The organism is Pseudomonas sp. GW821-FHT04D07, from assembly GCF_059420225.1.
Map to the genome: position 1 here is coordinate 1 of NZ_JBWKTH010000017.1, position 112342 is coordinate 112342.

The 112342-nt window shown below is 61.0% G+C and carries 108 protein-coding genes and 9 pseudogenes (1 of these 117 cut by a window edge); 52 read left to right on the top strand and 65 right to left on the bottom strand.

Annotation, left to right across the window (positions count from 1 at the left end; genetic code table 11):
* Window positions 1–35: 35 nt before the first annotated feature.
* Entirely contained in the window at window positions 36–1178 is a 1143-nt protein-coding gene (locus AC07T0_RS19370) for an ABC transporter ATP-binding protein (RefSeq protein ID WP_495002738.1), read from the bottom strand.
* A gap of 219 nt (window positions 1179–1397) precedes the next feature.
* Complete coding sequence (locus AC07T0_RS19375; RefSeq protein WP_495002739.1) at window positions 1398–2159, bottom strand: gamma-glutamyl-gamma-aminobutyrate hydrolase family protein; 762 nt, start codon at window positions 2157–2159, stop codon at window positions 1398–1400.
* 278 nt (window positions 2160–2437) lie between these two features.
* Between AC07T0_RS19375 and AC07T0_RS19380 the strand changes: the two genes are divergently transcribed.
* The 4 genes and pseudogenes from AC07T0_RS19380 to AC07T0_RS19395 form a co-directional block, all read left to right on the top strand.
* A complete protein-coding gene (locus AC07T0_RS19380; RefSeq protein ID WP_495002740.1) occupies window positions 2438–3814 on the top strand; it encodes a glutamine synthetase family protein in 1377 nt (458 codons plus the stop codon).
* Window positions 3815–3852: 38 nt separating this feature from the next.
* Window positions 3853–4519 (top strand): annotated as a pseudogene (locus tag AC07T0_RS19385) (aldehyde dehydrogenase family protein); the annotation flags it as partial.
* A 53-nt stretch (window positions 4520–4572) separates the two neighbouring features.
* Complete coding sequence (locus tag AC07T0_RS19390; protein ID WP_495002741.1) at window positions 4573–5856, top strand: NAD(P)/FAD-dependent oxidoreductase; 1284 nt, start codon at window positions 4573–4575, stop codon at window positions 5854–5856.
* Between the two features lie 65 nt (window positions 5857–5921).
* Window positions 5922–6014: pseudogene (locus tag AC07T0_RS19395) on the top strand (helix-turn-helix domain-containing protein); the annotation flags it as partial.
* Window positions 6015–6031: 17 nt separating this feature from the next.
* Here AC07T0_RS19395 and AC07T0_RS19400 read toward each other — a convergent pair.
* From AC07T0_RS19400 to AC07T0_RS19445, 10 genes are all read right to left on the bottom strand, one after another.
* Window positions 6032–6703 (bottom strand): class I SAM-dependent methyltransferase, encoded by a 672-nt coding sequence (locus tag AC07T0_RS19400; protein ID WP_495002742.1) that lies wholly within the window; start codon window positions 6701–6703, stop codon window positions 6032–6034.
* A gap of 203 nt (window positions 6704–6906) precedes the next feature.
* Window positions 6907–8370, bottom strand: a complete 1464-nt coding sequence (locus tag AC07T0_RS19405; protein ID WP_495002743.1) for a GDL motif peptide-associated radical SAM/SPASM maturase — start codon at window positions 8368–8370, stop codon at window positions 6907–6909.
* A 137-nt stretch (window positions 8371–8507) separates the two neighbouring features.
* The gene (locus AC07T0_RS19410) at window positions 8508–9089 is read right to left on the bottom strand and encodes a DUF1842 domain-containing protein (protein ID WP_495002744.1); all 582 of its coding nucleotides are present in this window, start codon (window positions 9087–9089) and stop codon (window positions 8508–8510) included.
* Between the two features lie 52 nt (window positions 9090–9141).
* Window positions 9142–9774 carry a DUF1842 domain-containing protein gene (locus AC07T0_RS19415; RefSeq protein WP_495002745.1) on the bottom strand — a complete coding sequence of 211 codons (633 nt, stop codon included), beginning with the start codon at window positions 9772–9774 and terminating at the stop codon, window positions 9142–9144.
* Between the two features lie 33 nt (window positions 9775–9807).
* A complete protein-coding gene (locus tag AC07T0_RS19420; RefSeq protein ID WP_495002746.1) occupies window positions 9808–9996 on the bottom strand; it encodes a DUF1843 domain-containing protein in 189 nt (62 codons plus the stop codon).
* A gap of 544 nt (window positions 9997–10540) precedes the next feature.
* Complete coding sequence (gene arsH, locus AC07T0_RS19425) at window positions 10541–11254, bottom strand: arsenical resistance protein ArsH (protein WP_495002747.1); 714 nt, start codon at window positions 11252–11254, stop codon at window positions 10541–10543.
* Window positions 11254–11724 (bottom strand): arsenate reductase ArsC, encoded by a 471-nt coding sequence (locus AC07T0_RS19430; RefSeq protein ID WP_495002748.1) that lies wholly within the window; start codon window positions 11722–11724, stop codon window positions 11254–11256. Before AC07T0_RS19430 ends, arsH begins: the two co-directional genes overlap by 1 nt.
* 104 nt (window positions 11725–11828) lie before the next feature.
* Window positions 11829–12179: a metalloregulator ArsR/SmtB family transcription factor gene (locus tag AC07T0_RS19435; RefSeq protein WP_495002749.1), complete on the bottom strand. Its 351-nt coding sequence runs from the start codon at window positions 12177–12179 to the stop codon at window positions 11829–11831.
* A gap of 183 nt (window positions 12180–12362) precedes the next feature.
* Window positions 12363–12740, bottom strand: a complete 378-nt coding sequence (locus tag AC07T0_RS19440; protein ID WP_495002750.1) for a cupin domain-containing protein — start codon at window positions 12738–12740, stop codon at window positions 12363–12365.
* 25 nt (window positions 12741–12765) lie between these two features.
* On the bottom strand, window positions 12766–14802 hold the full coding sequence (locus AC07T0_RS19445; protein WP_495002751.1) for an oxidoreductase: 2037 nt from the start codon (window positions 14800–14802) through the stop codon (window positions 12766–12768).
* A 135-nt stretch (window positions 14803–14937) separates the two neighbouring features.
* Here AC07T0_RS19445 and AC07T0_RS19450 point away from each other — a divergent pair, with 135 nt between their 5' ends.
* From AC07T0_RS19450 to AC07T0_RS19470, 5 genes are all read left to right on the top strand, one after another.
* Window positions 14938–15612, top strand: coding sequence for a TetR/AcrR family transcriptional regulator (locus AC07T0_RS19450; RefSeq protein WP_495002752.1), 675 nt, complete (start codon window positions 14938–14940; stop codon window positions 15610–15612).
* Window positions 15613–15627: 15 nt separating this feature from the next.
* Complete coding sequence (locus tag AC07T0_RS19455; protein WP_495002753.1) at window positions 15628–16467, top strand: pyrroline-5-carboxylate reductase family protein; 840 nt, start codon at window positions 15628–15630, stop codon at window positions 16465–16467.
* Between the two features lie 41 nt (window positions 16468–16508).
* Window positions 16509–17510, top strand: a complete 1002-nt coding sequence (locus AC07T0_RS19460) for an ABC transporter substrate-binding protein (RefSeq protein ID WP_495002754.1) — start codon at window positions 16509–16511, stop codon at window positions 17508–17510.
* A 154-nt stretch (window positions 17511–17664) separates the two neighbouring features.
* Window positions 17665–18528 carry an ABC transporter permease gene (locus AC07T0_RS19465; RefSeq protein ID WP_495002862.1) on the top strand — a complete coding sequence of 288 codons (864 nt, stop codon included), beginning with the start codon at window positions 17665–17667 and terminating at the stop codon, window positions 18526–18528.
* A complete protein-coding gene (locus tag AC07T0_RS19470; RefSeq protein WP_495002755.1) occupies window positions 18518–19618 on the top strand; it encodes a quaternary amine ABC transporter ATP-binding protein in 1101 nt (366 codons plus the stop codon). The genes AC07T0_RS19465 and AC07T0_RS19470 overlap by 11 nt, the downstream gene beginning before the upstream one ends.
* Before the next feature lie 43 nt (window positions 19619–19661).
* Here the strand turns inward: AC07T0_RS19470 and AC07T0_RS19475 are convergent, their stop codons facing one another.
* Window positions 19662–20792, bottom strand: coding sequence for an alkene reductase (locus tag AC07T0_RS19475; RefSeq protein WP_495002756.1), 1131 nt, complete (start codon window positions 20790–20792; stop codon window positions 19662–19664).
* A 51-nt stretch (window positions 20793–20843) separates the two neighbouring features.
* On the bottom strand, window positions 20844–21326 hold the full coding sequence (locus AC07T0_RS19480) for a nuclear transport factor 2 family protein (RefSeq protein ID WP_495002757.1): 483 nt from the start codon (window positions 21324–21326) through the stop codon (window positions 20844–20846).
* Window positions 21327–21461: 135 nt separating this feature from the next.
* Here AC07T0_RS19480 and AC07T0_RS19485 point away from each other — a divergent pair, with 135 nt between their 5' ends.
* A complete protein-coding gene (locus tag AC07T0_RS19485) occupies window positions 21462–22388 on the top strand; it encodes a LysR family transcriptional regulator (protein ID WP_495002758.1) in 927 nt (308 codons plus the stop codon).
* 153 nt (window positions 22389–22541) lie between these two features.
* Here the strand turns inward: AC07T0_RS19485 and AC07T0_RS19490 are convergent, their stop codons facing one another.
* The gene (locus tag AC07T0_RS19490) at window positions 22542–23954 is read right to left on the bottom strand and encodes a sodium:solute symporter family protein (protein ID WP_495002759.1); all 1413 of its coding nucleotides are present in this window, start codon (window positions 23952–23954) and stop codon (window positions 22542–22544) included.
* A gap of 263 nt (window positions 23955–24217) precedes the next feature.
* Here AC07T0_RS19490 and AC07T0_RS19495 point away from each other — a divergent pair.
* From AC07T0_RS19495 to AC07T0_RS19505, 3 genes and pseudogenes are all read left to right on the top strand, one after another.
* Window positions 24218–24699 (top strand): annotated as a pseudogene (locus tag AC07T0_RS19495) (LysE family translocator).
* A gap of 117 nt (window positions 24700–24816) precedes the next feature.
* Window positions 24817–25193, top strand: a pseudogene (locus AC07T0_RS19500) (transposase); the annotation flags it as partial.
* 101 nt (window positions 25194–25294) lie between these two features.
* The gene (locus tag AC07T0_RS19505) at window positions 25295–25786 is read left to right on the top strand and encodes a GNAT family N-acetyltransferase (RefSeq protein ID WP_495002760.1); all 492 of its coding nucleotides are present in this window, start codon (window positions 25295–25297) and stop codon (window positions 25784–25786) included.
* 204 nt (window positions 25787–25990) lie between these two features.
* Here AC07T0_RS19505 and AC07T0_RS19510 read toward each other — a convergent pair whose 3' ends face one another.
* From AC07T0_RS19510 to AC07T0_RS19540, 7 genes and pseudogenes are all read right to left on the bottom strand, one after another.
* Window positions 25991–26296, bottom strand: coding sequence for a hypothetical protein (locus tag AC07T0_RS19510; protein WP_040067179.1), 306 nt, complete (start codon window positions 26294–26296; stop codon window positions 25991–25993).
* 222 nt (window positions 26297–26518) lie between these two features.
* A pseudogene (locus tag AC07T0_RS19515) lies at window positions 26519–26761 on the bottom strand (tyrosine-type recombinase/integrase); the annotation flags it as partial.
* A gap of 29 nt (window positions 26762–26790) precedes the next feature.
* Entirely contained in the window at window positions 26791–27513 is a 723-nt protein-coding gene (locus tag AC07T0_RS19520; protein WP_495002761.1) for a hypothetical protein, read from the bottom strand.
* Window positions 27510–28508 (bottom strand): NADP-dependent oxidoreductase, encoded by a 999-nt coding sequence (locus tag AC07T0_RS19525; RefSeq protein ID WP_150638969.1) that lies wholly within the window; start codon window positions 28506–28508, stop codon window positions 27510–27512. The genes AC07T0_RS19520 and AC07T0_RS19525 overlap by 4 nt, the downstream gene beginning before the upstream one ends.
* A gap of 68 nt (window positions 28509–28576) precedes the next feature.
* Window positions 28577–29446, bottom strand: a complete 870-nt coding sequence (locus tag AC07T0_RS19530; RefSeq protein ID WP_495002762.1) for an alpha/beta fold hydrolase — start codon at window positions 29444–29446, stop codon at window positions 28577–28579.
* Window positions 29447–29530: 84 nt separating this feature from the next.
* The gene (locus tag AC07T0_RS19535) at window positions 29531–30319 is read right to left on the bottom strand and encodes an SDR family NAD(P)-dependent oxidoreductase (protein ID WP_495002763.1); all 789 of its coding nucleotides are present in this window, start codon (window positions 30317–30319) and stop codon (window positions 29531–29533) included.
* Window positions 30320–30373: 54 nt separating this feature from the next.
* Window positions 30374–31474: an alkene reductase gene (locus AC07T0_RS19540; RefSeq protein WP_495002764.1), complete on the bottom strand. Its 1101-nt coding sequence runs from the start codon at window positions 31472–31474 to the stop codon at window positions 30374–30376.
* A 148-nt stretch (window positions 31475–31622) separates the two neighbouring features.
* Between AC07T0_RS19540 and AC07T0_RS19545 the strand changes: the two genes are divergently transcribed.
* Window positions 31623–32210 (top strand): TetR/AcrR family transcriptional regulator, encoded by a 588-nt coding sequence (locus tag AC07T0_RS19545; protein ID WP_495002765.1) that lies wholly within the window; start codon window positions 31623–31625, stop codon window positions 32208–32210.
* Between the two features lie 312 nt (window positions 32211–32522).
* On the opposite strand, the gene AC07T0_RS19550 is transcribed toward AC07T0_RS19545, so the two are convergent.
* Window positions 32523–33209 carry a glutathione S-transferase family protein gene (locus AC07T0_RS19550; RefSeq protein WP_495002766.1) on the bottom strand — a complete coding sequence of 229 codons (687 nt, stop codon included), beginning with the start codon at window positions 33207–33209 and terminating at the stop codon, window positions 32523–32525.
* Between the two features lie 69 nt (window positions 33210–33278).
* Entirely contained in the window at window positions 33279–34025 is a 747-nt protein-coding gene (locus AC07T0_RS19555) for an SDR family oxidoreductase (RefSeq protein ID WP_495002767.1), read from the bottom strand.
* Window positions 34026–34159: 134 nt separating this feature from the next.
* Here AC07T0_RS19555 and AC07T0_RS19560 point away from each other — a divergent pair, with 134 nt between their 5' ends.
* From AC07T0_RS19560 to AC07T0_RS19585, 6 genes are all read left to right on the top strand, one after another.
* Window positions 34160–35047, top strand: a complete 888-nt coding sequence (locus AC07T0_RS19560) for a LysR family transcriptional regulator (protein ID WP_495002768.1) — start codon at window positions 34160–34162, stop codon at window positions 35045–35047.
* Window positions 35048–35933: 886 nt separating this feature from the next.
* Window positions 35934–36242 carry a hypothetical protein gene (locus AC07T0_RS19565; protein ID WP_495002769.1) on the top strand — a complete coding sequence of 103 codons (309 nt, stop codon included), beginning with the start codon at window positions 35934–35936 and terminating at the stop codon, window positions 36240–36242.
* Between the two features lie 132 nt (window positions 36243–36374).
* Window positions 36375–36920 (top strand): DUF2867 domain-containing protein, encoded by a 546-nt coding sequence (locus tag AC07T0_RS19570; protein WP_495002770.1) that lies wholly within the window; start codon window positions 36375–36377, stop codon window positions 36918–36920.
* A 193-nt stretch (window positions 36921–37113) separates the two neighbouring features.
* A complete protein-coding gene (locus AC07T0_RS19575; RefSeq protein WP_495002771.1) occupies window positions 37114–37809 on the top strand; it encodes a tRNA (adenine(22)-N(1))-methyltransferase in 696 nt (231 codons plus the stop codon).
* Window positions 37806–38513 (top strand): phytanoyl-CoA dioxygenase family protein, encoded by a 708-nt coding sequence (locus tag AC07T0_RS19580; RefSeq protein ID WP_495002772.1) that lies wholly within the window; start codon window positions 37806–37808, stop codon window positions 38511–38513. Before AC07T0_RS19575 ends, AC07T0_RS19580 begins: the two co-directional genes overlap by 4 nt.
* 155 nt (window positions 38514–38668) lie before the next feature.
* Window positions 38669–38863: a hypothetical protein gene (locus tag AC07T0_RS19585; RefSeq protein WP_495002773.1), complete on the top strand. Its 195-nt coding sequence runs from the start codon at window positions 38669–38671 to the stop codon at window positions 38861–38863.
* 73 nt (window positions 38864–38936) lie between these two features.
* Here the strand turns inward: AC07T0_RS19585 and AC07T0_RS19590 are convergent, their stop codons facing one another.
* Together AC07T0_RS19590 and pdxR are read right to left on the bottom strand one after the other, a co-directional pair.
* The gene (locus tag AC07T0_RS19590; RefSeq protein WP_495002774.1) at window positions 38937–39068 is read right to left on the bottom strand and encodes a hypothetical protein; all 132 of its coding nucleotides are present in this window, start codon (window positions 39066–39068) and stop codon (window positions 38937–38939) included.
* Between the two features lie 96 nt (window positions 39069–39164).
* Complete coding sequence (gene pdxR, locus AC07T0_RS19595; protein ID WP_495002775.1) at window positions 39165–40652, bottom strand: MocR-like pyridoxine biosynthesis transcription factor PdxR; 1488 nt, start codon at window positions 40650–40652, stop codon at window positions 39165–39167.
* Window positions 40653–40729: 77 nt separating this feature from the next.
* Here pdxR and AC07T0_RS19600 point away from each other — a divergent pair, with 77 nt between their 5' ends.
* Window positions 40730–42409: a M24 family metallopeptidase gene (locus AC07T0_RS19600; protein WP_495002776.1), complete on the top strand. Its 1680-nt coding sequence runs from the start codon at window positions 40730–40732 to the stop codon at window positions 42407–42409.
* Between the two features lie 110 nt (window positions 42410–42519).
* On the opposite strand, the gene AC07T0_RS19605 is transcribed toward AC07T0_RS19600, so the two are convergent.
* Window positions 42520–43155, bottom strand: coding sequence for a LysE family translocator (locus tag AC07T0_RS19605; protein WP_495002777.1), 636 nt, complete (start codon window positions 43153–43155; stop codon window positions 42520–42522).
* Window positions 43156–43530: 375 nt separating this feature from the next.
* Here AC07T0_RS19605 and AC07T0_RS19610 point away from each other — a divergent pair.
* The 4 genes and pseudogenes from AC07T0_RS19610 to AC07T0_RS19625 all read left to right on the top strand — a co-directional run.
* A pseudogene (locus tag AC07T0_RS19610) lies at window positions 43531–44634 on the top strand (ArsA-related P-loop ATPase); the annotation flags it as partial.
* Between the two features lie 55 nt (window positions 44635–44689).
* Window positions 44690–45229 (top strand): annotated as a pseudogene (locus tag AC07T0_RS19615) (SLC13 family permease); the annotation flags it as partial.
* Between the two features lie 361 nt (window positions 45230–45590).
* The gene (locus AC07T0_RS19620) at window positions 45591–45968 is read left to right on the top strand and encodes a DUF1330 domain-containing protein (RefSeq protein WP_495002778.1); all 378 of its coding nucleotides are present in this window, start codon (window positions 45591–45593) and stop codon (window positions 45966–45968) included.
* A gap of 13 nt (window positions 45969–45981) precedes the next feature.
* Entirely contained in the window at window positions 45982–47046 is a 1065-nt protein-coding gene (locus AC07T0_RS19625) for an alpha/beta hydrolase family protein (protein WP_495002779.1), read from the top strand.
* A 163-nt stretch (window positions 47047–47209) separates the two neighbouring features.
* Here the strand turns inward: AC07T0_RS19625 and AC07T0_RS19630 are convergent, their stop codons facing one another.
* Together AC07T0_RS19630 and AC07T0_RS19635 are read right to left on the bottom strand one after the other, a co-directional pair.
* Window positions 47210–47626 (bottom strand): ester cyclase, encoded by a 417-nt coding sequence (locus AC07T0_RS19630; RefSeq protein ID WP_495002780.1) that lies wholly within the window; start codon window positions 47624–47626, stop codon window positions 47210–47212.
* A gap of 124 nt (window positions 47627–47750) precedes the next feature.
* Window positions 47751–48593 (bottom strand): SDR family oxidoreductase, encoded by an 843-nt coding sequence (locus AC07T0_RS19635; protein WP_495002781.1) that lies wholly within the window; start codon window positions 48591–48593, stop codon window positions 47751–47753.
* 549 nt (window positions 48594–49142) lie between these two features.
* On the opposite strand from AC07T0_RS19635, the gene AC07T0_RS19640 reads away from it, so the two are divergent.
* Window positions 49143–50006, top strand: a complete 864-nt coding sequence (locus AC07T0_RS19640; RefSeq protein ID WP_495002863.1) for an AraC family transcriptional regulator — start codon at window positions 49143–49145, stop codon at window positions 50004–50006.
* A gap of 71 nt (window positions 50007–50077) precedes the next feature.
* On the opposite strand, the pseudogene AC07T0_RS19645 reads toward AC07T0_RS19640, so the two are convergent.
* From AC07T0_RS19645 to AC07T0_RS19700, 12 genes and pseudogenes are all read right to left on the bottom strand, one after another.
* A pseudogene (locus AC07T0_RS19645) lies at window positions 50078–50428 on the bottom strand (ABC transporter permease); the annotation flags it as partial.
* A gap of 53 nt (window positions 50429–50481) precedes the next feature.
* On the bottom strand, window positions 50482–51237 hold the full coding sequence (locus AC07T0_RS19650; protein WP_495002782.1) for an ABC transporter ATP-binding protein: 756 nt from the start codon (window positions 51235–51237) through the stop codon (window positions 50482–50484).
* Window positions 51231–52292 carry a FecCD family ABC transporter permease gene (locus tag AC07T0_RS19655; RefSeq protein WP_495002783.1) on the bottom strand — a complete coding sequence of 354 codons (1062 nt, stop codon included), beginning with the start codon at window positions 52290–52292 and terminating at the stop codon, window positions 51231–51233. Before AC07T0_RS19655 ends, AC07T0_RS19650 begins: the two co-directional genes overlap by 7 nt.
* Window positions 52289–53479: an ABC transporter substrate-binding protein gene (locus AC07T0_RS19660; protein WP_495002784.1), complete on the bottom strand. Its 1191-nt coding sequence runs from the start codon at window positions 53477–53479 to the stop codon at window positions 52289–52291. The genes AC07T0_RS19655 and AC07T0_RS19660 overlap by 4 nt, the downstream gene beginning before the upstream one ends.
* A 64-nt stretch (window positions 53480–53543) precedes the next feature.
* Complete coding sequence (locus AC07T0_RS19665) at window positions 53544–55976, bottom strand: TonB-dependent siderophore receptor (RefSeq protein WP_495002785.1); 2433 nt, start codon at window positions 55974–55976, stop codon at window positions 53544–53546.
* 114 nt (window positions 55977–56090) lie between these two features.
* The gene (locus AC07T0_RS19670) at window positions 56091–57068 is read right to left on the bottom strand and encodes a FecR domain-containing protein (RefSeq protein ID WP_495002786.1); all 978 of its coding nucleotides are present in this window, start codon (window positions 57066–57068) and stop codon (window positions 56091–56093) included.
* Window positions 57069–57584, bottom strand: a complete 516-nt coding sequence (locus tag AC07T0_RS19675; RefSeq protein WP_495002787.1) for a sigma-70 family RNA polymerase sigma factor — start codon at window positions 57582–57584, stop codon at window positions 57069–57071.
* A 135-nt stretch (window positions 57585–57719) separates the two neighbouring features.
* Entirely contained in the window at window positions 57720–58964 is a 1245-nt protein-coding gene (locus tag AC07T0_RS19680) for an MFS transporter (RefSeq protein ID WP_495002788.1), read from the bottom strand.
* Window positions 58965–58980: 16 nt separating this feature from the next.
* Complete coding sequence (locus tag AC07T0_RS19685) at window positions 58981–60831, bottom strand: IucA/IucC family protein (protein WP_495002789.1); 1851 nt, start codon at window positions 60829–60831, stop codon at window positions 58981–58983.
* A gap of 48 nt (window positions 60832–60879) precedes the next feature.
* The gene (locus AC07T0_RS19690) at window positions 60880–62028 is read right to left on the bottom strand and encodes an NAD/NADP octopine/nopaline dehydrogenase family protein (RefSeq protein ID WP_495002790.1); all 1149 of its coding nucleotides are present in this window, start codon (window positions 62026–62028) and stop codon (window positions 60880–60882) included.
* 28 nt (window positions 62029–62056) lie between these two features.
* A complete protein-coding gene (locus AC07T0_RS19695) occupies window positions 62057–63100 on the bottom strand; it encodes a PLP-dependent cysteine synthase family protein (protein ID WP_495002791.1) in 1044 nt (347 codons plus the stop codon).
* Between the two features lie 14 nt (window positions 63101–63114).
* Window positions 63115–64509 carry a Y4yA family PLP-dependent enzyme gene (locus AC07T0_RS19700; protein ID WP_495002792.1) on the bottom strand — a complete coding sequence of 465 codons (1395 nt, stop codon included), beginning with the start codon at window positions 64507–64509 and terminating at the stop codon, window positions 63115–63117.
* A 485-nt stretch (window positions 64510–64994) separates the two neighbouring features.
* On the opposite strand from AC07T0_RS19700, the gene AC07T0_RS19705 reads away from it, so the two are divergent.
* Both AC07T0_RS19705 and AC07T0_RS19710 read left to right on the top strand, forming a co-directional pair.
* The gene (locus AC07T0_RS19705) at window positions 64995–65885 is read left to right on the top strand and encodes an HpcH/HpaI aldolase/citrate lyase family protein (protein ID WP_495002793.1); all 891 of its coding nucleotides are present in this window, start codon (window positions 64995–64997) and stop codon (window positions 65883–65885) included.
* Between the two features lie 27 nt (window positions 65886–65912).
* Entirely contained in the window at window positions 65913–66350 is a 438-nt protein-coding gene (locus AC07T0_RS19710; protein ID WP_495002794.1) for a ParB N-terminal domain-containing protein, read from the top strand.
* A 77-nt stretch (window positions 66351–66427) separates the two neighbouring features.
* Here AC07T0_RS19710 and AC07T0_RS19715 read toward each other — a convergent pair whose 3' ends face one another.
* The 3 genes from AC07T0_RS19715 to AC07T0_RS19725 are packed head-to-tail and all read right to left on the bottom strand — an operon-like array spanning window position 66428 to window position 68883.
* Window positions 66428–67501, bottom strand: a complete 1074-nt coding sequence (locus AC07T0_RS19715; protein WP_495002795.1) for an FUSC family protein — start codon at window positions 67499–67501, stop codon at window positions 66428–66430.
* Complete coding sequence (gene mdtN / locus AC07T0_RS19720; RefSeq protein WP_495002796.1) at window positions 67498–68565, bottom strand: multidrug transporter subunit MdtN; 1068 nt, start codon at window positions 68563–68565, stop codon at window positions 67498–67500. Before mdtN ends, AC07T0_RS19715 begins: the two co-directional genes overlap by 4 nt.
* Before the next feature lie 15 nt (window positions 68566–68580).
* Entirely contained in the window at window positions 68581–68883 is a 303-nt protein-coding gene (locus AC07T0_RS19725; RefSeq protein WP_495002797.1) for a YtcA family lipoprotein, read from the bottom strand.
* 208 nt (window positions 68884–69091) lie between these two features.
* Here AC07T0_RS19725 and AC07T0_RS19730 point away from each other — a divergent pair, with 208 nt between their 5' ends.
* The 4 genes from AC07T0_RS19730 (at window position 69092) to AC07T0_RS19745 (ending at window position 72194) form a co-directional block, all read left to right on the top strand.
* Window positions 69092–70108 carry an AraC family transcriptional regulator gene (locus tag AC07T0_RS19730; protein WP_495002798.1) on the top strand — a complete coding sequence of 339 codons (1017 nt, stop codon included), beginning with the start codon at window positions 69092–69094 and terminating at the stop codon, window positions 70106–70108.
* 142 nt (window positions 70109–70250) lie between these two features.
* Window positions 70251–70601, top strand: coding sequence for a BON domain-containing protein (locus AC07T0_RS19735; protein WP_495002799.1), 351 nt, complete (start codon window positions 70251–70253; stop codon window positions 70599–70601).
* Window positions 70602–70749: 148 nt separating this feature from the next.
* The gene (locus tag AC07T0_RS19740; RefSeq protein ID WP_495002800.1) at window positions 70750–71043 is read left to right on the top strand and encodes a metal-sensing transcriptional repressor; all 294 of its coding nucleotides are present in this window, start codon (window positions 70750–70752) and stop codon (window positions 71041–71043) included.
* Window positions 71044–71051: 8 nt separating this feature from the next.
* Complete coding sequence (locus tag AC07T0_RS19745) at window positions 71052–72194, top strand: nickel/cobalt efflux protein RcnA (RefSeq protein WP_495002801.1); 1143 nt, start codon at window positions 71052–71054, stop codon at window positions 72192–72194.
* Between the two features lie 98 nt (window positions 72195–72292).
* On the opposite strand, the gene AC07T0_RS19750 is transcribed toward AC07T0_RS19745, so the two are convergent.
* The 15 genes from AC07T0_RS19750 to AC07T0_RS19820 form a co-directional block, all read right to left on the bottom strand.
* Complete coding sequence (locus AC07T0_RS19750; protein WP_495002802.1) at window positions 72293–72733, bottom strand: DUF411 domain-containing protein; 441 nt, start codon at window positions 72731–72733, stop codon at window positions 72293–72295.
* A 121-nt stretch (window positions 72734–72854) separates the two neighbouring features.
* Entirely contained in the window at window positions 72855–74936 is a 2082-nt protein-coding gene (locus AC07T0_RS19755; RefSeq protein WP_495002864.1) for a copper-transporting P-type ATPase, read from the bottom strand.
* Between the two features lie 108 nt (window positions 74937–75044).
* Entirely contained in the window at window positions 75045–75302 is a 258-nt protein-coding gene (locus AC07T0_RS19760; RefSeq protein ID WP_495002803.1) for a DUF2933 domain-containing protein, read from the bottom strand.
* 112 nt (window positions 75303–75414) lie between these two features.
* The gene (locus AC07T0_RS19765; RefSeq protein WP_495002804.1) at window positions 75415–75807 is read right to left on the bottom strand and encodes a hypothetical protein; all 393 of its coding nucleotides are present in this window, start codon (window positions 75805–75807) and stop codon (window positions 75415–75417) included.
* A gap of 100 nt (window positions 75808–75907) precedes the next feature.
* Window positions 75908–76303: a hypothetical protein gene (locus AC07T0_RS19770; RefSeq protein WP_495002805.1), complete on the bottom strand. Its 396-nt coding sequence runs from the start codon at window positions 76301–76303 to the stop codon at window positions 75908–75910.
* Window positions 76304–76407: 104 nt separating this feature from the next.
* Entirely contained in the window at window positions 76408–77436 is a 1029-nt protein-coding gene (locus AC07T0_RS19775) for a hypothetical protein (RefSeq protein ID WP_495002806.1), read from the bottom strand.
* A complete protein-coding gene (locus AC07T0_RS19780) occupies window positions 77433–78422 on the bottom strand; it encodes a hypothetical protein (protein ID WP_495002807.1) in 990 nt (329 codons plus the stop codon). Before AC07T0_RS19780 ends, AC07T0_RS19775 begins: the two co-directional genes overlap by 4 nt.
* Before the next feature lie 136 nt (window positions 78423–78558).
* Window positions 78559–79530 carry an ABC transporter ATP-binding protein gene (locus tag AC07T0_RS19785; protein WP_495002808.1) on the bottom strand — a complete coding sequence of 324 codons (972 nt, stop codon included), beginning with the start codon at window positions 79528–79530 and terminating at the stop codon, window positions 78559–78561.
* Window positions 79530–80519, bottom strand: a complete 990-nt coding sequence (locus tag AC07T0_RS19790; RefSeq protein WP_495002809.1) for an ABC transporter ATP-binding protein — start codon at window positions 80517–80519, stop codon at window positions 79530–79532. The genes AC07T0_RS19785 and AC07T0_RS19790 overlap by 1 nt, the downstream gene beginning before the upstream one ends.
* Window positions 80520–80521: 2 nt before the next feature.
* Window positions 80522–81403, bottom strand: a complete 882-nt coding sequence (ddpC, locus tag AC07T0_RS19795) for a D,D-dipeptide ABC transporter permease (RefSeq protein ID WP_495002810.1) — start codon at window positions 81401–81403, stop codon at window positions 80522–80524.
* 1 nt (window position 81404) lies between these two features.
* Window positions 81405–82421: an ABC transporter permease gene (locus AC07T0_RS19800; protein WP_495002811.1), complete on the bottom strand. Its 1017-nt coding sequence runs from the start codon at window positions 82419–82421 to the stop codon at window positions 81405–81407.
* Between the two features lie 75 nt (window positions 82422–82496).
* Window positions 82497–84077 (bottom strand): ABC transporter substrate-binding protein, encoded by a 1581-nt coding sequence (locus AC07T0_RS19805; protein ID WP_495002812.1) that lies wholly within the window; start codon window positions 84075–84077, stop codon window positions 82497–82499.
* A gap of 195 nt (window positions 84078–84272) precedes the next feature.
* Window positions 84273–84821 carry a D-alanyl-D-alanine dipeptidase gene (gene ddpX, locus AC07T0_RS19810; protein WP_495002813.1) on the bottom strand — a complete coding sequence of 183 codons (549 nt, stop codon included), beginning with the start codon at window positions 84819–84821 and terminating at the stop codon, window positions 84273–84275.
* Between the two features lie 36 nt (window positions 84822–84857).
* Window positions 84858–85718: a MurR/RpiR family transcriptional regulator gene (locus AC07T0_RS19815; protein ID WP_495002814.1), complete on the bottom strand. Its 861-nt coding sequence runs from the start codon at window positions 85716–85718 to the stop codon at window positions 84858–84860.
* Window positions 85719–85815: 97 nt separating this feature from the next.
* A complete protein-coding gene (locus AC07T0_RS19820) occupies window positions 85816–85956 on the bottom strand; it encodes a hypothetical protein (RefSeq protein WP_495002815.1) in 141 nt (46 codons plus the stop codon).
* 41 nt (window positions 85957–85997) lie between these two features.
* On the opposite strand from AC07T0_RS19820, the gene AC07T0_RS19825 reads away from it, so the two are divergent.
* From AC07T0_RS19825 to AC07T0_RS19860, 8 genes and pseudogenes are all read left to right on the top strand, one after another.
* A complete protein-coding gene (locus tag AC07T0_RS19825) occupies window positions 85998–86441 on the top strand; it encodes a CopD family copper resistance protein (RefSeq protein ID WP_248804425.1) in 444 nt (147 codons plus the stop codon).
* A 108-nt stretch (window positions 86442–86549) separates the two neighbouring features.
* Window positions 86550–87899, top strand: a complete 1350-nt coding sequence (locus AC07T0_RS19830; protein WP_495002816.1) for an oxygen-independent coproporphyrinogen III oxidase — start codon at window positions 86550–86552, stop codon at window positions 87897–87899.
* Window positions 87883–89271 (top strand): oxygen-independent coproporphyrinogen III oxidase, encoded by a 1389-nt coding sequence (hemN, locus tag AC07T0_RS19835; protein ID WP_495002817.1) that lies wholly within the window; start codon window positions 87883–87885, stop codon window positions 89269–89271. The genes AC07T0_RS19830 and hemN overlap by 17 nt, the downstream gene beginning before the upstream one ends.
* Before the next feature lie 124 nt (window positions 89272–89395).
* A complete protein-coding gene (locus AC07T0_RS19840; RefSeq protein ID WP_495002818.1) occupies window positions 89396–90187 on the top strand; it encodes a CbbQ/NirQ/NorQ/GpvN family protein in 792 nt (263 codons plus the stop codon).
* Window positions 90171–90473: pseudogene (locus tag AC07T0_RS19845) on the top strand (cytochrome c oxidase subunit 3 family protein); the annotation flags it as partial. The gene AC07T0_RS19840 and the pseudogene AC07T0_RS19845, both read left to right, overlap by 17 nt.
* Before the next feature lie 154 nt (window positions 90474–90627).
* Entirely contained in the window at window positions 90628–91068 is a 441-nt protein-coding gene (locus AC07T0_RS19850; protein WP_191486956.1) for a c-type cytochrome, read from the top strand.
* Window positions 91069–91071: 3 nt separating this feature from the next.
* A complete protein-coding gene (locus AC07T0_RS19855; protein ID WP_495002819.1) occupies window positions 91072–92499 on the top strand; it encodes a cbb3-type cytochrome c oxidase subunit I in 1428 nt (475 codons plus the stop codon).
* A gap of 76 nt (window positions 92500–92575) precedes the next feature.
* Window positions 92576–94411, top strand: a complete 1836-nt coding sequence (locus tag AC07T0_RS19860) for a nitric oxide reductase activation protein NorD (protein ID WP_495002820.1) — start codon at window positions 92576–92578, stop codon at window positions 94409–94411.
* 14 nt (window positions 94412–94425) lie between these two features.
* Here the strand turns inward: AC07T0_RS19860 and AC07T0_RS19865 are convergent, their stop codons facing one another.
* A complete protein-coding gene (locus AC07T0_RS19865) occupies window positions 94426–94626 on the bottom strand; it encodes a 4-Cys prefix domain-containing protein (protein WP_495002821.1) in 201 nt (66 codons plus the stop codon).
* The gene (locus AC07T0_RS19870; RefSeq protein WP_495002822.1) at window positions 94623–95306 is read right to left on the bottom strand and encodes a Crp/Fnr family transcriptional regulator; all 684 of its coding nucleotides are present in this window, start codon (window positions 95304–95306) and stop codon (window positions 94623–94625) included. The genes AC07T0_RS19865 and AC07T0_RS19870 overlap by 4 nt, the downstream gene beginning before the upstream one ends.
* 723 nt (window positions 95307–96029) lie before the next feature.
* Between AC07T0_RS19870 and AC07T0_RS19875 the strand changes: the two genes are divergently transcribed.
* Both AC07T0_RS19875 and AC07T0_RS19880 read left to right on the top strand, forming a co-directional pair.
* The gene (locus tag AC07T0_RS19875; protein WP_495002823.1) at window positions 96030–97220 is read left to right on the top strand and encodes an NnrS family protein; all 1191 of its coding nucleotides are present in this window, start codon (window positions 96030–96032) and stop codon (window positions 97218–97220) included.
* A gap of 25 nt (window positions 97221–97245) precedes the next feature.
* Window positions 97246–97686: a CopD family copper resistance protein gene (locus tag AC07T0_RS19880; protein ID WP_495002824.1), complete on the top strand. Its 441-nt coding sequence runs from the start codon at window positions 97246–97248 to the stop codon at window positions 97684–97686.
* Window positions 97687–97759: 73 nt separating this feature from the next.
* Here the strand turns inward: AC07T0_RS19880 and ytfE are convergent, their stop codons facing one another.
* Window positions 97760–98434 carry an iron-sulfur cluster repair protein YtfE gene (gene ytfE / locus AC07T0_RS19885; protein ID WP_495002825.1) on the bottom strand — a complete coding sequence of 225 codons (675 nt, stop codon included), beginning with the start codon at window positions 98432–98434 and terminating at the stop codon, window positions 97760–97762.
* A gap of 153 nt (window positions 98435–98587) precedes the next feature.
* Here ytfE and norR point away from each other — a divergent pair, with 153 nt between their 5' ends.
* The 7 genes from norR to ubiT all read left to right on the top strand — a co-directional run bounded on the left by norR (window position 98588) and on the right by ubiT (window position 105231).
* On the top strand, window positions 98588–100117 hold the full coding sequence (gene norR, locus AC07T0_RS19890) for a nitric oxide reductase transcriptional regulator NorR (protein ID WP_495002826.1): 1530 nt from the start codon (window positions 98588–98590) through the stop codon (window positions 100115–100117).
* Between the two features lie 91 nt (window positions 100118–100208).
* Window positions 100209–100856, top strand: coding sequence for a pyridoxamine 5'-phosphate oxidase (pdxH, locus tag AC07T0_RS19895; RefSeq protein ID WP_495002827.1), 648 nt, complete (start codon window positions 100209–100211; stop codon window positions 100854–100856).
* Window positions 100857–100952: 96 nt separating this feature from the next.
* Window positions 100953–101507, top strand: coding sequence for a molybdenum cofactor biosynthesis protein B (moaB, locus tag AC07T0_RS19900; RefSeq protein ID WP_495002828.1), 555 nt, complete (start codon window positions 100953–100955; stop codon window positions 101505–101507).
* On the top strand, window positions 101504–102739 hold the full coding sequence (locus AC07T0_RS19905) for a molybdopterin molybdotransferase MoeA (RefSeq protein ID WP_495002829.1): 1236 nt from the start codon (window positions 101504–101506) through the stop codon (window positions 102737–102739). Before moaB ends, AC07T0_RS19905 begins: the two co-directional genes overlap by 4 nt.
* Window positions 102740–102870: 131 nt before the next feature.
* On the top strand, window positions 102871–103866 hold the full coding sequence (gene ubiU / locus AC07T0_RS19910) for a ubiquinone anaerobic biosynthesis protein UbiU (protein ID WP_495002830.1): 996 nt from the start codon (window positions 102871–102873) through the stop codon (window positions 103864–103866).
* Window positions 103867–103876: 10 nt separating this feature from the next.
* Window positions 103877–104767 (top strand): U32 family peptidase, encoded by an 891-nt coding sequence (locus tag AC07T0_RS19915; protein WP_495002831.1) that lies wholly within the window; start codon window positions 103877–103879, stop codon window positions 104765–104767.
* On the top strand, window positions 104761–105231 hold the full coding sequence (gene ubiT / locus AC07T0_RS19920; protein WP_495002832.1) for a ubiquinone anaerobic biosynthesis accessory factor UbiT: 471 nt from the start codon (window positions 104761–104763) through the stop codon (window positions 105229–105231). The genes AC07T0_RS19915 and ubiT overlap by 7 nt, the downstream gene beginning before the upstream one ends.
* 189 nt (window positions 105232–105420) lie before the next feature.
* Here the strand turns inward: ubiT and AC07T0_RS19925 are convergent, their stop codons facing one another.
* The 3 genes from AC07T0_RS19925 to AC07T0_RS19935 form a co-directional block, all read right to left on the bottom strand.
* Complete coding sequence (locus tag AC07T0_RS19925; RefSeq protein ID WP_495002833.1) at window positions 105421–105810, bottom strand: putative zinc-binding protein; 390 nt, start codon at window positions 105808–105810, stop codon at window positions 105421–105423.
* 97 nt (window positions 105811–105907) lie between these two features.
* On the bottom strand, window positions 105908–106555 hold the full coding sequence (narL, locus tag AC07T0_RS19930; protein ID WP_495002834.1) for a two-component system response regulator NarL: 648 nt from the start codon (window positions 106553–106555) through the stop codon (window positions 105908–105910).
* On the bottom strand, window positions 106552–108354 hold the full coding sequence (locus AC07T0_RS19935) for a HAMP domain-containing protein (protein WP_495002835.1): 1803 nt from the start codon (window positions 108352–108354) through the stop codon (window positions 106552–106554). The genes narL and AC07T0_RS19935 overlap by 4 nt, the downstream gene beginning before the upstream one ends.
* A gap of 315 nt (window positions 108355–108669) precedes the next feature.
* Between AC07T0_RS19935 and AC07T0_RS19940 the strand changes: the two genes are divergently transcribed.
* The 3 genes from AC07T0_RS19940 to AC07T0_RS19950 form a co-directional block, all read left to right on the top strand.
* On the top strand, window positions 108670–109974 hold the full coding sequence (locus tag AC07T0_RS19940) for an MFS transporter (RefSeq protein ID WP_495002836.1): 1305 nt from the start codon (window positions 108670–108672) through the stop codon (window positions 109972–109974).
* Window positions 109952–111349 (top strand): NarK family nitrate/nitrite MFS transporter, encoded by a 1398-nt coding sequence (locus tag AC07T0_RS19945; protein ID WP_495002837.1) that lies wholly within the window; start codon window positions 109952–109954, stop codon window positions 111347–111349. The genes AC07T0_RS19940 and AC07T0_RS19945 overlap by 23 nt, the downstream gene beginning before the upstream one ends.
* Before the next feature lie 67 nt (window positions 111350–111416).
* Window positions 111417–112342, top strand: partial view of a nitrate reductase subunit alpha gene (locus AC07T0_RS19950; protein ID WP_495002838.1) — the 5' portion only. It continues 2842 nt past the right edge of the window; the window shows 926 of its 3768 coding nt (coding positions 1–926); it begins with the start codon at window positions 111417–111419; its stop codon lies beyond the right edge, outside the window.

The following is a 112342-nucleotide window of genomic DNA, read 5'->3' on the forward strand; positions in this document are numbered from 1 at the left end:
ACTGGGGATTATTCGTTGCACCAGGGACTTGAGTTTCATGAGCGCAGTACCACGCCGCTGTCGTCTTCCCACCAGACATAGACCTGGTCACCCCAGGTCGGTCGTGCGCCACGACGCTCGGCGTTGGCGACGAAGGACTGGACCAGTTTGCCGCTCGGCAGCTCGACGTAGAACACCGAGTGGCCACCCAGGTAGGCGATGTCGTGGACCTTGCCGCTGGACCAGTTGTGCTCGCACTCGGGTTTCTGCAGGGTGACCAGCAGTTTTTCCGGGCGAATCGCATAGGTGATCGACTTGTCCTGCACCGAGGTGCTGATGCCATGGCCGACGTAGATGTCGCGCTCCAGCTCCGGGCTGGCGATCCGCGCGTAACCTTCGGCGTCGTCCACCACTTCACCTTCGAAGATGTTGACGTTACCAATGAACTCGCAGACCAGGCGGCTGGTCGGGGTTTCGTAGATGTCGATCGGGCTGCCGATCTGGGCGATCCAGCCCAGGTGCATGATGGCGATCCGCTCGGCCATGGTCATGGCTTCTTCCTGGTCGTGGGTCACCATGACGCAGGTCACACCGACGCGCTCGATGATCTCGACAAGCTCAAGCTGCATTTGCGAGCGCAGCTTCTTGTCCAAAGCACCCATGGGCTCGTCGAGCAACAACAACTTCGGCCGCTTGGCCAGCGAACGGGCCAGGGCCACGCGCTGACGCTGGCCACCGGAAAGCTGGTGTGGCTTGCGCTTGGCGTACTGGCTCATCTGCACCAGTTTGAGCATTTCGGCCACGCGGGCGTCGATCTCGGCCTTGGGGATCTTGTCCTGTTGCAGGCCGAAGGCGATGTTCTGCGCCACGGTCATATGCGGGAACAAGGCGTAGGACTGGAACATCATATTGATCGGCCGCTCATAGGGCGGCAGGTCGGTGATGTCGACACCGTCGAGGTAAATCCGCCCTTCGCTCGGACGCTCGAAACCGGCGAGCATGCGCAGCAAGGTGGATTTGCCCGAACCCGATCCGCCGAGCAGGGCGAAGATCTCGCCCTTCTTGATTTCCAGGGACACATCGTCCACGGCAATCGTCTCATCGAACTTCTTCGTGACCCTGTCGATTTTGACCAGTACCTGTTTCGGTGCCTGGTGACCTTCAAGAGCCTTCCTATAGATGCTGGAGGCGTTTGCCATGTGAAACTCCCAACAGGTTTCAGTCGCCAGACCAACACGGCCTGACTTAATAGTTGATTGCAAGCCCGCGGCGAGCGGGCTGATTCGGCGCCGCCATCCTGGCTGCCTGGTCGTGCTTGTTGTTATCGCGGCGTGTTGTTGTCGTGAGGGACTGGCGCGCCAAGGCACGCCCGTCCGTTTCACGGGGGCAGTTGAATCGTTGAGTGGTTGTTTCGTCAGTCAGCGCGTATCGCGAAGCGCCGCCCGTTGCCGGCATGCCTGGCCGAACGCCTGGAAAATACTCAGGTAGGGCGGGTTGTTCAGGACCTGCCATTCCGGGTGCCATTGCACGCCGACGGCAAACGCCTGGCTGTGCTCGACGGAGATCGCTTCGATCAAGCCATCCGGAGCGACGGCTTCGGCACGCAGACCGGGAGCCAGCCTGTCGATGCCTTGGCTGTGAATCGAATTGACCTGGAACACCCGAGGCAGATTCAGCGCGTCGAATACGCCGCCTGCTTGCACGTTGACCGCATGAGCCGGTGCGTACTGCATGGCCAGGTCCGGATGATCCGCTTCGCGGTGATCGAGGAAACCCGGGAGTTCGTGGACCTTCTGATGCAGGCTGCCACCGAACGCCACGTTCATTTCCTGAAAGCCGCGGCAGATGCCGAGCACCGGAACGCCCGCGGCAATGGCCGCACGCAATAAAGGAAGGGTCGTGGCATCGCGTGCCGGATCGTGATCCGTACCGGCTGCGCTGGCAGGGCCTTGGTAGTGGAAGGGTTCCACATTCGACGGCGAGCCAGTCAGTAACAAACCGTCCAGATGCGCGAGTAGCTCATCTATTTCGGTCAGTTCAGCCAGAGACGGAATGATCACCGGCAGCCCTTGCGCCGCGCCGCTGACCGCACGCAAGTACTTGTCGCCGCTGACATGGTAGGGGTGCAGGCCAATCTGTTTGACGCACGCAGTAACGCCGATCAATGGCTTGAGTGCCATTTTTATCACCTCGAAGTTTCACACTTGAACGAGCTTTTCCGGAGCTTAGCCTTGTTAATTTTAATTAACAACTCTCGTGTAAAAAATTCTAAACGCTGAGCGTCGGATACTGATGATTTATCTGTGCGTCAGGCCTGATTTGACGCTGAAGTGCCCTGTAATGGCCAAAAAAATAACGATTTAAGGTCGTATGTTCGCTATTGACTTCACTTTGTCTTTCGGATTGACTGGCTTCGTGAAAGGGCGGTGAACATAATAATTAACACAATAGGTGCCTCATGTCGGTCCCCCTGCGTGCCGTTCAGCTCAATGAAGCGAACGCATTCCTTAAGAAATACCCTGAGGTTTTGTACGTCGACCTTCTGATTGCGGATATGAACGGCGTGGTGCGCGGCAAGCGTATCGAGCGCACCAGTCTCCACAAGGTCTACGAAAAAGGCATCAACCTCCCGGCGTCACTGTTTGCCCTGGATATCAATGGTTCGACGGTGGAAAGCACCGGCCTGGGCCTGGATATCGGCGACTCGGACCGAATCTGCTACCCCATCCCCAATACCCTCTGCATCGAGCCTTGGCAGAAGCGCCCGACCGCGCAGCTGTTGATGACCATGCACGAACTTGAAGGCCAGCCGTTCTTCGCTGACCCACGGGAAGTGTTGCGCCAGGTCGTCAGCAAATTCGATGACATGGGCCTGACCATTTGCGCGGCCTTTGAACTCGAGTTCTACCTGATCGACCAGGACAACGTGAACGGCCGTCCGCAATCGCCTCGCTCGCCGGTGTCCGGCAAGCGTCCGATGTCGACCCAGGTCTACCTGATCGATGATCTCGACGAATACGTCGACTGCCTGCAAGACATCCTTGAAGGTGCGAAAGAGCAGGGCATCCCGGCTGATGCGATCGTCAAGGAAAGCGCCCCGGCGCAGTTCGAAGTCAACCTGCATCACGTCTCCGATCCGATCAAGGCCTGCGATTACGCGGTGCTGCTCAAGCGCCTGGTGAAGAACATTGCCTACGACCATGAGATGGACACCACCTTCATGGCCAAGCCCTATCCGGGCCAGGCGGGCAATGGTCTGCACGTGCACATTTCGATTCTCGACAAGCAGGGCAACAACATCTTTGCCAGCGAGGATCCCGAGCAGAACGCCGCACTGCGTCACGCGATCGGCGGTGTGCTCGAGACCCTGCCGGCGCAGATGGCCTTCCTTTGCCCGAACGTCAACTCGTACCGGCGTTTCGGTGCGCAGTTCTATGTACCGAACTCGCCGAGCTGGGGCATCGACAACCGTACCGTGGCGGTGCGTGTGCCAACCGGTTCCGCCGATTCCGTGCGCATCGAACACCGGGTGGCCGGTGCCGATGCCAACCCGTACCTGTTGATGGCTTCCGTTCTGGCCGGTATTCACCACGGTTTGACCAACGAAATCGAACCGGGCCCACCGGTGGAAGGCAACAGCTACGAGCAAAACGAACAGAGCCTGCCGAACAACCTGCGTGATGCCTTGCGCGAGCTGGACGACAGCGCAGTCATGGCCAAATACATCGACCCGCTGTACATCGACGTATTCGTGGCGTGCAAGGAAAGCGAGCTCGCCGAGTTCGAGAACTCTATCTCGGACCTTGAGTACAACTGGTACCTGCACACGGTCTGATGGGCTGACTAGCCGTCATTAACTTGTTTCTCTGCGTCGAGTCACTTCAATGGCAAACACTCGCTCCGGCCGAGCGCAAGCGTATCCTGATTCGTTTCGCCGACCTGATTCTGGCAAACCAGGAAGAACTGGCGCTGCTGGAAACCCTGGACATGGGCAAACCGATCAGCAACGCCATGGCCATCGACATTCCGGCGACCGCCAACGCGATCCGCTGGAGCGCCGAAGCGATCGACAAGATCTACGACGAGGTCGCGGCCACACCGCACGACCAACTGGGCCCTATCACCCGGGAACTCGTTCATCCTCAAACCTTCGGAAAAATCGCCACTGACGGCTATTCGCATCGCTCAGTTGGCGCTGGATGCCGGCATCCCGAAAGGCGTGTTCAACGTCCTGCCGGGCTTCGGTCACCGCGTCGGCAAAGCGCTGGCGTTGCACATGGACGTCGACGTTCTGGCCTTTCATTGGGTCGCTGGTGGAAGCACTGCAAGCCTGGCCGCCGGCGTGTGGACCAGTGACCTGAGCAAGGCCCACACCTTTGCTCGTGGCTTGCGCGCCGGCAGCGTCTGGGTCAACCAGTACGACGGCGGCGACATGACCGCGCCGTTTGGCGGGTTCAAACAGTCGGGTAATGGTCGAGACAAATCGTTGCATGCGTTCAACAAGTACACCGAACTCAAAGCAACCTGGATCAAGCTCTGACACCTTTGCAACGGCGGTCGCACAGCCTGTGCCGGCGGCCATCGGAGAATTTTATGAAACAAACTCATGTAAACAGCTATTACGCCGCGACCCGCAATCACACAGGCGACTTCCCGGTTCTTGAGGAGTTGCTGGAATGTGATGTCTGCGTGATCGGTGCCGGCTACACTGGCCTGTCCTCGGCCCTGTTCCTGGCCGAAGCGGGCTACAGCGTGACCGTGCTCGAAGCCGCCAAAGTCGGTTTTGGTGCCAGCGGTCGCAACGGCGGTCAACTGGTCAACTCCTACAGCCGTGACGTGGATGTCATCGAGGCGCGCTACGGCGACAAGACCGCCGAAGTGCTTGGCAGCATGATTTTCGAAGGTGCTGACATCATCCGTCAGCGCATTCAACACTACGACATCCAGTGTGATTACCGTCCGGGTGGGATTTTTGCCGCGCTGAACAAGAAGCAGCTCAAAGGCCTGGCCGAGCAGAAAAGCAGCTGGGAGCGCTACGGCAACAAGAGTCTGACCATGCTCGACGCGGCCGACATCAAGCGTGAAGTGGGCTGCGACAACTACGTCGGCGGCCTGTTGGACCTGCAGGGTGGGCACATCCACCCGCTGAACCTGGCACTCGGTGAAGCCTTGGCCCTCATCGGCCTGGGCGGCAAGATCTTCGAGCAATCGGCGGCCCTGGACATCACTTACGGCGAGCCGATCAGCGTGCGCACCGGCAAAGGCGTGGTTCGGGCCAAGTACCTGCTGATCGCCGGTAACGCCTACCTGCCTCAAGACCTCGACAGCCGCGTGACCCGCAAAAGCATGCCCTGCGGTTCGCAAATTGTCGTGACCGAGCCACTCTCGGAAAAAGTCGCCCGTAGTCTGATTACCCACAACTATTGCGTCGAAGACTGCAACTATCTGCTCGACTACTACCGCCTGACCGCCGACCACCGCCTGCTGTACGGCGGCGGCGTGGTCTACGGTGCCCGCGAACCGGACGATATCGAGCAGCTGATCAAACCGAAGATCCTCAAGACCTTCCCGCAATTGAAGGACGTGAAAATCGACTATCGCTGGACCGGCAATTTCCTGCTGACCATGTCACGCATGCCGCAATTCGGCCGCATCGAGAAAAACGCCTACTACATGCAGGGCTACAGCGGCCACGGTGTCACCTGCTCGCACCTGGCCGGCAAATTGATCTCGGAAGTGATTCGCGGCGACGCCGAACGTTTCGATGCGTTCGCCTCCTTGCCGCACATGCCAATGCTCGGTGGCCGGACCTTCCAGGCACCGCTCACCGCCATGGGCGCCGTGTATTACGCCCTGCGCGACCGTTTTGGAATCTAGCGTCAACCCGGCCGGCGGCCATCCACCCCCCGATCACCCTTAAGTAGTGCTTACATAAGGCTGTCATGGACACCGGCTCACGACTCAAGTTGGTACGCGAAAGCTACAAAATGTCTCAGCGCGAGCTGGCCCGGCGTAGCGGCGTTGCCAATGCCACCCAGACCCGCTGCGTGGCTCACTGGCATTTCTCGGCCACCAACAACAACGACTGCGGCACAGGACTTTGCGGGTGCTGCGGCTCCTGCAGGCGCGCCAGCCGAAAACCGGCCATGTCCAGTGCATTGAGCCAACTGGACAAGGTGCGCAAATACCATGGCATGGGTTGCCATTGCCCTTTGAACCCCTCGAAGGTTTCGTTCCGCCAACCATCCTGATAGTCGCCTGCTGCCGCGGTCCACGGATGCAGCGTCTGAATCACCAGCGCGCCGCCAGGGGCGAGCAGGGTGTTCATGGCGGCGAGCAGCGGGATGATGTCCTGGTGCAGCAGGGCGAAGTTGGCGCAGATCAGCTCGTAGTTGCTGCCGATGTCCACCTTCGCCTCCACCAACGCGGCATAACTGGCCACATGCACCGGCGATGAGCCCGCCGCCCGTGCCGCCTCGACCAGCGTCGCATCGCCGTCCACCCCGACCGCGTCGATGCCTCGTTTTTCCAGCGCGCGCAACAGCCAGCCTTCGCCGCAGCCCAGGTCGAGCACGCGCTCGGGCTGGCGGCCGAGCACCGCCAGCAGGATGGCCTGGTCGGTGACCTGGCGGCGGCTTTCGATGGCGCCGCTGCGGACGGCTTCGATCCAGGATTGCGCGTTGTGGTGCCAGCTTTGCAGGAGGGTGGATTCGGGGGCGGGCATTTTGGTGTCCGGAGTAGGGGGGTGGATGGAAGGATAGGACAAGTGCAGGTGGCGCGGGCTTTGCCGGTGATGCTTTACCCGCGTCCACGCTCAAACAGGCATGGGGACCCTGCCTGTTCGTGCGTGCCGACTGGATCAAGCCGATGATCGCCGCGGCTCGATTGCCGCTGCGCGGCACCCCGGTAAAATGGCTTGCGCAATAGCTACATCAAGGTGCTGGGCGCAATCCCCAAGATGCCCTCCAGGGTATTCATGATGGTTTGTTGCCTGGCGCGGTCTGCCTGGTGTTGCGCTTGCGCAGCAGCAACATCCGCTTGGCAGTGTGGACAGCTCGACTCGTGAGGAAAGATGTATTGCAGGCAGCTACGGCACAGGCTCAGTTGCACGGGAAGACGCCCTTCATCCGGCGATTTCTGCCCTTGATTGGCCCATGCCAGTTTGATCACCTGGCCGCTGTCACTGACGCTGCTGACTTTTTCACCGGTGTCGATGCGCTCGGTAATCAGGTCGAAACGCCCGACCGCGAAGGAGGCCTGCGGGGCGTCCTCGATTTTCACGATTCGCTCGCGCAGCCCTTGTTTTTCCAAGTCCAGCGCACGGTAATGGCAGTAAGGATTGTTGCCTGGCTTGCCCAGCAAGGAGTGTGATGTCCAGGTGCAGCCACCACGACACACATCGTTGTAGTAACAGCTTCGGCAATAGCCCCACAGGTCCTCGACGCCACGCAGGCGCCCGAAGTGCATGCCTTCACTGTAATGCCAGATGTCGTGCAAATTCATGTTGCGCACGTTGCCGCCGGAAAAGCCGACGGTGGCCAGGGAGGGGCAGCCTTTCACCGTGCCATCGGCCTCAAGGGCCAGAACCGTTTGGCCGGCGGCGCAGCCACTCCAATGCACGCGCTCGTCACCAAAGCCGCGCCAGATATGTTCGTAGGGGCCGTAGTAGCCAATGTTGTTGCCCACGTTCATCAGCAGGCCGCGATCGACCCCCTCGCGGTAAAGCCGCGCCAGCAAGGGCATTACCTCAAGCAACTGGCTGGGCTGTAGCAAGAGTTCCGGGTGATCGACGGCATTGCCCATGGCGACCGTGAGCTGGATCTGCCAGTGAGTGGCGCCCAGCTCGATAATGGTGTCCATGAGCGCCGGCAAATCAGGCAATGTGGCCGCGCCGATCTGCGTGTTGACGCTCACGGCGAGCCCGGATTGTTTGGCGCGTCGCAAGGTATCCACGGCCTTGTCGAAGGAGCCCGGCACATTGCGTACCGCGTCATGCAGCGGGGCAAGGCCATCGAGTGAAACGCCGACACCGTTGAGACCGGCCTCGACCGCGGCCTGCATCTTGGCGGGCGTCAGGTTGCGTCCACCTGTTTGTATCGCGCAGTACATGCCGTGATCGTGGATCGCCCGGATCAGTTGCGTCCAATCCTTGCGCAAATAGGCTTCGCCACCGATCAGGGTGATTTCTCGGGTGCCGAGAGCCGCCAGCGAGTCGATCACATCCAGGCATTCCCGGGTGTTCAGTTCATCGGGACGTCGATGGCCCGCGCGTGAGCCGCAGTGCAGGCATTTAAGGTCGCAGGCCAGGGTGATTTCCCAGACCACATGAACCGGTACGTAGCGTTTGAGGTCGGTCTCACTGAGGTAACGAGCAGGGCGGCTGTCTGACATGGAAAATCCTTGTGCGCGGGCACGGGTGCGAGTCCATCGAAGTGTTCGCGCCGTCCCTAGCGTCGATGGCGCGACTGGATTGACCTCTGGTAAATACCCGGGCGAGACCTGAATCAGCCGCGCCCGGGCAAAGCGGCTTAGCGCGCTTCCAAGCGTGCGATTTCGGCGTTCAATTGCTCAAGGGCACTTTGCAGTACGCTGTGCTGAGCCAGTTGCTGATCGCCCTGGTGTACAACGGATTTCAGCTGCGCCAGATTGCCACTGGCTTGTGCTTGCTGCACCGCTACGGCGTAGAGCGGCAATACGTGATGCTGCGCAGGTTCGGGCTGCACGTGTGGGGCCTGGCTGACAGCGGCGTGCCTGACGTAATGCTCTTGGCCCTGGTCGACGTATTGATAGTCGACAAACCCGCTGGCCCAATCCGCGCCGAGGATACCCTTGAGATGAAAGGTTTGCGCGATAGTGCTGAGCGGGCCGCTTGGGCTACCCGCCAAAGTGAGGACAATGTGGTTCTCGACCGAGGCGGTCAGCTTGGCCTCGGAGTAATTGCCCCAGACCCGGGCGCGGAAATTCACCGTTGGGTAGGTACTTGCAAAAACACTGGCAACCCCGGTGACGGTCTTGCGAACCGTATCAACCAGCAGATCGAGGGTGAGTACCGGTGCCCCCAGCAGTGAGTTGTGTGCAATGAGGCGGGTATGAAAAAGTCCAATCGACATGATGCAACTCCCTTGATTGTATGCGGACAGTTCAGTCTGATTGAGCCGCCGGTCAGCGACGTTCCAGCCTGCTGATTTCGCTCTTCGCGGCTTCCAGTGCACGCTGCAACTGGGGTTGCTGCTCCAACTGCTGTTTGGCGAGGCCGGCCAGGTGTTTCATCTGGGCCAGGTCGCCGCTGGCAATGGCGCTCTGAATAGGCGCCGCGTACAGGGGCATGATGGGTGGGTAGGGCAGAATGACCGGGCCAGGGCCCATTGGCGGGAGAACGCTGGATTGCACCGGCTCATTGAGGTGTGCGGGGACGTTGTTGACGTTGACCCAGCGCTGGCCATCAAAGTACTGGTAGCTGGCCACGCCTTCTTTCCAGTCACTGCCCACCACCAGGTGCAACTTGAAGTTCACGGCGGAGTTCGAGCTTGGGCCGCCGTGGTTGCCTTGCGCGGTAATCAGGATTTTGCTGACAGCCGGTGACATGACCGTCATGTAGGTGTATTCACCCCAGACATCCGACTGCAGGTCGAGCGGCGGGTTGATCGCCTGGGTGACGACGGCAGTACCACTGACACTCTGCTCGGGGGTAAAGACCAGCAGATTGAGCGCCAGGCTTTGCGCGCCCGGGGCCGAGGTGCCAATGCGATAGCTGAGTGGGAACAAGCCGACAAATTGCTCAGTAGAACCAGACATAGTTATTGCCTCCATTGCATTGAGAGAAAGGCCCTAAAGCTTCTCTAAACGGGAAACTTCCTTGGCCAGCTTTTCGTACGCGGTTTGCAGGTCTTTCGGTTGCGGCTTCGTGGCGTCACGTTGCTTCAGCAACGCTTTCATCTGCTGCAGATTGCCCTCCTCGATTGCGTCGTGGATGGCGCTCCCGTAAGGCGGGGAGAAGTGAGACGTTGAACGGTTCATAACGATGGATCCTTCCGTGGTGTTGCCAATACCCCCCTTTCGGGAAGGAGGGCACCCTTATGCAAGCTGACCTATCTTCGTGGAGATGCCCTGCCGGTCGACAAGGGGGGGCTTGCAACTGCGTGTGAGCGAAGGCCCCGGCAGTGGGCGACGATTCAATCGCGCCCCTGGGTTGCCTACGCTGACTTTTAGAGGTTGGGGGGGCGGCCGGTCAGCGGGTTGTGACTATCGGTGGCAAGCGGGGGATTGGAAAAAAACGAGCGCATCGGCTGTACGTTGGTCATCTTTCTATCCTTGAGAGAAAACAACGAAACGCAGGGATCACTCGTCACTCAGGGCGAGCGAGTACATAATCGCAGGCACAAACCATCCCTGATTTTCTTGGGTATTGCTGTCGGTAGCGGCGGTCTTTCTGGCGCTCGCGGACTGGCATTTCGCCGGTGACGTAACCCTAGATAGGGTTTGCCAGTCTCGCCAGAAAAAGCGCCGAACGGTCATGTCCGTTTCCCAGTCCTTCGAAATGACCCTGCTTGAGAGCCTTGACTCACTCGCAGAGCGCTTCGGCGCTTTCCTTGCGTTCGGAGTAGCGGTCCACCAGGTACTCTTCCCGGCCTCGCAGCAGCAGCGTGAACTTCATCAACTCCTCCATCACGTCGACAACGCGGTCGTAGTAGGACGACGGCTTCATGCGCCCGGCCTCATCGAATTCCAGGAACGCCTTGGGCACGGAGGATTGGTTGGGAATGGTGACCATGCGCATCCAGCGGCCCAGCACGCGAAGCTGGTTGACCGTGTTGAACGACTGCGAGCCGCCGCACACCTGCATCACCGCCAAGGTCTTGCCTTGTGAGGGCCGCAGCGCTCCCAGCGCCAGGGGAATCCAGTCGATCTGCGCCTTGAACACGGCGGACATCGAGCCATGACGTTCAGGCGAGCACCAGACCTGGCCCTCGGACCACATCACCCGCTCGCGCAGTTCCCGCACCTTGGGATGGTCCGCGAGCGCGTCATCGGGCAGGGGCAGGCCGGACGGATCGAAGATGACCGTTTCGGCGCCCATGAGCGTCAGGATGCGTGCCGCTTCCTCCGTCAGCAAGCGGCTGAAGGAGCGTTCGCGAGTTGATCCATAGAGCAAAAGAATGCGCGGCTTGTGCGCGGGCGGGTGGTACTGGGCGAGTCTCTCATCGGTCGGTACGTCGAACAGTGACAGGTCCAGGTTCGGCGCGTCGCTGGGGTTTTCCTGGGTAAAGTCGTTCATCAGAGCTCACCAATCCGGTCCAGCGCCTGCTTCAACTCCGTAGGGCCGAGCGCTTTGGGATTGAGAGAGAAAAAGGCGCTGAATCGCTGGCGGATGTGCGCAACCGTTGCGTCAAATGCGGCCTGGACCTCTTCATCGGTGCCGCTGACCTCGGACGGATCGGACAGGCCCCAGTGGCTCTTGATGGCGGGGCCGAAGTACACCGGGCAGGGCTCGCCGCCGGCCTTGTCGCACACCGTGATCACCAGGTCCGGCGGATTGTCGGCAAAGCTTTCCGAACCCTTGCTATAGAGTCCCGAGGTGTCCACGCCAAGCCCTTGCAAGGTGCTCACCGCGCGAGGGTTCAAGCGTCCGCTCGGGAAGCTTCCGGAACTGACTGCCGTCATCCCTTCAGGCGCCATCAGGTTGAACAGGCCTTCGCTGAGCACGCTGCGGCAGCTATTGGCGGTACACATGAACAGAACTTTCATTATTTGCTCCTGGGCTTGGATGCTCAGCCGCGGGGCCTGGGTGGCCAGGGTCATGAGCGGGGTGAGGCGTGTGGGAGGGCGGCCAACCTTTGATTGTCTCGGGATCAGCAGCAAGCGGCCTGGCGAACAGGGCGGTCTTCCATGGAAGCAAGGCGGTCAGTGCCCCGGTCGACCCAGGCTTGGTTGGCCTTGAGGGTCACCTGGAGAATGTCCCCGACCCACTCCGCCAGCTGCGGGTGCAGGCGGTAATAGATCCATTGCCCTTGGCGGCGATCTTCCAGCAGTCCGCAGGTGCGTAGCTGTGCAAGATGGCGAGAAATTTTCGACTGGCTATCGTCCAGCGCCCAGATGAGTTCACAGACGCAAAGCTCTCCCTGTTCGCAGAGCATCAGCATGATTCGAGCGCGGGTCTCGTCACCAAGGCATTTGAAGACAGTGGCGGGGGAAAGGCTCATGGCGCTGCCTCATAAAACATATGAATATTCGTATATTCGAATATACATATTTATCTGGCCTGGCGATAGTGCGGTGCGGATGGCTTTGATCCAGGATTGGGCGTTGTGGTGTCAGCTCTGTAGGCGCGCGCGCAGCCCCCGGGGCAACGGACTTGGGCGGGATGCCTCGTCTGCGGCCTCTATTCACCGGCGGGTATAAATCAACAGCAAAATAGCCCCCTGTGCCGAACCCGCACTGTGTGCCGCATCCGGCGCACGGCAACAGTAGTCGCCGACATTCAGGGTTCGATCCTGATCAAAGAATGAGCCTTGTAGTACGAATAACTGCTCCAGCTCCCCGGCATGGGTGTGGCTGGCGACCTGGGCGCCGGGATCGACCTTCATCAACAGGGTCTTTTCACCGCGCTCGGGGTCCTCGAACAGCGGCTTGATCCAAAACCCTGCAGCCGCCGTTGGCAGCCATTCATCAGTGGAAGACGAATGATAAAGCGAGCCCCTGACCGGGCCTTGAATACCGTTCTTGGCGCTGATTTCCCAGGATGGGGCTTCATTGTCTGGCATGTTCTTCACCTGGGAGCGGGTTGGCTTACAAGTCCTTGACCAGTCGCAAGGCATCGTAGATCGCGGCGTGGGTGTTGCGCGCCGCCACCGCATCGCCGATGCGGAACAGCTGGAAGCGACCGTCCGGGTTGGTCACGAGCTGTTGCGGGTGGCCGACGATCAGGTCCTGCTGCTCAACCACGCCACCGTTGCTGGACGCCGTTTTCAGCTCGAAATACAGTTCGTCCAGCGGTCGGGTGCCGTGGTTGACCACCACCTGATCGACGCGCCGGACCTTGCGCGCACTGCCATAGTCGCTGTCGATGGTCGCCAGCAGCTCGGTGCCCTCGCGCTCGACCGCGAGCAGGCGGAAGGTGACGGTGAAGGTGGTATCCAGCGCTTGCAGCGAGCGCATGTAGGGCACCAGGTTCATCGCCATGACTTCCGGGGCGAAGGTTCGGTCCGGCGTCATGATTTCGATTTTCGCGCCACTTTTGGCAATGAACTCGGCGGCTTGCAGGCCGGCATGATCACCGGCATCGTCGAACAGCAGGACATTGCGCCCTGGCTTCACATCCCCGGAAATAATGTCCCAGGCCGAGACCACCAGCTCATTTCCGGCCGAGAGAATCTCGGTGTGGGGCAGGCCGCCGGTGGCGATGATCACCACGTCCGGGTTTTCGTCGTGCACGGTGCTGGCTTCGGCCCAGGTATTGAAGCGAAAGCTTACGCCGCGCGCCAGGCACTGGGCCATGCGCCACTCGACGATGCTGATCATTTCCCGTCGCCGTTCCGATTGCGCGGTGAGTCGAACCTGCCCACCGGCCTGGTTGGCGGCTTCGAACACCACAACCTCATGACCTCGTTCCGCGGCCACGCGCGCCGCTTCCAGTCCGGCGACCCCGGCGCCGACAATCACGATCTTGCGCTGGCGCGACGCCTTGGGGATGTCATGGGGCATGCTGGTTTCGCGGCCGGTGGCCGGGTTGTGGATGCAGTAGGCGGCTCCGCCCTGGTAGATCCGGTCCAGGCAATAGTTGGCACCGACGCAGGGGCGAATATCCTCTTCGCGACCCTCGATGATCTTGCGCACGATATGCGGATCGGTCATGTGCGCGCGGGTCATGCCGACCATGTCGATCTTGCCCGAGGCGATGGCGTAGCGGGCGGTGGCCACGTCCGGGATCTTCGCCGCATGAAACGTGGGGAAGTCGGTGGCGGCGCGAATCTCTCCGGCGAAATCCAGGTGCGGTGAGTTGCGCATGCCCTGGATCGGAATCAGGTCGGTCAAGCCGGCGTCGGTGTCGATATGCCCGCGCACGACGTTGAGAAAGTCCACCATGCCGCTGTCTTTCAGGCGCCTGGAGATGTCCAGGCCATCGGCTCGGGTCAGGCCCCCGGGCAGTTGCTCGTCGCCGGTATAGCGCACTCCGACGATAAACGCCTGGCCGACGCGCTGGCGGATGGCACGCAGAATATCGAAGGTAAAGCGCAGCCGATTGTCGATGGAACCACCATAGGGCGCATCGAGGTCGTTGGTCAGCGGTGACCAGAACTGATCCATCAGATGCCCGTAGGCTTGCAGCTCGATGCCATCCAGACCGGCGGCCTGCATCCGCTCGGCGGCGTCGGCATAGTCCTTGATGATGCGTTCCACATCCCAGTCTTCCATTTTCTTCGGGAAGGAGCGATGCGAGGCTTCGCGTTCGAACGACGGTGACACCACGGGCAGCCAGTCGCCCTTGTCCCAGCGCGTGCGTCGGCCCAGGTGCGTCAACTGGATCATGACCGCGGCGCCATGCTCGTGGCAGGCATCGGCCAGCTCGCGCATCCAGCCGACCACCTCATCCTTGTAGGCGAGGATGTTGTTGAACACCGGCGGGCTGTCACGGGAAACCGCGGCCGACCCCGCGGTCATGGTCAGGGCCACGCCGGCCTTCGCCCGCTCCACGTGATAGGCGCGATACAGCTCCTTGGGCATGCCGTCCACCGGATAGGCCGGTTCGTGCGCGGTGGTCATGATGCGGTTACGCAGAGTCAGGTGCTTCAACTGATAGGGCTGGAGGAGCGGATCATTCAGCATCGTCAAGACTCTCCGGAACAGGGCAGGGACCTAGGTTGAAATTACGGTAGGGCGAAATGTACACCTGTGTCAACAAGCTGGACATAGGTGTACATTTTGCTTGCGCAGTGTCGGGTGAGCGATTAGGATCGAGCCATGAACGAACAATCCAAAGCAGTAGAAAGCGGTTGGAGAGGGTCCCTGGAAGGGTGGCTCGATGCCGCGTATGAAAGCCTGACCGAGTGCGGTGTCGACACGGTACGGGTGATGCCGCTGGCGAAGAAGCTGGGGCTGTCGCGCACCAGTTTCTACTGGTTTTTCAAGGATCGCGAAGAGCTGCTCGGCGCCTTGATCGAGCGTTGGCGGGTGAAGAACACCGGCAACCTGGTTGCCCAGACCGAGTGTTATGCCGAGAGCATTGCCGAGGCGATGCTCAACGTTTTCGACTGTTGGCTGAACCCCGAGCTGTTCGATTCACAGTTTGAATTCGCCATGCGCAGCTGGGCCTTGCAGTCCGCTGAAGTGGCCGAACATATCCGGGTCGCCGACATCGCCCGACGTGAAGCCTTGATCCGGATGTTCATGGGTTTCGACTATGACTTCGACGCCGCCGATGTGCGGGCGCGAACGATCTACCTGACACAGATCGGCTACATCAGCACCAACACCCGGGAGGACATCGGCGAGCGGATGCGGCGGATTCCCGAGTACGTGAAGATATTCACTGGCCAGGAACCGTTGGAGCGTGAATTGAAACGTTTCTACGCCCGCCATGGCTATGTCACGGATGACGCGTCACCCCAACCCGCAATGACCGCGACTTCTGACTGACGACGGCAGGTTCATATGTTCGAAGCACCCACGATAGGCATTATCGGTGGATCGGGATGGCTTGGCCGCTCGATCGCCCTGGCGATGCTCGACCAGGCATTTATCCAGCCCGATGCGTTGGTGCTTTCGAACCGTAGCGGCCGCAACCCGTTACCGAGTGGCAAGTGGTCGCAGGTGACGCTGACACGCGACAACCAGGCCCTGGTGGAGCGTTGTGAGGTGGTCATCCTCGCCGTACGCCCCGAGCAGTTTACCGAGGTGGAGATTTTCGCTGAAAACCGCCTGGTGATTTCCTTGATGGCCGGTGTGCCCATGGCTGAGGTGATGGCGCTGACCGGCAGCCGCCAGGTGATCCGCGCCATGGCCAATGCCGCCGCGGAAATCGGCAAGTCCTATACGCCCTGGTTGGCCGCGCAAGCGGTCAGCGACCCGCAGAAAGCCTTTGCCCAGCGGCTGTTCGAAACCGTCGGCGGTGCCGACCAGGTCTTCAGTGAAGGTCATCTGAACTACCTGACGGCGCTGGTGGGGACCGGGCCGGCGTACCCGGCGTTGCTGGCGCGCAGCCTGCTCGAACATGCCTTGGGCATTGGTTTGCCTGCCGCCATTGCCCAGCGTGCGGTGAACGCGGTGGTGGTGGATGCCAGCCAATTGATCGGCAACGGCCACCGCGTCGATGAACTCTTGCAGACACTCATCAGTTACCGCGGCGTCACCGCCGCGGGCCTTGAGGCCATGATTGCCGGCGGCTTCGATAAAACAATAAAAGCAGGTCTGGATTCGGCGGCCTCGGTCGCCAACGCCATGGGTCCATTTGTCCATTCTGCTGACACCCAAGAAGGTCCGATGACGCGGTAGTTGGCCCTTCCTAACTCTGGCCGCAATCGAGGTTAGCGTTTATGAATATAAAGTCTTTCTCGAAGACGGGACTTGCCCTGGGGATCGTCGCCTTCAGTGGCTGGGCGGCAGCGGCGGAATGTGGCGATGTGACCATCGCCAACATGAACTGGCAATCGGCCGAGGTGATGGCCAACGTCGACAAGTTGATCCTTAACGCCGGCTACGGTTGCAATGCCAGCCTGGTCACCGGGGATACGGTGCCGACCATCACCTCGATGGCGGAAAAAAGCCGGCCCGACATCGCCCCGGAAGGCTGGATCGACCTGGTGCCCGAGGTCGTCAGGACGGGCATTCAGAGCGGTAACCTGATTCAGGCGGCGAACTCCTTGTCCGATGGCGGCTCGCAGGGCTGGTGGATTCCGAAATACATCGCCGACGCCCATCCGGACCTCAAGAGTTTCGATGATGTGAAAAAACATCCTGAACTGTTTCCGGCCCCCGGCGACGCAAAAAAAGGCGCGATTTACAACGGTCCGCAAGGCTGGGGTGGTACGGTGGTCACTAGCCAGTTCTATAAGGCCTACGGCTTCGAGAAGGCCGGTTTTGTGCTGGTGGATACCGGCTCGGCGGCGGCGCTGGACGGCTCCATCGCCAAAGCCTACGAACGCAAGGCGCCCTGGCTGGGCTTCTACTGGGCACCCACCGCCTTGCTGGGCAAGTACCCTATGGTGAAACTGGACAATGGCCATGCGGTCGATCCGGTGGAATGGAAGCGCTGCAACACGGTTGCCGACTGCCCGGATCCGAAACCCAACGGCTGGCCAATCGATCGGGTCTATACCTTGACCACCAAGTCCTTCGCCGCGCGTTCGCCCACCGTCATGGCCTACCTGAACAAGCGCGCCTGGTCCAATACCACGGTGAACAAGCTGATCGCCTGGATGACCGATAACCAGGCCACCGGCGAGGAGGGCGCCAAGTACTTCCTGAAAAACAACGAAGCGCTGTGGAGTCAGTGGGTCAGCCCTGAAGCGTCGAGCAAGATCAAGGCCGCGCTGTAATCTCATGGGTCAATGCAGTCCGTTGCGACGGGCTGCATTGACCCTTTGGCGGCGACAACAATAAAAACACCCATGTATTGAAATGACCTGCCAGCGTTCTTACGGTCTTCTACGAAAGGGGAATGTCATGGAGTGGTTGCTCAGCTTTCCACATATGGATGATGAAAGACTCCGGGCCTTGAAAAAGGTCATTGACGGGGCCTTTCGCCATTTCACCAGTACCTACGGCGATGGCTTTGAGGCTTTTTTCCAGCCGTTGCAACTGTTCCTCAATCAGTCCGAACGGTTTATGACCACGACACCGTGGCCGCTGATCATTGTCCTGGTGGCGCTGATTGCCTGGTTCGCCAGTCGCAGTTGGCGAATCGTCCTGGGTTGCGTGTTCACGCTGTTGGCAATCGGCTATCTGGACATGTGGACCGACACGATGAAAACCCTGTCGATGATCTTCGTCTGCACCGTGATATCCATCGTTATCGGCTTGCCCATGGGCATTGCCATGGCTCGCTCCAATCGTCTGCGCGACCTGGTCAGCCCGGTGCTGGACGTGATGCAGACCTTGCCCAGTTTCGTCTATCTGATTCCGGTGGTGATGTTGCTGGGCATCGGCAAGGTCGCCGGGCTGATTGCGGTAGTGGTCTATGCCTTGCCGCCGATGATCCGCCTGACCAATCTCGGCATCCGCCACGTCGATGCCGAGATGCTGGAGTGCGCCGACGCCTTTGGTTCGTCCAGCTGGCAGAAGCTGAAAAATGTCCAGCTGCCGCTGGCATTGCCATCGATCATGGCCGGGATCAACCAGACCATCATGATGGCCCTGGCCATGGTGGTCATTGCCTCGATGATCGGGGTCGAGGGGCTCGGACAACCGGTGCTCAAGGCCATTTCCAACCAGTACTTCACCCTGGGCATGTTCAACGGCCTGGCGATTGTCGGCATTGCGGTGATCTTCGACCGGGTCAGCCAGGCCTACGGCAGAAGACTGCAAAAGCACCTGGAGCGGGTCCATGGCCACTAATCCGAGCGATGATTTCGGCATCGAAATCAAACATCTCTACAAGATCTTCGGTTACCAGGCGCAGGCCAGCATCGAACGGGTCAAGCAGGGCATGAGCAAGGCCGAGCTGCTGAGCCGGCACAGTCATGTGCTGGGCCTGAAGGACATCAATATCAGCATGCCGTCCGGCGGCATCCAGGTGATCATGGGGCTGTCCGGGTCGGGCAAATCGACCTTGATCCGCCATATCAACCGCCTGATCGAGCCCACGGCCGGCGAAGTCATGGTCGGTGGCGTGGATGTGCTGAAGATGAGCCCCCACGAGTTGCGGGAATTTCGCCGGCACAGCATTTCCATGGTGTTCCAGAAGTTCGCGCTGCTGCCGAACCGGACCGTGCTCGAGAATGCCGTCTACGGCTTGGAGATCCAGGGCATGGCCCGTGGCAGGCAAGTGGAGATTGCCATGGGCTGGCTGGAGCGGGTCGGCCTCAAGGGGTACGAGCGGCACTATCCGAATCAGCTGTCCGGTGGCATGCAACAGCGTGTCGGCCTGGCCCGGGCATTGGCTAGCGACGCACCGATCCTGTTGATGGATGAGGCGTTCTCGGCCCTGGATCCGCTGATCCGTATGGACATGCAATCGGTGCTGCTGGACCTGCAGAAAGAGATCAGGAAGACCATCGTCTTCATTACCCATGACCTGGATGAGGCGCTGCGCATTGGTGATCGCATCGCGATCCTGCGGGACGGTGAGGTGGTGCAACAAGGCACCCGCCAGGAGATCGTCATGAACCCCGCCGACGACTACATCGCCAACTTCGTCAAGGAAGTGAATCGGGGCCGGGTAATCGGCGTCGAGGCCATCATGCGCCCGTTTGTGTCGGTGAAGGCCGGCGCAACGCTGACGGTGCCGCTGGGGACCTCACTCGAATCGGCGGTAAAACGACTGGTTGAAGCGGGACTCGATGAGCTGGTGGTGACGGACAGTCAGGGCCAGCCCGTGGGGCAACTGGCGCTCAAGTCGATTATTGCGATGATGGTCACCTCGACCGTGAGCGAAGCGTCGCCAGCGGTTCAGTCAAGAAGCGTGGCGCAGGCGCTGCTGCGCTGAACGGTGGCAGCACCTGCTCGGCTATCGTGCCATTCGCTCGTGGTCACTGAGGGGCGGAAAAATTCGCCGAGGTTGTTTTGTAAACGGGATAGTCGGTGTAACCCCGGGTGACGGAGTCATTGACGCCGTAGTAGGTCGTGCGATCGCCTTCGGCGATTGGCCAGTCGTGTTGCATGCGTTCGACCAGGTCCGGGTTTGCAATGAACGGACGACCGAACGCGATCAGATCCAGATCGCCTTTATCCAGTGTGGCTTCGGCGCTGTTACGGGTGAAGCCGCCAGCCGCGATCAAGGTACCGCGATAGGCTTCCCGGAACTTGACGGCGAAGCCGTCGGGAATCGCCTCGGCACCGATGGTGAGTTGGTCACTCAGGTGCACGTAGGCCAGGTTTCGCTCGTTCAGCGCGGCCGCCAAGGTCAGCCAGGTTTCGGTTTCTTCGGCATAGGGTTGCATGTCGAAAAGGCGACCGAAGGGCGAGAGGCGTACACCGACTCGCGCACGGCCAATCTCAGCGGCTAGAGCGTCAAGCGTCTCAAGCATAAAGCGTTGGCGGTTGGCGACGGAGCCGCCGTATGCATCGGTGCGAGCGTTCAGTGCGCCGTTGAGGAACTGTTCGAACAGGTAGCCGTTGGCGCCATGCAATTCGATTCCGTCAAACCCTGCATCAATTGCTCGACGCGCAGCCTCGACAAAGTCCGCGGTGATGCGATGAATCTCATTGAGGGTTAATGCTCTGGGCGTGCTCGCCTGGACGGGGCCGGGTTTGCCGGGTTCGGCCCAGGCGTAGGCATTCGACTTGGCCGCCGCTTTGGCAACGGAAGATACCGGCGCCGCATTGTCGGGTTGGATCGACACATGAGACATGCGCCCGACGTGCCAAAGCTGGGCGAAAATTTTCCCGCCTTTTGCGTGCACCGCATCAGTGACTCGACGCCAGGCTGCGGTTTGTTCATCGGTATACAGCCCCGGATTGAACAAGTACCCACAGCCTTCCCGGGAGATTGGCACGCCTTCGGTGATGATGAGGCCTGCGGATGCCCGTTGGGCGTAGTACAGGATCGTGTGCTTGTCTGGAATATCCGCCAGTGCCCTGGCGCGAGTCATGGGGGCCATGACCACGCGATTGGCCAACTGAGTGCCGGCCAGGTCAAAGGGTTTGAACAATGGATTCATCAGGAACCTCGTAATCAGCAAGGGGTAGGTTGAGGTGTGTGGCGAAGTCAATCAGCCAGGCAGTACCAGACCGTCGCCGGGGTCACCGCCTCCAACGTCGGGTTCAGGCCACACCACATCAAGGCGAGTCCGGCTGATCAGCCATTGGCCATCGACACGGCGGTACTCATCGGCGTAAAGCCCCAGTAGCAGCAGTGGGTTTTCGTGAGCGGGGCGTGCAGTGGTGAAGTCGATCAAGTAACAGCGGCCTTCCGCCCGGTCCTCCTCAAGTACTTCAATCCAATGATTGGAAACGGCATGAATGAAGGGGTAGCGGCCGCGCTGATGAGTGTCGAAGGCAACGAAGGCCTGGGTCAGACCTTCCTGGATGGCCTTGCGGCCGCGCCAGGTGCCACGATCCACTTGGCAAATGGCGTCTTCGGTAAACAGTTGGGCGAGAGCGTCGATTCGATTGGTGTCGAGGTGGTGGCAATAGCGCAGTCGAAGGTTTCTGATGGCTTCAAGCGTGAGTAAGCGATTGAGTTCGGTTTGCATGGGCACCTCGGTTGAAGGGGTATTCAAGAGGGCGCCAGCGTAATCCAATCTCTCAGTTCTATTAATTGCGTAAAATTCTAATCACTTGATCCTCTGAAGCTATAATCGAGCAGCACCCACTCTATGGAATAGCTTATGGATTCGCCGCGATTCGACGGCATCCCCGAATTCACGCTAGCCGCTCAACTTCAGAGTTTTACGGCCGCAGCGCTGCAACTGGGCGTGACCAGCTCGGCGGTGGGCAAGAGCGTGTCGCGCTTGGAGAAACGTCTTGGCATCAAGCTACTGCACCGAACCACGCGCAAGCTGAGCTTGACCAGTGAAGGGGAAGCCTACTTGGCCAGTTGCCTGCGAGTGATGGACGAGCTACGGGACACTGAAGATAGTTTGTCTACAGGGCATGCCGAGCCCCGGGGGCGCTTGCGCATTGATCTTCCTGCCGCGTTCGGGCGGCGACACATTGCCCCGTTGTTGATTGGCCTGTCGCGGCAATACGCGCACCTTGATCTGACCATGACCTTCGGCGAGCGCACCGTCGATATGATCGGTGAAGGCATTGACCTGGCGGTACGGATAGGCGACTTGAAGGATGATCCGGAACTGGTCGCGCGCAAGCTGGGTGAGCAGCATCTGGTCATCTGCGCTTCGCCCGATTACCTGCGCAGAAACTCACCGGTCCTGGAGAAGGCGGATTTGCTGCTGCACGATTGCATCATCGCCTGGCGCAAGGGGTTGCGCGCCGCGTGGCTGCTCAGAGGGCCCAAAGGTCTTGTTGAGCAGCAAGAGATTCGGGTTCGGCATGAGTTCGGCGACGGCGAAATGATGCTCCAGGCGACTCTGGATGGCTGTGGCTTGTCGCAGTTGCCCACCTGGCTGGTTGATGAGCATTTACGCAGTGGTGCGTTGGTGACGGTCCTGGATCGCTACGCCGGAGCGCGGATGCCGATTCATGTCATCTGGCCGCGCACGCGTTATATCCAACCCAAGGTACGAATGATCATTGATGCCTTGCTGACGATGACGGCGGCGCAGGCGGAGTTGTTTCTGTCCAACCACGCCTGATTCAGCCACGACGTGAAAAGAGCGAAATAGACATCGTCGATGCCCACGGATTGCTGGCCAGGCACCACCCGACTCAAGTTGATCCTGTCACCGCGATCTTGATATCACGCCGGCGGTAGAGCACAACCCTACAAGGCAACTTATTCGTGCGACTCACGGCAGGGCGGTTTCCGGCGACTCCGCGGGCTTGGGTGGGGTGCCACGTCGCATGGCGTGGCCGATGCTCATGATCACCAGCGGCGTGAACAGCGCGACATAGGCATTGTCGATGCCCCACGGATTGCCGGCCAGGAACCATCCGACGGTCGCCACCAGGGAGGCGATAATGCTGATGAACGCGGCTTTCGGCGTGCCGAATTTGGGCGCATAGAACACCATCAGCACCAGCACCGCCAGGGACGCGCGCAGGGCTTTGCCGAGGAAGGCGATCATCAACACCTTGTCGGAGGTCAGGGCCAGCGCGATCGGCAACAGACCGACGACGACGGTCGCCAGCCGGACAAAGCGCAGGGATTTGGCGTCGCTTTTTTCCGGGTTGAACCAGGGCTCGTAGAAGTCGCGCAGCAACAACGTGGCCGAGCCCATGCTCACCGCCGAGATGGTGCCGAACAGCGAGCCGGCCAGGCCCGCGACCACCAGGCCCGCGGTCAATTGATCCATGCTCGCGATCAGGCGGGGAAAGGCTTGCAGCGAATCAACCTGCGGAAACAGCGCGGCGCTGCACATACCGATCAAGGCCGCGCCGATACCGAAGGGGATCATCAGGCCCGCGCAATAGAAGCAGGCGCGTTGCGCCTTGCCCGCGTCGCTGACCGTGTTCACCGCCTGAATCACATACTGGGTGGAGAAGATCGAGCCGATGCCGGCGATCATCCAGGCGATGATCTGACCCCAGCCGATGGTGGTCCAGTCGAACATGCTGGGCGGTAGTTGAGTGCGCAGGGCGCTGATGCCGCCGACCTGTTTCAAGCCGAACCACAGCGCCAGCCCGACGCCGAGGTACTTGAGGCTGGCGTGGACGAAGTTGGTATAGATCACAGAGCGCATGCCGCCGATGCTGACGTACAGCACCGACACCACACCGACAATGATGATCGCCAGGGTGCGATCGACTTGCAGCACACTGGCCAGCACCGCGCCGCCGCTGGCATAGATGGACACCGCGACGATTTCCAGGGCGAAAATGGTGATGATCGAGGTGGCAAAACGGGTTTTCTGCCCGTAGTTGCGCGACAGCACGCCGGAGATGGTGTTGTCGCCCAGATCCTTGTATTTGCGCGCCAGCAGCCAGGCGAACAACACAAAGCCCAGGGCCAGGGCGAAGAGGTTCCAGGCGGCGGAGATCCCGGTTTTGAAGCCGGTTTGCGCGGTACCGATACTGACGGCGGTGCCGATAAATTCCGACAGCATCAGAAAACCGATCAGAAACGCTGGGAAGTGCCCGCCGCCCGTGGTGTAGTTATTGGCGCTACGAGAATGTCGACGAACACCGAAACTGATCAGCGCGAGGCTGAGCATGTAGAACGCGGTGATGGAAAGGACGATCCAGGAGGAGTGGGACTGCATGGTCATTGCCCGATCAACGTGATGAAGGTTGAGGGGAATACGGCAGGAGCGCTGGCGCGGGCTGGGTTCATGGTGATGCTCTTTAAGTATTATTGTGATGCGTTTTAGCTTCCTGCCTTTTGTTTGTGCTGTCTAATATTGAGTAAGTATTGGTGAATACCTTAAAGGTATCGGTGTGTGGCAAAAAGGTGTTGAGCTGTGGGGATGAAACATTCCGATGACCCTTGTAGGATTGGTCCTTCAATCCCCGACGAGTCAGAAAAATGGATGTTCGCTCGATTCTTGCCTTCATCCTGGTCGCAGAGATTGCCATCGCCAGCCCGGGGCCCGCGACGTTGATGGCATTGAACAACACTATCTGGGTGCCAAGCAGTTGTTGAAAAAGAGCCCGGTGCTGGCAGGTGAAGCTCAAGGCCAGCCCACCTGCCACAGGCCATCGCGCAGCAAACTGTACAAGTCGGCGTTCCTGACCGCCGCCACCAACCCCAAGGCGACGATGTTTTTCACCGCACTGTTCCCGCAGTTCATCGATCAAAGCGGCGCACTGCTACCGCAATTTCTGATCCTCACAGCGATCTTCATGGCCTTGTCGCTAACGTCCTTGAGCCTGTATGCCGCACTGGCTTCTCGCGCCAAAGGCCTGCTGATTCGTCCCGTATTTTCCAAATGGTTGAATCAGGTGGTGGGGTCGACCTTTATTGGCTTTGGTGCAGCGGTACTGAGCATGCGTCGGCAGGGTGTTTAGGGGAGGGGGAGGCTGTCGAGTGTGAGCGGCGGCATTGGGCAGATTCTGTTGAAAAAGTAGCTCCCCGGTCTGACCTGCGGCAAAATTGCTTCATTAGCCGGCGGGGGATCGCACAGCATGATGGGACAGTTATCGAGTGGGCAGGAGCGACTGTTTTACTCGTTCAACCTGAAGATCACATCCCAGCCAATCACCTTCTGCGCAGCATTGATCGGTGTCTTGATCTGAGCGACCTGCGCCATTACCTCGCCGATTTCTACAGCCCGATTGGGCGTCCTTCGATTGATCCTGAGCTGATGATCCGCATGTTGATCGTCGGCTACTGCTATGGCATCCGCTCCGAACGGCGGTTGTGCGAAGAGGCCCATTTGAACCTGGCGTATCGCTGGTTCTGCCGGTTGAGCCTTGAAGATGAAGTCCCCAACCACTCGACCGTTTCCAAAAATCGACACGGCCGTTTTCGGGACAGTGATCTGTTTCGTTGGTTGTTCAATGCGTGCGCCGCGGTCGCTGTATGGCGCGCTTTTATTCAATCTGTGTCTAACATTCTGCTCTTGATCGCCCTAGCATCGGCTGCTCCGTCCAGGTGCATACGATGAAAGAGATTCCCGGCAACATCGATTTTTCAGGCTTGACGGCCCGTCGGCTAGGGCCAAATGACCGTGAGATCATTTGTGTGCACCGTGAAACGATGTTCCTTGAGGCGGGAGGAGACCCCTCTAAGTTGCGGGTGATGACTGAACACTTCCGGCCCTGGTTGCACCAGCGTCTATTCGATGGCCGCTACTACGGTTTTGCGTTGATGGACACAGGGAAGCCTGTGGCGGCGATAGGTATGATGAATATCGACTGGCCACCTCATCCGTCCCATCCGACCTTAGACCAGCGCGGCTATGTGCTAAACGTTTTCGTCGAACCCGCATACCGGCGCCGGGGCTTGGCTACAACCCTGATGAAGTTGGCTGAAGCCGAGTTTGCCCAACGCGGAATAAGTTTTGCTGTATTACACGCGACCAAGGCCGGCAAACCGGTGTATGAAGGACTGGGCTGGGCGGCTACCTCTGAGATGGCGAAAACCGTTTCGTGATTTGACTGCCTACCTCAGGAGCCTGGTCGCCGCTTCCAGCCGTTGATGAAAGGCTGCTTCGGGTCGACTCCCGCCCGTCGTGACAGGCAGACGGGCGGCCAGCAGCATCAATATCGTGGTCTGTCCCCGATTGCTCGTCGCGACTTGATTGCGCCAAGACAGAGTAGGATTTGGGGCGTGTAAACCGCCCCGTGCTGATCGCCCTCAGCCCCATGTTTTTCCGAGCGCGTCCAGACCGGCTCTTTGCAGGTCCTGCGGATTCATGGCAAGGCGGAACTTGCAGGTCGCCTCGAAGTTGAGAAAGAAAGGTTCTGCAAAACTGGGGATTTCAGATGAGTCTTGTACGTTGATCAGGAAAATCCCACCGCGCATTCCCTCCTGCTCGGTGAAGTAGGCAGTCTCTGGCTTGATGCTCTCCAGGATACGCCCCATGATTTCGCCGATCTTCCCGGATCTGACGAGAGCGTTGAAGGGTTCATTCGGGAACTCGACCATCAGTAGCATTTTCATCATTCGATACTCTATTCAAATGGCAGCCTCATCTCCCTACCTTTGCTCCTGGCGCTCATGCCGTCAGGACTGCATTCAACCGTTCCTGTGGTGTGTTAAGCATAGCGAAGCATGAGTTGACGTTCGTCCGGGGCTACGGACGGTCATCAAGCTGCCGTTCGCCATCTGCCCAAGCTTTCAGCATCCTCGAAATTGCCTAGCATCGACCGTCGCTATAAATCGTCAGACTTCCGTCTGTTCTGCCATTTCAAGGGCATCGTCGACCTCGATTCCCAGGTATCTGACGGTGCTTTCGAGCTTCGTATGACCAAGCAGGAGCTGGACAGCTCTCAGGTTCTTTGTCCTGCGATAGATCAGCGATGCCTTGGTTCTTCGTCGCGTGTGAGTACCGTACATGGCTGGGTCAAGGCCAATGGCTGTTACCCACGCTTTTACTATTCGAGCGTATTGTCTGGTGGATAGATGTCAACACCGGTTGAAAACTGACCCTTGTTTCATAGTGGGTCGACTTCGCCTGTCGTGATCGGCAGAAGTCTATGGGCCTTACCTTGGTCAGTGCGCGTTTTCTGCCGTTCCCAGGCCAGCTTTATCGCCTCAACGTTAGGCACAAACCTGGACATATGCCGAATCCCTACAACCGGCACCTTCCGCTCGCCAATGGTGGCGGTGAACCCATATGTCGCGCGGTAGGAAGACGCGTCAACATGATCCAATGTTTCTCCATTGCCAAACGCATCCCACAGGATCTTCGCAGCCGATGGGCTTCCCAGCCCGTTGCTGTACGCAATGATCAACTCCGGCTCAGCGAGCGGCAGGGTCACCCGCTCGAAGAAGCTCATCGATTTGCGCGTCAGTGATGCCAGGCTTGCCGCAGAAGATTGCCGTGCGACTTTTTGTATCGATGCAGCATCCTGCGAGCACAGTAGCAAGGCGTTGGTATAAAGGGTGTCGCGCCAGTCAAAGCCAAGTGCCGTGGGTAGCTCAGTCAGTCGCCTGGCGAGGGTCTTCGGCCCCCCCCATCCATGCAACCCGTTTCGTCCTACTGCTCCTAGCATCAAACTGCGCCAAACGATCACTGGCGGTTCAGCAGATACAACTTCCGGTTGCAACTCTTCCTGTTTCTGCAACTCTGGCGGAGTCACCACGGATGATGGCTGCTGATGCGGAAAAAGTTGCGCGGCCTCTGCGGTCGACTCATCGATAGGCAGCGTAGTCATTTGATCGTCACAACGACCTTGCCCTTGGCTCGTCCCTGCTCGACGTACTTCAATGCCTCTCCCGTTGATTCAAAGGTGAAGGAGCGGTCAACCACAGGTTTGATGATTCCGGCCTCAATGAGCGCGGTGATTTGTTGCAGTTGGGCGCCATTGGCCCGCATGAACACGAACGTGTAGCTGACGTCCTGCTTGCGTGCCTTTCGCCGAATACCGAGGCTCAGCAGGCGCATGACTTGCTTCAATGGCCAGGACAACCCCTGCTCCTGCGCGAACTGCGCAGTGGGTGGCCCTGAGATGGAAATGAGTTGGCCACCGGGCTTGAGGACCTTGAGTGACTTCTCCAGTACGTCCGCGCCGAGGCTGTTCAACACCACGTCGTAGTCGTGCAAGACACTTTCGAAGTTCTGCTGTGTGTAGTCGATCACCAGATCGGCCCCCAGCGCCTTCACCCATTCGACATTCGCGGTGCTGGTGGTGGTCGCGACAAAGGCGCCGAGGTGTTTGGCAAGTTGGATGGCGAGGGTGCCGACACCGCCGGAGCCGGCATGGATCAGCACTTTCTGGCCCTTTTTCAGTTGGGCGGTTTCGACCAGCACTTGCCAGGCGGTCAGTGCGACCAAGGGGATGGACGCAGCTTGTGCCATGTTGGTATTGGCAGGTTTCAGGGCGATCGCGTTTTCGTTCACGGCGATCAATTGGGCGAACGTCCCGATCCGCGCTTCGGGCGGGCGAGCGTAAACTTCGTCTCCCTGTTTGAACCGTTTCACTTGCGAGCCAACCTCAACCACCACGCCCGCCAGGTCATTGCCCAGTACTAGCGGAAATGAATAGGGCAGGATCAGTTTGAATTCGCCTTTGCGGATCTTCGAGTCCAGCAGGTTGACACTGCTGGCGTGCACCTCAATCAAGACGTCGTGGGCACCCACCGCGGGGGCGGGCGCTTCGCCAATGCGCCCGGTGTTCTTGCCATAGCGATCAATTAAAAATGCCTTCATCGTTGTGCGGCTCTTGTCGATTGGAATGAGGGGGGGGGGAGCGTTTGCGGCGTTAATGTGCCGTGTTGTCAGGCATCAAGGAACGCCAGTGCCTTGGTCACAAAGTCAACGTAGTGCTGGAAAATGCCGCCGTGCCCGGCATCTTCATAAATGACCAGTTGTGCGTTGGGGATGCGGTTGGCCAGCGCAATCGAGTTAACGCTGGGCACCATGATGTCGTTGTCGCCGTTGACGATCAGCGTCGGCGTCCGCAAGCGCCCGAGGTTTTGGGGTGCCTGTTTGCCCCACGCGGTGATGGCTTTCAACTGCCGTAGGAAAGCACTGGGCGTCGGGCCTTTGTCCCGATTTTTTTTGCGCTCTTTCAAGCGTTGCAAAAACAGCGATGCGGTTCGACGGCCATTGGGCGTCGAAGTAAAGAATAGGTAGAACTTGGGATCACGCAAGGTCAGCAAGCCTTTGAGCATCAATGGCCACGTCACCGAGCCGACCTTGTCGATACCGGTCCCGCCGGCCGGCCCGGTGCCGGCGAGAATCAAGCGGCGCACCAATTCAGGCGCCTTCAGGGCGACATCTTGAGCGACGAAACCGCCGAGTGAAAAACCGAGCACATCGACTGTCTTGAAACCCAGCGCGCGTATCAGTTGAATGGCATCGTCTGCCATTTCGCCGACCGTCATTGGCGCGGTTCCACCAGAGCCGCCGATGCCGCGATAGTCGGTGGCAATGATGCGCCTTGTTTGTGCCAGGCCATCGATGATCCCGGGGTCGAAGTTGTCCAGCACCGCGCCCCAATGGTTGAACAGTACGAGGGGCACGCCGGTCTTGGGGCCGATGTCGCGATAGGCGAAGAGAATGCCGTTGACCCGGATCGACTGATTCGCTGCGTTGACGAACGACGTCTGCGAGCCCGCGGGGTTATTTGTTTTCGTGGGGGTCATGTCTACTCCGAACAGAGGCCCGTAGTCGATGCAGTGCCTTGGGCGCCTGCATCGATACCTGCACGGGTGCTCGCTACAAAATGATCACTGTTGAGTCTGGTAGCGCTGGGCAACCGCAGACTGGCGGATTTGCTGCAGCAGGCCCTGACGTGCGCTCTGCAGGTCATCCCAGCGTTCAGCTTCGTGCAGCGGCGGGATAGTCACCGGCTCACGCCGATCAAAACCGACCAGTGCGGCATCCACCAGATCGCTTACTTCCATGACTTCGTTCAAGGTGTTGATGTCGATGCCTGAGCGATCCCAGATCTCCGTACGGGTGGCGGCCGGCAGCACGGCCTGCACGTAGACACCCTGAGGCGAAAGTTCCAGGCTCAGGCCTTGGGAAAGGAACAGCACAAACGCCTTGGTCGCACCGTAGACCGACATGCCGAACTCCGGCGCCAGACCCACCACCGAACCGATGTTGATGATCGCACCGTCGCCTGCTTTGGCCAGGCGTGGGGCGATGGCGCTGGCGAGCCGCACCAGCGCCGTGGTGTTGAGAGCGATCAGTTGCGCAACGCTGTCGGTGCTTTGGTCGATGAAGTTGCCGGACAGAGCCGCGCCGGCGTTATTGACGAGGATGCCGATACGGGCGTCGTCGCGCAGGCGGGACTCAACGGTTGTCAGATCGCTGAGTTGGGTCAAGTCCGCCGGAATGACATCGATGGCGACGTTGTATTCGCTGCGCAACCGGGCTGCAAGTGCGTCCAGGCGTGCTTGGTCTCGGGCAACCAATACGAGATCGTGGCCGCGTTGCGCGAAGCGTTCGGCGTAGACGGCGCCGATGCCAGTGGAGGCGCCAGTGATGAGAACGGTAGGGCGAGTGCTCATGGGGTCATCTCTCTTTCAGAATGTGTGAAAACAGAAGGCGCGGTCATTGATTGCTCAGCTTGCGGTGGCGCTCAATTCAGCCAACGTCGGGTAGTCGATGTAGCCTGCCGAGCCGCCGCCATAGAGGGTGGCGGGATTGAATGCGGACAACGGCGCGCCGCTCTTGAGGCGCTCCACCAGATCCGGGTTGCCAATGAACGGGCGACCGAACGCAATCAGATCGGCCTGGTCTTCGGCGAGCCGCGAAATCGCCAGGTCCAGGTCATAGCCGTTGTTGGCGATGTAGGTATGTTTGAAGCGCTGGCGCAGGGCGCCGAAATCGAATGGCGCCACGTCACGCAGGCCGCCGGTCGCGCCTTCGACCACGTGCAGATAAACCACGCCGAGGGCGTCGAGTTGATCGACGACGTAATCGAATTGCGCCTGCGGATCACTGCTGGAAACGCCATTGGCCGGCGACACCGGCGACAAGCGCACACCGGTGCGATCCGCGCCGATCTCATTGACGACGGCCGCCGTCACTTCGAGCAACAGACGTGCACGATTTTCAATCGAGCCGCCGTAAGCATCGGTACGCAAGTTGGCGCTGTCCTTGAGGAATTGATCCAGCAAATAGCCGTTCGCGCCGTGAATCTCCACGCCATCGAACCCGGCGGCGACGGCGTTTGCCGCGGCCTGGCGGAAATCGGAGACGATCCCCGGCAGTTCGCTGATATCCAGTGCGCGCGGCTCGGAGACATCTTCAAAGCGGTTGTTGACGAACACTTTGGTGGCGGCGCGCAACGCAGAGGGGGCCACGGGAGCGGCGCCGTTTTCTTGCAGATCAACGTGCGACACACGGCCGACATGCCAAAGTTGCAGGAAGATTTTTCCGCCCTTGGTGTGGACTGCATCGGTCACTTTGCGCCAGCCATCTATCTGCGCCTGCGTATAGATCCCGGGGGTGTCCTGATAGCCCTGGCCCTGTTGGGAAATCTGCGTGGCTTCGCTGATCAGCAAGCCTGCGCTTGCGCGTTGGCTGTAATAGGTGGCCGCGAACTCGCTTGGCACAAAGCCTTCGCCTGCCCGGTTGCGTGTCAGTGGCGCGAGGACGACACGGTTCGACAGCGTGAGGGCGCCAAGCGTGTAAGGGGTGAACAGATTCTGGTCGGTCATTTGGTAATTCTTCCGTGCCCGTTGATGGAGATCGGTTGTGCGTGCAATTAGGATGATGATCGAAATCTAAACTGTCAACAATTTTGATTATGACCAACATCTATGTATCATTGGCGCATGATTTCCCAGTGGACATGAGGTATTGCACGTGAGAGTGACCAAAGCCCAGGCGCAGGCCAATCGGGAGCACATCGTTGAGACGGCCTCTGAGCTGTTCCGTGAGCGCGGCTTCGACGGCGTCGGTGTGTCGGATCTCATGGCGGCTGCCGGTTTCACTCACGGAGGTTTCTACAAGCATTTCGGTTCGAAGGCCGACCTGATGGCCGAAGCCTCGGCCAGCGGCCTTTCCAAATCGTTGGAAGGTGCTGAATCGCTCGATATTCCGGGCTTCATCGACGTCTATGTGACGAGGGAACATCGGGACGAACGTGGCAGCGGTTGCACCATGGCCGCGTTGTGTGGCGACGCGGCGCGTCAATCGGATGATTTGAAAGCGACGTTTGCCGAAGGGATCGAGCACACCCTGCAAACACTAGGGGACAAATATCCGACCAGGCCGGATGCCGCTTCAGGTGAGGGGAGAAAGAAAATGATCGACCTGTTGTCTCGTGCTGTCGGTGCGATTATTTTGTCGCGTGCCTGCCCGGATGATTCCGCACTGGCGGATGAGATCCTTGAGGTGTGCCGCGCTGAAATGTTTGCTTCGTTGTCGGTCAATGAAGTGGAAGCGGTGTAGAGGGGCGGTTCATTCAAAGCGTGTTTTTCGGTAGACCTTCGATTTTGATGCTCGGATCCGAAAGTCAACTTTGGCAAAAGCTGCGGTTCATGAACGGCTACTTTTGGCCGATTGCAGCCCTTTGTGACAGGCAGCAATCGGCCAAAAGCGGACATGGAGCGCCTACGAAAGCTCAGTATCGCTATCCGTTGTATAGGCACTTTCCTGAAGAGTAGGAAAGCGGGCCTCCTGCAAATTCGCAAAGGAGACCCCGCTCCACGGTCGCACCAGGCTAAGTCCCGCCATACGAGACACTGGACTGATATTTATGACTCATCTGACTAAAATGGCCTTCACCTCCAGCAGATGTTTGCGTAACCGGTCTGCATAATCCTCGGCGACAGCAGCCTGAACGCTAGCGCGATTGGCCAGTGCATGACGCCACTCGGCAATGCGACCAAGTCCATCAAACAATGAATGACTTGGTTCGAATCCCAGTATGTCGAAGTAGCGAAAAACTGGGGCTACAGCAATATCCACCATACTGAGCATCTCGCCAGCGAAGTACGGCCCCTCCATCTTTTCACCGTCAAGTCTCTCCAGCTTTCCCCTCAGCGATGAAGACTTACCAAGCGCTGTCTGCTGATCCGTTGCGTTCAAATATCCCCATGCATCAGCAAGCATACCAGTGGCGAATTCGATCCAAGCACGGTGTTGAGCACGGGAAATTGCATCTTTCGGGTGCAAAGCGGGCTCCGGATACACCTGTTCGATGTATTCACAGATAGCCACGCTCTCGAAAAGTACGGTCGCTTCCTCATCGCCTTTTTGCACCATTAGAAGCGGGACTTTGCCCGTTGGCGACATGACCAGAAACCAGTTGGGCCTGTCCTTCAAATCCACATCAACCCGTTGAAATGGAGCCTCTTTTTCGAGGAGTAAAATTGCTACTCGCTGAACAAACGGACAAAGCCCATGGCTAACAAGCGTGAGCCGTGATTGCGACATTTGAATACCCACTGTTATTTCGACAACACCCGCTTCCGAGCGGGAAGCGGGCTGTATAGAAGCGAAGTTGTGACTCGCCCATTAAAGCGAGCGCCCACCATCAACAATAATTTCCGTTCCGACCGTCCAACGAGACTCGTCCGACGCCAGATACAGAACCGCCTTAGCTACTTCTTCAGGCGTACCGAAACGGCCAAAGGGTATAGTCGCGGCGATATCTTTGTTGAGCTGCTCGCGATAGGCATCGGGGATACCCAGCTTGTCGTACAGCGGAGTATCGATCGGGCCAGGGCTGATCGCGTTTACACGAATACCACGCGGGAGAAGCTCGCTAGAGAGCGTTTTCGACATGTTCAGAAACGCCGCCTTCGTTGCCGCATAAACGGATGAACGCGCGACGCCCAGGTGCGCACTTACCGAGGTGTTAAGAACCACCGATGCAGGATTAGAGAAGGCCGGCAGCAGTGCTTGCAGGAGGAAGTAAGGGCCTTTGACATTGATGTCGAAGGAGCGATCAAACATCTCCTCGTTCCAGTCTTCGATTGGCATCCAGACGGATACGCCAGCATTGAGGAAGGCAACGTCGAGCTGCCCGTAATGAGACTGAACAGCCTGCGCCAGCTCCTTCTGGGCTGCGACACTAGCTGAGTCGGCTCGCAGCACAAGGACTTCGCTACCTAAAATAGCTTGAGCATTTGCCATGGACTCAGGATTAACACCTGTGACGATCACGCGTGCGCCTTCGGCGAGAAATTGCTTGGCGGTCTCAAGACCGATGCCGCTTGTACCGCCAGTGATGAGGGTACGCTTGCCTTGTAAACGGGACATGTAAATTTCCTCTCTTTTGGGGCGGCCAGCCGGACGACTGACCTTCTGAGAGCAACTATGTATTCATGCCAGCGCGCTGATAAGATGGGCAAATAGAATAGATCTCATGCAAAATCTGCATGAAAAGGGGCGTGATGGACCGGTTGTTACTGATGAGCTGTTTTGTACGCGCTGTCGAGACAGGTAGTTTTTCTGCTGCGGGACGTGATCTAGGACTAGGGCAACCGAGCGTTAGTCGTTACGTCGCTGCTCTTGAAGACCATTTGAAAACCAGGCTGCTTCACCGATCCACACGAAAGCTGATGCTCACGCCCGAGGGTGAACGGTACTACGCAGATGCGCGGCGTATTCTGGATTCAGTGGAACAGTCAGAGTCCTCACTGAGAGGGAACGTAGCGCCGTCTGGGTTACTGCGCGTCGCTTGCCCGACCGCATTGGCTCACACCTTCATCGTACCGCACGTCGCGAGCTTTCTAGGGCGCTATCCCGAACTGTCGCTCGATCTTCAAATCAATGATCGCTACGTCAATTTAGTCGACGAGGGGGCAGAACTCGCGATTCGTATTGGGCATCTGGAGGACAGTGCAATGCGAGCCCGGCCACTAGCGAGGTTCGAGCGTGTGTGCGTTGCCAGCCGTGCGTACCTAGAGAAACGTGGCTCTCCCTCTTCGCCTGATGACCTGAAGGAACACGACTGCCTCATTTATACCCTCCTATCCACTGGAACCAACTGGCGGTTTAAGGATACTGATGTCCCGATCTCCGGACGACTGCGTGTCAACTCGCCTGAGGCGATACGTGAGTACGTCAATGCAGGATTGGGAATCGCGCAGGGGCCTCAATGGCTTTATGAGGAAGGGCTGAGAAGTGGCAATCTTCAATTGCTGCTTAACGAATACGTGGCACCACCCGTCCCGATCCAAGTCGTATATTTAGCGAATCGGCTGCTGCCCCAGCGAGCCATCGTTTTCATGGATTTTATGGCGGATGTTTTTGCTGCATTCCATGAGCGCCCTAAATAACCTCCTAGCCCACGCCCAGGGTGCGAACGGAGAACCATCAGCATGTCGGCCCCTTGGGCGAAAATCGCTATACACTCACTATTCTTGCTCGTCAACGGGGCTTTAAGTAGTCACACTGGACTGCAGGGCTTGCCTCTCAAAAGTGTCCTGATTTATTGCCAGCGCCGATTCGATACATCTCTAAATCAAAGGTGCAACGCTCATCTCATGCGGTTAAGAAAACGGGGGCAGATTTATTTGGATCACCGACCGCTTCTGGCCGATAGCAGCCGATCCTGCAAGGCTGCTATCGACAGACCGGGTCGTTGCGTCTGGTGAATGGGCGGGGGAGAGCTCTGCCGTTTCCGGTGGGCAATTCGCTAATTATCCCAGCCCGGGCCCCTGTAGGGCTTTTTGTCTTGTTCGGGGGAGGCCCGTCTGGTACTCCGCACAATCCATACGTGAAATAGCCTTCCAAAAAAACTCATATTTCCCACACGTTTCAGGCATGGGAGAATATTGCGTGCGCCAAACGTCGGGGCTACTGTTCAAGTGTCGCTGCAAATTCAGCGACGCGGGTTTTGCAGCCCGGATCGAAAAGGCGCACAGCGCCGCGTAAGCGGCATTTTTACGCTCGTGTTATGGCGAGTTGTGCACAGGAGGCTTCGGCCTGCCGGTTCCTTTTCCCGGTCTGCAAACCTGTGTACGGCTCGCCACCTTCCGTTTTGCAGCGTGGGTGACGAAGTTCCATTCATGAAAAGGAGCGTCACCATGACTAAGAAGATCACCCCCGATCCGCCGGTTGTTCGCAAAGCTCTCAGTACCGCCGACAGAAGCCTGTATCTACGCAAACTTTCTGATACCCCATCCAACGAACCCGAGTCGGTCCCGGCCAACACCCCCTCGTTTGCTCGATACCCTCGCGTTCACCAGCTCCAAACCTGTCATCCCCGAAGCGCCCTACAAACCCACGCTATTCGCCATCCAACCCGGCATCACCGCCCAGGATGCCCTGACCTACGTTTCCAATCTGCTCGAAACCGCGGAACTCAATGGCGACGAAATCAGCCTGCACACCAACCCCGTCGAACGGGCGTTGTTCTGGGGCATGCTGCATTCGGTGGAGGTGGCGCGTGCGGTGGTGGATGCCTTGTTGGAGGGCAAATCCCCGTCTAATCAGCTATCGTCAGCGTCGGGCAACCCTCCGAATGGTTGAGGTTGCCAGCCAATAAAGCGCCCCCCGTTTCCAAGGCGTTGAGTATGGGGTGAAAAGGGCGGACGTAGCCGTCACGCAAGCGTGCCGGTCAGCTCGGCGTTAGACCTCAGAAACGAACCATAGGCCGCCTACATGTCAACCGAACACCATCACGCAACCTCTGTGTCGCTTCCTCCAGAGTCAGCGATTGCTAAAGCCTACGCATCGATGAATCTCGCCGACGCTTACTCGATCGAGCTTCCCAGCGGAGCGTCAACCAACCCCGAATTGTTGGCGAGGTTCATCTTCGCTCACCAAGCGCCTTGGGTCAGCAGGCTCATGACGGTTCGAGACGCGCTCGTAGCCGGTTTCGGCCTCAAGACAACTAAGCATCTCGCCTCACTGGATGCGCAGAGCGGAGCGGGCCGACTCGGCATCTTTAAGCTCTACAGCACAAGTCCAACTGAAGTTGTTCTTGGAGAAGACGACAAGCACCTGGACTTCAGGCTCTCCGTTCTGTGTTCCGGTCAGTCGTCGCCGGGCGCTAAACGTAACTTGACCCTGTCGACTGTTGTTCATTGCCACAATCGCTTAGGTCGTCTCTATATTTTTCTCATTGCCCCGTTTCATCGCTTGGTCGTTCAGTCCAATCTTCGCAGTGCGGCACGGGTCGGCTGGCCGTCGGCGACGGAGGCGTAAGCCAAAGTCCACATCATCATGTGCGGCCAACTGAGGTGGGGAGACCGGCTAATGGGTGTCCCACTTTTCCTCGTCCCACTTTTCCTGATTGATGCTTGCAGAGGGCTTGAGCGACCGGGTGTCGGTCGGTGGCGGGTTGACCTTGGCCGGGAATACCCTCACGGTATTAATCTGTGCCCAAAAGGAGTGGCAGTTGAACGAACAGACATTGTCCATGCGCCTGGAACGCGTGGCGGCGCATGTGCCGGCTGGTGCGCGCCTGGCCGATATCGGCTCGGACCACGGCTATCTGCCGGTGGCGCTGATGCGCCGTGGCGTTATCACGGCGGCGGTGGCCGGGGAGGTGGCATCGACGCCGTTCCACTCGGCCGAACGCACCGTGCGCGAGAACGACCTGGACTTGCGGATCAGCGTGCGCCTGGCCAATGGCCTGGCGGCGATCGAGCCGGGAGACGGGATCACCGCGATCAGCATTTGCGGCATGGGTGGCGAGACGATCCGCGACATCCTCGACAACGGCAAGGTGTACCTGAGCGGCAAGGAGCGGCTGATCCTGCAGCCCAACGGCGGTGAGCAGCCACTGCGTCAATGGCTGATGGAAAATGGCTATCGCATCCTCTGTGAGGAACTGTTGCGGGAAAACCGCTTCGACTACGAAATCATCGTCGCCGAGCGCGCCGGGCCGGTGCTCTACACCGCCGAGGAGTTGTACTTCGGCCCGCTGCAGATGCAGGCCCGTAGCCCGGCCTTCCTGCTCAAGTGGCGGCGTATGCTGCGCGAAAAGCAGAAGACCCTGACCAGTTTCACCCGGGCGCGGCAGGCCGTGCCCGAGGAGAAGGTGCAAGACATCGCCCGGCAGGCCCGTTGGATCACCGAGCTGCTGGCATGAGCTCGGTCCGGGTGAATCGCCCTCATATTCGTCGGGACCACGAGCAACTCCACCGAGAGGGCTATGTGCTGCTCCGTCAAGCGATCCCGGCCGAGTGGCTGGATGAGCTTCGCGCCGTGTTCGAGGCGGGCGTGAAGCCTTCGGACCAATGGCCAGTGCCGCGTGGCATGGACTGTCGGCATTCGCTGCTGGACGTTGATTCGACGATTCAGGCGGTGTGCCGTCTGCCGGAGGTGCTGGCGGTGGTGGGGGAGTTGATGGGAGAGCGGTTCTTCCTCTCGCAGGTGGAGGGTCGCGAGCCCCTGGCCGGTGGCGGTCATCAGCAACTGCACCGCGACTTGTCGGCCCAACGGCCCGGCGACAGGGTGGGCGCCCTGGCTTATTTCGACGATTATGGCCCCGGGAACGGCGCGACCCGTATCGTCCCCGGCAGCCATCGCCCCGAACAGGGAGAGCGGCCATTCGACTTCAATGACGAGTCCCGGTCGGTGCAGCTTTCCGGCTCTGCGGGTGACATCCTGGTATTTGATGTCGACCTGGTGCATGCGGGCAGTCTGAACTCAACCGGCGCCCGCCGTCGCTCCATCCTGATGAGCTATTTTGCGGAACCTCTATACGCATCACACCTGGAAACGGTGAGCCTGCGAAGTGTTCGGATGGACACGAGCGAGCGATTCGATCCCGCGGATTTTGCCTTGGGATGAGACATTCCGACTAGGCTTGTAGCTTTCGTCCTTCAATCCCCAGCGAGTCAAAAAGATACGGACCTTCCTGCCTGTATCCAAGGCGTTGAGTGTGGAATCTTGGGAGCAACAGGAGTAAAAAATACCTTACCGGCCTCAACCCAGAGGATGTGCCAATGGTCATTACTATCAAAGAACGCGACGAGGACCACATGTCTCATGACTCCAGTAGCGCGGGTGTCAGGATGTGGGATGTCTATCAAGGCGATGTGCTGGTCGGCGTTTATCACAGTGAAGCGGATGCGTTGAAGTACAAGGCTTTGCTGGAGAGCGGTCGATTGGATAGCCTCAAGGCGCCTCCGAAAGGTTAAGACCAACGCAATGAAAAAAGCCCAGCTGGGTGCTGGGCTTTGTGTTTGCGGGAGAACGGGGCGGCGAGCCCGATTAAAACCCGGTATTGCCCTGAGCCTGCCGCGCTGCTTTTTCCTTTTTATGGTTCTTGATGTCCCGCCAGGCGCCCCAGGTGATGAGAGCAACCCCAAAAATGGCCATCAGAATGATTTGACTGGTAGGCATAGCCCGCTCCTTGCAGAAAACGCCCATTGAACGCGCTACCGCCGCTCCTGCCAAATCGAGGGGGTTACAGAATATTTCAATGGGCGGCACCGGTACCTACTGGGTGATGGCCTGCGCCGCCTGCGCCAACCGCTGGGTGGCCTGGCGGATTTCATCTCGATCCAGTGAGGCAAAGCCCAGACGCAGTGCATTCTCCGCTTGATCCATGGGAGAGAACTGGCGGCTGTCTCGCACCACCAGGTCGAACTCCAGGGCTTTTTCCACCAGTCGGCCGACGTTTATGTCGTCGGCAAAACGGACCCACAGCGCCAGCCCGCCTTCGGGTTCCTGCACCGAAATCCGCTCGCCAAAGCCCTCCACCAAGCAACGCTGCAGGGTTTCTCGACGCCGTCGATATTCCTTCGAAACCCGGCGCAGGTGCTTCTTCAGTTCACCGTCATTGATCAGGTCCGCCAGCATCTGCTGCGCGACCGCATCCCCATGACCCAGGGTCAGCGCGGCGTTTCGGTTCAGCACCTCGATCACATCAGGGGGCGCAACCACATAGCTGCAGCGGAACGTCGAGCCCAGCGACTTGGACAGCGAACCGATATAGATCACATGCCGTTGGCTGCTGTCGCTGGCGAGAGGCAGATAGGGGCGACCGTCAAAGTGATACTCGTAGTCGTAGTCTTCCTCGATCACGCAGAAATCATGCTGCTTGGCCAGCGCCAGCAGTTGTTGTCGACGCCCGGCATGCAGGCTGACGGTGGTGGGGAACTGGTGATGAGGGGTGAGATAGATCATTCGCACCTTGTGCCGTCGGCACAGCTCATCGATCTGATCGACCCGGCAGCCTTCGCGGTCCAGGTCCACGGTCACCAATCGCGCGCCCAATTTGCGGAATATCTCCCACGCCGGCGGATAACTCAGGCGTTCCACCAGCACCACGTCACCGGGCTCCAGCAGTGCGCTGGCGGTCAGGTACAGCGACATCTGCACGCCCTGGGTCAGGCAGATATGCTCGGCCTCAACGGCCAGGCCGCGATTGTTGCGCAGCATCTCGGCCAGTGCCCGGCGCAGCGCATGACTGGTGCCGTCACAGCCGTGGCGCACGGTATTGGAGACGAAACTCTTGCGCAGCGCATTGCGATAGTAGCGATGCAGGACGGCTTGCGGCAGCAAACGGTGGTCGCAGGCGCCGTTATCGAAGAACAGCGCCCCAGGCTGATGTTGCAGTGCCGTCGCCTGGTGACTCGGGTTGAAATACGGGACGGCGGGTTGCGCCCGCAGTTCCAGCGCGAAGGACGGTGGGGCGCTGCGGGCCTTGGCCATGGGCGCCAGTTGCGCGTTGACGAAGGTCCCCCGGCGCGGTTCGCTGACCAGCCAGCCCTTGGTCACGGCTTCCTCGTAGGCCAGGATCACGGTCTTGCGGTTGACGTCAAGCAACTGCGCCATTTCCCGTGTTCCGGGCAGCAGCGTCCCAGGCGTGAGGCGCCCGTCGACAATCGCGGTCACCAGGCCTTCGACAATCTTGCGGTAGGACGCTTGAGCCTCGGTCTCCTCCAGCTTGAGCAAGGGCCGCCATTTACGCATCTGGACCATCTGAATTATCCAAAACTGGAGGTTCTAATGGTCCTAGTCTAACGCAACAATTGGGCCTCATTCACCCCGAGGTCCTTATGAACACACGCCATGTCATTGAGTTGTCGCCCGCGGGCAAAACCTTCGAGGCCGGTGACGAGTTGCTGCTCGACGCCATGCTCGCCAGTGGCCTGTCGGTGCCGTTCTCATGCCGTCGGGGGGCGTGTGGTTCGTGCAAGGTCAAGGTCATCGCCGGGCAGTACCGTGACAAGCTCCTGGCCGCGGACGCAGCGGCACCTTCCTACCCGCTTGCCGCCGATGAAATGCTGCTGTGCCAGAGCCATGCCTGCGCCGATATGCGCCTGGAAATCCCCGGATGGTCGCTGGACGTACCCACGCTGGAAATCCCCGCACGAGTCTTGGGCAAACGCGCACTGAGCGTGGATATCACCGAGCTGGTGCTGATGCCGGAAACCCCGAAGCCTGTTGAGGTTCGTGCCGGCCAGTACGTCAGGTTTCGCCTCGACGATGGCGACAGTCGGTGTTTCTCTGTTGCCAATCTCCCGGCAGAGGAGGGAGGCCAACTGGTCTTTCATATTCGCCAGGTCCCCGGCGGACTGTTTTCCGGGCAGGTCCTGGCAACGCTGGCCGTCGGCGATACGCTGACGCTGGAAGGCCCATTGGGTGCCTGTACCTGGCAGCACGAAGAGACACGTCCTGTCGTTCTGTTCGCCACGGGAACCGGCTACGCCGGGGTCAAGCCGCTCCTGCTGAGCGCGCTGGCCCGGGGCGCCGAGGTGACGTTGTACTGGGGCGGCTCGCGGCCAGAGGATTTTTACGAGCGCGACTTGCTGGACCGGGCCAGCACCAGGCACCCCGGTTTTTCCTGGCACCCGGTACTGTCGTCAGAGGCCCGGATGCAGCAGGTGGCCTTTGAGCAGGCGCATCCTTGGGCGCGGGCGCAGGTCTATGCCTGCGGTAACAGCTCGATGATCCGCGATGTCCGCGCGCACTGCCTCGCGGCGGGCCTGCCGGCTCACCGGTTTGTCGCGGAAGCTTTTGTGCCTAGCGGTATGTCACTGCCCGAGTCGGCGCTCAAGCCGCTGGATGCGGTCTGGGAAAAAGTCGGCCCGCGCTATTCCCTGGACGGCATGTTGGCCGCCCGCGAGCAATCGGTCCGTGCCTTGGCCTCGATCGCCAGCCAGCTGCGGGTCGGCATGACCACCGCCGAGGCCCTTGAGATGGCCAATCAGCAGTTGCAAGCGATGGGCGCGTCCCACACCTGGCATCCGACCTATATCCGTTTTGGCGACGACACCGTGCGCACGCCACGCCAGGGCATCGACCCACACCGCAAGCTGCGCGCAACCGATATCGCCGTGGTCGATCTCGGCCCGGTGTGGGACGGCTATGAGGGCGATTATGGCGATACCTTCGTCTTCGGTGAGCATCCGTTGCACCGGGCGTGCGTAAAGGCATTGCATGAGGTATTCGACGAAACCCGCGAGGCCTGGCACCAGGGGCTGACCGGCCGCGAGCTCTATGACTTCGCCGAACGCAGCGCCGCCTCGAAGGGCTGGAGATTGGAGCGCAACCTGGCCGGGCATCGCATCGCCGATTTCCCCCACGCCTTGTTCGGTCAGGCGAAGTTGGCCGAGTTGGCGATTGTCCCGAGCGAAATGGTCTGGGTCCTGGAAATCCAGCTATGCCATCCCACCGAAGCGGTCGGGGCATTCTTCGAGGATATCCTGATCGGCGAGGGGGCCACGGTCGAATGAAAACGCCCGGTCCAGGCCGCTGCTGGGCTTTGTTGTTTTTGTGAGTGAAAAGGGGACGTATTTATTCTGGAGCAATGTCCCCTTTTGCTTTCAAGCGCAAACAGCCTGCTTTAGCGCTGCCCCTCGACGGCCATGCGTACGGCCAAACCGGTGAGGACTGTGCTCATCAGCCAGCGTTGCACAATCTGCCATACCGGTCTGTTGGCGAGAAATGCCGCGATGGAGCCCGCCATGACGGCAATCAGCGCGTTGATGCTCACGCTGATGACGATCTGCGTGAAGCCGAGCACGAGGGATTGTGTCAGCACGCTGTCGTGGCCGACGGGGTCGATGAATTGGGGCAACAGTGACAAATACATGACCGCGACTTTGGGGTTCAACAGGTTGGTGACAAAGCCCATCGTGAACAGCTTGCGCGGGCTGTCCTTGGGCAGGTCGCGCACCTGAAATGGCGAGCGGCCGCCGGGTTTGACCGCCTGCCAGGCCAGGTAGATCAGGTAGAGCGCGCCGCCGAGTCGCAGGGCGTCATAGGCGTAGGGAACCGTCAGGAGCAGGGCGGTGATGCCCAATGCGGCGCAAAACATATAGACGACGAAACCCAATGCCACGCCGCCCAGGGAAATCAGTCCGGCCATTCGTCCCTGGCAGATCGACCGTGAGATGAGATAGATCATGTTCGGCCCGGGCGTCAGCACCATGCCGAGTGAGATCAGGCCGTAGGCAAGCAGGTTGGACAGTTCGGGCATGGCGTAGCTCCTTGAAGGCAGATGGCAGGCATCTGATGGAGCGCACGATAATAGAGGGGGCGATGCGAGCCGGTTAGATACAGATCGATTGACAAAACGCCATACAGCGGTCGCCGTATTGAGCATTTGGGGGCCATGAGATGAGCCTGTCATGGCTGACCCTCCCGGCGGGGATTATTGACCCATATCAGGCACCTTTCGATTAGGCGCCTGGGGCGCGCTCGCCGGCCCTAACAGAGCGTTGCAGCCATGCTATGTTCCAGCGATTGCAAGCCGCATGCAGCTTGATGGGTGTGCCGCGAATCTGAGTGAGAGGCTCAAGGGCAGTCGTGTGCGTGTACGACTTCGGTCTATCGAATCGCTGAGGAATGACTCATGCGGTTTCTTGAGAACGCACCGCGCTTTCTGTTTTTTACTGGCAAAGGCGGTGTCGGCAAAACGTCGATTGCCTGTGCCACGGCGTTACAGCTGACCGCCCAAGGCAAGCGCGTACTGTTGGTGAGTACCGACCCCGCCTCCAACGTGGGTCAGGTATTTGGTATCAGCATCGGTAACCAGATCACCCCTGTACCGGCCGTGGCCCATTTGTCCGCGCTCGAAATCGACCCACAAGCCGCCGCCCAGGCCTACCGTGATCGGATTGTCGGGCCGGCGCGAGGCGTACTGGACGCCAATGTGGTCAAAGGCATGGAAGAGCAGCTGTCCGGGGCCTGGAGTGGTTTCCTCGAGGCGGGGCAAGGTGATGCTTCCTGCCTGGGGCCACTGGCGGGGCTCGATAAACAGCGGGATCAATATCGTCAAGCGGTTGAGGCATTAGCCGATCCCGCACGCACTCGACTGGTCTTGGTGGCCAGGGCCCAGGCGACCACTCTGCGCGAAGCTGAACGCACGCGTGAGGAGTTAGCACGCATCGGTCTGGGTGAGCAATTCCTGGTGGTCAACGGTGTGTTGCCCGCTACCGAGGCCGAGACGGACCCGCTGGCCGCCGCCGTACATGCCCGGGAGCAGGCTGCACTGGCCCAGATGCCGGATGAGCTCAAGGCCCTGCCCATGGACCAACTGCCCCTGAAAGCCTTCGATCTGGTCGGCGTTGAGGCCCTGAAGCAGTTGCTCGGCGAAGAGACCCAGGCGATTGGGGGACTGGAGCCTGCAACGGTCGAGCTGCACGCCCCCAGCTTGAGTGATCTGGTCGATGAGATTGCGGCTGACGAGCATGGGCTGGTGATGGTCATGGGCAAAGGCGGGGTAGGTAAAACAACCCTGGCCGCGGCAGCGGCGGTCGAGCTGGCGCACCGAGGATTGTCGGTTCACCTCACCACGTGCGACCCGGCCGCCCACCTGGCGCAGACCCTGGTTGGGTCAATGCCCAACCTCACCCTCAGCCGTATTGATCCCTCCGTTGAAACCCAGCGTTATCGCGATCAGGTGATGGCCTCCAAGGGCGCGGGCCTGGATGAGCAGGGAAAAGCGCTATTGGCCGAGGATTTACGTTCGCCCTGTACCGAAGAGATCGCGGTCTTCCAGGCGTTCTCCCGGATCAGCCCCGACGCTGCAGAACCCCGCATTGACCTACGGCTCTTCGGCCGGCATCACCATGGCGCTCAGTGGGTTTTCCAATCCGGCCCTGGCGCTGGTGGTCGGTGCGCTGTTTATCGCTGCCGCGATGACGCACACCGGGCTGGACCGGCGTATCGCGCTGGTGACGCTGGCGAAAGTCGGCGGCAGTACCCGGCGGGTATTGCTCGGCGCCATGGTGGTCATCGTCCTGCTCAGCCTGGTGGTGCCCAGCGCAACGGCGCGTAGCGCTTGCGTGGTGCCGATCATGATGGACGTGATTGCGGCCTTCGGCGTTGCCAAACGCTCCAATATCGCGGCAGGAATCATGATCATCGTCGCGCAGGGAACGAGTATCTGGAACGTCGGTATTCTGGCCAGCCTGGCTGAGCTTGGGCCAATGACGGGCGCCCAGAAGCGCTTGGCGGTTGTTTCTGGCCTGCTGCTCCTGGCCTGGGCGACCGAAGGCAAACTGCATGCTTTCGATACGACCTCGACGACTTATGCCTTGCTGTTGGTGTTTGCCAGTACCTACTGGGCATGGCTGGGGTGGATGTGATGGTCGAGTAGCTGAGACGAATGGCCGAAAAGAAACAGGCTACACCTGTGCAAATCGCCCTGGCCTGGTGGTTGGCTCGGAAAACCTGGATCGTGCCCATCCCCGGGACTCGTATTTTATCGTGCACTCCAATGCCACCGTCGAGGGCATTGATCTTCACCGATCAGTTAATCAACTGAATCAGGCAATAGAAGAAACAGATCCGGCAACTCGCTCCGGCACCGCCATCCCATACTTTGAACACGCGATTCACCGCTACTGCCACTTGTGTGGCGGACGGAGTTTCGCACCGCCTGCTATTCAAACCATGGGAATACATACGATGAACAAGCTCGTCAAAGGTGCTGTCGCGGCCGTCGTTCTGGCGCTTGCCACCACCAGCCAGGCCCGGGAGGCACAACCGCACGGCTACATGATTGCCAATTACGAAATCAAGGATCAGGCGACTTTCCAGAAGTACATGGATGCGGCCGGGCCGCTGGCACCGAAGTACGGCGGCAAGGTGATTGTCTTCAACCTCAAGGCGCCTGCTGTCGAAGGCAAGCCCAAGTCGGTGATGGCCATCGCCGAGTTCCCGAGCCTTGCCGATGCTCAGCGTTTCTACAACTCGCCGGAATACACCGCGGCCAAAAAATTTCGCCTAGCGGCTACCGAAGGCAGTGTCGTCATTACCGAAGCGTACGTGCCTGCGTCGCAGTAATCAGGAGCCTGATATGGTCAAGCCACTCGATGATGTCGTTCACCCGTCCACCACTCCCTCGCCAAGCCGGCGCAACCTGCTGAAAGTTGGTGCAGCGCTCGCCACACTCCCTGTTATAGCCTCGACACTGTCATTTGTTCAGGCTGCGGAGAAAGAAAAGATGACAGATACCAACATCCCCCAAGACAAATCAGACGCCTTCATCAACGGTCTTGCCGACTTGATGGCGCACTCGACCCGCACTCCGATTCTGCGTTGGCCGAACGAATACGGCATGGACTATGAGGAGATTTTCTTCCCGGCAATGGACGGGGTTACTATCGAAGGCTGGTTTATTCCGGGTAAATCCAACCGGTTGGTCATCTGTAACCACCCGATGCCGTGCAACCGCTACGGTTATCCTGGGCATCTGCAGCCCTGGACGGACTTCGGTGGCTTCGAAGTGAACTTCCTACCGGAATACAAGGCCCTGCACGATGCTGACTACAACATCATTGCCTATGACCTTCGTAACCATGGTCGTAGCGGCACGGGCAGCGGCGGCGTAAACGGTCACGGTGTGCTGGAATATCGTGATGTGGTGGGCTCGTTGCGCTATGCCAAATCCCGGCCTGACACTAAAAACATGAAGACGGTGCTGTATAGCCGTTGCTTGGGCGCCAACGCCACCATCGTCGGGATCAAGAAGCATCCTGAAGAGTTCAAGCACGTCAAAGCCCTGGTTGCCTTGCAGCCGGTGACACCCAGGGTGTTCGTGGAGACCGCGGTGGAGCGGGAGAAGATCGCCAATGGCGTTGAACGGTTCGATGCGGCTCTGCATCGACGCACCGGCTATCACCTGGCGGATGTCTGGCCTATGGAGTATGCCAAAGCTGTAACCCTGCCGACCTTTGTTGCCCAGGTCCGTAACGATTTTCTGACCAAGTCTTCCAATGTCCAGCAGATCTTCGACACCTTATCGTCCAAGGATAAGGAGCTGTTCTGGATTGAAGGAACAGACCTTAGATTTCAGGGCTACAACTACTTCGGGCAGCACCCGGAATTGATTTTGAAATGGTTTGACAAGCACATTGTCTGACGCGGGTAGGGGAGGCCAGTCTTGGGACTGGCCGCCCCGTTCGATCCTTTTACTTCCTGGCAGTCGGATTAAAACAGGGAGGGTGAACGATTCGGGGGGTATTGCTCTGTTATGAAACCGTTCACAAGACCGGTAGGAAACAACCCTCTGAGGACTTTCTGGATCAGGTTGGAACTGCGCCGATTTGCTGTAAAAGAGTTAGTAAATCGGGTTGCCCACGTTCCTCGACGAACTTCCCATCCGCCAGGCGGTAGAAATTCATCGCTTGGACCGTGATTGGCTTGTGGGTCGGTGGAACACCGAAGAATGCTCCATCGTGAGTCCCTCGCATGATGAAACGTGCTGCGATCTTATCGCCTTCGACGATCATCTCTTCGAGTGTCCATTGAATATCAGGAAAGCCGGAACGCATCATGGCGATGATTTCCAGGTAGCCTTGCGGTCCTTTCACGGGATCGGGGCGTCCCGGCACGTGGAAGACGGCATTGGGGGAAACGAGTTCTTGGGCGAGCGCTTCGCTGGCGGTGTTGATGAACTCAAGGAAGCGAGTCATCACTTTCCTGTTGGTTTCAGTTGTCATGTTTATTACTCGCATTGCGGTGGGGGCGTTTCATCTTAGTACTGGAATCTATATGTGATAAATGCCTGTTATTTTCATAAACTCCCAATCATATGTTTGTAATTCTTGGCCGCCCTGGCGGCAATCAAGCGTCGTCGTGGGCCAGCGAGCAGGACAAAGCCCGGTGCGCGTCAGCCTGGTCTAGCAGTGCTTTGGCCTTGGCCTCGAAAGTCTGAACCGCGTCTGCACCTCCTGCGAAGCGCGTCGGTGGCGTGTCACTCGCCGCGAGCTGGACGATGGCTGCGGCGAGTTTGGCCGGGTCACCACCCTGCTTACCATTCATGCCGCTCCAGGCGGTGACAGTCTCTCGAGTGCGCTCGGCGTAGTCGTCCAAGTTCGGTTCAGCGAAGGTTGTCGAATCCGTACTGAGTAACTCCGTGCGGAAAAAACCGGGTTCCACCAGCATTGTCTGAACACCGAAGGGGGCAACTTCCGGCGCCAGCGATTCCATCCAGCCTTCGATCCCGAACTTCGCGGCGGCGTAGGCGCTGCAGAACATTCCGCCGCTGATACCTGCGGTGGAGGAGATCGTGAGCAACAGGCCTGAGCGTTGTTTGCGCATCACCGGCAGTACGGCGCGGGTGACGTTCATGGGGCCGAACAGCAGCGTCTCGATCTGCTGGCGAACCTGTTCAGGACTCAGTTCTTCGAAAAAGCCAGCGTAGAAATTGCCGGCATTATTGACCAGAACGTCGAGTCGCCCGAATTGGCTGATGGCGGCTTCTACCGCCGTGACAGCATCCTCAGGACGGGTAATGTCGAGCTTGATCGCGAGGAGGTTATCGTTGCTACCGATTGCGGCAACGATCTTCTGTGGATTGCGACCGGTGGCCACCACAGCGTGTCCCGCGGCCAATGCGGCTTTGGCCAAATGTACGCCTAAGCCCCGACTGGCCCCAGTGATAAGCCAAACCTGTTTGTTTGTCATGCGATGTTCCTCGAAGGTCAAGTGGTAGCGCTGTTCAATGGTGAGCGTCAGGTACCATTTGCCAGGCTCGTCTCTCGCAGCGTTAGGGCATTGTCTCGGTTCTGTTACCGAACGGTTTGCCGGGATCAGCGGGATGATTGCCTAAAACGCTGGATTTTCGATTTCAGCAGATTTGCCCTATCGTCGGTTTGGGTACTCTGATCCATCGGTCTGTACCTCGCACTATGAAACCTTGGCCAAAGGTGGTGTCGGTTCGCTGAAGGCCACTGCATCTCTCGTTGATTTGAGCAGTGACAGTTAGCGTAACAACGCGTAACCCAGCAATTGATAAAGAGCGCCTCATCAAATTGGGCAATAAATCCGGTTGATCAGGCAATCACCTTGCCCTGCGGCGACACATACTGAGGTTATGCTGGCATCGTATGAAAATGGTGTTGCCAAATGCCCTCTGAGCGACATCGCTGTCGGAGCGAAAGATCTGATATCTCCAAGGAGCCGAATGTGAAACCTACCCCAAGAAGCAATCGGGGCAGTGGCGACCCCCGTGCGTTGGCTGAGGCGGTGGCTCGAATTCTGCGAACTGATGGTGATCATGTCACGGCGATTCCAGGACTCAGCCTGCACCGACGCAAGGCTGCCACGTCCCCCATGCATTGTATTTACGGTCTGGGCTTGGGAGTCACTCTGCAAGGCTGTAAGCAGGTCATGGTTGGCGAGGAGGTCCTGACTTATGCCCCGGGCCAGTCCATGGTCACGAGCGTGGACCTGCCGGTCATTTCTAACGTGACTCAGGCCAGCGTCGCACGGCCATTCCTGGGGATCATGCTGACATTCGACAACTCCCTGGTGATGCAGGTGGCCGAGCGTATGCAGTTGTCGCAACGCATGAAGGATGATGGCTTTCGGCCGATTACCGTACAGACTTTGGACACCGGAGTGCTTGATGCTCTGGGGCGGCTGGTCGAACTGCTCGATGAGCCGGAATTGCTTGCACCCATTGCGCCACTCATTCGCAAGGAGATCATCGTTCGACTGCTCAGTGGGGCTCATGGACCCCAACTGCTTCACATCGTGACCGCGGGCTCACCCAGTCAACATATCGCCAGGACGGTAGCCTGGCTCAAGCAGAACTTCCATCGGGTCCTGCGCATGGATGACCTGGCGGTAAATGCTCATATGAGTCCTTCAACTTTTCGTCAGCACTTTCGTGCCGTGACGGGTATGAGTCCGTTGCAGTATCAGAAACAGCTGCGGCTGCAAGCCGCTCGGCAGTTGATGCTGAGTCAGAATGTAGATGCGAGCAGTGCAGGTGGGCTGGTGGGGTATGAGAGCTCATCGCAGTTCAGTCGCGAGTACAGCCGCCTCTTCGGTGAACCGCCGCAGCGAGATATCAAACGAATGCGCATGCAATAGACTTCGGACGCTGTCCACGCGCAGGCGCGGGGCGATGCTCATCGGTGTGACGAGCCTGGGGGTTGTTGCCGTTACTGAGCCCATGCGGCCACCTTCAAGCGAAGAAGTCTGAACAGTTGATCGGTGACCAGCCCCAACAGGCGAATCACAGCGATCGCCAGGAAAATCACGTCGACCTGGAAGCCGCGCATGGCCTTGAGGCTCAGGTAGCCCAGGCCGCTGGGGGCGGCCACCAGTTCGGCCACCACCAGGTAGATCCAGGCCCAGCCCATGGTCACCTGCAAGGTGTCCAGCACTCCCGGCAGCGAGGCCGGGGCGATCACATGCACCACCGCATCCACGCGGCTGGAGCCCAGGGTGTAGGAGGCGTTGAGCAGGTCCTTGGAGATGCCCCTGGACACGTCGGCGACCATCACCACTTCCACGCTGGCCCGACATGCGGCCGCCGTTTGCTCGTGGCCCCCAGGCCACCTGTTCAAACGATATCGTCGATCAGGATATGGCGCCTGGCCTGGCTGCACTTTTCGATCCGTGCCTTGACCTTGTAGACCTCACGCAGCATCTGCACATTGATCACCTCATCGCTGGGGCCGCTGCCCCGGGCGCGGCCATTGGCGATGACCAGGACCTGGTCGGCAAAACGCAGGGCCTGATTCAGGTCGTGGAGGGCAATGAACACAATGATTTCTCGTTGTCTGGCCAATGAGCGCATGAAGTTCAACACCTGCACCTGGCGGTGCATGTCCAGCGCGCTGGTGGGTTCGTCCATCAACAGGATTTCCGGTTCGCGCACCAGGGTTTGCGCAATCGACACCAGCTGTTGCTGGCCACCGCTGAGTTCGCCGAGGTTGCGAAAGGACAACTCGCTGATTCCCAGCGCAGCGAGGATCTGATCAACCCGCTTCAGTTCATCGTCATGCACGCTCCAGCCGGGCGTGAGCTGTTTACGGGCCAGCAGCACCGATTCATAGACCGTCAGGCGGGCGCTGGCATTCAGGCCCTGGGGCATGTAGCAGATGCCTTGCAGGCCTTTTTTCGAGTCCTGCAAATTCACCCGTCCCGCTCCGTCGATCAGCCCGGCCATGCGTTTGAACAGCGTGGATTTGCCGGCCGCGTTGGGGCCGACCACGGCGACCACCTGTCCGCCCAGAAATGTCGAGGTGGTGACGTCGCAAAGAATCTCCCGCTGGCCGTAACGGGCCCCCAGGTTCTCCAGTTGAATCTTCACCATGAATGTTTCTTCCCATTGAGGATCAGCGAGATGAAGAACGGCACGCCGATCAACGAGGTGACCACGCCGATGGGAAATATCGCGCCCGGAATCAGGGTTTTGCTGACCACCGAACTGGCGGACAGAATCAGTGCGCCGGTGATGAGCGAGGCCGGTAAAAAGAACCGTTGATCCTCGCCGATCAGCATTCGGGCAACGTGCGGTCCGACCAGCCCGATAAAGCCGATGGTGCCGACAAAGGCCACCGGGAACGAGGCCAACAGGCTGACCATGATCAGGGTCTGAAAGCGCAGGCGCTTGACGTCGATGCCGAAGCTGGCGGCCTTGTCATCCCCCAGGCGCAAGGCGGTCATGGCCCAGGCGCGCTTGGCGAAGATCGGCAAGGTGATCAGGATCACCAGGCACACCACGCCGAGTTTTGGCCAGGTCGCCTTGGTCAGGCTGCCCATGGTCCAGAACACCACGGCGGCGACCGCTTGCTCAGTGGCGAAGAACTGCACCAGCGCCAGCAGTGCGTTGAAGGTAAAGACCAGCGCGATACCCAGTAACACGATGGTTTCGGCGGTCACACCGCGTCGCAGGCTCAACAGGTGGATCAGCAGCGCACAGAGCATGGCCATGATGAACGCGTTGAGCGGCACCATGTATTGCGCCGCAACCGGGAACAGCGCGACACCGAACGCCAGGCCCATGGCCGCGCCAAAACCGGCGGCCGCGGAAATGCCCAGGGTAAAGGGGCTGGCCAGTGGGTTGTTGAGGATCGTCTGCATCTGCGCCCCGGCCAACGACAACGCCGCCCCGACCGCCACGGCCATCAAGGCTACCGGCAAGCGGATTTCCCACATCACCACCCGCACTTGTGCCGGTGCGGTATCGGGTGAAAACAGGGCGCCGAGCACTTCGCCCAGGCTGTAGCGCGCCGGTCCCAGCGCCAGATCGAGCACTACGCTGAACACCAGCAGCGTGGCGAGCCCGGCGAGAATCAGCCGCTTGCGCAGCACCAACTGGCGGTAGGTATCACTTTGTACGATTTGTGCTTCACCCAGGGAGCTCATGGCTTGGCCTCTGTCGCTTGCAGGCTGACGAAGTAGCCGGGTTCGTAAGGGACCGGCAGGAACCGTTCATGGAGTTCGCGAAACGAAGCATCGGGATCGAGATCGGCAAACAGTGTCGGGTGGAACCACTTGGCCAACTGCTGGATGGCGACGAACTGATAGGGGCTGTTGTAGAACTGATGCCAGATGGCATGGAAGGCTTGGTGCTCCTGTGCCTTGATTCCGACATAGGCCGGACGTTGGGTGTACCAGGCCAGTTTCCGCCGGGCCTCTGACAGGTCGGCTCCAGGGCCCACGCCGACCCAGCGTCCGCCGGGGGCAAAGGCTTCCCAGTTGGCGCTGGTGACAACCACCTGGTCCGGGTTGGCGACAATCACCTGCTCGGGGTTCAGTTGTCCGAACGCACCCGGGATGATGCTCTTGGCGATGTTGTTGCCACCGGCCATTTCGACGAAGCGGCCGAAGTTCTGGTTGCCGAAACTCAGGCAACAATCCTCGGTGTAGCCGCCGATGCGTTCGATAAATACATTCGGTCGCACGGGTTGACGCGCCGCGATCACATCGGTGACACGACGGATCTGCTGCTGGCGAAAGTCGATAAAGGCTTCGGCCCGCTCTTCCTTGCCAAACAACTTTCCGAACAGACGCAGGGTCGGTTCGGTGTTTTCCATCGGGTTGTTGCGAAAGTCGACATACACCACCGGAATGCCCACGGCGTTGAGCTTCTCGATATAACGGGCGTCCTCGGTGGCGTGCTGGGCTTCGATATTGAGGATGATCACATCCGGCTGCAGGGTGATTGCCTGTTCAATATCGAAGGTGCCGCTCTCGAAACCGCCGAAGGTCGGGATCTGGGCGATGGCGGGGAATTGGCGCAGGTAGGCGCCGTAGGTGTCCGGATCGGACTGGATCAGGTCCTTGCGCCAACTGACAATGCGCTCGAGGGGGTTGTGGGTGTCCAGCGCCGCTACCAGGTACAACTGACGGCCTTCGCCGAGAATCACTCGCCGGACCGGAATATGCACCTTGACCTGGCGTCCCAGCAGGTCGGTCACCGTGACGGCCGCGGGGTCCTGCTCGACTGCAACGGCATGGCGTGGCGTCAGTGAGGAAAGCAGCGCCGTGCCCAGCAGGCCAGCCAGCAGCAGGGCGGTCAGGGTGTGGCTGCGTCGTTGAACAGATGCCATGGTGGAAGCCTTTGCAGAGGTCAGCTCAGGCAACGGTCCAGGCCGTTGCCCAAGACCGAACGTTTCAGAAGTCGACGGTGGCCGACAGTTGCAGGGTGCGTGGCGAGCCTTGGGAGAAGGCCCCATAGGACGCGACGCCGGACCAGTACTCACGGTCGAAAACGTTCTGCACCGTGGCCCGGAAGGTGGTCGGGCGCTCGGCGATCCGGGTGCTGTAGCGTGCGCCGACATCGAAGCGGGTCCATGGATCGAGTTTCTGCGTGTTGGCCTGGTCCACGTACTGGCTGCCGGTGTAGATCGCGCCGCTGGTCAGAGTCAGGCCTTCAATCCAGGGCGTATCCCATTCGGCCCAGAGATTGGCCTGCACCTCGGGGACTCCCACCGCTGTGTTGCCGCGATTGGCGACGGTGCTGGTCTTGGTCAGTTCGGCGTCGAGGAAGGTGACGCCACCGAGCAGGCGCGTGCCCTCGGCGACTTCGCCGAACACATTCAGCTCGACGCCACGGTTGCGTTGTTCGCCCTGTACCGAGAACACACCGGAGGCCAGTTCGCCGCTGGGTTTTTTGATCTGGAACAGGCTCAGAGTCGAGGTGAAAGTGCCGTAGTCGACCTTGACCCCGACTTCCTGTTGGCGAGAGATATAGGGGGCAAAGATCTCGCCGGAGTTCGAGGCCGTGGCCGGTGCGATATCGCCTTTGCTCAAGCCTTCGATGTAGTTGTAGTAGAGCGACACGTGCTCCCAGGGTTTGACCACCACACCGAACAACGGCGTGGTTTTGCTTTTATCGTAAGACGTGGTGACGACACCGGTCGTGCTGTAGTTATCAGACTTGATGTTCTGTTTGCGCAGGCCGAAGGTGACCTGCAAGCGCTTGTCCATCATCGACAGGGTGTCGGCCAGGGCCGCGCCGGATAGCTCCGTGGCGGACACTTTCAGGGCATCCGGGGTCGCGATGTCGGGTTTCGGGCGATCGATCGGATGGTAGATGTTCGACAGCACCGGTGCGCCGGAGATGATCCCCCGCGACAGCTCGTCCTGGTAGTGGGTCACTTGAAACGTGGTGCTGTGGCTGATGGGGCCGGTGTCGAAGCGCAGGCGGGCGCCGGCATCCACGGTGTAGCGTTCGACTTCGAATTTGTAATAACCGGGGGTCGAAGTGGTGTCCCCGGCGGCATTGAGAATGGTCGGGGTCTGATCGGACATGCGCGCCACGTCCGACTTGCCGCCGCCGGCATGGGCGAACACCGTGAGGGCGTCGTTCACATCGTATTCGGCACCGAGCAACGCGGCCTTGTCGCGGGTTTCTGCCCAACCCCAGTCCTGGGTGACGTTGATCCGACCGTCGGCGGCGGAGGGCACCTTCACGCCGGATTTGATCAGGAAGGGCCGCGAGGGGGCATCGAACTTTTCTTGCTGGCTGATCAGGTCCAGGGTCGTGCGCAGGCGTTCACCCCGGTAATCCAGGGAAATGGCGCCGATGCCGACGTTCCTGGACTGATTGTCGATGGCGGTGTCGCCTTGCTGGGTACTGCCATTGATGCGTATGCCGAACTGGCGTTCCTCGCCAAAGCGCCGGCTGATATCGACATGCCCGCCGACCTGGGTGTTCATGGCGTAACTGGTGGTGAAGCGGGTCAAGTCTTCGTCGAGAGAGCGCTTGGGCACCACGTTGATCACTCCGCCGACCCCGCTGTTGGGCGACATGCCGTAGAGCAGGGCGCCCGGCCCCTTGATCACTTCGACGCGCTCGGCGTACTCGGTGAAGACCCGGTAGTTGGGGGCCACGCCGTACACGCCGTCGAAGGCCAGTTCGCCCAGGTTGCCTTCGCCCACCGGAAAGCCGCGAATGAAGAACGAGTCGACCACACCGCCGGTCTGGCCGGTGGAGCGGACCGAGGAGTCACGCTCCAGCACGTCAGCTACGGTAGTGGCCTGTTGATCCTTGATCAGGGTCGAAGTGTAGTTGCTGACGCTGAACGGCACGTCCATCACATCCTTGTTGCCCATCAGTCCGAGTCGCCCGCCACGGGCCACCTGGCCGCCGGCGTACACCGGCGGCAATTCGCCCGGGCGCGCCTGGGTGGCGCTGATGGTGGTTTCGGCAAGGGTCAGGCCGCCGGCGCTGTCGGTCGGACGAGGCGTCAGGGAGTAGCTGCCGTCACTACGGGAAACGATTTCCAGGCTGCTGCCGGCCAGTAGCCGGGTCATGGCCTCCTGGGTCGAATAGGATCCCGAAAGCCCGGGGCTGGTCAGCCCCTCGGTCAGGGACGGCTGGAACGACAGCGCAATACCGGCCTCCACGGCAAACCGCGACAGGGTTGCCCCCAACGGTCCGGGGGCAATGTTGAAGGCGCGGACCGCGACCGCATCCAGCTGTGCCGGTGTGGCCGCCATGACCAGGGGGGTGGCGAGGCTGCTCAGGGTAAGGCTGAGCAGTGCGCTGCGCACAGCCAGTTTCAATGAGCGATCCGAACGCGGAGATCGTGCGACGAGCATGGAATGGTGACCCTTTCGGCAAGATTGAGAAGTGCTTCCTTCCCTAGCCAGCCGAGATCAAAAAAAGTATCACCCGCGTCGCACTATTTTTTAATCCGGGTTTTCCTGGGGGATTCAAGCGGGCGAGAGCGTCATCCAATAACCGCTCAAATGCCCGGTGACGACGATCGGGTAGGTTTGCACCAGCATGCTGAGGGTGCGTTGGCTGTCGTTGATGGGAAAGGCACCGGAGATATGCAGGTCGGCAATCGTCGGATCGCAGCGCACGAAGCCTTTTCGATAGCGCGCCAACTCGGCCACGAAGTCGGCCAGGCGCATCTTGTCGGCCATCAGCATGCCTTGGGTCCAGGCGCTGACGGCGCTGTCCACCGGGAGCAGTTGGCCAAAGGCTTGCGCTGAAAAATCGGTCCGTTGCCCGGCATTGACGATCAGCGGGGCGACGCCGCTGTCAGGGGGCAGTTCGACCCTGACGGCACCTTCCAATACGGCGAGGTGCGTTTGGGGTTGCACTTCCCGAACGGTAAAGCGCGTGCCCAGTGCCTGCATCCGCCCCTGGCGAGTGCTGACCAGAAACGGTCGAGGCTGCGCTAATACATCCGGCGCGGTCTGCACCAGTATCTCGCCTTCGCGCAAGCTGATCAGGCGCTGGTTGGCGTCAAACAGCACATCAATGGCCGTGTCGGTGTTCAGGGTGACCCGCGAGCCATCGTCGAGAGTCAATTCGCGGCGCTGGCCAACGGTGCTCTGGTAGTCGGCCGTCCATTGTTGCGTTTCCAGCAGTTTCCAACCGCCCCAGCCGGCCGGCAAGACCGCCAGGATCGTCGCCAGTTTGGCCAACGCGCCGCGCCGGGAGGGATTGCTTGGGCGATCCAGTGCCGACATTGCCAGGGCGCGTGGCAGTGTGCCGAGCTTGCCTTGCAGGCTCTGCGCGCGGGCCCAGGCGCGAAGGCGCTCTGGGCTGCTGCTGCGCCAGCGCTCCAGGTCGGCGCGTTGGCTGGCGCTGAAATCGCTTTCGCTCAGGCGCATCAGCCACTCGGCAGCCTCTTCCAGGGCCCGGGGATCAATCGGCGCGTCACCGTGGCGGATCGACATTCAGTCCGCCAGCATCAGGCACTGCACGAAGGCTTGCTTCATGTAGCGTTTGACGGTGATCAGCGAGACACCGAGTTGCCCGGCGATGTCCTCGTATTTCACGCCGCCGATCTGCGACAGCAGGAAGCAGCGTCTGATCAGGGGGGGCAGGGCATCGAGCATGGCGTCGATTTCATGCAGGGTTTCCAGCACGATCAAGCGCAACTCGGGTGCGGGCACTTCGGGCGCCGGTAGCAGCGCCAGTGCGTTCAGATAGGCGCGCTCAAGCGCCTTGCGCTGATACCAGTTGACGAGAATACCCTTGGCCACACAGCTGAGGTAGGCCCTGGGCTGCTCGATCACCGGCACTTTGGAGGCGAGTATGCGGGCGAATGTGTCCTGCGCCAGATCGGCCGCATCCATGGCGTTACCCAGCTTCTTGCGCAGCGTGGCGTACAACCAGCCGTGATGCCCGCTGTACAAGGCCTCAATCGTGCGCAGATGATAATTGTGGGGGGCGGGAAGGGTATCGCTCATGGCAGAATTGTTTTTTTGCGATTGAGAAGTATTCATAATACTAGTTTGCCCCGTACCCACGACGCAAGGGGCAGTTGCTCGACACCCGGGGTATCGGCACGCCGTTGTGCAATGTTCAAAAAGACTCCTCCTTGCTCAGTCGCCACGGCTGGGCTGGCCTGATGGCATGACCATCGACCGGTAACGCAGGGCGACAATGGGCACCAGGGCCACGACGTAGGCCAGGCAGACGAACAGGTAGGTATACCGCAAGCCATAGACTTGACTGAGCAAACCACCGATGCAGATCCCGGCGATGGAGGCAAACTGCGCGGTACTTTGCGCAATCCCCAGCACATAGCCCTGCTGCGAGCTGTCGGCGGTTTTCGAGACCAGCGCCATGAGCACCGGTGTCGTCGCGCCCAGCAGCACCCCCCAGATAAAGTAGGCGACGACAAACACCGTCGGGTTTCGCGTGACGCCGGCGATGGCAGTCAGGCCGATACAGCCGATTACCACGAAGGTGATGCGGTGCAGGGTCTCTTGCCGGGTACGCTGTTCGAAATACCGCGCCCAGCGTGTTGCCGAGAGGATGAAGCCCAAGGCGAGCAAACCGTAGCACAGGCCGATCAGCGAATTACTGACCCCGAACACCGAGCTGACATACAGCGAAAATGAGGTCTGCGGGAGCATCCGCGCCAGTAGCAAAATCCCCATGACCCCCAGTAGCGAAAGCAGCGGTGTACCTTGCCAGAGGCTGGTGGGAGGGGGTTGGGTCGTGGTGGTTTCTACCACCGCGGCTTTTTTCACCGGCGGCACATTCGGCAGGGTCACGGCCGCCACTACGGTGCAGACGGCGCAGAGTGCCGAGGCAATCAGATTGATCCAGAAGAAGGTGGCGTAATCGAGGATCAAGCCGCCGACCACCGCGCCGAGCAACGAGCCGACGTTGGTCGATATCTGCAGGATGGCAAACAGCCGCGCCCGCCGCGAAGGGGCTTCGATGCTGACACCGTAGGCCTGGGCCGGGGCAATGTAGCCGGCGAAGGCCCCTTGCAGGAACCGCAGCATCAGGATCCCCCAGATATCACTGAACAAGGCCAGCCCAAGCTGGGTCAATGACAAACCGGCCAAGGCCCGGATCATCATCCACTTGTGGCCGTAGCGGTCGCCGATCCGGCCCCAGAATGCGCTGGTGAGAATAATGCCCAGCATCGGCCCGACATAGACGGCGATGCTGGCAAAGCTGAACACCGATTCCGATGACGTCAGCCCACGCAGATGGACAGGCCAGAACGGCCCGCTCATTTCCATCGCCCCCATGGAGATCAGTTGGATAGCGAACAGAAGATAGATCAGGATTCTGACGGGCGAACCCTGGATGACACCTGCATGGGACATGAGTCAGCCTCGCTGGTTAAACGGCGTTGAGCGGGTTGCTCAAGGTGTGTTGCAAGCGATAGTTGGAGTACTGCATCAAGTGCATGCGCAGCAACGATCGGGTGGGCCAGGGCTCCTCGATGAACGCTTTGCGCTCGACTTCCCACAGTTGCGGCGAAACCCGCTCGCGCACGGCGGCGAAGGCCAGTTCGGTTTCTTCACGCAGCACCTGCCACATCCGTGTGTTGTTCAAGGCGTACTCCCGGGTCAGCCACAGAGCCATTTCGTGCAGGTGGGTCAGGAACGCCGCATCCAGCACAAACATGCGTACCGGCTCGATATCGTCGACGAACACCGTCGGCAGGATGCCGGGCTGGACATGGGCTTGTAAGTGGTAACCGCGTTCTTCCAGCAGGGGGGCGTAGGTCCTGCCATCGCCGAAATCGCGGATCAGCAGACTACTGGCTTTGCCGTCCGGGGTGAACAGCACCATGCTGTTCTGTTGATGGGCTTCGAGTCCGATACCGTAGAGCAGGTAGATCGCCACTACCGGTTGGGTGACCACCTTGGCGTATTGACGGAACCAGGTTTCGACGCTGCTGGCCGTGGCCCGCACACCGTCACGCTCGATCAGGTCGGTGAACAACGGCCGGTCGCTGCCGGGCAGTCGAGTGAACAGCGACGCCACGGTGATCGGCAGGCAGTTGTCGCTGCGCTCGAACGCCTGCTGGCTGGCGCGATAGACCACCGACAGGTGTCGCCCGGGCGCATCGTCCTGGGTGATCGCGTTTTTGTAACGGACACCGATTTCCTCTGGGAAGATTTCCAGGCGCTGATCGAAGCCGTTTTCGGCGGCGAGGATCCGGGTGATCAGCGTGCTGATGCGCGGCCCCATGTGAATCGACTTGGCTTGCAGGCTGCGAAGCTCGCTGGTCATCCAGAGCGCGATGGGCAATTTGATCAGCGGTGCCGTTTCGTTCAGCATCGGCATCATGGTCCGATAGGACATGGTCGGCAGCGTTGGGATATCGGGGCCGTCGGTGATCAGGATGCCGGCTTCGATTTCTTCGGCAAAGGTCTTGAGCACGTAGGCTTGCAGATGCCAGGCATGGATGGGCAGCGGCAACCACTGGGTGTCATCCAGGCCCTTGGCCCGCAGCGAGGTCTTCCATTGTTCCCATTGCGCCGGAAAGTTGCTGGCGAACCAGGCGTGATAGCTGGTGACGTGGGGCATGCTTTCGCTTTTGGCCATGTCGGCGCGCAGCGAGGCAATGCGCAGTGGTACCTGGGCGTTGAACTCGGGGGACAATTGCGCGACTTCGGCATCGCTCAGGCCGGGCCGGGATTTCCAGGTCGGATAATACGGGTGGCCTTCCAGCGACCCCCACTGGTCCAGCAGGATGGCCGCGTCCTTGGTGCTGGCGTGTTGGCGCAGGTAATCGGTGAAGCTGGCGAGCCCGTGGCTGCCGATGGCTTCGGCCAGTCGCGCGTTCCACCGCTGACGATACTGACGCGCATGGGCGTCGTTGGTCAGGCTGTTCTCCATGTCCGACTTGAGCCCGGCGACCCCCTCGTCCGAGGGGGCGAAATCGAAGCTGCCACGCAGCACATCCAGCAGGTCCTGATGACTGTGGATGGGCTGGCGAACGCCTTCCTCGGTCAGCAACACCACGTCGCCGTCGTTGACCAGGGTATCGGCCGGTCCCAGTGCGATATTGGAGAAAAACAGATGCGCGCGCGCGTCGTTCAGGGGCAGCGTGGCTTGCTGGCCTTCGGCGGAAAAGCTCAGGGTCGAGCGGTCGAGAATATTCTCCGCAAACAGGCAACGAATCAGGCGTCGCATGGCATTTTTGCGGGAGTAGGCGATGAGTGTCTTGAGATCATCCATATCAGCTATCTGCTCGTCGAGAAGTAAAAAGAAGAGGGCGTTGTCGACTCATGCCGTGCGCGGCCAGTGGCGGGGGAAGTAGTCCAGTGCCGAATCCCGTAGTCCTTGCATGTAGGAAACGCTCCAGTTAAGGACTTCCTCGATGTAAGGCACTTTCAGGTCAAAGCGCTTGGCCATTTCCACCAGCAGCACCAGGCCGTAGGCAACGTCCTCGTTGAAAGCGCGGCTTTCCCGTTCGATCACGTAGCCGGCACGGTTGTCCGCCGCCGGCACCATGGGCGCGAGAATGTTGTTGTAAGCCTGGTTGGTGCGCAGGATCGACAACATGCTGCTCTGGTCGCGGATCTGCTCGCCGTAGGCCTCGACGATTTCCTCTTTCAAGGATTTCACCGAAGACAGGTCGACCCCCAGCCGTTGACTGATCACGGCACACAGGTCCTGGCTTTCCTGGTCCATGCGTTCGAGGAAGTACGCCCCCAACTCGGGGCATTCGCTCCACCAGCACAGGGGCTGGGGAAAAATTTTCCGGTGCCATTGGCCGTAGGGGCCGATCAACCCGTAGATCACCGAGCTGTGCATGATCGGATTGCCCGGGGTCAGGGTGATTTCCAGGTAGTTGTCCAGCAGCGTCACGCACGGGCCGTACAGCCGGGTCAGCAGTTGATGCAGGTGCTGGCGCGAAGCGTCGGACTCCCTGGCGTGGGTGGCGACGTAGAGCTGGCTCTTGCCGCCGCCCATTTTGATCGAGCGTCCGGGCTTCAGCTCGAACGCCGTGTGGGGGACATCCTTCATCCCCCAGATCACCAGGTTTGGCCGATCGACCAGCACGGACTCCGCCAGCCAGTCGAAACCGCAAAAGCCTGGAATGGCGCCGATGTACACCGGCTTGTCGGGGCTCAGGTGCGGCGCGATGGCCTGCAGGGTTTGCGCTCGGGCATGGGCCGGCACCGTGATGATGACGATATCGGCATCCTCGACGGCGAGCCGGGCATCGCTGGTCAGTCGATCCAGCCGGGCACTCAGCGTCGAACCGTCCGGCAGCAGCGCTTGCAGCGGCGTACCACGGGCGTGTTGATCGACAACTTCCGGGTTGTTGGTGAGCATCGAGACCTGAACATCGGGCAGTTGCTTGAACACAATGGCGTTCAGATGCCCGGTCCTGCCACCGCCACAGAGGGCGACTTTCAGCGGTTTCATTAAGAGACGTTCCTGTGTCGAAGGTGGGTCATGCAACGCTCAGTTGCCGTGGCGTGCAGCTGGATTCCAGCCATTGGGTCTTGCCCAGCCAGGTATCCAGCTGGGTGGCGACGCCAGGGTCGAGCAAGTCGCGTTCCGCCAGCCATTTTTCGTTGAATACGGTGTGCAGGTACTTTTCACCGCCATCGGCAATCGGTATCACGACATTGCCGCTGAGCACACCTTTGTGGATCAGCTCCAGTGCCTTGAAAATCGCGCCGCCGGTCGATCCGCCGACCAGCAGCGCCAGGTTTCTGGCGACGTAACGGGCGGTTTCGAAGGCTTGGGAATCGGTGACCTGGACGCCCAGGTCGATGCAGCTGTAGTCGAGCACCAGGCCCACGGTGTCGCCGGCCGGGGTGCCGGTGCCGGATTGGTAATAGGGATAACCGGGGTGGCCGAAGACGATCGAGCCGGCGGGCTCGACACCCACTGTCACGGTGTTGGCGTTGTGCGATTTCAGCCCACGAGCGATGCCGGTCATCGATCCGCCGGTACCGACGCAGCCGACGTAGGCGCCGACCTTACCGTCGGCCTGGGCAATGGTTTCCCGCACGAAATCGCTGTAACCACCGGCGTTGGCGGCGTTGTCCGATTGATTCATGAACACGGCACCGGGGATCTGCGCGGCCAGTTCGGCCGCCAGTCGCTGGCGCTCGACGACCGCGACTTCATCTTCCCGATAGGTCCCCTCGACATAGCGGACTTCGGCACCCAATGCCTTCATCACGGCGATCTTGTCCTGGGCCGCGTGATGATCGACCACGGCAATGAAATGCAGGCCAAATTCGACGGCCGTCATGGCCAGGCCGATGCCGGTATTGCCGGAAGAGGATTCGACGACCACGCCACCGGGTTTCAGTCGCCCGGACTTGAGGGCGGCCAGCACCATATTGCGGGCCATTCGATCTTTGATACTACCGCCGGGGTTGTTCTTCTCAATCTTGAGCAGCAGTCTGGCGGTCGTATCTGGAACGGCAATCGCCAGCATGGGCGTATTACCAATAAGGTCGGAAACTTTACTCAGTATCATGTGAAGTATTCCCTTTAGTAGTCAGGTGAGAGTGCGTAGTGAGCTTCCGTGCAACAAGTCACCGTCAGCCGCCGTGGCAGGGGATGACGATGAAATTCGTTTTCCAGCAGATCCATCTGGTAACCGGCGGTATTGGCATAAATCAATAAATCTCCCGGTTGGGGCGTGCTGCTGAAATGGATCAAACGATGAGTGATAACGTCGTCATCCAGGCAGCTGTGACCCGCAATATAGGCTTGCATGGGGGTGTGCCCTGATTCCTGGGCGCTGATTAGAATTGGATCGACCAGATATTCCGATGAGAACCATGTTTCGCAGGCACTGAAACTACTGCCTTCGACAAATATGACGGTTTTGTGCTGGGCCAGTTGTTTGGTGCGTGTCACTCGAAACACTGAAATTGCCGCTTGGTCGACCAGACTTCGACCGGGTTCCAGTGCCAGGGTAATATTCTGTTTTTTCAGATAACTGGCGATGGACTGGGCGGGTGAATGTTGTGCTTCGAGAAACATTTCCAGCCACTGGCAGGCTGTCAGATGACTGCCGTAAGGATAATAAGAATTGGGTGTTTTTTGATTGTGGTACTGGCTGGGTTGGTTGGCGTTTTCCAGGAAGCGGGTGTAGGCCTGGGGTTCGATATAGCGCATCGGCAAGCCGCCACCGATATCAATCATTTCCGGAGTCAGCGACATTTCCCGAGCCGTTTCGACGAAGCTGCTGAGCTCGCGAAAGGCTTGGACCCGGGTTTCGAAGTCATACCCGCCAAGATGAAAATGGAAACCTTCGAAGTGGAATATTTCCGTGAGTTCGGCCAGGCGTTGCAGGCTGAGCAACAGCTCGCTCGCACCCATGCCAAAGCGGCTCGACGAGCAGCTCTGTGGCCTGTAACGCAGCAAAACCCTGGCTTTGACGGGGGCCGGCAGGGATTCGACGACGCCCTTCAGATGCTCGAATTCCTCTGCGGAGTCGACGCAAATCAGCGATCCCTCACGCACCAGCGCCCGATGGAAGGCGGTCGTTTTGGCCGGTCCTGTGGCACAGAGGCGCTCCGGCGGAGTACCGGCACGCAGCGCCGCGTCCAGTTCGTGGATGCTTGAAACATCAATGCCGATACCGGCCGAGGCGGCCGCGCCGAGCAGGCTTTGCGACTTGTTGGCCTTGGCTCCGTAAAAGATCGCATGGCGTACGTCGAACTGCTTCAACACCGCTTGCAAGGCCGTTGCATTGACTTGGAATGCGTGGGGCCATACCAGATTCAAGGGCGAACCGTGTTGTCTCACCCAATCCAAAAGTGTGTCTGGAAAGTGGTGAATGAAATGCGAAATAACCGGATCAAGCAGTGGCTTTAGAAGTTCGGGGTCATGTACTTCAGCGGGATTTTTAAGTGCTGGCGCAATTGCATTAGGCATCGTTAACCTCTGGCATCAAAAACGTCGCCATTCCTATTTCGACAGCTAAACGCTGTCGACAGATGTGATGCGGTCTCTCGTCAGTAGCGAGAACTCAAACCCGTGGAGGTGGGTGCCAAACAGCACTGGCGGGTAGAGGAATAGTGCGGGTGGCGGTTATTGATTGACAAAACAATTGCATGACAACCTCATTCCGTGTGGTTTATGCGGACATAACGTTTAGCCATTAATTAATGGCACGCCTCGGTATTTCTAAAGCTCTAGCGGCTGACATCTAAATGGCATCACTGCGTCACACTTCCCATAAACAGGATCGCCTTCTCGAGTTGTAGGAAGAAACCTACGAATTGCCACGAACGATATTGCTAATGCGAACGATTATCAAGTAAGATTTTCAAATATTTTGAATGACCCCACGGCGCGAAGGTGCAAAGCGCCTGAAAAACTCGAACATTTACGACTGATGCATGCCAAGGAGAGATTCAATGACCACTGATCGTCTCAGCGCCACCGCCACGCTTCCCATCAGCTACCTGTTCGTCCCGGGCAATCGTCCCGAGCGTTTTGCCAAGGCGGTGGACGCCGGGCCCGACGCGATCATCCTGGACCTCGAGGACGCTGTTCATCCCGACTACAAGCCCGCTGCCCGAGCGGCGATCTGGGTCTGGCAGGAGCAGACCCCGGCCACACGGTGCCAGCGTTACATTCGTTTGAACGGTGTTGACAGCCCCTTTTTCAAGCACGACATGACCTGGCTTGGCGATATGCGTTATCCGCAGCGCTGCACGGGTATTTTTCTGCCCAAGGCGGAGTGCCCCGAGACCTTGTCCCGGGTGGTCGAGCGCTTGTTGGCGTGGAATCCGGAGGTGCAGATTGTCGCGATTATCGAGACCGCCAAAGGCCTGCAACAGGTCGAGGCGATTGCCGGGATCCGTGGCATTGCGCGCCTGGCGTTCGGCTCGCTGGATTTTTCCCTGGACATCGATTGCCGCCAGGTACCGGAAGCCTTTCTATTTGCCCGCAATCGAATCGTGCTGGCTTCGCGTACAGCTGATCTGCCGGCGCCGATCGATGGTGTGACCCCCGCGCTCCGCGACATGCGCACGGTGGAGCAGGAGTCGCATTACGCCCGGACCCTGGGATTTGGCGCGAAGCTGTGCATTCACCCGGCGCAGTTGTACACCGTGCAGCGTGCTTTCTTGCCCGATGCCCGGCAATTGGCCTGGGCGGATCGGGTGCTGAGTGCCGTGGCCGGAGGCAGTCACGCGGTGCAAGTGGATGGTGAGATGGTCGACCTGCCCCTGATCGAACAGGCGCAACGTCTGCTTGACGTGGCCAGCCGGCATGCCCTCGTCGGCAAAGTCGATGCTTGCTGAATCGGTCGTCAAATCAGGAGATTTACCATGGAAAACCAGCCGCTTTGTTCCGTCGCAGCGGATGCACACCAGGGGTACAGCATCGTGTTGCGGTCTTTGCGTGATGTGCAACAGTCAGAACAGGTCGATCCGGGCAATGTGCAGAGGCTTCGAGAGTCGATCTTGCACACGGGCCACTGGCTGGAGCCGATCATTGTCGAGCGTTCCAGGGGGATCGTGATGGATGGCAACCACCGACTCAATGCGGCGTGGCAACTGGGGTTGAAACGGGTGCCCTGTATTGAGCTCGATTACGCCGATCCGCGGGTGTGCGTGAGGCACTGGCAGACAGGACAGGCCTTTGAGGTGGCGCGGATTTTCACGACCCTGGCGCGTGGGGAGATATTTCCCTACAAGACCACTCGGCATGCCTTCGATCCGGCGTTGCCGGTGGTCGCTATTCCCTTGGATAACCTATATGGCTGAAAGCCATCCTGCGCTTGAATCGACGGGCTGCGCAAACGCGCTTGGCGCCCAGGCACCCGTGGGCAAGTAACCCTGCGTCAGGTATTGCTGGACTCAGGCCATAATCCGATATGAATCAAGGCTGTCACGCCGACGCCCAGCAGTATGCCGACCAGACGATCGCGGATTTCGCTCAGGTCGGTCATCGGCGCGAAGTCCGCCAGCAGCGCCAGGGCGAAGCCGAACACGATCTGGATCCCGGCATAGCTGCTGCGCGGCGAACCGGCGCTGACCCAGGCGGCCAGGCCAAGCACCGGCAGGCTCATCAGCAGCAGGCCGACAATGCTGTCGATCCGCGGCACCACCCAGACCATGCACAACAGCGCCAGGGCGCTGCCGACCAGGCAACCGAGGACGCGCAACAGGCCTTTGTGCAGGGTTTTTTCCAGGCTCGGCATGGCGGTGATCAGGCAGGTGAGCATGGCGGTGTGGATACCGGGCCAGTCGACCGCCGTATACAGCAGGTAGCACAGCAGCGCGGCGAGCAGGGTCTTGAAGGCGAACTGGGAATAGACCGGGTTTTCGAAGGCATCAGCCACCAGCAGCGGTGGCTTGGGGGCAGGTGCCGCTTCACCGGGTGGCGGTGGTGCCGGCAGCAGCAGGGTATTGACCGCCACGGTCACCACCGTCGGATAGACAATCGCCATCCAGGCCCAGAGGCAGGCGCGGGTCAGGGCTTCGGGATTGTTATTGAGGTCCACCTGGCTCTGGATATAGATGGTCAGCAGGGCTACCACGAAAAACAGCGGACCCAGCCGGCAGGTGCGCATGAAAAACACGCTGACGAAAAACACCAGGCTGGCACCGGCGATGCGCAGCAGCGGATAGTCGAAACTGACCTTCAGCAGCAGGATCGCCAGGCCCACGGCCAGGGTGGTACTGACAACAAACAGTGTGCCGAGCATCTTGGTCATGGCCACGCTCGACTGGGTGACGAAGAACACCAGTACCAGGGAGATCGACAGCAATGGCACCTGCAAGCTCATGGCCAGCAGGATGACGAGGGTGCAAGAGAGCAGATGACGAAGCACCGCGTTCACCCGGCCGGGGCGGTCGCGCAATTCCTCCTTGAGGATATCCCATGGCGATTGCCCCTGGGTTTCTCCGCTCATGGCGCGGTGGCCGTCGTGGCGTGCGTCGGGCCGCTGGCGGTATTGATAACGGCCACCGCCGACGCCCCGAGGCGAAACGGCTGCAGGTCCGTGCCATTGACCCGGATGCGCACCGGAAAACGTTGCGAAACTCGGACCCAGTTGATCGACCGGGCGACCTTGGGCAAGCCGTTGACATCGGTTCCGCCATCGTCCGGAAACACGCCGAAGCCGATCGAGTCGACATTGCCGCTGAATGTCTGGCGGGTATCGCTCATCAGGTAAACGGTAGCGGAATCACCCGGGCGAATGTTTTTCAGCGCGGTTTCGCGGAAATTCGCGACCACGAACCAATGCCCGGTGTCGATCAGGCTGAACACCGACTGGCCAGCCGAGGCGAACTGGCCGGCGGCGGTCTTGAGGCCTACCACGCGGCCTTCGAACGGTGCGCGAACGCTGCTGTACTCGACGTTCAGCGCGGCGCGGGCGATCTGTGCCTCGATCACCGCCCGGTGGGCCACCAGGGCATCGACGCCACTGACCGCGGCAGTGGCCTGGCGGGCTTGCAGTTGGCTGACATTGAGTTGCGACTGGGCACTGCGCCTGGAGGTGCGTGACTGGTCGATGGCCTCCGCGGAGATATAGCCGTGGGACAGCAGGGCTTCCTGGCGCCTGAGGGTGTCGCCGCTTTGCTTGGCCAGCGCCTGGACCCGCTCGATTTCGGCATGTGCCGCCTCGGCGTTCAGGCGTTGGGCGGCGACCTGGCGTTCATTCAGGCCAATCTGCCGATCCAGTTCCACCAGCGAGGCCTTGGCCTCATCCAGCGCGGCCTGATAGGGGCGCGGATCGATGCGCATCAGCACATCGCCCTGATGGACCTGCTGGTTTTCCCGCACCGGCAGCTCGACGATACGTCCGCTGACCTGCGGAGTGACATTGACGGTGTCGGCATAGGCGTAGGCGTCGTCGGTGCGCGGTTGCGCATCCAGGCGGGCGATCACCCAGAGCAACAGGCCCAGGGCGGCGACGCAGAGGGCGCCGAGGAGCAGTCGACGAGGGTATGGTGGAGACGAGTGTGTTTGCATGGGGAAACGCCCGGGTTAGAAGAAGACCAGCCAGCTCAGCAGTGAAAAAAGCAGGGCCAGCAGCGGGTAGCTCAGCACCCATGGCCGCAGCCATGCGGTACGCTGCGTCTTGAGCAGCATGGCCCTGACCAGCAAGGTCAGCAGCACGCCGGCAATCGCGCAAAACAGCCAGTCCGGGAAATAGGCGCCGATCACGCTGATCGACGGCGCTTGCTTGCAGCCGGCCAGTGCCAGGCAGGCCAGTGCGCCGGCTGGCGTTCTGGCGCTGCGTGGCAGGCGTTTGTCCGGACGGGGGACGCAGGGGGGGCGGGTATTCATCACGGTCGAGGCTTCTGGTCAGATGGGCGAAATGGAGAGCGCCGCCGACGGCTTGTACCCGGATCGAAACGGGCGAGTGTTGCGCGGTCTTGCGTTAGCGATAGTCTAGAGATGGCGTCAGGGGTGAACATGATCTGTTCGGCCATATAATTGATCGGGAGTGCACTGTGATCGACCTTGGGTTCCTTTCGGCGGAGTCGACGCGCCAGTGAGTAATCAACAGCGTAGCATCAGCAGTGCGGTGATCATGGCCAAGGTCGGCGTTGAGCGCGGCCTGTCGAGCGTGGATTTTCTCGCAGGCTCCGGACTTGAGCCCGCGGACCTGGAAAACCCGACCCGTCTTGTTACCTTCGAGCAGGAGTTCCGGTTGATCCGCAACCTGCTCAAGCACTGCGGTGGCGCCAGTGGCCTGGGCCTGGAAGTGGGATTGCGCTACCGCTTTACTTCATTGGCCGCGCTGGGCTTTGCCCTGGTCAGCAGTTCCACGCTGCGCGATGCCTTTTCACTGATTCCGCATTACTCCGAGTTGAATGCCAGCCTGGTGCGGGTGATGGTTGACGCCTTGGCGACGGACCTGCGGATCGAATGCGAAGAGAGCGATATCCCCGCGGATCTGCTGCCGTTCATCGTCGAGCGCTCCTTTGCCGCCGGGTTGAGGATCGCCGGTGATCTGCTCGGACACACGGCGATACCCCGGGCCATCGAATTCAGCTTCGCCGAGCCGGCCGACGTGGCGCTCTATCAGCAGCTCACCGGTGTGCGCCCGCGCTTCAATGCGCCGAAAAGCGCCCTGGTCTTCAGTCAGGCCGACGCGGATATTCTCCTGGCCTTGGCCGATCCCCTGGCGCTGCATATCGCCCATGACCAGTGTCGCCGTGGTCTGCAGGTCGGGCCGCAGACCGGCGGGTTGGTCGGGCGGGTGCGCGAGCTGCTGGCCGCGCAGCCGGCCGCCCTGCCGGCCATGGGACAACTGGCCGCCACCCTGTGCATGTCGGTGCGGACCTTGCGGCGCCGCTTGCAGGAGGAGGGCGCGACTTATCTCGGCTTGTGCGATGAAGTCCGTGGGGCCATGGCCGAACGCTTGCTGACGGGCTCGCGCTTGCAGATCGAGCAGATCGCCGAGACATTGGGGTATTCCGAGTCCGCCAGCTTTATCCATGCGTTCAAGCGCAGGACGGGTGAATCGCCCCATGCCTTCCGACGGGCCCGCGCTCAGTTGCGATAATTCGGCGCCCGCTGGGCGCCTGCTGTCGTCTTTGCGGAGCAGCGCACTATAATTAATCCGTGTCGGTGTGGCTGTGGCGCGTACTCCATAGTCGCGCCCAAGGCTGAACAGTACGTCTGAAAACTCGACAGAGGGTTCTGCCATGAAAAACCATTCCTTGCAGCATTATTCCCACGACCTGGGCATGGCCGTGCACGACACATGGACCACCGCCCGGGTCAAATCCGCCCTGGCCATGGCGGACTCCACGCAAAGCCTGCATATCCATGTGAAAACCCATGCCGGTACGGTGACGTTGAGCGGTCGGGTATTGACCCATCGTCAGTGCGAACAGGTCATTGAGCGGGTCCGCGCGGTGCCTGGCGTGCTCGACATCGATGCCCGCGAGCTGTTGACCCATGTGTTTATGCCCGCCAGCTCGATGCAGGCGCCCGATGCCGAGGAGGCCAACGAATATCGGCCGCCATTGCCACGGCGCGAGGATGATCAATAACAGTCTGATACATCAGCGACAGGGTCGACGTTTGCCAGTCGGCCCTGCCTGGCTGTTTCCCGGTCGGTCGTGCTCACCATACGCTTGCTCTATCCTATAGGGGGGGATAGTATGCGGGCGAAATTTATTGAGACCCGGGACTCAAATCATGAGTGAGCACGAACATGACCATCCCCACGTCCACCAGAGCCATGCAGCGATCATCAAGCGTCTGAAACGTGCCGACGGCCATTTGCGCGGCATCATCAGCATGATTGAAGAGGGGCGTGAGTGCGTCGACATTGCCCAGCAACTGCATGCCGTGGAAAAAGCGGTGTGCCAGGCCAAGCGCACGCTTATCCAGGATCACATCGATCACTGCCTGGAAGACACCGTCTCGGCGTTGAACACGGGCGAGCGCGCACCGCTGGAAGCCTTTAAACAAATCACCAAATACCTCTAGGTTCTGACATGCCCAATTTCGCTGAACTCCTGCAACAGGGCGGTTCACACGCCTGGCTGTACTTCCCGAGCGCGATCCTGCTCGGCGCCCTGCATGGCCTGGAACCCGGTCATTCGAAAACCATGATGGCGGCGTTTATCGTGGCGATCCGTGGTTCGGTAAAACAGGCGGTATTGTTGGGCCTGGCCGCGACGCTGTCGCACACCGCGGTGGTGTGGTTGGTGGCCATCGGTGGCATGTACCTGGGCAAAGGCCTGGACGCCCAGACCACCGAGCCTTACTTTCAGCTCGCGTCCTCGGCGCTGATTATTCTGATTGCACTCTGGATGCTCTGGCGCACCTGGCGTGGCGAGCAGATGTTCAAGTTCGAGCAAGGCGATGATCACCCTCATGGCGAGCATGATCATGCTCATGACCATCATGATGAAACGCATCGGATCGATACCGGGCACGGTCGTGTCGAACTGTCGATTTTTGAACAGGGCATGCCGCCGCACTGGCGCTTGAAGACGCTGAGCGGGCATGCGTGGTCGGCTTCAGACGTGCGCCTGACGACTACCCGTCCAGATGGCAGCACGCAAACCTTTGCATTCATCGAGCGCGAAGGCTTCCTGGAGTCGACGGTCGATATCCCGGAACCTCATGAATTCAGCACTCGCCTGAGTCTCGGGCATGCCGGGCACTCCCATGATTACGACCTGGAATACCAGGAGCATGATCACGGGCATGCGCATTCCGAGCTGGAAGGCCTGGAGTTGTCGATTGACGGTTATCAGGACGCCCATGAACGGGCGCACGCCAATGATATCCGCAAGCGCTTCACCAACCGTGAGGTCACCACCGGGCAGGTCATCGTGTTCGGTCTGACCGGCGGCTTGATTCCCTGTCCGGCGGCGATCACGGTGTTGTTGCTGTGTCTTCAGGTCAAGGAGGTTGCGCTGGGCGGGATGCTGGTCCTGTGCTTCAGCATCGGCCTGGCGCTGACCCTGGTCACTGTGGGGGTAGCCGCGGCGATTGGCGCCCGGCAAGCCTCCAACCGCTGGCCTTGGCTGGGCAGCGTTGCGCGGCGGGCACCTTATCTGTCCAGCGTATTGATCATCGGTGTTGGCCTGTACGTGGGCATCCATGGTTGGATCGGCCTGAACGCCTGAAGTGACGTTTGAGTATTTGAACTCAGCCGTTATTTTGCTCTGTTCCTGGCGGCACCCGGTGCCGCCACGTCATGGCCCATGCCGTCTGAAACCATGCGTCAATTGCCAGGATACTCAGCGATTACCTGCTCGGCGCCTGATTGGCTCTGGCCTATCACCTGATAGGCCTGTTTGCTTGGGCCACTGTCCATTCCTGGCGAACCCATGGGCATGCCGGGAACCGCGATTCCGACGAGGTTGGGGTGATTCTTCAGGTCGCGGATCTGCGCGGCTGGCACATGTCCTTCGACGAATTTACCGTCGATCACCGCGGTATGGCAGGAGGTCAGGCGCGGAGCGACGCCAAGGCGCTGTTTGACTTCACTCATATTCGGTTCGACATGGTCGCGAACGCTGAAACCATTGCTCTCAAGATGCTTGATCCAGGCCTTGCAGCAGCCGCAGTTTGGGTCGCGGTAGACGTCGATGAGTTCAGCCGCTTGTGCCGCTCCGGTCAGCAGCAAGGTGGTGAGCATGGCGATACGTAATCGGGTGTTCATGGGGTTCTCCCGTTCAAAAAACAGCACTTGCCGACAGTTGCAAACACGCTGCGGCTTTTTTCTGGTTCTGGCTTTATCCTCAACCTTTCCATAGTGGCAAGGTCAAGCCGACTTCCCAGACTCAAACTATCGAAACACGGCGCAGGCGCAAAGCGTTGCAGACCACCGATGCCGAACTTACGCTCATGGCCAGCGCGGCAATCAGTGGGGACAGCAGGTGACCGCTCAGCGGGTAGAGCAGGCCGGCAGCGAGGGGGATGCCCATGGCATTGTAGAGGAAGGCGAAAGTCAGGTTCTGGTGCATGTTTCGCACTGTGGCCAGCGACAGGCTGCGAGCCCGCAGGATGCCGAGCAGATCGCCCTTGACCAGGGTGACCTGGGCACTGTTCATCGCCACATCGGTGCCGGTGCCCATGGCGATACCCACGTCGGCGCGGGCCAGTGCGGGAGCATCGTTGATACCGTCTCCAGCCATCGCCACGCGGTGTCCGGCTTGTTGCAGCGCCGCGACCAGGCGCTCCTTGTCTTGCGGTTTGACCTCGCCATGCACCTCCTCGATACCCAGCTGGCGGGCTACAGAGCGTGCGGTGGTAAGGCCGTCGCCAGTCGCCATGATCACCCTGACGCCATCCGCCCGCAGACGCTCGACCGCCCGTTTCGAGGTCGGCTTGATGGGGTCGGCAACTGCCAGCAAACCCGCCAGGGCGCCATTGACCGTCAGGTACATGATGCTCGTGCCGTCGCCGCGTAGCTTCTCGGCCTGCGCGTGCAAGCGCTCGGTGGCGAAGCCAGCCTCCCGCATCAACAGCGTATTGCCCAGCTGCAGGTGGTGGCCTTCGACCACGCCGCTGACGCCAATACCGGAGGCGGACTCGAAGTGTTCAGTTGGGCTCAGTGTCAGGCCGATGGCGCGGGCTTGTTTGACGATCGCCTGGGCTAGTGGGTGCTCGCTGCCCTGATCGAGGCTCGCGGCCAGACGCAGCACTTCCTGCTGAGTAAACCCGGGTACGGCCTCAACGCTATGGAACGCGGGGCGACCTTCGGTGAGGGTGCCGGTTTTGTCGACGATCAGGATATCTATCTTGCGCAGGTTCTCGATGGCGGCGGCATCGCGAAACAACACACCGCTGCCCGCCGCCTTACCGGTGGCGACCATGACCGACATGGGTGTCGCCAGGCCAAGGGCACAGGGACAGGCGATGATCATGACCGCGACGGCATTGATCAGGCCGAACACCCAGCTTGGCTCGGGGCCCCACAGCCCCCAGCCGAGTAGCGTCAGCACGGCGATACTGATCACCACCATCACGAAGTAACCGGCAATCACATCGGCCAGACGTTGCATCGGCGCTTTTGAGCGTTGGGCCTGCACCACCAGTTGCACAATCTGTGCGAGCAGGGTGGCCGAGCCGATTTTCTGCGCCTGCATCACCAAGCTGCCGTGGCTGTTGAGGGTCGCGCCGATCAACGTGTCGCCCGGCCGCTTCATCATTGGTATCGGCTCGCCGGTGAGCATCGACTCGTCCACGGCGCTTTCGCCTTCGAGCACCTGGCCGTCGACCGGTACTTTTTCCCCCGGCCGCACCCGCAGCCGGTCGCCGCTGTGTACGTGGGTCAGGGGGATGTCTTGTTCCGTGCCGTCGGCATTGATCCGTCGGGCTGTTTTGGGGGCCAGTCCAAGCAGCGACTTGATGGCCGCCGAGGTTTGTGAGCGCGCCTTGAGTTCGAGCAGTTGGCCGAGCAGGGTCAGCGAGATGATCACGGCCGCCGCCTCGAAGTACACGCCGATGCGGCCCTCCATCATGAAGTGGCTGGGGAAGGCGCCGGGGGCCAGGGTGGCGACGACGCTGTAAAGGTAGGCCGCCGCGGTACCGAGGCTGATCAGTGTCCACATGTTCGGGCTGCGCTGAACCAGCGAACGCACACCGCGCCGATAAAACGGCCAGCCGGCCCACAGCACGACAGGGCTGGCCAGTCCGAACTCGAGCCAGTTTTGCGTGGCGCCGTGGAACAGCACCAGGGCATGGCCACCCATGGCCAGTAGGGTGACGATCACGGTCAATGGCAAGGTCCACCAGAAGCGCCGGGTGAAGTCCTTGAGTTCGGGGCTCTCTTCTTCCTCCGGTTCGGCAATCACCGGCTCCAGGGTCATACCGCACTTCGGGCAGCTGCCGGGGCCGATCTGGCGGATTTCCGGCTGCATGGGGCAGGTGTATTGCGTGGCCGCTGCTGGCGCCGCTGTTACGACCTGTGGGATTTCAGGCTGGGCCATTGGCTGGTGCCCATGATGGGATTCGGCGTTGTGCATGAGTTAATCCCTCTTCTCATCCTGAGTGGCGCCCGGGTTTTCTCCGTGATGACCGTGACCGCCGTGGTGGTGGTGGTGGCCGAAAAAATGCATCAGCGGGCACAACAGCAAAATCGTATAAGGCAGCAGGCCCAGCATATGGCCGTAGTGTTCCCTGGCCAGATAGAACAGCGCGATCACCAGCAGCATGCCTAGCGCTATGCCGGGTTTGCTTCTCCAGAAGGCAGGCGAGGTGTCGCTGGAGTGGCGAGCGTTCATCATGGTTCTGTACTCCTGACAGAGTGCTATCCAGTGGTCCTATGTTTGGCGGTTTCACCCAGGTCATGCCGACCAGGGCGAAATCGCCGTTGCAGCTACATCGCTATGCCCGGGATTACTTGCCCATGGGCATTTTCATCATGCTCGACTGTTGATCCATCATCTTCATCATCATGTTCATCATTCCCATGCCGCCGTTGTTACCGGACATGCCCATGCCGTTACAGTTTTGTTGCAGCATGCCCATGCCGTCTTTCATCGTCTTCATGCCTTCCTGCATGGCCGCTCTTCGCTCGGCGGGGGTCTTGGCGGCGACCATTTTGTCGCGTGCCGCCTGCATCTTTTGCATTTGTTCGGTCATGGCCTGGTTCTGCATGGGCATGCTTGTGTCGCTGGTTTGAGCCGGCGCGGTCGGCGTCTGTTCCGGCTGCGGCGTCTCGGCGGCCGAGGCGATGAGCGGGCTGCTCACAAGCAGGGCGGCAAGGATCAGTTTCAATGAGCTATGCATGGCAATCTCCAGAGGGTGAGGACAACACAGGTAAAAGCAAGCCGCGCCGGGTTGGCGCAGTTCGGGGTAGCGGCCGGAGTTCGGCGCGCTGAAAGTCGCTTTAATCGTTGAGGCGGACGAAAATCAGGCGGGCAGGCGGCTTGGCTGGTGCAAGGCGTCGTAGTACGAGAAAGGGAAAAACAGAGAGCGTGGCGGGGTACAACAGGAGCAACGCGGGGATCAGCAACAGCAACGTCCAACTGAACAAGTCGAACGCTTGAAGATGGGGCCAAGGACTCACGGCTATCGCCGTATCGGCACAGTGTTGCAGGCAACCAGAGGTATGGGCATCGTGGTCGGCGCCATTTTGAGCGGTGTTCAGCGAAGCATGGGTTATCGCCGGATTGTGCTCGGGAAGTACCAGGCAGCCCTGGCTCGCCGCCAAGCCAAAGGCCAACAGCCAGAGCACGATGGCCAGGCGTATGAACCTTGGTTGACGATGGCGAAACCAGTACATGACGCTTCCCCGGAATGGGTGAGGGGTTGTAGTTTTTTCAAACTACAGAACCTCGAAGTGCCGCGATTGATCTACATCAAAGTTTGCCGACGGGTGGCTCCGGTTCAAGCATTGGTAGCAGCACCACGACGTTTCTGTCGCTCGGACTCCAGCCAGATCACCAACCCCAGCAGGCTGCCACCCGCTACCAGTAAACTCACCAGCCAACCCAGGGTCTCGGCGATCTGAGTGAAAAACAGGGTGTAGAACTGGATGATAAAGAAAGTCGAGCCATAGCCCACCAACATGCCGAAACGCAAACGGATCCCCAGCGCCAGAATCCCCAGGCTGACCAGCCCCCAAAGCACGTTATACAGCACCAGTTCACCGGCATCGGCCAGGTGCCAGGGGCCATCGATCAGCTCGTAGCTGCCAAACAACGACAGCAGCCACAGGGACATTTCGCCGACAAACAGACCGCAGGAAATCCACACCTTGGCAAAGCCGCCATAACGCCCCAGCCACCCGGCCTCGCCGCGCAAATGCAGCACGCCCGCGGCGATCAACGCGACCGCCGCGCCGAGAAAGCGCAGCGGGTAATTCATGCCGAACCAGTAGGCGCCCCAGCCGGACTGATAGCCGCTGCGCCCGCCAAACCAGACAAAGAACAGCACGCTGCACAGGGTCAACAGCAAGACATTGTTCAGAACATAACTGAGCACCAGCAGTATCAGCAGATCGACCAGCAGCAGCGCCGGCCAGTTGCCCGAGCCATCCGAATAGATCATGCCCAGCACAACACTGGTGCCGATCAAGGCAAAGCCGCCGAGCAACTCAAGGGTGCCGCCCAACAGTTTCAGCTGTTTGCCGATCAGCCAGCGCCCGCCAACCAACAGCCCCAGCGTTACCAGCGCCAGGCTGACGGCCAGTTTTGGCAAGGTGAACTCCAGGTGTTCGCGCAAAAACAGCAGCAACCCCGCCGCCAGGCTGATCGCGCCAAAGGTCAGGAACCAGCGCCCCAGCGAGCGCCAGTCCCAGCGCGTCAGCACATAGCGCTCGCCAATCCGTGTGTGTGCGTTGATATCGATCTGGCCGTCTCGCAGCCATTGATCCAGTGCGTTGTGCACCTGTTGATTACGCTGATCCGGGCTCATTGTGAGGCTCCCTTGGCGCGCAGGGCCATGCGCTCGAACGACCAGCCCAGTAACAGGCCGATGAGCCCGGCCACGGCAAAAAACGTTGCGATGCCCAGGCGGTCCCAGGAGTACTCATAAAAGCGGGTGTACAGGTTGATGCCCAGGAACACCACGGCGAACCCGGTAAAGCTCGGATGCTTGAAGCGCGCGCCGACCACCAGTTGCCCGATGGCCACCAGGGTAAACAGCCAGGTCAATAGGCGCGGATCGCGGCCCAGATCATCCAGGCTGAGAAACCAGAGGGAGCAATTGAGGTAGAGCAGCCCGAAGATCACATACAGCCGGCCAAACCCGCAGAAGCGGCGCAATGCACGCTCCTCGGCGAGTTGGTGACATAAACCCAATACCGCCGCCAGCGCGGCAATGACTGCCATCGAGCGTGGGTCCTGGATGTCGAAAAAATAACCGCCGTGCCCGACGTACCGGCCCCAGGCGCCCAGCCCATGGAATGCGCACAGCAGGCCCAGGAGAAGCGGCCAGCGCAAACGATAACGGTAGGCGGTGAGAACACTCAGCAGCGCCGTGACCAACAGCGCAAGCGGCACATTGCCAAACTCGCCTTCGTAATTATTTGAGGAGCCCAGCAACAGGCTGGCGCCGATCAGGATCAGGCCGATGGTCAGGATCGCCACACCGGTGACTGGCGCGCGCTGGGCCGGATCGCGGGCCATGCGTACTCCGACGAACCACAAGCCGGCCCCGGCGCAGAGGAACAGCACGGCGCCGACCATCACCGACTGGCTGAACAGGCTCAAGCCCCCCAGCACCGCCATGCCGATCAGCAGGACCGCACCGATTCCCAGCCATTGCAGCACGCTGGACAACAGCTGGCCCGGTTGCTCGTACGGCGCACTCAGGCGCTTGCGGGCTTCGGTATCGATCAGGCCACGGTGATGCCAATCGGCGATTTCGTGAACCAGCAGCTGCTTTGTCGTTTTTCTCATGGTGTCCAGCGATCCGTGATGTGAAAAATCCAATGGCCTACAGAACATTAGTGTCATTCTCAACACGCGGCGTCACATTTTGAAAGCCAAAGTCTTGTCAGGCTCCGCGCGGCGGCCTTTGCGCAGCGCGACACGATCAGCCTTGCACATGGCACCTGACCCGCTGCACCTCCTCTCCCAGCAAGGCCTGGGGTTTCTCGCAGCCGGTCGTGCACAGGCTGCAGCGTTCACGAAAGAAACAGCCCTCTGGAAGGCGCCGGTTTCCCGGCAGTTCGGTCGGCGCCGCCACCTGTTCCGCATGCAGGGGCACGCCGAGGCGCGGCACCGCTTCGAGCAGCAGGCGGGTGTAAGGATGACGTGGCTGATCCAGCACCTGGGCGGCGCTGCCCAGCTCGACGATCTGCCCCAGGTACATCACTGCGACCCGGTCAGCCATATGTCGCACGACCGATACGTTGTGAGAAATCAGGATGTAGGTCAGGTTACGCGCGCGTTGCAGCTCCGCGAGCAGATTGAGGATTTGCGCCTGGACCGAGATATCCAGCGCCGAGGTCGGTTCGTCGAGGACAATGATGTCCGGGTCGGACGACAGGGCGCGGGCAATCGCGATCCGCTGGCGCTGGCCACCGGAGAACTGATGGGGGAAACGGTCCAGGTACTCCGGGCGTATGCCGACCTGGGCGGCGACCCTGGCGGCGATATCACGCATTTGCGCACGCGGAGCATGACCCCGGGCGTACAGCGGTTCGGTGATGATCTTCCAGATCGGCAGGCGCGGATCAAGGGAGGATTGCGGATCCTGGAACACGATCTGCACATTGCTGCTGGCCTGGCCGTCGGTGCGTGCGGCCCAGTTCAGTGCGCCGCTGCTCGGTGTCAGCAAGCCCATCAATAGTTGGGCCAGGGTACTTTTACCGCAGCCCGATTCACCGACGATGCCCAGGGTTTCGCCGGCCCGGACCTGCAGGTCGATGCCATTCAGCGCATGGGCGTAACCCCGGGGCCGGCCCAGCCAGTCATTGCTCACCGGGAAACGTACGTGCACATCGTCCAGCCGGAGAATCTCGGGCGCCATGTCGGTCACGGCGCGAAGCACAGCACTGTTCATCAAGAAAGCTCCTTGACCGGTAACCAGCACGCGCTTTTACGCAGCTCATTACCGTTGATGGGGTTGAGGCTCGGGCGCTGGGCACAGATCGGCATGCTCTGCGAGCAGCGTTGCGCGAAGGTGCAGCCCAGGGGCAGGGCGGCCAGGTTCGGCACTTGCCCGGGGATGGTCATCAACGGTTGGCCTGGCTCGACCATTTCGGGCAGGCCGCTGAGCAATCCCTGGGTGTAAGGGTGCTGAGGATTAGCCATCACCTCGGCGGTACAGCCCTGCTCGACCACGGCCCCTGTGTACATCACGTAAACTCGATCACAGAACTGCGACACCAGCGCCATGTCGTGGGTGATCAGCAAAATGGCGGTGCCTTTCTGCCGGGCCTTTTCCCGGAGCAGCAACAGCACCTGACGTTGTACGGTGACGTCGAGGGCGGTGGTCGGTTCGTCGGCAATCAGCAGTTGCGGTTCGCAGGAGAACGCCAGGGCGATCATCACCCGCTGGCGCATGCCGCCGGACAGTTCGAACGGATAGCTGTCCAAGACTTGTTCGGGGCTGGCGATATGCATGTCATGCAGCAGCGCGATGGCCTTGAGGCGGGCCTCGGCGGCGCTGATTTTCTGGTGATGGATGATCACGTCGAGCATTTGTCGGCCGATGCGCCGGGTCGGGTTCAGCGCGGTCATCGGTTCCTGGAAAATCATCGCGGCATCGCGGCCGCGGATCTGCAGCAGCTCCTTTTCGGACGCGGCCAGCATGTCGCGATCGAGCATCCTCAGGCTGCCGGCGGTGATGCGATAGCTGCGCTCGGGCAGCAGGCGCATGCTCAGCATCGCGGTGACCGACTTGCCCGAGCCGGACTCGCCGACCACGCCGACGATCTCGCCGGGATTGACCTGCAGCGAGACGCCGTTCAACGCCTTGACGTTGTTCTTGTACGCCGGGAATTCCAGGCTCAGGTTGTCGATGGCCAATACGGGAGTGGCGGTGTGCATGGTCATTTCCCCTGTTGCCGTGGGTCGAGCAGATCGCGCACGCCATCGCCCAGCAGATTGAAACCGGTGGCGGTGATCAGGATCGCCAGGCCGGGAAAGGTCGAATACCACCAGTTGTCCAGAATGTAGTTGCGTCCGGTGGCGACCATCGCGCCCCATTCGGCGGTCGGCTGCTGTGCGCCCAGACCGATAAAACCCAGGGCCGAGGCCATGAGAATGGCGCTGCCGATATCCAGGCTCAGTTGCACCAGCAACGGCGGCATGGCGTTGCGCGCCACGTGCCAGTGGACCATGTGCCAACGCCCGGCGCCAAAGGTCTGCGCGGCCTTGACGTAGCCCATCTGGCGGATGCTCAGGGCCTGGCCGCGGGCCAGCCGCACATAGGACGGAATCCGCACCAGGGTGATCGCCAGCATGGCGTTGAACAGGCTGGCGCCCAACGCGGCGGCCAGGGCCATGATCAGCACCAGGGACGGCACCGACAGCATGATGTCCATCAGGCGCATGATCAGCGCGTCGAAACGCCCGCCAATCACTCCGGAAAAACAGCCCAGCAAACCACCGATAAAACAGGAGGCAAAGGCCACGAACAAGCCGACACCCACCGATTGCCGGCTGCCGAACAGGACGCGGCTGAACAGGTCCCGGCCGACCTCATCGGTGCCGAACCAATGTTCGGCGGACGGCGGCATCAGGCGCGCGCCGAGGTCCAGCGCATTGGGATCATGGCTGGCCAGCCAGGGGGCGAAGAGCATGCACAGCAAGACGATAAAGCTGATCGCCAGACCGGCCATGGTCAGCGGGCTGCGGCGGATCTGATAGGCCAGGTAGGCGAGTTTTTCGCCCCAGCGCGGGCCGCGCGCGGCTGTCAGGGTCACGGACATTTCAATTCACCTCGCCGATGCGTGGGTCGATCACGCGGTACAAAAGATCGATGGCCATGTTCAGCAGTACATAGATGAACGACACCAGGATCGCGAAGCCCATCACCGCCGGGAAGTCCAACGACTGGATCGACTTGACCACATAGGCGCCCATGCCGGGCCAGGCAAACACGGTTTCGGTCAGGACGGCGCCATACAACAGGTCACCCAGGGTCAGCCCGAGCACGGTCACCGAAGGGATCAGGGCGTTGGGCAGGGCATGGCGCAGGATCACCGTCCAGCGCGACAGGCCATAGGCACGGGCGGTGCGGATATAGTCCTCGGCCAGTTGTTCGAGCATCGCCGAGCGAATCTGCCGGGCGACCACGCCGAGGGTGACGAAACCCAGGGTCGCGGCCGGCAGAATCAGGTGTTGCAGCACATCGAGAAACAGCCCGCAGTCACCGGCAAGCAGTGCGTCGATCAGGTAGAAACCGCTGAAGGTCGGTGGTGGCGCCAGTCCCTCGGACAAGCGGCCGCCACCGGGCAACCAGCCCAACTGGCCGTAGAACAGCACAATCGCCCCGAGCCCGAGCCAGAACGCCGGGGTGGAAATGCCGGTGACCGCGAGCGTGCGGGCGATCTGGTCGATGGCGCGGTTGTGATAGACCGCCGACAGCACCCCCAGCGGCACACCCACCAGGATCGCCAGCAACAGCGCCACCAGGGCCAGTTCCAGGGTGGCCGGGAAGAATGCCTGCAGGTCTTCGAGCACCGGACGGTTGGTGCGGATCGAGGTACCCAGGTCACCCTGCAGCAGGTCCAGCAGGTAACGGCCGTATTGTTGATACAGCGGCAGGTCCAGGCCCAACTGGTGCCGGATGCCCGCCACCAGGGCATCGCTGGCGCGGTCGCCGGCGATCAGTCGGGCCGGGTCCCCAGGGATCAGGTGGGAAATTGCAAAGGTAATCAGCGAAACGCCGAACACGACCAATACCAGGCCGAGCAGGCGCTTGCGCAACAGAGTCAGGAAGGCCATTTGGCACCTCAGTCACAGCAACGACGAGAATCAGACGCCGCGCCGACCGTGAACGGCCGGCGCGGGGGAGCAGGTTTACTTGCTCATGCTGCCCAGGTTGAAGACCTGTTCGAGCATCGGGTTGAACGCGTAGCCTTTGACCGCATCACGCATCGGCAAGGTGTAGCTCTTCTGATAGAGGTAGGCGTAGACGCTGTCCTTGAGCACACTTTTCTGGGCGCTCTGGTACAGCTCGACGCGCTTGGCGGTGTCGCTGGTGGCGGCCGCCTCGCGGATCAGCTTGTCGACTTCGGGGTTGCTGTAGAACGAACGGTTGCCTTGCAGGCCCTGCATCTTCGAGTCGAACCAGAAGTTCATGAACATGTAGGGGTCGGCAAAGTCCGGGCTCCAGGCACCCGAGGCAATGTCGTAATCGGCCTGGCCGACACGTTCACGCAAGGTTGCGTTGGCGAGTTTTTCCATCTTCAGGTTGATGCCCAGTGGCGCCAGTGCGGCTTGCAGCGTCAGGCCAATCGGCTCCCAGTTGGGATCCTTGTCCGAGTACATATAGCTGAGGCTGGTGATTTTCTGCGGATCCTTGGCCAGGCTCGCCTTGGCGGCGCCGAGGTCCTGTTTCATCGGCGGCAACGAGCTGTCGTAGGCCCACATGCCGTCCGGGATCGGCCCGTTCATCAGCTTGGCCTTGTCCTTGAGAATGCCTTTGACAATGCCGTTGTAGTCGACGGCTTCGGTAATCGCCCGACGCGCATCGACACTGGCCAGCGGACCCTTCTTGTTGTTCAGGTACAGGTAGGTCACCCGCAGCGACGGGAACTCCCGGACCACCACGCCGGATTTCTTGGCGAGCACGCCGAGCTGGTCTTCGGGCATGTCTTCGATGATGTCCAGGTCACCGTGTTCCAGTTGCAGGCGGCGCACGGAAGGCTCGGCGATGATCTTGACGATCACGCTTTTCAGCGCCGGCTTGGGTCCGGCGTAGTAGCTGTTCGGCTCCAGGGTCAACGACTGGCCTTTCTGCCAGGTGCTCAGGCGGAAGGGGCCGGAGCCGGCGGTGTGGCTGGACAGCCAGGCATTGACGTCAGCTGTCTTGGTCGCCACATCCGGGTTGATGATCGAGGCGCCGTTATGGGCCAGGGTAAACAGGAACGGTGCAAACGGCGTCTTCAGGGTGAAGCGGATGGTCTGCGGATCGACCACGGCTACCACCATGTCCTCGGGGAAGGCACCGGAGGGTCCCTGTTTGAGGGTCATCAGGCGATCGAAGGAAAACTTCACCGCAGCGGCATCCACTGGGGCGCCGTCATCGAACTTGTTGCCGGCTTTGATCTTGAATTCCCAGACCAGGTTGTCCGGGGAAACGCTCCAGCTTTCGGCCAGGTCGCCCTGGACTTCGGTGCTGCTTTTATCGCCGTCGACCTTGTAACCGACCAGGCGTTGATACGACGGATAGGTGATGGTCCAGTCGTTGTTGTCAAAGGTCACGGCCGGGTCGAGAGTCTGCGGATCGGCCGGTTTGCCGATCACCAGGGTGTCTTTGGGGACCGCCGCCGTCGCGGCCTGCCAGGCGCCGAGGCTCAAGGCGCTGCACAGGACGCTCAGCAGCAGTTTGCCAGTGCCGGGAAAGGATTTGCGGGTCACGGTGTTCGTTGGGTTCATGCCGGTTTCCTTGATCATTCGATGTATGGAAGTTCGTCAGGTTTTTTATAAAAGCTATAACCGGGCAGTTGCAGGTGAGGCCTGAATAACGCTGTTTTATTGTGGTTATCAGCCGCACCGAGGGTGGGCTGTGCTGTGTTGCTTGCGAAACTCTGTGGTTTCGTCAGTGCTGGCGTTGCGCTTTGATTGGCTTTTTCAGAGGGCTGACTCCTCCTCCAGCAGGGGGTAATCGTCGGCATTCGCTAGTTCGTAATGCCACCATTCGGTATCGATCGCCTCGAATCCGGCGCCGAGCATGATCCCCAGCAACAGCAGGCGATTGCGCTGCACGTCGTCGGGCAGGTCGGGGTAGAACTGATGGGAGCGCTCCTCCATGGCGTCGAAGGCGGTGCCCATATCCAGCGGCTCGCCGTCGCTGCCCACCAGGGTCAGATCCACCGCCACGCCACGGCTGTGATGGGAGCCCAGGTGCGGGTCACGCACGTAGTCGTTGTTCGGCAAGGCTTCCCATAACAGGTGCTGGGCGTAGGGCGGGCGGTAGGCGTCGTAGATGCGCAGGGTCAATCCGGCCTGGCGTGCCAGTTGGCTGGCCTTGTTCAAACAGTCGGCGGCTTGCCGATGCAGCAGGCAACGGGCGGTCGGGTAGATCACTCTTCCAGCCAGGTTGTCGGCGCTGGCGTAGATCAGGTCGATTTGCACCTGATAACGCTGGGCATCGATCTCTACAAGGGGGCTGTTGTTCACACAAACACTCCAGTTGGGCTTCGCAGAGGCGGTGGGTCAGCCTTCGAACTGGCCGAAGGCTTTTTGCAATTGGCGGTTCTTGGCCAGACGTTCATCAAGACGCTCGCCGTATTTCTCGGCAACGGCCGAGACCACCAGGTTCAGCAGGCAGGCCAAGGGCGCGGGGGAGTCCCAGAACTGCCCGACATCGGTTTTCAGTTGCAACAGATCCAGCGGGTAATCCCGCGCCCACGGACATTGCAGGTCGGTGATCAGCGCCAGTGGCAGGTTGTTGTCGGTGGCCGCGTCGCAGAAGGTCTGGGTCACGCTGGAATAGGCGCGGAAGTCGGCAATGATCGCGTAGGGATTGGCGAAGCCGGAGTTCAGGGTTTCCGCGTAGATGCCTGAGAGGCCGTCGACGTAGTAGACCTTGGGGCGAATGTATTCGAGGTGACTATGGAAGGCGGTGAGAATCCCGCGGGTCGACTGGATCCCGAGAATGAATACCGCATCGGCTTCATGGATACGTTGCACGATCTTGCCAAAGGCCTCGCTGCGCGCCAGGCCATAGGCGTGCTGGATGGCCTCGATTTCGCGAGCCATCGAGCGGTCGAGCGCGTCGTCCTGGTTGGTTTCGGTGCGAAAGGCGGCAATCCGGTCGGTGATCAGCCACGAGCTCGGCGTTTCACCGCGCAGGCTTTTTTTCACTTCATCGAGGTTGCGGTAACCCAGAGAGCGCAAGAAGCGCCCGACCGAAATCCCGGTGGTGGAAGCTTGCTGCGCGATGCTGTCGGCTGACTCGAACGGCAGCTGTTGCGGATTACCCAGCAGATAGCTGGCAATGCGCTTGCCGGTGGGGGTCAGGCTGGAGAACTGTTGCTCCAGTAACAGAAGAAAGCTGTTCTTTTCCATGGGCATATCGGCGCGCCGAGATCAGTGATTGTTATATCAATGTCATTTTGTTTCTTGGTGTTATAAACATAACACTGGCTTTCACGGTAACACAATGCCTTTTTCAGCGATGCCGTACCGCGCGCTCCGCGGCACAGCCGGGTTTCTTGATTAACGTCAACGGCAGGTACTGGCGGGCGCTGTAGCCTCGTAGCAGGCCGATGACCCACGGCGCCAGGGCAAGCCGCCCCGAGGCCAGGGCCATGGACTGACCCCCTCTCGCTTGCCGTCGAAATCAAGGCCCCCATGATCTATCCGCTGCTGCTCACCCTGCATCTGTTTGCCGCGCTGGTGTTTATCGGCACGGTGTTCTTCGAGGTGCTGTTCCTGGAGAGCATTCGCCGGCAACTACCCGCGCGGGTCATGCTGCTGGTCGAGCAGGGCATCGGGCGGCGCGCCCGGACGTTGATCCCCTGGGTTCTGCTGGTGTTGTTCGGTGCCGGGCTGGGCATGGTCTGGTTGCGCTATCTACCGGCCCTCGCGGCACCACTGGCGTCCTCATTCGGCACCTTGCTGGCCTTGAAAATGCTGCTCGCCGCCAGTGTGCTCGGGCATTTCCTGGTGGCCATGTTCCTGTTCAAAAGTGAACGCATGAATGGCCGCTACCTGCACTTCATTCATTACAGCTTGTTCGGCCATATGGTGTTGATCGTGCTGTTGGCCAAGGGCATGTTTTACCTGAGCTGGTGAGTCGGACGGGTGGTTGTGCGCGGGCGCCGACCCGCTTGATGCAAATCAAGGAGCCCCGGGCGCCAACACCGGACACTGCAGATCTGCAGCCCGTCTCGGAGTCCTGTCATGTTCGATTTACTTTATCCGCGCGGCGAACGACCGGTTCGACGCGACCAAGGTGTTCTCGACCTCAACCGTCATGCCGACACCGACAAATTTCATACCGGTATCGGCTCCCTGGATTTGCTGCGGGCCTTGCGCATCAGCCGCCAGAAGTGCCGCCCACTGTCCCTGGCCGTGCAGCTTCTCGCCCTGGGCGAGCAACGTGGTCGCAGCGAAGCGTATCTGCAGCGATTGGAGCGCGAGATCGATCTGGTCGCTTGCCACCTGGGCACGCAGCAACGGGTCGAGCAATTCCACCTGGGAGGTGCCACACCGGACGCGGAAGCCTTGCAGCGGCTGATGAGCCAGTTGCGCAAGCGCTTCAACTTTCTCCAGCACGATGGCAGCGACTGCCGCGTTGAAGTCGATCTGCACCACACCGACTGGGCGACCATGGGTTTGCTGCGCGAGCAGGGCTTCAACCAGGTCAGCATCGGTGTGCCGGATATCGGCACGGACAGCGAACTGTCGGTGGCCTGCTACCAGAACCCGGCGCCGATCCATTCGCTGATCGACGCGGCCCGGACTTTTGGCTATCGCTCGGTCAATGTCGACCTGGGTTATGGTCACGCCTGGCAGACCCCGTCGAGCTTCGCGCTGAAACTGGCGACCCTGATCAAGCTGGAGCCCGACCGCCTGCTGGTCTTCGACTACGCCCAGCCGCCGTGGCGTTACCGGCGCGAGAGCGAATACCGCAGAGCCGCGAGCAGCTCGCTGGACAAGGCGGCGATGCGGCGGGTCTGCTTCGAGCAGTTGCTGGCGGCGGGTTACCAGTACATTGGCCTGGGGCAATTCGTCAGGTCCGACGATGATCTGCTGATGGCCCAGGAGCGCGGCCGGCTGCGCCGCAACTGCCTGGGGTTTACCTGCCACGGCTATTGCGACCATGTCGGTTTCGGCCTGGGCGCCATCAGTCAGCTCGACGAACTGTCGGTGCAAAACAGCGAAGCGCTTTCCGATTATCTGCAGCAACTGGACGCGGGCCAGTTGGCCAGCTGTCGTGGCTGGCGCTGCGAAGCCGGCGATCAGATCCGGCAACGGGTCAGGGAGCACCTGGAGTGTGACCTGGAACTGGATATCCTGGCCATCGAAAGCCGCTATGGCGTGATTTTTCGTCAGTACTTTTCTGCGGTCTGGCCACGCCTTGAGCACATGGCCCGCGGCGGGCTGGTGGAGTTGTCGGAGCGTTTCATCAGCATTCTTCCTGCCGGTCGGTGCGAGGTGGATGCGATCTGCCAGCTGTTCGACGCGGATGTAAACCGCCCGGCGTACTCACCCCATCACGAGTTTGTCGAACATGATGCCTACCTTTGATTTCAATCGGGCCCTGGTCGAGAAATATGATCGCCCGGGGCCGCGCTATACCTCTTACCCCACCGCGCCGCAGTTCCATCAAGCCTTTGCCGTGGACGATTATCAGCAAGCGGTGCGGGCCAGCAACCAGGCCGCGATCCCCAAGCCGCTTTCGGCCTATATCCATATTCCGTTTTGCCAGAGCCTTTGTTACTACTGCGCCTGCAACAAGATCATCACCCGCAAGACCCATCGCGCGGTTGAATACCTGGGTTACCTCAAGCGCGAAATCCTTATGCAGGGCGCCTTGTTCGAGCCTGGCCGCAAACTCACGCAGTTGCACCTGGGCGGTGGCACGCCGACCTATCTGAGCGGCGAGCAGTTGGCCGAACTGATGGCCTGTCTGCATCTGGCCTTTGATCTGGATGACAGCGACGACCATGAGTTTTCCATCGAGGTCGATCCGCGCACCATCGATACCGAACAGATTCATGTATTACGGCGGTTGGGGTTCAATCGCCTGAGCTTTGGCGTGCAGGACTTCGACCCGGCGGTCCAGGCGGCGGTCAACCGCCAGCAGAGCGAAGCGCAGATCTACGCGCTGGTCGAGGCGGCGCGCCAGGCGCGTTTCAAGTCGATCAGCGTCGACCTGATCTACGGCCTGCCGCTGCAAACGGTGCAGAGCTTCGATGTGACTCTGGGCAAGATCATCGCCCTGCGCCCGGATCGGATCGCCGCCTACAGCTACGCGCATCTGCCCGAGCGGGTCCGCGCGCAGCGCTTGATTCGCCCGGCGGACATGCCGCCGCCCGAGCGCAAGCTGGAATTGCTCGAACTGACCATCCGCCGGCTGACCGAGGCCGGTTATGTGTATATCGGCATGGACCATTTCGCCTTGCCGGACGACGAGCTGGCGCTGGCCCGGGCCAACGGCACCTTGCACCGCAACTTCCAGGGCTACTCGACCCACGCCGACTGCGATCTGATCGGTCTCGGGGTGTCGGCCATCGGCAAGGTCGGCGACAGCTACAGCCAGAGCGTCAAGGCGCTCTCGCAGTACTACGCGCGGCTCGATCAAGGCTTGTTGCCGGTGCATCGCGGTTACCGCCTGAATGCCGACGACCTGTTGCGCCGCGACGTGATCAACGACCTGATGTGCCATGGGCGCATTGACTTCGGCAAGATCGAGGTCGCCCATGGTATTCGTTTCACGCACTACTTCGCCGAGTCCCTGGGGCAACTGCAGGAGCAGGTGCGCGACCGTCTGCTGGAGATCGGCGCCGACGGCCTGCAACTGTTGCCCCAGGGACAGCTGATGATGCGCAGCACCGCCATGGCCTTTGATGCCTACCTCGGGGCCGGGCAGAAAGGCCTGTTCTCCCGGACCGTTTGAGGCACCACCGCGGCAGGGCGATGTTCGCTTGACGGCGATCAAGATTGCCGGCCAGGTCACTTGCCAGGTTGTCGCAAGGCGCCTTAGCGTGGGCCTCGAACCCGCTGTCGAATCAGGTAACCCCATGGACCCCAGGCAAGCTTGCGAACCCTTCTACCAACCGCTGAACAATGAGCAGGCACTGTTCGAACAGGCCTGGCGGCATGGCCTGCCGGTGCTGATCAAGGGCCCCACGGGCTGCGGCAAGACGCGCTTCGTCCAGCACATGGCGCACCAGTTGAAACTGCCGCTGCACACCGTGGCCTGCCATGACGATCTGAGCGCCGCCGACCTGATCGGCCGTCACCTGATCGGCGCCCAGGGCACCTGGTGGCAGGACGGACCGTTGACCCGGGCGGTGCGCGAAGGCGGAATCTGTTACCTCGACGAAGTGGTCGAGGCCCGCCAGGACACGGTGGTGGTCCTGCATCCGCTGGCCGATGGTCGCCGTGAACTGTTCCTCGAACGCACCGGGGAAGTCCTGCAGGCACCGCCGTCCTTCATGTTGGTGGTGTCCTATAACCCTGGTTACCAGAACCTGCTCAAGGGTATGAAGCCCAGCACCCGCCAGCGGTTCGTGGCGATGCGTTTCGACTATCCGCCGGCGGCCGAAGAAGAGCGTATCGTGCGCCGCGAGGCACAGGTCGATGGCGCCCTGGCGAGCCAGGTAGTCCGGCTCGGACAGGCCCTGCGCCGGCTGGAGCAGCATGACCTGGAAGAGGTGGCCTCGACCCGCCTGCTGATTTTCACCGCGCGCATGATCGGCGCCGGCATGAGCCCGCGCGAGGCCTGCCTGGCCTGCCTCGCCGAGCCGCTGAGCGATGACCCGGCGACGGTGGCCGCGTTGATGGACGTGGTCGATGTCCACTTCGCTTGAGGTCGCCGCTCCCCCGCGTCGCCATTTGCCGGGGGACCTGGCGATGTGGTTTTTCATCCTTGCCGAACTCTCGGTATTCGCCGTGCTGATCCTGGCGTTTGCCGTGACCCAGGTGCTCAAGCCCCAATTGTTCGCCGCCGGCCGTCAACTGCTCGATACCTCCACCGGGCTGGCGATGACCCTGAGCCTGCTCGTGCTGTTGCTGGCGGTGGCCAAGGCCTGGCTGATCACCGAAGGTTTCATGGAACTGCGGCATGCGCCGCGACTCTGGCGCCGCCTGCTGCTGGGCTGGCCCCTGGTGGTGGCATTGCTGCTGGGTGTGAGCCTGAGCCTGCGTGGCTAATACCTGAGTAAAACCATTGGAGATTCTTGATTGCCATCAAGCGGTTTTCAGACCCTCGCTTCCTAGAATGGACAGGCCAAGCAAAGAGGAAGCGACCATGTCAGAGACCTTCACCAAGGGCATGGCCAGGAATATCTATTTCGGGGGAAGCGTGTTCTTTTTCCTGATCTTCCTGGCCTTGACCTATCACTCAGAGCAGACCTTTCCCGTTCGCAGCAATGAAGCGCAATTAAGCGACTCGGTGCTGCGCGGCAAGTTGGTCTGGGAGCAAAACAACTGTGTCGGTTGCCACACGCTACTGGGGGAGGGCGCCTATTTCGCGCCGGAACTGGGCAACGTGTTCCAGCGCCGCGGCGGTGAGGCGGGCTTCAAGCCCTTCCTGCAAGCCTGGATGAAAATGCAGCCCCTGGGAGTGCCCGGACGCCGGGCGATGCCGCAATTCAACCTGAGTACGCAGGAAGTCGACGACATCGCCGAGTTCCTCAAGTGGAGCTCGAAAATCAATACCAATGGCTGGCCGCCAAACAAGGAGGGCTAAGAGATGAGTGTTGCCAATCCCCATCTGAAATTCGCCTCGCAAGCCGTGGCCAAACCGTACTTCGTGTTCGCCCTGATACTGTTTCTCGGGCAGATACTGTTCGGTTTGATCATGGGCCTGCAATACGTGGTGGGGGACTTCCTGTTCCCGACCATTCCCTTCAACGTATCGCGGATAGTGCACACCAACCTGTTGATCGTCTGGCTGCTGTTCGGCTTCATGGGCGCCGCGTACTACCTGATCCCGGAAGAGTCCGACCGTGAACTGTACAGTCCGAAGCTGGCAATCGTCCTGTTCTGGGTGTTCGCCGCCGCCGCCGTGCTGACGATCCTCGGCTACCTGCTGGTACCTTACGCGGGGCTGGCCAGGCTGACCCACAACGAGCTGTTGCCGACCATGGGCCGGGTCTATCTGGAGCAACCGACCATCACCAAGATGGGCATCGTGGTGGTGTGCCTGGGTTTTCTCTACAACATCGGCATGACGATGCTCAAAGGCCGCAAGACCACGGTCAGCGTGGTGATGATGACCGGGCTGGTGCTGCTCGCGGTGTTCTTCCTGTTCTCCTTCTACAACCCCGGCAACCTGGTCCGCGACAAGTTCTACTGGTGGTGGGTGGTGCATCTCTGGGTGGAAGGCGTGTGGGAGCTGATCATGGGTTCGATGCTGGCCTTCGTGCTGATCAAGATCACCGGGGTCGACCGCGAAGTGGTCGAGAAATGGCTCTATGTGATTATCGCCATGGCGCTGATCACCGGGATCATCGGCACCGGCCACCACTACTTCTGGATCGGTGGGCCGGAGGTCTGGCTGTGGGTCGGTTCGATCTTCTCGGCGATGGAGCCGCTACCGTTCCTGGCCATGGTGATCTTCGCCTTCAGCATGGTGAAGAACCGTCGGCGGCAACACCCGAACCGCGCCGCCACGCTGTGGGCCAAGGGCACCACGGTGACCGCGTTTTTCGGCGCCGGCGTCTGGGGCTTCCTGCATACCCTGGCCCCGGTCAACTACTACACCCACGGCACGCAGTTGACCAACGCCCACGCCCACCTGTCGTTCTACGGGGCCTACGCGATGATCGTGATGACCCTGATCAGCTACGCCATGCCACGCTTGCGCGGGCTCGGTGAAGCCGCCGACGAGCGCGCGCAGAACCTGGAGATCTGGGGCTTCTGGTTGATGACCCTGTCGATGGTGATGATCACGCTGCTGCTTACCGCCGCGGGCGTCGTGCAGATCTATCTGCAACGCTGGCAGCCCGACGGCATCGCCTTGCCGTTCATGGCGACGATGGAGCACCTGACCACGTTGTTCTGGGCCCGTCTGGCCAGCGGAGTGGGCTTCCTGGCGGGGCTGCTCTGCTATCTGTTGAGCTTCCGCCAGCGCGGCCGCGCCGCGTTGCGCGCGCCGGCGGCGGTGGTTCCTTCCTGAGGCGTTGCGACATCTGGGAAAGGTCGGCCCGGCTGTGATAGCGGGCCGTTTTTGGTTCTCGAACAAGGTGGGCTCCATGGCTTTTACCCTTGAACTGGAAGAGTGGGTTGGCAGTGTCTGGCATCGCTTTATCACTCGCCGCGCCAGCGTGGACTTTCCCGAGGCGCGGGTCGAACTGGCCCAGCGGCAACGTGGCCTGGCGCTGTTGTTTCGCGCCATGGGCGGAGCCGGTCGGGGCCTGGAGACGGTTTGCGAGCGCGATCTGTTGCTGCGCCGCAGCCTGTTGCAGCAGATCGCCGGGACCTGCCGACAAGTGCCGCTGGCCTGCTGCGACGCCGATAACCTGCGTCTGCCGGCGAGCCTCGCGGTGTTTCCCGAGGCCGGCCTGAATGAGGAACTCTATCGCTGGTTGGCCCTGCTGGCGGCACAGTCCGGGCCGATGCGGCACTGGGGGCGGGACAATCAACGCTGGACCCAAGTCTTGTTGCAGCGCTATCCGGCGCTGGTGCCGCGTTATCGGCGGCTGGTCGCGGCGCACCTGCAACTGCGTCCGGATCCGGCCACCTTGAAACCGGCCGAGGCCGCCCTGGAGCGGGCCTTGTGCCAGGCCTTGCGCGAACCGGGCAGTGTCCAGGCGTTTCCCCGCAGCGAACGGGCGGCCTGGCCGTTGCCGCTGTGGCTGTACCCGCCGCTGCATCTGGCCAGCCCGCAGGCCGCCGATCTCGACGACTCGGCGGAGTCCCTGCCGGCCTCTCCCGGCGAGCAGGAAGGCGGGCGCAAGCGCGCCAGCCGGATTGATGACAGCAGTCGCGAGGGCGGGTTGCTGATCGTGCGGCTGGAGAACCTGTTCAGTTGGACCGAGCATGTCGATCTCGATCGCTGGTCGGACGACCGTGAAGACCCGGATGCCGCCAGGGTCGCCGCCGATCTGGATGAACTGAGCCTGTCGCGTACCCGTCTGCGCAAGGGCGGCGGGCTTAAATTGCACCTGGATCTGCCGCCGGCGGATGTCGACGACATACCGCTGGGGGAGGGCATCAAGTTACCGGAATGGGACTATCGCAAAGGCTGTTTGCAGGACGATTTCGTCAACCTGCAGATGTTCGTGCCGCGCGATTGCCCGGCGCAGCCACTGCCGTTGCGCCTGCGGCCGGCGGCGCAGCGTTTGCGGCGGCAGTTCGAGCACCTGCGTCCCGACCGCCAGTGGTTGCGGCAACAACCCCAGGGAACGGAGCTGGATATGCAGGCCTGGCTGGATTTTTATGTCGAGCGCGAGCACGGCCGTTGTGCCGAGCGCGGGTTGTTCAAGGAGCAGCGCCAGACCCATCGGGACCTGGCGTGCCTGTTGCTGGCGGATATCTCGATGTCCACTGACGCGCACCTGAACGACCAGCATCGGGTGATCGAGGTGATCCGCGACAGCCTGTTGCTGTTCGGCGAAACGCTGTCGGTGCTGGGCGACGACTTTGCCCTGTACGGGTTTTCCTCGCTGCGCCGCCAGCACGTGCGCCTGCAGGAACTCAAGGCCTTTCAGCAAGGCTATGACGACCACACCCGCGGGCGCATTCAGGCGCTCAAGCCGGGTTACTACACGCGCATGGGCGCGGCGATTCGCCAGGCCGGCCGTCTGCTGAGCGGCTGCAAGCGCCGGCGCAAGCTGTTGCTGTTGCTGACGGATGGCAAGCCCAATGACCTGGATCTGTATGAGGGCCGCTACGGTGTCGAGGACACCCGCCAGGCGGTACTGGAAGCCCGGCGCCTGGGGCTGACCCCGTTCTGTATCACCATCGACCGCGAAGCCGGGGCTTACCTGCCGTATATGTTCGGGGCCAATGGCTATACGCTGATCCGCCAGCCGGAGCAATTGCCCCTGCGTCTGCCGCAACTGTATCGCCAGTTGACCCAGCCCTGAGGTGTTCCTTGGGTTTAGGGGCTGCTGCGCGGCAGCCAGAAGAACATGATCACGCAGAAGATCGTCAGGCCGATGCAGAACCATTTGAAGCGCCGTAACCGGCGTGCTTCGGCCTGCGCCGCCAGGGCCGGCAGTGGCATGCCGCAGCGGCGGCATTCGCGTTCTCCGACCGGGTTGGGATGCTGGCAATACAGGCAGACGGGTAGGGTTTTCACTCGAACTGTTCCAGGCGCGGCCGATCGAGGATGACGATCTGGCGACCGTCCTGGGTGATGATTTTTTCGTCGATCAGGCGGCGGATGATCCGCGAGAAAGTCTCCGGCTGGATCGACAGGTGTCCGGCAATCAGTTGCTTGGCCATCGGCAGTTCGAACTGATAGTTGACGGGCTGCAGGTGCACCAGTTGCGTCAGCAGATAACGCACCACCCGGTGGGTGGCGTTCTTCAGCGACAGGGTTTCGATTTCGTTGACCCGCTGATGCAGGCGCACACAGAGTTTGCCGAGCAGGGCGAAGGGCAGCCGGCTGTTGCTCTGCAACAGGCGCAGGTAGGCGCTGTTGGACAGCCGATAGAGCTGGCACGGCCCGACGGCTTCGGCCGAGGCCACATAGTTCGGGGTGTCCATCAGCATCATCGCCTCGGCGAAGGTTTGCCGCGGGCCAATGACCTCGAACACTTTCTCCTGGCCGTCCGGGGTCAGGCGGTAGATCTTCACCGCGCCGGCAATCACGAAGTAGAAGGCGTCGGCTGGCTCGCCCTGGCGGAACAGCGGTTCGCCCTTGTCGATGCTGAGCAAATGGCTGGAAGCCATCAACTCATCCATCTCTTGGTCACTCAGCGGCTCGAACAGGTGATGGCTGCGTAAGATCTGGTGATGGACGCGGTGAAGCACCATGGCAATTCATCCTGATAGCGGAAAAGGGGGGAGGCGCCGTGCCCTCAGACAAGGCCGAGCGAGAGGCTGCTGGCGATGGCGATGATCGAACTCAGGACCACAAACCAGGCCAGTGGCTGGATGACTGCTTTCATGACGACTCCGGTTGGTCGAGAGGGGATAGGCGGTGTGCTGGTTGAGCAAGACCCGGGCCAGGCGCCAGACCCTTATGCTGTTCAGCTAAGGAAACAAAACATTGAAAACGCAGCGCAACCCTGTGGGAGCGGAGCTTGCCCGCGAAGCTTTTAGCGGTTTCAAGGGCCCCTTCGCGAGCAAGCTCTGCTCCCACAGGGACCGTGTTCGGCCTCGACTGAAAGGCGTTACAGCAAGCCTGTAGCCACTGGATATCTGTAGCTGCAAGGTTAAAAAGACCCTGTCAATCAGGGTTAAAACAACCCTCATATGGTTATTTTTACCCTGGCTGCCAGCACTCGGCAGTCGGGGTGGGGCCTGCCGCTGCCGGGCACGCCGCGCGGCCACGGGTCGTCGGGGCGACCCGGGCGTCGAGGCACGTCCCTTGCACTGGCGTATCTGACAACGGCTGGTCAGGTTACCCAGGCGTTCCCCGGCCGACTTGATTTATGACAACTGCGATGGCGTGCGAACAGCTGATGATTGCCCAGCAACATCATTCATCGCGTGCGGGCTCGTGTCAGGTCGGCAGCAAGGTAAAGGAGTGGCTTCATGCAAGTACTTGAGCGCCGTACCGCGCTGGCGATCCCGCCGCTGTTGCGCCTGGCCTTCCGGCCGTTTTTCCTCGCCGGTGCCGGCCTGGCGCTGCTGGTGGTGCCGCTCTGGCTGCTGGCCTTGAACGGTGCCGTCGGCGGCTGGCAACCGGCGGGTGGCTGGCTGGCGTGGCACCGTCATGAACTGCTGTTCGGCTTTGGCCTGGCGATTGTCGCTGGCTTTCTGCTGACTGCGGTCCAGACCTGGACCGGCCAGCCCGGCCTCAGCGGCAAGCCACTGGCAGTCCTGGCTCTGCTCTGGCTGGTGGCGCGCCTGGCCTGGTTGGCGAATCTGCCCTGGTCGTTGTTGGCGCCGCTGGAACTGGCGTTTCCCCTGGCGGTGGCCGTGCTGATGGGCACCACGCTGTGGAAGGTCCGGCAGAAACGCAACTACCCGATTGTCCTGCTGTTGCTGTTGCTGGCCGGCGCGGACGGGCTGGCGCTGTACGGCCTGCTGCCCGGCCATGAAAGCTGGCAGCGCCAGGCTGTGCTGACCGGCCTGTGGCTGGTAGCGGCGATGATGGGTCTGATCGGTGGTCGGGTCATTCCATTTTTCATCCAGCGTGGCCTGGGCCGGGTCGAGGGCATTGCCCCCTGGCCCCGGCTCGATCGCCTGTTGCTGGCCGGCTCCGCGCTGGTGGCGTTGTTGTATGCCTGCGGGCCCGCCCTCGTCATCAATCGCTGGGTCGGTTTGCTGTTTGGTGCACTGGCGGTGGGGCATCTGTTGCGCCTGCTGCGCTGGCATGATCGTCGACTCTGGCGCGTGCCGCTGCTGTGGTCGCTGTACCTGGCCTACGGCTGGTTGGCGCTGGCCTGCCTGGGCATGGCCCTATGGCACTTCGGCGTGCCGCTGAACCCCAGCCTGGCGGTGCATGGCCTGACGATCGGGGCCATGGCCGGGTTGATCCTGGCGATGATCGCGCGGGTCAGCCTCGGGCATACCGGTCGGACGCTGGAGCCGCCGGCGGGCATGACCCCGGCGTTTGTCCTGCTCAATCTGGCGTGTTTCAGCCGGGTCGTGCTGGTGCTGTTCCTGCCGTTGGCCGGGTTGTGGCTGGCGGGGCTGTGCTGGGCCCTGGCGTTTGCCCTGTATGCCTGGCGCTACGGCCCAATGTTGCTGCGGGCCCGGGTCGACGGGCATCCGGGATGAGTCGGTCGGGCAGAGGAGGCGGGCGATGATCTATCCCTGGTTATTGGTCACCCATCTGTTGGCGGCCATCGCCTTTATCGGCACGCTGTTCTTCGAGGTGTGCATCTGGCATGCGGCGCGCCGGCAATTGCCCGCCGGCACGCAGGCGCCGGCGGACCAGGCTATCGCGGTGCGCTCGCGCAAGGTCCTGCATGGCGTGGTGCTGCTGTTGTACGGCGCCGGCATCGGCCTGGCCTGGCAGTATCGAGGCGCCTTGAGTCATCCCCTGGACAGCCGTTTTGCCAGCCTGTTGAGCCTGAAGATCACCTTGGCCCTGAGCATCGTCGGGCATTACCTGTTGCTTGCCTACTGGCTGCAACGCTCACGGCTGACGCCGCGCCGGGCCGACTGGATCCGGCGCAGTATCCTCGGGCACATGCTGCTGATAGTGATCCTGGCCAAGGCCATGTTCTATTGGCAGGTTTGAGCCACAGTCCGCCGCCCAGGCAAAAAAACGCACCCGTCATCTGGCGGGTGCGGATCGGCGTGGCTGGTCGGGGTCACCGGGCCGGGTTCAGGGCCTTGACGAAGAGGATGTTGTTTTCCAGGTGGATGTGCTGCATCAGATCATCGCGAAACTCCTGCAGTCCGCGATACAGGCCGCGCCAGGTGTTACAGGCTTCGGCCGGTGGGGTGATGTTGTCGGTCAGCGCCAGCAGGATTTCCAGGGCCGCGCCATGTTGATCGTGTTCCAGGCGCAGCACCTGGATCGGCGGAGCGGTCTGGCGACCGAGACCCCGTTGCAGCAGCGGAAAGAGCACCTGTTCCTCCTTGAGCATATGTCCTTCGAGTTCCTGCTGCATGTCGTGCAGATGGTCGGCCAGGCCGTTCGGGCAATTGTCGCGGGCGCCGTGTACCTGCTCGACGCGGCGCGCCAGGCGAATCAGTTCCGGCAGTTGCTCGCGGTGCCGGGCGTGGTAGCGCTCGAGGATATGGCTGATCAGCAGGGCGTCGGCTTCGTTGCGCCAGTCGTGCTGGCTGGCGCCGCTGTCTTGCAGCTCATTGAGGGCCTCGGCAATCAGCGTCGGGTCGAGCTGCTTGCCCAGGGCCGCCTCGCGCAGGGTTTTCTGCCCGCCGCAACAGAAGTCCAGGTTGAAGTGATGGAAAATCCGCGTGGCGCCAGGAATATCGCAGGCCAGTTGGCCGAGGCTTTGTTCGAGAAGTGTCTGGCTCATCAGGGTGCCTTCTTTGGGTTTGAGGGGTTCCCTGGCCTATTGCATCGCGCATGCCATTTGTAACTGATTGAAAATGTTGGATTATTTTTTTGTTGTGGTGATGATAACCCTGATGCGTCAGGGTAAATACAACCATAAGGGGTGATGATTACCATGTTGCGTGAAAGCCTGGCCGCCGACCTGATAGTCGAGCTGCCCAACGCCTTGCGCCTGCAACGACTGGTGCAGACTCTGCGCGAGTACTTCAACAGTGGCGCCGTCGGCCTGCTGCGCCTGGATGACGACAGCCTCAGGCCGGTGGCGACCGTGGGGCTGGTGCACGAAGCCTTGGGCCGGCGCTTTGTGATTGCCCAGCATCCGCGCCTGGCGGCGATCATGGCCTCACGCGAGCCAACCTGGTTCGAGCCCGACAGTCGCCTGCCGGACCCCTATGACGGCCTGCTCGACAACGCGCTCAACGCGCCGCTGGCGGTGCATGACTGCATGGGCGTGAGCCTGTATGTGGAGGGGCGGATCTGGGGCGCGATCACCCTGGATGCGTTGCAGCCCGGCACCTTCGACCGCCAGGCGCGAGATGAACTCAAGCGTTGCACCTTGCAGATCGAGGCGGCCGTGCGGGTCACCCGGCTCGAACAGGAAAACCGCAGCCTGCGCTTGTCCCGCAGCGACCCGCGGGACCTGCGGATGCCGGTCGCGGAGGGTGAAATCCTCGGGCAGAGCGAAGTCCTGCATCAGTTGCTCAACGAGCTGGATGTCCTGGCCGATTCCGAGTTACCGGTGTTGCTGCTGGGCGAGACCGGGGTCGGCAAGGAGTTGTTCGCCCGGCGCCTGCACCGTCTGTCGCGGCGCAGTCACAAGCCGCTGATTCAGGTCAACTGCGCCGCCTTGCCGGAGTCCCTGGCCGAGAGCGAGTTGTTCGGGCATGTCAAAGGGGCGTTTTCCGGGGCCAGCAGTGACCGGGCCGGGCGTTTCGACGCGGCCAACGGCGGCACCTTGTTTCTCGACGAGGTCGGCGAGCTGCCCTTGAGCGTGCAGGCCAAATTGTTGCGCACCCTGCAAAACGGCGAGATCCAGCGCCTGGGCGCGGACAAGCCGCTGCATGTGGATGTACGGATCATCGCCGCGACCAACCGGCATCTGCCGCAGAGCATTCGCGACGGGCTGTTTCGCGCCGACCTCTACCACCGGCTGTCGGTCTACCCGGTGCCGATTCCGCCGCTGCGTGAACGCGGCAACGATGTGTTGCTGCTGGCCGGGCATTTTCTCGAACTCAATCGCAGCCGGCTCGGTTTGCGCGGCTTGCGTCTGTCGCCGACGGCCGAGCGTGCGCTGCTGGCTTACCACTGGCCGGGCAATATACGTGAGCTGGAGCATGTGATCAGCCGCGCCGCGTTGAAACAGCTCAGCCGTGGCGGCAGTCGCAGCCTGATCCTTACCCTGGAAGCGGAAATCCTCGATCTCGACAGCAACCTGGGCAGCGCGCGGACGCTGGCCCAGGTGCCTGCGGACGAAGTCGGCGACCAGCCGTTCCAGGCCCTGGGTGAGGCCATCGACGATTGCCAGCGGCAGAAGATCCTCCAGGCCCTGAACCTGACCGGGAACAACTGGGCCAGCGCGGCCCGGCTGCTGGCGGTCGATTCGAGCAACCTGCACAAACTGGCCAGGCGTCTGCGCCTCAAGTAAGGGGTGATCAAAGCCTGCTGTTGATGACGGTCAAGGTGTTGGCGCGCGCGGCCTCGCACACTGCGCACACCCCCTATCGGAGATCGCCCGCATGCCCCTTTCCCTGGCTCAGATGCGCCGTAACTACACTCTGGACGGTCTGTCGGACGAGACCGCGGCGGAGGATCCGCTGCTGCTGTTCCGCCAGTGGATGCAACAGGCCCGCGACACCGAGCAGGCACCGGTCGAGGCCAACAGCATGTGCCTGGCAACGGTCGACGCGCAGGGCCGGCCACATTGTCGGGTGTTGCTGCTCAAGGGTTTCAGCGATGCCGGCTTCACCTTCTTCGGCCATTACCAGAGTGCCAAGGGCCAGGACCTGGCGGCCAATCCCCATGCCGCCATGACCTTCTTCTGGCCGGGGCTGGAGCGCCAGGTGCGGATCGAAGGCCAGGTCGCCAGGCTGGATCCGGGTCTGTCCGATGCCTACTTCGACTCGCGCTCCATGGCCAGTCGTCTCGGCGCCTGGGCCTCGCCGCAAAGCCAGCCCCTGGCCGACCGGGCGCAACTGGAAGCGCTGCTGGCGCAAACGGCCAGGCGCTTCGCCGACCAACTGCCGCCGCGCCCCGAACAGTGGGGTGGTTACTGCCTGGTCCCGGAGCGCCTGGAGTTCTGGCAGGGGCGTGCCGACCGCCTGCACGATCGCCTCGATTACCGTCTGCACGAGGGCCTCTGGACGCACCGGCGCCTGGCGCCCTGAGTCGTGCCACGGGTCGAGGTACCTCCTTGGAGGAATAGGTTCACACGCAGTTTCGGTTCAGGCTTGGGCCGATCTTCATCTACGGGAAGGCTGGCTATGGCCCATCTGACGCAACGCACTTTTGAACCCCTGAACATCGCCGTGCTGACCATCAGCGATACGCGCACCGCGGCCACCGACACCTCGGGGCAGACCCTCAGCGACTTGCTGCAAACCGCCGGACATGTGCTGATCGACCGCGATCTGGTCAAGGACGATATCTATCAGATCCGCGCCAAACTCTCGCACTGGATCGCCGACCCCAAGGTCCAGGTGGTGCTGATGACCGGCGGTACCGGCTTCACTCCGCGCGACAATACGCCACAAGCGGTGCTGCCGTTGCTGGACAAGCAGGTGGACGGTTTCGGCGAGTTGTTCCGCCAGGTGTCGCTGGCGGAAATCGGCATGTCCAGCCTGCAGTCACGAGCCCTCGCTGGAATGAGCAATGGCGTGCTGGTGTGCTGCGTGCCGGGCTCGCCGGGGGCCTGCCGCACCGCCTGGAACAGCATCCTCCTCGAACAGCTGGACAGTCGCACCGGCCCGTGCAATTTCGCACCGCACCTGAAACCGCAGGCGCAGCGAGTGATCGAGGCTTGCGAGGTGCGCTCATGAGCGGCCGGGTCTGCGACAGCGGTCATCTGACGCCGGTGGACCAGGCCATCGAACATCTGCTCGACCAGGCGCCGCCGCCGCCCGAGATACAGACGGTCGCCCTGGATCAGGCGCTGGGGCGGGTGCTGGCACGGGATCTGACCGCGCCACTGAGCCTGCCCGGCTGGGACAACAGCGCCATGGACGGTTATGCCTGCTGTGCCGCCGACCTGCCGCCGGGAGGCGGCTGGCTGACCCTGGGCGGGCGGATTGCCGCCGGGCAAGCGGCAGCGGAACCCTTGCTGCCCCGGCAGGCGGCGCGGATCTTTACCGGTGCGCCGTTGCCGCCGGGGGCCGACACCGTGGTGCCGCAGGAGCATTGTCGGGCCAACGAGGGGCTGGTCTGGTTACCGGCGGCGGTGGCCGGCGAACATGTGCGCAAGGAGGGCGAGGAGGTTCGTCGCGGCCAGTTGCTGCTCAGCGCCGGCAAGCGCTTGCGCGCCCAGGAATTGGGCTTGCTGGCGGCTGTGGGGATTGCCCGGGTCGAGGTCTATCGACCGTTGCGGGTGTGTCTGCTGAGCAGTGGCGACGAGTTGCGCGAGCCGGGCCAGCACCTGGCGCCGGGGCAGATCTACAACAGCAATCGCTATTGCCTGTCGGCGTTGCTGCGGGGTTGGGGCATGGAGGTGTATGACTACGGGGTCATGGCCGATGCCTTGGCCGCCAGCTGTGATGCCTTGAGCCTGGCTGCCTCGGAGTGCGATCTGCTGCTGACCTCGGGCGGTGTCTCGGTGGGCGAGGAGGATCATCTCAAACAGGCCATCGAGGCGCTCGGCAGCCTGGATTTCTGGCGCCTGGCGATCCAGCCGGGCAAGCCGCTGGCCTTTGGCGAAGTGGCCGGCAAGCCCTGGCTCGGCCTGCCGGGCAATCCTTCGGCGGCGCTGATCACCGCCCTGGTGGTGCTGCGCCCGTTCCTGCTCCGGGCCCAGGGCCTGAGCGAAGTGCTGCCACGGCCATTGGCCCTGTCGGCGGGCTTCGACTGGTTGCAGCGCAACAAGCGCCGGCAGTATCTGCGAGCCCGCCTGGTGCCCAGGGCCGACGGCCAGGTCTGGGTGGAGCTGCACCCGCAACAAAGCTCGGCCATGTTGACGGCGGCTTGTTGGGCCGATGGTTTGGCGCTGGTCGAATGCGAGCAGCAGGTGCGCAAGCACGACTCGGTCAGCTTCCTGTCCTTCGCCGAACTGATGCAGTAACGGCAATTGATTGCCGTCAAGGCCGTGGCTGCCGGTCTCGCTAGACTGGCAGCGCATTGTCGATCGCCCCGGGCCTGCTGGCGACACGCAGTGCACAGGGGGCGAGACAAGTTCTTTCATGAGGATTACCCATGCAACTGGTCTGCCCGGCAGGGAACCTGCCTGCGCTGAAAGCGGCGGTGCGCCAAGGCGCCGATGCCGTCTATGTAGGCTTTCGCGATGACACCAACGCCCGGCACTTCGCCGGCTTGAACATGGACGACAAACAATTCGACGCAGCGGTCGCGCATATTCGCCAGCACCAACGCAAACTTTATGTCGCGGTCAACACCTACCCGCAGCCCGCGGGCTGGGAGCGCTGGCAGCGGGCGGTGGATCGGGCCGCCGACTTGGGCGTCGACGCGCTGATCGCCGCTGATCCAGGGGTCTTGAGTTATGCCAGCCAGCGTCATCCGCAACTGCCCCTGCACTTGTCGGTACAGGGCTCGGCGACCCATGCCGGCGCGCTGGCGTTCTACGCCGAGCGCTACAACATTCGCCGCGCGGTGTTGCCCAGGGTGCTGTCGTTGGCCCAGGTGCGCCAGGTTGCGGCGAGCAGTTCGGTGCCGATCGAGGTCTTCGGTTTCGGCAGTTTGTGCATCATGGCCGAAGGGCGCTGCCACCTGTCTTCCTACATCACCGGCGAGTCGCCGAATCTGTGCGGCGTCTGTTCACCAGCCAAGGCGGTGCGCTGGAGCGAAGACGCCGAGGGTTTGAGCGCACGCCTGAGCGAAGTCCTGATCGACCGCTATAGCCCCGATGAACCGGCTGGCTATCCGACCTTGTGCAAAGGCCGCTTCCTGGTCGAGGGCAAGCGCTTCCATGCCCTGGAAGAACCCACCAGCCTCGACACCCTGGACCTGCTGCCGGAACTCAAGGCGATCGGGGTCGCCGCGGTGAAGATCGAAGGCCGCCAGCGCAGCCCGGCGTATGTCGAGCAGGTCACCCGGGTCTGGCGCGCCGCGCTGGATGCCTATCGCGCCCAGCCCCACAGTTTTGCGGTCAAGGACCAGTGGCGCCAGGCGCTGGCCGGTTTGTCCGAAGGCAGCCAGACCACCCTGGGTGCCTATCATCGAGCCTGGCAATGAGGGACTGGAAATGAAGCTCAGCCTGGGACCCGTGCTGTTTTACTGGGACAAAACCCAATTGGGGCAGTTTTACTCTGAAATGTCGGCCTTGCCCCTGGATGTGATCTACCTCGGGGAAACCGTGTGTTCGAAACGCCGGGCCTTGTCCCTCGATCAATGGCTCGGCCTGGGGCGTGAGTTGCAGGCCTGTACCCAGGCGCAACTGGTGCTCTCAAGTCTGACCCTGATCGAGGCCGCGTCGGAACTCTCCAGCCTGCGGCGCCTGTGTGACAACGGCGAGTTGCTGGTGGAGGCCAACGATATGGGCGCGGTGCAGTTTCTCGCCGAACGCAAGTTGCCCTTTGTCGCAGGGCCGGCGCTGAACCTGTACAACGGCCATGCCCTCGGCCAGTTGCTCGATTGCGGGATGATCCGCTGGGTGCCGCCGGTGGAGTGCTCGGCGGCGCTGATCCGCGCGGTGCTCGACCAGGTGCGCGAACTGGGTCGGGCGGTGCCGGAAGTCGAAGTCTTTGCCTATGGACATTTGCCCCTGGCCTATTCGGCGCGTTGTTTCACCGCCCGCGCGCAGAACCGGCCCAAGGACGACTGCCAGTTCTGCTGTATCGACTACCCCGATGGCCTGGCGTTGAGCAGTCAGGAAGGCCAGCCGCTGTTCACCCTCAACGGTATCCAGACGATGTCGGCCGAGGTGACCAATCTGTTGGCCGATTATCCCGGACTGCTCGCTTGCGGCGCCGATCTGCTGCGCCTGAGCCCCCGGGCCCAGGGTATGGCCGAGGTGATCGCGGCCTATCAGCGGGTCCGCCTGGGTGCGACACCACCGCTGTTCGTCGAAGGCTGCAATGGCTATTGGCATGGCCAGGCCGGGATGTTGCGGGTCGAGGAGGTGGGCCTGTGTTGAATCGGAAAAAGTGGCTGTTGCGCAGCGCTGATCGCTTGCTGCCGTTGGTTCGTCGGGTGCCGTTCGGACTGCAACGGCTGGCCCTGCAACAGGGGCTCAACCGCTGTTTCGCCGAGCCGTTGGGCGATGGCCAGTTCGACCTGTTGCGTGGGCGCTGGTTGTGCCTGCGGGTCCCCGACCTGGGGCTGACCTGGTACCTGACCCGGGGCCGCGAGGGCTTGCAGATCGCCGCGCGGGCCAGGGCCGACGTGACCATCAGCGGCAACTGGCGCGAGTTCCTGCTCCTGGCCAGTCGCCAGGAAGACCCGGACACGCTGTTCTTTCGCCGGCGGCTGGTCATCGAGGGCGATACTGAACTGGGTTTGACGTTGAAGAACCTGATCGACAGCCTCGACCCCGAGGTCTTGCCGGCCTGGCTATGGCGCAACCTGGAGCGTGCCGGGAAGGGCCTGGCGGCGGGTTGAGGCAAGCTTCGAAGTTGTGGCGGGGGGCTGATGTCGTTCAGTTAACGCAAGGGGCATTAACGCCACATAACCTTGTAGGAGCTGGCTTGCCCGCGATGGCGTCCGTATGGGCGGCGCAAGGCGCGAGGGCCTCATCGCTGGCAAGCCAGCTCCTACAAGGCGGCGTGGTGTTTTCAAGATCCCATTTTCTTAGCCGAACGGCAGTGGGGCTGGCCGCCGGTCATGCTCAAGCAATTGCCCGATCTCGGCAAACAGCTCCTCGGCCTGCGCCGGGCTGCAATCTTCGCCATAGCGTTTGCGCACGCCGTGCTGGCTGAGGATCAGGTGCATATCGGCCCGCAGGCCATGCTGTTGCAGACAGCTTTCCACGCATTGCAGCGGACAGCCGTCCAGCGCCAGGATCCGCCGTCCCGAACGGGCCTTGTTGACCAGCGCGGCGACATGTCCACCCACTCCGACGATGCAGGACATTTCCGCGAGGCCCGCGCGATCCAGGCGCAGGGCCAGGGTGTTGGCCAGTTGGGCGACGTTGGAGCAGCCTGAACAGGAGTAAACCAGAGGCAAGGGTGAAAGGGGCATGAACGCTCTCCGCTGATGGACCCCGCCAGTGTGCAAGGCTGTGGGCGTCGTGCCTTGATTGCAATCAACTTCGCCAGCGTCGACTCCCCAGAAGGGCTCAGCCGGTGCTGCGCAGATGCTCCATGGCCCACACTGCCGCCTCGACCCGCGAGCGCAGGCCGAGTTTGTGCAGCAGGTTCTTGACGTGAACCTTGACCGTGCCTTCGGTAATGCCCAGCTTGTGGCCGATGACCTTGTTGCTCAAGCCACCGGCAATGGTTTTGAGCACCTGACGCTCGCGCTCGGTCAGCTCGACTTCGACCTGGCGCGGTGGCGAGCGCAGTGCCTGGGCCATGACCCGGGTCAGGCCGGGACTGACCACCAGGGCACCGTTCAAGGCGTCGCGGATGTACTGGATCAGCAACTCCGGCTCCATGTCCTTGAGCAGATAACCGTCAGCGTCCAGGCGCAGTGCGTCACGAATATCGTCTTCGGCGTCGGACACGGTGAACAGCAGGATTTTTCCCCGGTAGTTCATGGCGCGCAGGCTGCGCAGGGTTTCAATACCGTTCATCCGCGGCATGTTGTTGTCCAGTAGCACCAGGTCGGGTTGCAGCGGCTCGATCAGTGTCAGAGCTTCCTCGCCATGATTGGCTTCGCCAACCACGCACAAGTCATCTTCCAGTTCGAGGATCTGGCGAATGCCGTGACGCATCATCGGATGGTCGTCGACCAGCAGGATCCGGTATTGCGGGGACAGTTTCATGTAAGGCTACCTTCTGTTGGCTGTCCGAGAAACTCCGGTCGGAACTCCATCTGGACAAGCGTGCCCTGGGGCACCCGGGAAAATATCTGGAGCTGTCCATGCAGGCTGCGGGCGCGTTCCTTCATGATGTTCAGGCCGTGATGTTCGCGTTGGTCGACGCTGCCGCTGAAGCCACGGCCATCGTCCTCGATCGACAGGCGCACGCTTTCGCCGTCCTGGCGCAGTTGCAGCCAGGCATTCTGCGCATGGGCGTGGCGCAGGCAGTTGGAAAGTGCCTCGCGGGTGATCTGCAGAATGTGGATCTGCTCGCTGGCGGACAGTTCGAAGGCCAGGCTGTCGACGTGCAGGTGGACCTGGAAATCGCCCCGGCTGGAGAACTCCTCGGCGGTGTCCTGGAGTTCCTGGACCAGCCCGGCGTCGTGAATCTGCAAGCGAAAGGTGGTCAGCAGTTCGCGCAGCTGACGGTAGGCATTGTTCAGGCCCTCGCGCAGTTCGGCGGTGACGCTTTCCAGGGTCGCCACCGGTTCGCCACGGCGCATCAGGGTCTGCATGCGGCTGACTTGCAGCTTCATGTAGGACAGCGCCTGGGCCAGGGAGTCATGCAGCTCGCGGGCGATGATGGTGCGTTCTTCGAGCAGCAGCAGGCGGTGGTCCTGTTCCCGTTGGCGCTTGAGCGAGAGCGAGGTGCCGATCAGGTTGGCCAGGGCCTGGATCAGCTCGGTTTCCCAGGCTTGCGGTGGGTGCTCGTCGACAAAGTGCGCCTTGAGCTCGCCCAACTCACTGCCCTGGTTACTGATGCTGAAGCTTTGCGGGTTGCTCTGGTGGTGTTTCTGGCAGCTGGCGCAATGGCTGCCGGCGCAGACATCGCGACTGTTGGCACCATGCAGCACCAGCAGTTGCTGGGCCGGGGCCTGCATCCGCCCTTGCAGGCACAGTGACAGGCGCAAGCCGGGCAGACGCTGTTGGAAGCGGCGGATCAGTTCATCCAGCCCTTCGGCATTGGCCAGCCGCGTGGCCAGGCTGCGACTGCTCTGATAGAGCAGTTCCAGGGCGGCATTGGCCTGTTGCAGGTTCAGGGTCTTTTGCCGGACCTGAGTCTCCAGGGTGCGGTGGGACTGCTCGATGGTCTCGGCCATGGCGTTGAAGCTCGTAGCCAATTGCCCCAGCTCGTCCTGGGATTGATGGTTGACCCGCACCTGGAAGTCGCCACGGCGAAAACGCTGGGTCGCCTCCACCAGTTCCTTGAGCGGGGTGATCACCCCGTACTGCAGTTCGTAGAGCCCGAGCAACAGGACGATCATGGTGGTGAACAGGGCCGCGCCCTGGATCATCTGTTGCCAGGTTTGCTTGTACTCGCTTTGGCGCTGCAGCAGGCTGACGAACTGGTTCAGTTGTTCGACGAAGGGCGGAGCGCCGGCCTGAAACGAGTCGACATCGCCACGCTCCAGCGCCGGGCGCAGATTCTCCTTCCAGTTTTGCTGGATCTGCTGGTAGCTGGCTTGCAGGTCAAGACTCGCGCCATCTTCCAGCACCGCCTTGAGTGACTGGCCGGTGAGGCGCTGTTGCAGGCTGTCGGTGATGTCGCTGATTTCTGCGCGGGGGCTCCCCGCGGCCAGTTTCCAGCTCAGGTGATAGGTCTCCATGCGCACCGAACCGGCGGTGTTGATGGCGGCCGCATCGCCCTGGCTGAACCAGGCGATCAGCCCGGCGCTCAATGAGCTGGCCAGGGCGAGTATGGCGATCAGGATCACCGCGAGCCCGGCGCGGGCGGGCAGGGAGCTGCGCAACCAGCGGATCATGACTGTCGCCCTGGGGCAACGATGGGAAAACCGGGCATATCGAACTCCAGGGGGCGACGGGCAATGATGTTGCTGCCGGTCCCTGGCGCTCTACCTCTAAAGAGTTGTCGATCGTCCGATACCCGCAAACGCTTCGCGCAGCGGAGGCAAGAGCCTGATAAACAAAGGGTTCAGAGGGTTTTTCGGTCTACCTCTTTGGAGGTAGATGGCGCCAGCATAGGCCTGGAACCCCTTGGGCTTCGTTGATAAGGATCAAGTTTTTACGGGGTATGCCTCTCTAGTCTGCGGCCATGGCTAACTGATCTGGAGAGCGACATGACCCAACCGCGTGTACGACAAGGCCTGGTGCTGGGCATGAGCACGCTGGCCTTCACCGTGTGTTTCATGGTCTGGATGATGTTTGCCGTGCTCGGCGTGCCGATCAAGGAACTGCTCCAGCTCAACGAAACCCAGTTCGGCCTGCTGGTCGCCACCCCGGTCCTGACCGGCTCGCTGGTCCGCTTGCCGCTGGGGCTACTGACCGACCGGTTTGGCGGGCGCAGCGTGTTGTTCCTGCTGATGCTGTCCTGCGTGCTGCCGCTGTACCTGATCACCTACGCCACGACCTATTGGCAGTTCCTGGTCCTGGGGCTGTTCGTCGGCCTGGCCGGTGGTTCGTTTTCCGTCGGTATCGCCTATGTGGCCAAGTGGTTCGACCAGGACAACCAGGGTTTCGCCATGGGCATCTTCGGCGCCGGCAATGCCGGCTCCGCGCTGACCAAGTTTCTTGCCCCGGCGCTGATCGCCGCGGGCAGCTGGCACCTGGTGCCGAAAGTCTTCAGCGCGATCCTCTTTATCACCGCGCTGCTGTTCTGGTTTCTCAGCGCCGAGAACAAGGACCACCGCAGTGCTTCGGGCACCGCGCTGCGCGAACAGCTTGCTTCACTGAAGGATCCGGCGGTCTGGCGCTACTGCCAGTACTACTCGATCGTCTTCGGCGGCTATGTCGCGCTGGCCTTGTGGATGACCAAATACTACGTGCAGGAATACGGTTTCAGCCTGCAAAGCGCGGCGCTGCTGGCCGCCTGTTTTTCCCTGCCGGGCGGCGTGCTGCGTGCCGTCGGTGGCTGGCTGTCGGATCGCTGGGGCGCCCAGAGCGTGACCTGGTGGGTGCTCTGGGTCAGTTGGATCTGCCTGTTCCTGCTGTCCTATCCGCAGACCCAGCTGCAAGTGCAAACCATCAATGGCCCGCTGGACCTGCACATCGGTCTGAGCCCGACGCTGTTCACCGGCCTGCTGTTTGTCATGGGTATCGCCTTCGCCTTCGGCAAGGCCTCGGTTTTCAAATACATCGCCAACGACTACCCGAAAAACATGGGCGCGGTGTCCGGCATCGTCGGCCTGGCCGGTGGCTTGGGCGGCTTCGTCCTGCCGATCCTGTTCGGTGCGCTGGTGGACCTGACCGGCGTGCGTTCCTCCTGCTTCATGCTGATGTACGGCGTGGTCTGGGTCTCCCTGACCTGGATGTACTTCAGCGAAGTTCGTCGGCGCCCGCTGCTGGGCAAACAGCCAGCGCTCGCCACTGCCCCGTTTTCCAGCCTTGTCCAAGGAGACGAATATGTCTGTTCTACAAAAGCCTGACAGCGGCCCGGTCATTCATGACTGGCGCCCGGAAGATCCCGCGTTCTGGGGGCGTAGCGGCAAACAGACGGCGACGCGCAACCTGTGGATTTCCATCCCCGCGCTGTTGCTGGCCTTTGCCGTGTGGATGGTCTGGAGCACGGTGATCGTGCGCTTGAACGCCATCGGCTTCAGTTTTACCACCGATCAACTGTTCTGGCTGGCGGCATTGCCGGGCTTGTCCGGGGCCACCTTGCGAGTCTTCTACTCCTTTATGGTGCCGATCTTCGGCGGCCGTCGTTGGACCGCCCTGAGCACCGCGTCGCTGCTGCTACCGTCGATCTGGATGGGCTTCGCCGTACAGGACCCGGGCACCTCCTACAACGTGTTCGTGTTGATTGCCTTGCTCTGCGGTTTTGGTGGCGGCAACTTCGCCTCAAGCATGTCCAACATCAGCTTCTTCTACCCCAAGTCGCAGCAGGGCACGGCCCTGGGGCTGAATGCCGGCCTGGGTAACCTGGGCGTATCGGTGATGCAGTTCTGTGTGCCGCTGGTGATTACCTTCGGCGCGTTCGGCGTCATGGGCGGCTCGCCGCAAGCCCTGCCGGACGGCGGCCAGTTGTGGCTGCAGAACGCCGGGTTCATCTGGGTGCCGTTCATTCTCGCGGTGACGCTGGCGGCCTGGTTCGGCATGAATGACTTGTCCAGCGCCAAAGCTTCGTTCAGCGAGCAGGCGGTGATTTTCAAACGCAAGCACAACTGGCTGATGTGCTGGTTGTACCTGGCCACCTTCGGTTCGTTCATCGGCTTTTCCGCGGCGTTCCCGCTGTTGATCAAGACCTCCTTCCCGGATGTCATCGCCTTGAAGTTCGCCTTCCTCGGCCCCTTGGTCGGTGCCCTGGTCCGGCCGTTGGGTGGCTGGCTGGCGGACAAGCTCGGCGGCGCGAAGGTGACCTTGTGGAACTTCGTGGCGATGATCGTGATGGTCTTCGGTGTGCTGCACTTTCTTCCCCACAACGGCGTGGGCGGTAACTTCTACGGTTTCCTCGGCCTGTTCATGCTGCTGTTCATCACCACCGGGATCGGCAACGGTTCGACCTTCCGGATGATCCCGGTGATCTTCCGCACCCTGCATGAAAAATTCTCCGCCGGACAGGCGCCCGAGGCTCGCGAGCAGGCGCTGAAAAATGCCGGCAAGGAGTCGGCCGCGGTGCTGGGTTTCAGTTCGGCGATCGGCGCCTTCGGGGCGTTCTTCATTCCGAAATCCTTCGGCACTTCGATGGCCCAGACCGGCGGCCCGGAGATGGCCTTCTACATGTTCGTCGGCTTTTACCTGAGCTGCATCGTGGTGACCTGGTGGTGGTACGCGCGCAAAGGCGCCGCGACACCCTGCTGAGTCGAGCCGAATCCAACCATTGCGTGGGCGGGGCACAGAACCCCGCGAAGCCTGAGAGGTGTACACCGTGAGTCATTTACTGGATCAACTGCGGTTCTTCAACCGCAAGCAAAGCGAGTTCGCCGACGGTCACGGGGAGACCCGCAAGGAGTCCCGCGACTGGGAGAATGTCTACCGTTCGCGCTGGCAGTACGACAAGATCGTGCGCTCGACCCACGGGGTCAACTGCACCGGCTCGTGCTCGTGGAAGATCTATGTGAAGAACGGCCTGATCACCTGGGAAACCCAGCAGACCGACTACCCGCGCACCCGCAACGACCTGCCCAACCATGAGCCGCGCGGTTGTCCGCGGGGGGCCAGCTACAGCTGGTACATCTACAGCGCCAACCGCCTCAAGTACCCGAAAATCCGCAAGCCGCTGCTCAAGCTCTGGCGCGATGCACGGCAGACCCTGGCGCCGGTCGAAGCCTGGGCCAGCATTGTCGAGGACAAGGTCAAGGCCGACTCCTATAAAAGCAAGCGTGGCATGGGCGGCTTCATTCGTTCCAACTGGGAAGAAGTCAACGAGATCATTGCCGCGGCCAATGTCTATACCATCAAGCAGTACGGTCCCGACCGGGTGGTGGGCTTCTCGCCGATTCCGGCCATGTCGATGGTCAGCTATGCCGCCGGGGCCCGCTACCTGTCGCTGATCGGCGGGGTCTGCCTGAGTTTCTATGACTGGTACTGCGACCTGCCACCGGCCTCGCCGATGGTCTGGGGCGAGCAGACCGACGTGCCGGAGTCGGCCGACTGGTACAACTCCAACTACATCATCGCCTGGGGTTCCAACGTCCCGCAGACCCGTACCCCCGACGCGCACTTCTTCACCGAGGTTCGCTACAAGGGCACCAAGACCGTGGCCATCACTCCCGACTATTCGGAAGTGGCCAAGCTCACCGATCTCTGGCTCAACCCCAAGCAGGGCACCGATGCGGCGCTGGCCCAGGCGTT

Bases quoted from the DNA above. Each gene is read 5' to 3' on its own strand.
- AC07T0_RS19925 (WP_495002833.1), bottom strand. From the start codon at position 105,810: ATGCCCCTTTCACCCTTGCCTCTGGTTTACTCCTGTTCAGGCTGCTCC.
- AC07T0_RS19420 (WP_495002746.1), bottom strand. From the start codon at position 9,996: ATGAACCGTTCAACGTCTCACTTCTCCCCGCCTTACGGGAGCGCCATC.
- AC07T0_RS19770 (WP_495002805.1), bottom strand. From the start codon at position 76,303: ATGTACTGGTTTCGCCATCGTCAACCAAGGTTCATACGCCTGGCCATC.
- AC07T0_RS19505 (WP_495002760.1), top strand. From the start codon at position 25,295: ATGAAAGAGATTCCCGGCAACATCGATTTTTCAGGCTTGACGGCCCGT.
- AC07T0_RS19475 (WP_495002756.1), bottom strand. From the start codon at position 20,792: ATGAATCCATTGTTCAAACCCTTTGACCTGGCCGGCACTCAGTTGGCC.
- arsH (WP_495002747.1), bottom strand. From the start codon at position 11,254: ATGAACGACTTTACCCAGGAAAACCCCAGCGACGCGCCGAACCTGGAC.
- AC07T0_RS19540 (WP_495002764.1), bottom strand. From the start codon at position 31,474: ATGACCGACCAGAATCTGTTCACCCCTTACACGCTTGGCGCCCTCACG.
- ddpC (WP_495002810.1), bottom strand. From the start codon at position 81,403: ATGTCCGTGACCCTGACAGCCGCGCGCGGCCCGCGCTGGGGCGAAAAA.
- AC07T0_RS19820 (WP_495002815.1), bottom strand. From the start codon at position 85,956: ATGGCCCTGGCCTCGGGGCGGCTTGCCCTGGCGCCGTGGGTCATCGGC.
- AC07T0_RS19605 (WP_495002777.1), bottom strand. From the start codon at position 43,155: ATGCCCGAACTGTCCAACCTGCTTGCCTACGGCCTGATCTCACTCGGC.
- AC07T0_RS19670 (WP_495002786.1), bottom strand. From the start codon at position 57,068: ATGTCGATCCGCCACGGTGACGCGCCGATTGATCCCCGGGCCCTGGAA.
- AC07T0_RS19815 (WP_495002814.1), bottom strand. From the start codon at position 85,718: ATGCCCATGGAAAAGAACAGCTTTCTTCTGTTACTGGAGCAACAGTTC.
- AC07T0_RS19875 (WP_495002823.1), top strand. From the start codon at position 96,030: ATGCAAGTACTTGAGCGCCGTACCGCGCTGGCGATCCCGCCGCTGTTG.
- AC07T0_RS19850 (WP_191486956.1), top strand. From the start codon at position 90,628: ATGTCAGAGACCTTCACCAAGGGCATGGCCAGGAATATCTATTTCGGG.
- AC07T0_RS19660 (WP_495002784.1), bottom strand. From the start codon at position 53,479: ATGGCATCTGTTCAACGACGCAGCCACACCCTGACCGCCCTGCTGCTG.
- AC07T0_RS19880 (WP_495002824.1), top strand. From the start codon at position 97,246: ATGATCTATCCCTGGTTATTGGTCACCCATCTGTTGGCGGCCATCGCC.
- AC07T0_RS19650 (WP_495002782.1), bottom strand. From the start codon at position 51,237: ATGGTGAAGATTCAACTGGAGAACCTGGGGGCCCGTTACGGCCAGCGG.
- AC07T0_RS19740 (WP_495002800.1), top strand. From the start codon at position 70,750: ATGAGTGAGCACGAACATGACCATCCCCACGTCCACCAGAGCCATGCA.
- AC07T0_RS19620 (WP_495002778.1), top strand. From the start codon at position 45,591: ATGAACAAGCTCGTCAAAGGTGCTGTCGCGGCCGTCGTTCTGGCGCTT.
- AC07T0_RS19945 (WP_495002837.1), top strand. From the start codon at position 109,952: ATGTCTGTTCTACAAAAGCCTGACAGCGGCCCGGTCATTCATGACTGG.
- AC07T0_RS19940 (WP_495002836.1), top strand. From the start codon at position 108,670: ATGACCCAACCGCGTGTACGACAAGGCCTGGTGCTGGGCATGAGCACG.
- AC07T0_RS19410 (WP_495002744.1), bottom strand. From the start codon at position 9,089: ATGTCGATTGGACTTTTTCATACCCGCCTCATTGCACACAACTCACTG.
- AC07T0_RS19750 (WP_495002802.1), bottom strand. From the start codon at position 72,733: ATGAACACCCGATTACGTATCGCCATGCTCACCACCTTGCTGCTGACC.
- AC07T0_RS19530 (WP_495002762.1), bottom strand. From the start codon at position 29,446: ATGACCCCCACGAAAACAAATAACCCCGCGGGCTCGCAGACGTCGTTC.
- AC07T0_RS19805 (WP_495002812.1), bottom strand. From the start codon at position 84,077: ATGAACCCAACGAACACCGTGACCCGCAAATCCTTTCCCGGCACTGGC.
- AC07T0_RS19555 (WP_495002767.1), bottom strand. From the start codon at position 34,025: ATGTCCCGTTTACAAGGCAAGCGTACCCTCATCACTGGCGGTACAAGC.
- AC07T0_RS19695 (WP_495002791.1), bottom strand. From the start codon at position 63,100: ATGATACTGAGTAAAGTTTCCGACCTTATTGGTAATACGCCCATGCTG.
- AC07T0_RS19445 (WP_495002751.1), bottom strand. From the start codon at position 14,802: ATGCTGAATGATCCGCTCCTCCAGCCCTATCAGTTGAAGCACCTGACT.
- AC07T0_RS19580 (WP_495002772.1), top strand. From the start codon at position 37,806: ATGAGCTCGGTCCGGGTGAATCGCCCTCATATTCGTCGGGACCACGAG.
- AC07T0_RS19455 (WP_495002753.1), top strand. From the start codon at position 15,628: ATGTTCGAAGCACCCACGATAGGCATTATCGGTGGATCGGGATGGCTT.
- norR (WP_495002826.1), top strand. From the start codon at position 98,588: ATGTTGCGTGAAAGCCTGGCCGCCGACCTGATAGTCGAGCTGCCCAAC.
- AC07T0_RS19715 (WP_495002795.1), bottom strand. From the start codon at position 67,501: ATGAGCGGAGAAACCCAGGGGCAATCGCCATGGGATATCCTCAAGGAG.
- AC07T0_RS19690 (WP_495002790.1), bottom strand. From the start codon at position 62,028: ATGAAACCGCTGAAAGTCGCCCTCTGTGGCGGTGGCAGGACCGGGCAT.
- moaB (WP_495002828.1), top strand. From the start codon at position 100,953: ATGGCCCATCTGACGCAACGCACTTTTGAACCCCTGAACATCGCCGTG.
- AC07T0_RS19840 (WP_495002818.1), top strand. From the start codon at position 89,396: ATGGACCCCAGGCAAGCTTGCGAACCCTTCTACCAACCGCTGAACAAT.
- AC07T0_RS19415 (WP_495002745.1), bottom strand. From the start codon at position 9,774: ATGTCTGGTTCTACTGAGCAATTTGTCGGCTTGTTCCCACTCAGCTAT.
- pdxH (WP_495002827.1), top strand. From the start codon at position 100,209: ATGCCCCTTTCCCTGGCTCAGATGCGCCGTAACTACACTCTGGACGGT.
- AC07T0_RS19390 (WP_495002741.1), top strand. From the start codon at position 4,573: ATGAAACAAACTCATGTAAACAGCTATTACGCCGCGACCCGCAATCAC.
- AC07T0_RS19440 (WP_495002750.1), bottom strand. From the start codon at position 12,740: ATGCCAGACAATGAAGCCCCATCCTGGGAAATCAGCGCCAAGAACGGT.
- AC07T0_RS19430 (WP_495002748.1), bottom strand. From the start codon at position 11,724: ATGAAAGTTCTGTTCATGTGTACCGCCAATAGCTGCCGCAGCGTGCTC.
- AC07T0_RS19790 (WP_495002809.1), bottom strand. From the start codon at position 80,519: ATGCACACCGCCACTCCCGTATTGGCCATCGACAACCTGAGCCTGGAA.
- AC07T0_RS19705 (WP_495002793.1), top strand. From the start codon at position 64,995: ATGACCACTGATCGTCTCAGCGCCACCGCCACGCTTCCCATCAGCTAC.
- AC07T0_RS19470 (WP_495002755.1), top strand. From the start codon at position 18,518: ATGGCCACTAATCCGAGCGATGATTTCGGCATCGAAATCAAACATCTC.
- AC07T0_RS19480 (WP_495002757.1), bottom strand. From the start codon at position 21,326: ATGCAAACCGAACTCAATCGCTTACTCACGCTTGAAGCCATCAGAAAC.
- AC07T0_RS19450 (WP_495002752.1), top strand. From the start codon at position 14,938: ATGAACGAACAATCCAAAGCAGTAGAAAGCGGTTGGAGAGGGTCCCTG.
- AC07T0_RS19830 (WP_495002816.1), top strand. From the start codon at position 86,550: ATGTTCGATTTACTTTATCCGCGCGGCGAACGACCGGTTCGACGCGAC.
- AC07T0_RS19780 (WP_495002807.1), bottom strand. From the start codon at position 78,422: ATGAGAAAAACGACAAAGCAGCTGCTGGTTCACGAAATCGCCGATTGG.
- AC07T0_RS19800 (WP_495002811.1), bottom strand. From the start codon at position 82,421: ATGGCCTTCCTGACTCTGTTGCGCAAGCGCCTGCTCGGCCTGGTATTG.
- pdxR (WP_495002775.1), bottom strand. From the start codon at position 40,652: ATGGTCCAGATGCGTAAATGGCGGCCCTTGCTCAAGCTGGAGGAGACC.
- AC07T0_RS19510 (WP_040067179.1), bottom strand. From the start codon at position 26,296: ATGAAAATGCTACTGATGGTCGAGTTCCCGAATGAACCCTTCAACGCT.
- AC07T0_RS19825 (WP_248804425.1), top strand. From the start codon at position 85,998: ATGATCTATCCGCTGCTGCTCACCCTGCATCTGTTTGCCGCGCTGGTG.
- AC07T0_RS19710 (WP_495002794.1), top strand. From the start codon at position 65,913: ATGGAAAACCAGCCGCTTTGTTCCGTCGCAGCGGATGCACACCAGGGG.
- AC07T0_RS19465 (WP_495002862.1), top strand. From the start codon at position 17,665: ATGGATGATGAAAGACTCCGGGCCTTGAAAAAGGTCATTGACGGGGCC.
- AC07T0_RS19735 (WP_495002799.1), top strand. From the start codon at position 70,251: ATGAAAAACCATTCCTTGCAGCATTATTCCCACGACCTGGGCATGGCC.
- AC07T0_RS19490 (WP_495002759.1), bottom strand. From the start codon at position 23,954: ATGCAGTCCCACTCCTCCTGGATCGTCCTTTCCATCACCGCGTTCTAC.
- AC07T0_RS19625 (WP_495002779.1), top strand. From the start codon at position 45,982: ATGGTCAAGCCACTCGATGATGTCGTTCACCCGTCCACCACTCCCTCG.
- AC07T0_RS19685 (WP_495002789.1), bottom strand. From the start codon at position 60,831: ATGGATGATCTCAAGACACTCATCGCCTACTCCCGCAAAAATGCCATG.
- AC07T0_RS19585 (WP_495002773.1), top strand. From the start codon at position 38,669: ATGGTCATTACTATCAAAGAACGCGACGAGGACCACATGTCTCATGAC.
- AC07T0_RS19590 (WP_495002774.1), bottom strand. From the start codon at position 39,068: ATGCCTACCAGTCAAATCATTCTGATGGCCATTTTTGGGGTTGCTCTC.
- AC07T0_RS19520 (WP_495002761.1), bottom strand. From the start codon at position 27,513: ATGACTACGCTGCCTATCGATGAGTCGACCGCAGAGGCCGCGCAACTT.
- AC07T0_RS19380 (WP_495002740.1), top strand. From the start codon at position 2,438: ATGTCGGTCCCCCTGCGTGCCGTTCAGCTCAATGAAGCGAACGCATTC.
- AC07T0_RS19760 (WP_495002803.1), bottom strand. From the start codon at position 75,302: ATGATGAACGCTCGCCACTCCAGCGACACCTCGCCTGCCTTCTGGAGA.
- AC07T0_RS19375 (WP_495002739.1), bottom strand. From the start codon at position 2,159: ATGGCACTCAAGCCATTGATCGGCGTTACTGCGTGCGTCAAACAGATT.
- AC07T0_RS19725 (WP_495002797.1), bottom strand. From the start codon at position 68,883: ATGAATACCCGCCCCCCCTGCGTCCCCCGTCCGGACAAACGCCTGCCA.
- AC07T0_RS19485 (WP_495002758.1), top strand. From the start codon at position 21,462: ATGGATTCGCCGCGATTCGACGGCATCCCCGAATTCACGCTAGCCGCT.
- AC07T0_RS19460 (WP_495002754.1), top strand. From the start codon at position 16,509: ATGAATATAAAGTCTTTCTCGAAGACGGGACTTGCCCTGGGGATCGTC.
- AC07T0_RS19775 (WP_495002806.1), bottom strand. From the start codon at position 77,436: ATGAGCCCGGATCAGCGTAATCAACAGGTGCACAACGCACTGGATCAA.
- AC07T0_RS19935 (WP_495002835.1), bottom strand. From the start codon at position 108,354: ATGATCCGCTGGTTGCGCAGCTCCCTGCCCGCCCGCGCCGGGCTCGCG.
- AC07T0_RS19785 (WP_495002808.1), bottom strand. From the start codon at position 79,530: ATGAACAGTGCTGTGCTTCGCGCCGTGACCGACATGGCGCCCGAGATT.
- AC07T0_RS19855 (WP_495002819.1), top strand. From the start codon at position 91,072: ATGAGTGTTGCCAATCCCCATCTGAAATTCGCCTCGCAAGCCGTGGCC.
- mdtN (WP_495002796.1), bottom strand. From the start codon at position 68,565: ATGCAAACACACTCGTCTCCACCATACCCTCGTCGACTGCTCCTCGGC.
- AC07T0_RS19570 (WP_495002770.1), top strand. From the start codon at position 36,375: ATGTCAACCGAACACCATCACGCAACCTCTGTGTCGCTTCCTCCAGAG.
- AC07T0_RS19905 (WP_495002829.1), top strand. From the start codon at position 101,504: ATGAGCGGCCGGGTCTGCGACAGCGGTCATCTGACGCCGGTGGACCAG.
- AC07T0_RS19915 (WP_495002831.1), top strand. From the start codon at position 103,877: ATGAAGCTCAGCCTGGGACCCGTGCTGTTTTACTGGGACAAAACCCAA.
- narL (WP_495002834.1), bottom strand. From the start codon at position 106,555: ATGAAACTGTCCCCGCAATACCGGATCCTGCTGGTCGACGACCATCCG.
- AC07T0_RS19755 (WP_495002864.1), bottom strand. From the start codon at position 74,936: ATGCAGCCGGAAATCCGCCAGATCGGCCCCGGCAGCTGCCCGAAGTGC.
- AC07T0_RS19765 (WP_495002804.1), bottom strand. From the start codon at position 75,807: ATGCATAGCTCATTGAAACTGATCCTTGCCGCCCTGCTTGTGAGCAGC.
- hemN (WP_495002817.1), top strand. From the start codon at position 87,883: ATGATGCCTACCTTTGATTTCAATCGGGCCCTGGTCGAGAAATATGAT.
- AC07T0_RS19400 (WP_495002742.1), bottom strand. From the start codon at position 6,703: ATGCCCGCCCCCGAATCCACCCTCCTGCAAAGCTGGCACCACAACGCG.
- AC07T0_RS19870 (WP_495002822.1), bottom strand. From the start codon at position 95,306: ATGGTGCTTCACCGCGTCCATCACCAGATCTTACGCAGCCATCACCTG.
- AC07T0_RS19675 (WP_495002787.1), bottom strand. From the start codon at position 57,584: ATGAGCGATACCCTTCCCGCCCCCCACAATTATCATCTGCGCACGATT.
- AC07T0_RS19535 (WP_495002763.1), bottom strand. From the start codon at position 30,319: ATGAGCACTCGCCCTACCGTTCTCATCACTGGCGCCTCCACTGGCATC.
- AC07T0_RS19655 (WP_495002783.1), bottom strand. From the start codon at position 52,292: ATGAGCTCCCTGGGTGAAGCACAAATCGTACAAAGTGATACCTACCGC.
- AC07T0_RS19435 (WP_495002749.1), bottom strand. From the start codon at position 12,179: ATGAGCCTTTCCCCCGCCACTGTCTTCAAATGCCTTGGTGACGAGACC.
- AC07T0_RS19405 (WP_495002743.1), bottom strand. From the start codon at position 8,370: ATGTCAGACAGCCGCCCTGCTCGTTACCTCAGTGAGACCGACCTCAAA.
- AC07T0_RS19665 (WP_495002785.1), bottom strand. From the start codon at position 55,976: ATGCTCGTCGCACGATCTCCGCGTTCGGATCGCTCATTGAAACTGGCT.
- AC07T0_RS19600 (WP_495002776.1), top strand. From the start codon at position 40,730: ATGAACACACGCCATGTCATTGAGTTGTCGCCCGCGGGCAAAACCTTC.
- AC07T0_RS19680 (WP_495002788.1), bottom strand. From the start codon at position 58,964: ATGTCCCATGCAGGTGTCATCCAGGGTTCGCCCGTCAGAATCCTGATC.
- ytfE (WP_495002825.1), bottom strand. From the start codon at position 98,434: ATGAGCCAGACACTTCTCGAACAAAGCCTCGGCCAACTGGCCTGCGAT.
- ubiU (WP_495002830.1), top strand. From the start codon at position 102,871: ATGCAACTGGTCTGCCCGGCAGGGAACCTGCCTGCGCTGAAAGCGGCG.
- AC07T0_RS19560 (WP_495002768.1), top strand. From the start codon at position 34,160: ATGGACCGGTTGTTACTGATGAGCTGTTTTGTACGCGCTGTCGAGACA.
- AC07T0_RS19635 (WP_495002781.1), bottom strand. From the start codon at position 48,593: ATGACAAACAAACAGGTTTGGCTTATCACTGGGGCCAGTCGGGGCTTA.
- AC07T0_RS19745 (WP_495002801.1), top strand. From the start codon at position 71,052: ATGCCCAATTTCGCTGAACTCCTGCAACAGGGCGGTTCACACGCCTGG.
- AC07T0_RS19700 (WP_495002792.1), bottom strand. From the start codon at position 64,509: ATGCCTAATGCAATTGCGCCAGCACTTAAAAATCCCGCTGAAGTACAT.
- AC07T0_RS19860 (WP_495002820.1), top strand. From the start codon at position 92,576: ATGGCTTTTACCCTTGAACTGGAAGAGTGGGTTGGCAGTGTCTGGCAT.
- AC07T0_RS19370 (WP_495002738.1), bottom strand. From the start codon at position 1,178: ATGGCAAACGCCTCCAGCATCTATAGGAAGGCTCTTGAAGGTCACCAG.
- AC07T0_RS19630 (WP_495002780.1), bottom strand. From the start codon at position 47,626: ATGACAACTGAAACCAACAGGAAAGTGATGACTCGCTTCCTTGAGTTC.
- AC07T0_RS19525 (WP_150638969.1), bottom strand. From the start codon at position 28,508: ATGAAGGCATTTTTAATTGATCGCTATGGCAAGAACACCGGGCGCATT.